Source organism: Flavobacterium sp. (assembly GCF_040402955.1).
Lineage (GTDB): Bacteria > Bacteroidota > Bacteroidia > Flavobacteriales > Flavobacteriaceae > Flavobacterium.
The window spans coordinates 1-115343 of record NZ_JBBALQ010000002.1 but is presented as its reverse complement, the minus strand read 5'-3'; the positions used below and the strand labels follow the sequence as shown (position 1 = coordinate 115343).

General features: G+C 31.7%; 107 protein-coding genes and 1 tRNA gene (1 of these 108 running past the window's edge). 40 read left to right on the top strand and 68 right to left on the bottom strand.

Annotation, left to right across the window (positions count from 1 at the left end; translation table 11 throughout):
* From ABWP78_RS01715 to mvaD, 11 genes are all read right to left on the bottom strand, one after another.
* On the bottom strand, positions 1 to 474 hold the 5' portion of the coding sequence (locus ABWP78_RS01715; protein ID WP_353168335.1) for a peroxiredoxin family protein. Its footprint begins 99 nt before the window's first position; the window shows 474 of its 573 coding nt (coding positions 1-474); the start codon lies at positions 472 to 474; its stop codon lies off the left edge, out of view.
* Between the two features lie 222 nt (positions 475 to 696).
* Positions 697 to 1092, bottom strand: a complete 396-nt coding sequence (locus tag ABWP78_RS01710; protein WP_353168332.1) for a HipA N-terminal domain-containing protein — start codon at positions 1090 to 1092, stop codon at positions 697 to 699.
* A 2-nt stretch (positions 1093 to 1094) separates the two neighbouring features.
* A complete protein-coding gene (locus ABWP78_RS01705; protein WP_353168330.1) occupies positions 1095 to 2093 on the bottom strand; it encodes a HipA domain-containing protein in 999 nt (332 codons plus the stop codon).
* A 145-nt stretch (positions 2094 to 2238) separates the two neighbouring features.
* Positions 2239 to 6063, bottom strand: a complete 3825-nt coding sequence (locus ABWP78_RS01700) for a type IIG restriction enzyme/methyltransferase (protein ID WP_353168327.1) — start codon at positions 6061 to 6063, stop codon at positions 2239 to 2241.
* A 15-nt stretch (positions 6064 to 6078) separates the two neighbouring features.
* Positions 6079 to 10605, bottom strand: coding sequence for a DNA polymerase III subunit alpha (dnaE, locus tag ABWP78_RS01695; RefSeq protein ID WP_353168324.1), 4527 nt, complete (start codon positions 10603 to 10605; stop codon positions 6079 to 6081).
* Positions 10606 to 10778: 173 nt separating this feature from the next.
* Positions 10779 to 11471, bottom strand: a complete 693-nt coding sequence (locus ABWP78_RS01690) for a DUF6252 domain-containing protein (protein WP_353168322.1) — start codon at positions 11469 to 11471, stop codon at positions 10779 to 10781.
* Between the two features lie 96 nt (positions 11472 to 11567).
* Positions 11568 to 12443 carry a pseudouridine synthase gene (locus ABWP78_RS01685; protein ID WP_353168320.1) on the bottom strand — a complete coding sequence of 292 codons (876 nt, stop codon included), beginning with the start codon at positions 12441 to 12443 and terminating at the stop codon, positions 11568 to 11570.
* 69 nt (positions 12444 to 12512) lie between these two features.
* Positions 12513 to 13433, bottom strand: coding sequence for a geranylgeranylglycerol-phosphate geranylgeranyltransferase (locus tag ABWP78_RS01680; protein ID WP_353168317.1), 921 nt, complete (start codon positions 13431 to 13433; stop codon positions 12513 to 12515).
* A gap of 81 nt (positions 13434 to 13514) precedes the next feature.
* Entirely contained in the window at positions 13515 to 14453 is a 939-nt protein-coding gene (locus ABWP78_RS01675) for a mevalonate kinase family protein (protein WP_353168315.1), read from the bottom strand.
* Positions 14454 to 14489: 36 nt separating this feature from the next.
* A complete protein-coding gene (locus ABWP78_RS01670) occupies positions 14490 to 14840 on the bottom strand; it encodes a four helix bundle protein (protein WP_353168312.1) in 351 nt (116 codons plus the stop codon).
* 9 nt (positions 14841 to 14849) lie between these two features.
* Positions 14850 to 15965 (bottom strand): diphosphomevalonate decarboxylase, encoded by a 1116-nt coding sequence (gene mvaD / locus ABWP78_RS01665; RefSeq protein ID WP_353168309.1) that lies wholly within the window; start codon positions 15963 to 15965, stop codon positions 14850 to 14852.
* A 91-nt stretch (positions 15966 to 16056) separates the two neighbouring features.
* On the opposite strand from mvaD, the gene ABWP78_RS01660 reads away from it, so the two are divergent.
* A complete protein-coding gene (locus ABWP78_RS01660) occupies positions 16057 to 16530 on the top strand; it encodes a TspO/MBR family protein (protein ID WP_353168306.1) in 474 nt (157 codons plus the stop codon).
* Here ABWP78_RS01660 and ABWP78_RS01655 read toward each other — a convergent pair.
* The 3 genes from ABWP78_RS01655 to ABWP78_RS01645 form a co-directional block, all read right to left on the bottom strand.
* Positions 16527 to 17735 carry a BaiN/RdsA family NAD(P)/FAD-dependent oxidoreductase gene (locus tag ABWP78_RS01655; protein ID WP_353168303.1) on the bottom strand — a complete coding sequence of 403 codons (1209 nt, stop codon included), beginning with the start codon at positions 17733 to 17735 and terminating at the stop codon, positions 16527 to 16529. The two genes, ABWP78_RS01660 and ABWP78_RS01655, sit on opposite strands and share 4 nt — an antisense overlap.
* A gap of 105 nt (positions 17736 to 17840) precedes the next feature.
* On the bottom strand, positions 17841 to 18296 hold the full coding sequence (locus tag ABWP78_RS01650; RefSeq protein ID WP_353168300.1) for a hypothetical protein: 456 nt from the start codon (positions 18294 to 18296) through the stop codon (positions 17841 to 17843).
* A gap of 142 nt (positions 18297 to 18438) precedes the next feature.
* The gene (locus ABWP78_RS01645) at positions 18439 to 20352 is read right to left on the bottom strand and encodes a S9 family peptidase (RefSeq protein ID WP_353168298.1); all 1914 of its coding nucleotides are present in this window, start codon (positions 20350 to 20352) and stop codon (positions 18439 to 18441) included.
* Between the two features lie 84 nt (positions 20353 to 20436).
* Between ABWP78_RS01645 and ABWP78_RS01640 the strand changes: the two genes are divergently transcribed.
* Genes ABWP78_RS01640 through ABWP78_RS01620 form a run of 5 tightly spaced genes read left to right on the top strand, consistent with a single transcriptional unit; the run spans position 20437 to position 25192 of the window.
* Positions 20437 to 21687: a dicarboxylate/amino acid:cation symporter gene (locus ABWP78_RS01640; RefSeq protein ID WP_353168295.1), complete on the top strand. Its 1251-nt coding sequence runs from the start codon at positions 20437 to 20439 to the stop codon at positions 21685 to 21687.
* 35 nt (positions 21688 to 21722) lie between these two features.
* Positions 21723 to 22490: a DedA family protein gene (locus ABWP78_RS01635; protein WP_353168292.1), complete on the top strand. Its 768-nt coding sequence runs from the start codon at positions 21723 to 21725 to the stop codon at positions 22488 to 22490.
* Positions 22491 to 22518: 28 nt separating this feature from the next.
* Positions 22519 to 23634, top strand: coding sequence for an NAD(P)/FAD-dependent oxidoreductase (locus ABWP78_RS01630; RefSeq protein ID WP_353168290.1), 1116 nt, complete (start codon positions 22519 to 22521; stop codon positions 23632 to 23634).
* A 1-nt stretch (position 23635) separates the two neighbouring features.
* On the top strand, positions 23636 to 24361 hold the full coding sequence (mtgA, locus tag ABWP78_RS01625) for a monofunctional biosynthetic peptidoglycan transglycosylase (RefSeq protein ID WP_502905437.1): 726 nt from the start codon (positions 23636 to 23638) through the stop codon (positions 24359 to 24361).
* A gap of 12 nt (positions 24362 to 24373) precedes the next feature.
* Positions 24374 to 25192 carry an SDR family NAD(P)-dependent oxidoreductase gene (locus ABWP78_RS01620; protein ID WP_353168287.1) on the top strand — a complete coding sequence of 273 codons (819 nt, stop codon included), beginning with the start codon at positions 24374 to 24376 and terminating at the stop codon, positions 25190 to 25192.
* 37 nt (positions 25193 to 25229) lie between these two features.
* On the opposite strand, the gene ABWP78_RS01615 is transcribed toward ABWP78_RS01620, so the two are convergent.
* The 5 genes from ABWP78_RS01615 to ABWP78_RS01595 all read right to left on the bottom strand — a co-directional run bounded on the left by ABWP78_RS01615 (position 25230) and on the right by ABWP78_RS01595 (position 32116).
* Positions 25230 to 27281, bottom strand: coding sequence for a prolyl oligopeptidase family serine peptidase (locus ABWP78_RS01615; protein WP_502905444.1), 2052 nt, complete (start codon positions 27279 to 27281; stop codon positions 25230 to 25232).
* A gap of 84 nt (positions 27282 to 27365) precedes the next feature.
* On the bottom strand, positions 27366 to 29576 hold the full coding sequence (locus tag ABWP78_RS01610) for a TonB-dependent receptor (protein ID WP_353168284.1): 2211 nt from the start codon (positions 29574 to 29576) through the stop codon (positions 27366 to 27368).
* Positions 29577 to 29700: 124 nt separating this feature from the next.
* Complete coding sequence (locus ABWP78_RS01605; protein ID WP_353168282.1) at positions 29701 to 30033, bottom strand: hypothetical protein; 333 nt, start codon at positions 30031 to 30033, stop codon at positions 29701 to 29703.
* Positions 30033 to 31022 carry an aspartate-semialdehyde dehydrogenase gene (locus ABWP78_RS01600; protein WP_353168280.1) on the bottom strand — a complete coding sequence of 330 codons (990 nt, stop codon included), beginning with the start codon at positions 31020 to 31022 and terminating at the stop codon, positions 30033 to 30035. The genes ABWP78_RS01605 and ABWP78_RS01600 overlap by 1 nt, the downstream gene beginning before the upstream one ends.
* A 98-nt stretch (positions 31023 to 31120) precedes the next feature.
* Complete coding sequence (locus ABWP78_RS01595) at positions 31121 to 32116, bottom strand: TlpA family protein disulfide reductase (protein WP_353168278.1); 996 nt, start codon at positions 32114 to 32116, stop codon at positions 31121 to 31123.
* A gap of 135 nt (positions 32117 to 32251) precedes the next feature.
* On the opposite strand from ABWP78_RS01595, the gene aspS reads away from it, so the two are divergent.
* The 17 genes from aspS to ABWP78_RS01510 all read left to right on the top strand — a co-directional run bounded on the left by aspS (position 32252) and on the right by ABWP78_RS01510 (position 47940).
* Complete coding sequence (gene aspS / locus ABWP78_RS01590; RefSeq protein WP_353168275.1) at positions 32252 to 34006, top strand: aspartate--tRNA ligase; 1755 nt, start codon at positions 32252 to 32254, stop codon at positions 34004 to 34006.
* Positions 34007 to 34078: 72 nt separating this feature from the next.
* Positions 34079 to 34279: a cold-shock protein gene (locus ABWP78_RS01585; protein WP_291241430.1), complete on the top strand. Its 201-nt coding sequence runs from the start codon at positions 34079 to 34081 to the stop codon at positions 34277 to 34279.
* A gap of 177 nt (positions 34280 to 34456) precedes the next feature.
* Positions 34457 to 34822: an NADH-quinone oxidoreductase subunit A gene (locus tag ABWP78_RS01580; RefSeq protein WP_353168273.1), complete on the top strand. Its 366-nt coding sequence runs from the start codon at positions 34457 to 34459 to the stop codon at positions 34820 to 34822.
* Between the two features lie 11 nt (positions 34823 to 34833).
* Positions 34834 to 35382, top strand: a complete 549-nt coding sequence (locus tag ABWP78_RS01575; RefSeq protein ID WP_353168270.1) for an NADH-quinone oxidoreductase subunit B — start codon at positions 34834 to 34836, stop codon at positions 35380 to 35382.
* 2 nt (positions 35383 to 35384) lie between these two features.
* Positions 35385 to 35912 (top strand): NADH-quinone oxidoreductase subunit C, encoded by a 528-nt coding sequence (locus tag ABWP78_RS01570; protein WP_353168268.1) that lies wholly within the window; start codon positions 35385 to 35387, stop codon positions 35910 to 35912.
* A 1-nt stretch (position 35913) separates the two neighbouring features.
* A complete protein-coding gene (gene nuoD, locus ABWP78_RS01565) occupies positions 35914 to 37152 on the top strand; it encodes an NADH dehydrogenase (quinone) subunit D (RefSeq protein WP_353168266.1) in 1239 nt (412 codons plus the stop codon).
* Between the two features lie 81 nt (positions 37153 to 37233).
* The gene (locus ABWP78_RS01560) at positions 37234 to 37764 is read left to right on the top strand and encodes an NADH-quinone oxidoreductase subunit NuoE family protein (RefSeq protein WP_353168264.1); all 531 of its coding nucleotides are present in this window, start codon (positions 37234 to 37236) and stop codon (positions 37762 to 37764) included.
* A gap of 4 nt (positions 37765 to 37768) precedes the next feature.
* Positions 37769 to 39133: an NADH-quinone oxidoreductase subunit NuoF gene (nuoF, locus tag ABWP78_RS01555; RefSeq protein WP_353168263.1), complete on the top strand. Its 1365-nt coding sequence runs from the start codon at positions 37769 to 37771 to the stop codon at positions 39131 to 39133.
* 44 nt (positions 39134 to 39177) lie between these two features.
* Positions 39178 to 40197 carry an NADH-quinone oxidoreductase subunit G gene (locus tag ABWP78_RS01550; RefSeq protein WP_353168261.1) on the top strand — a complete coding sequence of 340 codons (1020 nt, stop codon included), beginning with the start codon at positions 39178 to 39180 and terminating at the stop codon, positions 40195 to 40197.
* Positions 40197 to 41231, top strand: coding sequence for an NADH-quinone oxidoreductase subunit NuoH (gene nuoH, locus ABWP78_RS01545; RefSeq protein WP_353168259.1), 1035 nt, complete (start codon positions 40197 to 40199; stop codon positions 41229 to 41231). The genes ABWP78_RS01550 and nuoH overlap by 1 nt, the downstream gene beginning before the upstream one ends.
* Positions 41232 to 41355: 124 nt before the next feature.
* On the top strand, positions 41356 to 41871 hold the full coding sequence (locus ABWP78_RS01540; protein WP_353168257.1) for an ORF6N domain-containing protein: 516 nt from the start codon (positions 41356 to 41358) through the stop codon (positions 41869 to 41871).
* Positions 41871 to 42416, top strand: a complete 546-nt coding sequence (locus tag ABWP78_RS01535) for a NuoI/complex I 23 kDa subunit family protein (protein ID WP_353168254.1) — start codon at positions 41871 to 41873, stop codon at positions 42414 to 42416. The genes ABWP78_RS01540 and ABWP78_RS01535 overlap by 1 nt, the downstream gene beginning before the upstream one ends.
* 2 nt (positions 42417 to 42418) lie before the next feature.
* Positions 42419 to 42922 (top strand): NADH-quinone oxidoreductase subunit J family protein, encoded by a 504-nt coding sequence (locus ABWP78_RS01530; RefSeq protein ID WP_353168251.1) that lies wholly within the window; start codon positions 42419 to 42421, stop codon positions 42920 to 42922.
* Entirely contained in the window at positions 42922 to 43242 is a 321-nt protein-coding gene (nuoK, locus tag ABWP78_RS01525) for an NADH-quinone oxidoreductase subunit NuoK (RefSeq protein WP_291241457.1), read from the top strand. The genes ABWP78_RS01530 and nuoK overlap by 1 nt, the downstream gene beginning before the upstream one ends.
* Positions 43243 to 43248: 6 nt before the next feature.
* On the top strand, positions 43249 to 45129 hold the full coding sequence (nuoL, locus tag ABWP78_RS01520) for an NADH-quinone oxidoreductase subunit L (RefSeq protein ID WP_353168250.1): 1881 nt from the start codon (positions 43249 to 43251) through the stop codon (positions 45127 to 45129).
* Positions 45129 to 46559: a complex I subunit 4 family protein gene (locus ABWP78_RS01515; RefSeq protein ID WP_353168248.1), complete on the top strand. Its 1431-nt coding sequence runs from the start codon at positions 45129 to 45131 to the stop codon at positions 46557 to 46559. The genes nuoL and ABWP78_RS01515 overlap by 1 nt, the downstream gene beginning before the upstream one ends.
* 13 nt (positions 46560 to 46572) lie before the next feature.
* A complete protein-coding gene (locus tag ABWP78_RS01510; protein ID WP_353168246.1) occupies positions 46573 to 47940 on the top strand; it encodes an NADH-quinone oxidoreductase subunit N in 1368 nt (455 codons plus the stop codon).
* A gap of 37 nt (positions 47941 to 47977) precedes the next feature.
* Here ABWP78_RS01510 and ABWP78_RS01505 read toward each other — a convergent pair whose 3' ends face one another.
* From ABWP78_RS01505 to ABWP78_RS01455, 11 genes are all read right to left on the bottom strand, one after another.
* Entirely contained in the window at positions 47978 to 49129 is a 1152-nt protein-coding gene (locus ABWP78_RS01505; protein ID WP_353168244.1) for a beta-ketoacyl synthase N-terminal-like domain-containing protein, read from the bottom strand.
* Positions 49123 to 50400, bottom strand: a complete 1278-nt coding sequence (bioA, locus tag ABWP78_RS01500; protein ID WP_353168242.1) for an adenosylmethionine--8-amino-7-oxononanoate transaminase — start codon at positions 50398 to 50400, stop codon at positions 49123 to 49125. The genes ABWP78_RS01505 and bioA overlap by 7 nt, the downstream gene beginning before the upstream one ends.
* 85 nt (positions 50401 to 50485) lie before the next feature.
* Positions 50486 to 51106 carry a dethiobiotin synthase gene (bioD, locus tag ABWP78_RS01495; protein ID WP_353168240.1) on the bottom strand — a complete coding sequence of 207 codons (621 nt, stop codon included), beginning with the start codon at positions 51104 to 51106 and terminating at the stop codon, positions 50486 to 50488.
* 114 nt (positions 51107 to 51220) lie between these two features.
* Positions 51221 to 51625 (bottom strand): putative signal transducing protein, encoded by a 405-nt coding sequence (locus ABWP78_RS01490; protein WP_353168238.1) that lies wholly within the window; start codon positions 51623 to 51625, stop codon positions 51221 to 51223.
* 5 nt (positions 51626 to 51630) lie between these two features.
* Positions 51631 to 52779 (bottom strand): aminotransferase class I/II-fold pyridoxal phosphate-dependent enzyme, encoded by a 1149-nt coding sequence (locus tag ABWP78_RS01485; protein ID WP_353168236.1) that lies wholly within the window; start codon positions 52777 to 52779, stop codon positions 51631 to 51633.
* A 70-nt stretch (positions 52780 to 52849) separates the two neighbouring features.
* Positions 52850 to 53131 carry a F0F1 ATP synthase subunit delta/epsilon gene (locus tag ABWP78_RS01480; protein ID WP_291241411.1) on the bottom strand — a complete coding sequence of 94 codons (282 nt, stop codon included), beginning with the start codon at positions 53129 to 53131 and terminating at the stop codon, positions 52850 to 52852.
* Between the two features lie 73 nt (positions 53132 to 53204).
* On the bottom strand, positions 53205 to 54716 hold the full coding sequence (atpD, locus tag ABWP78_RS01475; RefSeq protein WP_353168234.1) for a F0F1 ATP synthase subunit beta: 1512 nt from the start codon (positions 54714 to 54716) through the stop codon (positions 53205 to 53207).
* A gap of 258 nt (positions 54717 to 54974) precedes the next feature.
* Positions 54975 to 58418 carry a DUF7619 domain-containing protein gene (locus ABWP78_RS01470; RefSeq protein WP_353168232.1) on the bottom strand — a complete coding sequence of 1148 codons (3444 nt, stop codon included), beginning with the start codon at positions 58416 to 58418 and terminating at the stop codon, positions 54975 to 54977.
* 310 nt (positions 58419 to 58728) lie between these two features.
* A complete protein-coding gene (glmS, locus tag ABWP78_RS01465) occupies positions 58729 to 60576 on the bottom strand; it encodes a glutamine--fructose-6-phosphate transaminase (isomerizing) (protein ID WP_353168231.1) in 1848 nt (615 codons plus the stop codon).
* 12 nt (positions 60577 to 60588) lie between these two features.
* Complete coding sequence (gene bamH / locus ABWP78_RS01460) at positions 60589 to 62394, bottom strand: BamH family beta-barrel-assembly machinery protein (RefSeq protein WP_353168229.1); 1806 nt, start codon at positions 62392 to 62394, stop codon at positions 60589 to 60591.
* A 5-nt stretch (positions 62395 to 62399) separates the two neighbouring features.
* Positions 62400 to 63206: a glycogen/starch synthase gene (locus ABWP78_RS01455; protein ID WP_353168227.1), complete on the bottom strand. Its 807-nt coding sequence runs from the start codon at positions 63204 to 63206 to the stop codon at positions 62400 to 62402.
* Positions 63207 to 63302: 96 nt separating this feature from the next.
* Between ABWP78_RS01455 and panC the strand changes: the two genes are divergently transcribed.
* The 6 genes from panC (at position 63303) to ABWP78_RS01425 (ending at position 70166) form a co-directional block, all read left to right on the top strand.
* A complete protein-coding gene (gene panC, locus ABWP78_RS01450) occupies positions 63303 to 64151 on the top strand; it encodes a pantoate--beta-alanine ligase (RefSeq protein WP_353168225.1) in 849 nt (282 codons plus the stop codon).
* A gap of 36 nt (positions 64152 to 64187) precedes the next feature.
* Positions 64188 to 64538 (top strand): aspartate 1-decarboxylase, encoded by a 351-nt coding sequence (panD, locus tag ABWP78_RS01445; protein ID WP_166075636.1) that lies wholly within the window; start codon positions 64188 to 64190, stop codon positions 64536 to 64538.
* Between the two features lie 2 nt (positions 64539 to 64540).
* Positions 64541 to 65503 (top strand): lysylphosphatidylglycerol synthase transmembrane domain-containing protein, encoded by a 963-nt coding sequence (locus tag ABWP78_RS01440; RefSeq protein ID WP_353168223.1) that lies wholly within the window; start codon positions 64541 to 64543, stop codon positions 65501 to 65503.
* 34 nt (positions 65504 to 65537) lie between these two features.
* Positions 65538 to 66752: an alpha/beta hydrolase gene (locus ABWP78_RS01435; protein WP_353168221.1), complete on the top strand. Its 1215-nt coding sequence runs from the start codon at positions 65538 to 65540 to the stop codon at positions 66750 to 66752.
* Positions 66753 to 66950: 198 nt separating this feature from the next.
* The gene (gene radA / locus ABWP78_RS01430) at positions 66951 to 68312 is read left to right on the top strand and encodes a DNA repair protein RadA (protein ID WP_353168219.1); all 1362 of its coding nucleotides are present in this window, start codon (positions 66951 to 66953) and stop codon (positions 68310 to 68312) included.
* Positions 68313 to 68342: 30 nt separating this feature from the next.
* Complete coding sequence (locus tag ABWP78_RS01425) at positions 68343 to 70166, top strand: DUF4139 domain-containing protein (protein ID WP_353168218.1); 1824 nt, start codon at positions 68343 to 68345, stop codon at positions 70164 to 70166.
* Between the two features lie 90 nt (positions 70167 to 70256).
* Here the strand turns inward: ABWP78_RS01425 and ABWP78_RS01420 are convergent, their stop codons facing one another.
* The 5 genes from ABWP78_RS01420 to ABWP78_RS01400 form a co-directional block, all read right to left on the bottom strand.
* Positions 70257 to 70946, bottom strand: a complete 690-nt coding sequence (locus ABWP78_RS01420) for a hypothetical protein (protein ID WP_353168215.1) — start codon at positions 70944 to 70946, stop codon at positions 70257 to 70259.
* A gap of 72 nt (positions 70947 to 71018) precedes the next feature.
* Positions 71019 to 72056, bottom strand: a complete 1038-nt coding sequence (locus tag ABWP78_RS01415) for an aldo/keto reductase (protein WP_353168213.1) — start codon at positions 72054 to 72056, stop codon at positions 71019 to 71021.
* A gap of 71 nt (positions 72057 to 72127) precedes the next feature.
* Positions 72128 to 72583 (bottom strand): DinB family protein, encoded by a 456-nt coding sequence (locus tag ABWP78_RS01410; RefSeq protein WP_353168211.1) that lies wholly within the window; start codon positions 72581 to 72583, stop codon positions 72128 to 72130.
* Between the two features lie 71 nt (positions 72584 to 72654).
* Positions 72655 to 73620, bottom strand: a complete 966-nt coding sequence (locus ABWP78_RS01405) for an OmpA family protein (RefSeq protein ID WP_353168209.1) — start codon at positions 73618 to 73620, stop codon at positions 72655 to 72657.
* An 84-nt stretch (positions 73621 to 73704) separates the two neighbouring features.
* Positions 73705 to 74466 carry an exodeoxyribonuclease III gene (locus ABWP78_RS01400; RefSeq protein WP_353168207.1) on the bottom strand — a complete coding sequence of 254 codons (762 nt, stop codon included), beginning with the start codon at positions 74464 to 74466 and terminating at the stop codon, positions 73705 to 73707.
* 259 nt (positions 74467 to 74725) lie between these two features.
* Here ABWP78_RS01400 and ABWP78_RS01395 point away from each other — a divergent pair, with 259 nt between their 5' ends.
* Positions 74726 to 76519, top strand: a complete 1794-nt coding sequence (locus tag ABWP78_RS01395; protein WP_353168205.1) for a GNAT family N-acyltransferase — start codon at positions 74726 to 74728, stop codon at positions 76517 to 76519.
* A gap of 26 nt (positions 76520 to 76545) precedes the next feature.
* Here the strand turns inward: ABWP78_RS01395 and ABWP78_RS01390 are convergent, their stop codons facing one another.
* The 28 genes from ABWP78_RS01390 to ABWP78_RS01255 all read right to left on the bottom strand — a co-directional run bounded on the left by ABWP78_RS01390 (position 76546) and on the right by ABWP78_RS01255 (position 104284).
* On the bottom strand, positions 76546 to 77313 hold the full coding sequence (locus ABWP78_RS01390; RefSeq protein WP_353168203.1) for a prolipoprotein diacylglyceryl transferase: 768 nt from the start codon (positions 77311 to 77313) through the stop codon (positions 76546 to 76548).
* Positions 77314 to 77351: 38 nt separating this feature from the next.
* Entirely contained in the window at positions 77352 to 77723 is a 372-nt protein-coding gene (locus tag ABWP78_RS01385; RefSeq protein WP_353168200.1) for a DUF4064 domain-containing protein, read from the bottom strand.
* 117 nt (positions 77724 to 77840) lie between these two features.
* A complete protein-coding gene (locus tag ABWP78_RS01380; protein WP_353168198.1) occupies positions 77841 to 78152 on the bottom strand; it encodes a DUF2752 domain-containing protein in 312 nt (103 codons plus the stop codon).
* Between the two features lie 124 nt (positions 78153 to 78276).
* Positions 78277 to 78663 (bottom strand): DUF4234 domain-containing protein, encoded by a 387-nt coding sequence (locus tag ABWP78_RS01375; RefSeq protein WP_353168196.1) that lies wholly within the window; start codon positions 78661 to 78663, stop codon positions 78277 to 78279.
* A 39-nt stretch (positions 78664 to 78702) separates the two neighbouring features.
* Positions 78703 to 79662 (bottom strand): 2-hydroxyacid dehydrogenase, encoded by a 960-nt coding sequence (locus ABWP78_RS01370; protein ID WP_353168194.1) that lies wholly within the window; start codon positions 79660 to 79662, stop codon positions 78703 to 78705.
* A 184-nt stretch (positions 79663 to 79846) separates the two neighbouring features.
* Positions 79847 to 80848 (bottom strand): tRNA dihydrouridine synthase DusB, encoded by a 1002-nt coding sequence (gene dusB / locus ABWP78_RS01365; protein ID WP_353168190.1) that lies wholly within the window; start codon positions 80846 to 80848, stop codon positions 79847 to 79849.
* A gap of 235 nt (positions 80849 to 81083) precedes the next feature.
* The gene (locus tag ABWP78_RS01360; RefSeq protein WP_353168189.1) at positions 81084 to 82349 is read right to left on the bottom strand and encodes a murein hydrolase activator EnvC family protein; all 1266 of its coding nucleotides are present in this window, start codon (positions 82347 to 82349) and stop codon (positions 81084 to 81086) included.
* A gap of 20 nt (positions 82350 to 82369) precedes the next feature.
* Positions 82370 to 83149, bottom strand: coding sequence for a lipoprotein insertase outer membrane protein LolB1 (lolB1, locus tag ABWP78_RS01355; RefSeq protein WP_353168187.1), 780 nt, complete (start codon positions 83147 to 83149; stop codon positions 82370 to 82372).
* A gap of 1 nt (position 83150) precedes the next feature.
* Complete coding sequence (locus ABWP78_RS01350; protein WP_353168185.1) at positions 83151 to 84464, bottom strand: tetratricopeptide repeat protein; 1314 nt, start codon at positions 84462 to 84464, stop codon at positions 83151 to 83153.
* Positions 84465 to 84495: 31 nt separating this feature from the next.
* A complete protein-coding gene (locus tag ABWP78_RS01345; RefSeq protein ID WP_353168183.1) occupies positions 84496 to 85506 on the bottom strand; it encodes a sugar phosphate nucleotidyltransferase in 1011 nt (336 codons plus the stop codon).
* Between the two features lie 102 nt (positions 85507 to 85608).
* Complete coding sequence (locus ABWP78_RS01340; protein ID WP_353168181.1) at positions 85609 to 85971, bottom strand: four helix bundle protein; 363 nt, start codon at positions 85969 to 85971, stop codon at positions 85609 to 85611.
* Between the two features lie 115 nt (positions 85972 to 86086).
* A complete protein-coding gene (dut, locus tag ABWP78_RS01335) occupies positions 86087 to 86521 on the bottom strand; it encodes a dUTP diphosphatase (protein WP_353168179.1) in 435 nt (144 codons plus the stop codon).
* Between the two features lie 83 nt (positions 86522 to 86604).
* A complete protein-coding gene (locus ABWP78_RS01330; RefSeq protein ID WP_353168176.1) occupies positions 86605 to 88077 on the bottom strand; it encodes a lipopolysaccharide biosynthesis protein in 1473 nt (490 codons plus the stop codon).
* 27 nt (positions 88078 to 88104) lie between these two features.
* The gene (locus ABWP78_RS01325; protein ID WP_353168174.1) at positions 88105 to 88548 is read right to left on the bottom strand and encodes a hypothetical protein; all 444 of its coding nucleotides are present in this window, start codon (positions 88546 to 88548) and stop codon (positions 88105 to 88107) included.
* Positions 88549 to 88550: 2 nt separating this feature from the next.
* Positions 88551 to 88976 carry a GNAT family N-acetyltransferase gene (locus ABWP78_RS01320; RefSeq protein ID WP_353168171.1) on the bottom strand — a complete coding sequence of 142 codons (426 nt, stop codon included), beginning with the start codon at positions 88974 to 88976 and terminating at the stop codon, positions 88551 to 88553.
* The gene (locus tag ABWP78_RS01315; protein ID WP_353168168.1) at positions 88976 to 91321 is read right to left on the bottom strand and encodes a S9 family peptidase; all 2346 of its coding nucleotides are present in this window, start codon (positions 91319 to 91321) and stop codon (positions 88976 to 88978) included. Before ABWP78_RS01315 ends, ABWP78_RS01320 begins: the two co-directional genes overlap by 1 nt.
* A 144-nt stretch (positions 91322 to 91465) precedes the next feature.
* Positions 91466 to 92323, bottom strand: a complete 858-nt coding sequence (gene atpG / locus ABWP78_RS01310; protein WP_353168166.1) for an ATP synthase F1 subunit gamma — start codon at positions 92321 to 92323, stop codon at positions 91466 to 91468.
* 78 nt (positions 92324 to 92401) lie between these two features.
* Positions 92402 to 93976, bottom strand: a complete 1575-nt coding sequence (atpA, locus tag ABWP78_RS01305) for a F0F1 ATP synthase subunit alpha (RefSeq protein ID WP_353168164.1) — start codon at positions 93974 to 93976, stop codon at positions 92402 to 92404.
* 25 nt (positions 93977 to 94001) lie between these two features.
* Positions 94002 to 94529, bottom strand: a complete 528-nt coding sequence (atpH, locus tag ABWP78_RS01300; RefSeq protein WP_353168162.1) for an ATP synthase F1 subunit delta — start codon at positions 94527 to 94529, stop codon at positions 94002 to 94004.
* 9 nt (positions 94530 to 94538) lie between these two features.
* On the bottom strand, positions 94539 to 95039 hold the full coding sequence (locus ABWP78_RS01295) for a F0F1 ATP synthase subunit B (RefSeq protein ID WP_353168160.1): 501 nt from the start codon (positions 95037 to 95039) through the stop codon (positions 94539 to 94541).
* A 76-nt stretch (positions 95040 to 95115) separates the two neighbouring features.
* The gene (gene atpE, locus ABWP78_RS01290; protein ID WP_353168157.1) at positions 95116 to 95313 is read right to left on the bottom strand and encodes an ATP synthase F0 subunit C; all 198 of its coding nucleotides are present in this window, start codon (positions 95311 to 95313) and stop codon (positions 95116 to 95118) included.
* 33 nt (positions 95314 to 95346) lie between these two features.
* The gene (atpB, locus tag ABWP78_RS01285; protein ID WP_353168155.1) at positions 95347 to 96510 is read right to left on the bottom strand and encodes a F0F1 ATP synthase subunit A; all 1164 of its coding nucleotides are present in this window, start codon (positions 96508 to 96510) and stop codon (positions 95347 to 95349) included.
* Positions 96511 to 96627: 117 nt separating this feature from the next.
* Positions 96628 to 97017, bottom strand: a complete 390-nt coding sequence (locus tag ABWP78_RS01280) for a hypothetical protein (RefSeq protein WP_353168153.1) — start codon at positions 97015 to 97017, stop codon at positions 96628 to 96630.
* Positions 97007 to 97231 carry an AtpZ/AtpI family protein gene (locus ABWP78_RS01275; RefSeq protein ID WP_353168152.1) on the bottom strand — a complete coding sequence of 75 codons (225 nt, stop codon included), beginning with the start codon at positions 97229 to 97231 and terminating at the stop codon, positions 97007 to 97009. Before ABWP78_RS01275 ends, ABWP78_RS01280 begins: the two co-directional genes overlap by 11 nt.
* A 24-nt stretch (positions 97232 to 97255) precedes the next feature.
* Positions 97256 to 97600, bottom strand: a complete 345-nt coding sequence (locus tag ABWP78_RS01270) for a bactofilin family protein (protein ID WP_353168149.1) — start codon at positions 97598 to 97600, stop codon at positions 97256 to 97258.
* Between the two features lie 2 nt (positions 97601 to 97602).
* Complete coding sequence (porW, locus tag ABWP78_RS01265; protein ID WP_353168146.1) at positions 97603 to 100248, bottom strand: type IX secretion system periplasmic lipoprotein PorW/SprE; 2646 nt, start codon at positions 100246 to 100248, stop codon at positions 97603 to 97605.
* A 101-nt stretch (positions 100249 to 100349) separates the two neighbouring features.
* Positions 100350 to 103703 carry a transcription-repair coupling factor gene (mfd, locus tag ABWP78_RS01260; protein WP_353168143.1) on the bottom strand — a complete coding sequence of 1118 codons (3354 nt, stop codon included), beginning with the start codon at positions 103701 to 103703 and terminating at the stop codon, positions 100350 to 100352.
* Between the two features lie 59 nt (positions 103704 to 103762).
* On the bottom strand, positions 103763 to 104284 hold the full coding sequence (locus ABWP78_RS01255; protein WP_353168140.1) for a hypothetical protein: 522 nt from the start codon (positions 104282 to 104284) through the stop codon (positions 103763 to 103765).
* 270 nt (positions 104285 to 104554) lie between these two features.
* On the opposite strand from ABWP78_RS01255, the gene ABWP78_RS01250 reads away from it, so the two are divergent.
* Positions 104555 to 105508, top strand: a complete 954-nt coding sequence (locus ABWP78_RS01250) for an NAD-dependent epimerase/dehydratase family protein (protein WP_353168138.1) — start codon at positions 104555 to 104557, stop codon at positions 105506 to 105508.
* An 83-nt stretch (positions 105509 to 105591) separates the two neighbouring features.
* Here ABWP78_RS01250 and ABWP78_RS01245 read toward each other — a convergent pair whose 3' ends face one another.
* The 3 genes from ABWP78_RS01245 to rbfA are packed head-to-tail and all read right to left on the bottom strand — an operon-like array spanning position 105592 to position 107706.
* Entirely contained in the window at positions 105592 to 106116 is a 525-nt protein-coding gene (locus ABWP78_RS01245; protein ID WP_353168135.1) for a nuclear transport factor 2 family protein, read from the bottom strand.
* A complete protein-coding gene (locus ABWP78_RS01240; protein WP_353168133.1) occupies positions 106113 to 107312 on the bottom strand; it encodes an ABC transporter permease in 1200 nt (399 codons plus the stop codon). Before ABWP78_RS01240 ends, ABWP78_RS01245 begins: the two co-directional genes overlap by 4 nt.
* Position 107313: 1 nt before the next feature.
* A complete protein-coding gene (gene rbfA, locus ABWP78_RS01235; RefSeq protein ID WP_353168130.1) occupies positions 107314 to 107706 on the bottom strand; it encodes a 30S ribosome-binding factor RbfA in 393 nt (130 codons plus the stop codon).
* Positions 107707 to 107789: 83 nt separating this feature from the next.
* Here rbfA and mce point away from each other — a divergent pair, with 83 nt between their 5' ends.
* The 3 genes from mce (at position 107790) to ABWP78_RS01220 (ending at position 109154) form a co-directional block, all read left to right on the top strand.
* Positions 107790 to 108191, top strand: coding sequence for a methylmalonyl-CoA epimerase (gene mce, locus ABWP78_RS01230; RefSeq protein ID WP_353168128.1), 402 nt, complete (start codon positions 107790 to 107792; stop codon positions 108189 to 108191).
* 94 nt (positions 108192 to 108285) lie between these two features.
* A tRNA-Ile gene (locus tag ABWP78_RS01225) sits at positions 108286 to 108359 on the top strand.
* Positions 108360 to 108593: 234 nt separating this feature from the next.
* Complete coding sequence (locus ABWP78_RS01220; RefSeq protein ID WP_353168126.1) at positions 108594 to 109154, top strand: hypothetical protein; 561 nt, start codon at positions 108594 to 108596, stop codon at positions 109152 to 109154.
* A gap of 68 nt (positions 109155 to 109222) precedes the next feature.
* Here ABWP78_RS01220 and ABWP78_RS01215 read toward each other — a convergent pair whose 3' ends face one another.
* On the bottom strand, positions 109223 to 109813 hold the full coding sequence (locus ABWP78_RS01215) for a riboflavin synthase (RefSeq protein ID WP_353168124.1): 591 nt from the start codon (positions 109811 to 109813) through the stop codon (positions 109223 to 109225).
* 46 nt (positions 109814 to 109859) lie between these two features.
* On the opposite strand from ABWP78_RS01215, the gene pdxA reads away from it, so the two are divergent.
* From pdxA to accC, 6 genes are all read left to right on the top strand, one after another.
* Positions 109860 to 110909, top strand: coding sequence for a 4-hydroxythreonine-4-phosphate dehydrogenase PdxA (gene pdxA, locus ABWP78_RS01210; protein WP_353168122.1), 1050 nt, complete (start codon positions 109860 to 109862; stop codon positions 110907 to 110909).
* A gap of 84 nt (positions 110910 to 110993) precedes the next feature.
* A complete protein-coding gene (locus ABWP78_RS01205) occupies positions 110994 to 111533 on the top strand; it encodes a YceD family protein (protein ID WP_353168120.1) in 540 nt (179 codons plus the stop codon).
* Positions 111534 to 111539: 6 nt separating this feature from the next.
* Complete coding sequence (gene rpmF / locus ABWP78_RS01200; protein ID WP_166075583.1) at positions 111540 to 111734, top strand: 50S ribosomal protein L32; 195 nt, start codon at positions 111540 to 111542, stop codon at positions 111732 to 111734.
* A 240-nt stretch (positions 111735 to 111974) separates the two neighbouring features.
* Positions 111975 to 112964 (top strand): beta-ketoacyl-ACP synthase III, encoded by a 990-nt coding sequence (locus ABWP78_RS01195; RefSeq protein WP_353168118.1) that lies wholly within the window; start codon positions 111975 to 111977, stop codon positions 112962 to 112964.
* A 32-nt stretch (positions 112965 to 112996) separates the two neighbouring features.
* Positions 112997 to 113485: an acetyl-CoA carboxylase biotin carboxyl carrier protein gene (accB, locus tag ABWP78_RS01190; RefSeq protein WP_353168116.1), complete on the top strand. Its 489-nt coding sequence runs from the start codon at positions 112997 to 112999 to the stop codon at positions 113483 to 113485.
* A gap of 100 nt (positions 113486 to 113585) precedes the next feature.
* The gene (accC, locus tag ABWP78_RS01185) at positions 113586 to 114938 is read left to right on the top strand and encodes an acetyl-CoA carboxylase biotin carboxylase subunit (RefSeq protein WP_353168113.1); all 1353 of its coding nucleotides are present in this window, start codon (positions 113586 to 113588) and stop codon (positions 114936 to 114938) included.
* Between the two features lie 19 nt (positions 114939 to 114957).
* Here accC and ABWP78_RS01180 read toward each other — a convergent pair.
* Positions 114958 to 115343, bottom strand: a 386-nt coding sequence (locus ABWP78_RS01180) for a helix-turn-helix domain-containing protein (RefSeq protein WP_353168112.1), incomplete at its 5' end; no start/stop codon positions are given.

Below are 115343 nucleotides of genomic sequence, written 5' to 3'. Positions count from 1 at the left end.
AACATAAACGGTTGGAACAGGAAGAAATCCTGGATTTTTGCCTTCAGAGTATTTTTCTAATTTTGGTTTTTCTCTTTTAAAAGCAACACCTAACGCCTGAGAAAACGCTCCGTCACTATCAGAAAACAATTGATAATTTAATTTATCTTCTGTTGTAGTTTCTTTTAAAAACTTTGGCGAATCTGGACTTATGGCTACAATTTGGTAGCCCAATTCAATAATTTGACTTTCAATTTCTTGCATATCCATTAGTTGGGCGTTGCAATACGGACACCAACCCCCTCGATAAAGTATTAAAACTGTTTTTTTATTAAATATTTCCGAAGTTGAAACCAACTGATTATCAACAGACATTATATTTTGTTTTGGAATTTTTTCTCCAATTAATAATGGCGATATTGCGTCAGAAGTTTCAGCAATTTGGGCAAAACTGACTCCTGTAATAGACAACAAAATAAATAGTATTTTTTTCATTAGTTACGTAAGTTAAAAAGCAAATTTGAGCATTATTTATTACAAAATATGTTAAGTAAACTACAAATTATGAATTTAATTTTACCAAAAAACTATTTCCATGCTAGTGCGAGCGTCCCGCTCTTACCCATAAACATAATCCTTTTGTTTTATTGTTTAAAAAAACATTTTTTAGGGTTTAGCTTGTTTTGTTTGCTCTCGTTTGTGGGGTAAGCATGTTTATTATAAAATATCAAGATAATATGGATTATTTACAGAAGTTTTACCGAATTTTTTTAACAACTCAATGAAATCAACTTTATTATTGTTTTCTGAGATAAATTCTTGAACCTTTGGTTGCTTTAAAGACGGAATACGACTTGCAAAAAAAGTCCATAATTCGTTAGATTGATATTGTTTATCTTTATTTGGAAACTCAATCAATGGACGAAAATCTTGTTGCTTTTTAAACCAATCTGAGTATTCAAAAAACCAAACTCCATTTTTGTAGGATAATTTTCCGATTTCTTGATTGTTGTATTTTAAAAAAAACACAGGATTACTCTCAACTATATTCACACTATTAATAGAGTTGTTTAAAGTTGAATTGATTAGTATTTTTTTGAAAAAATTTTTCATGTTTATTTAAGTATTTGTTCTAATAGATTAAATCTTTTTTCAAGAACTATTTGAATTAATGATTTTCTTTCATTAATAAACAGTTTATCAAATTTTGTGCCTAATAAATTGACACAATTTGATAAATTTTCCTTATTAGACCATATTGCAACATGTTCTTCATTGAGATAATTATTTGCTTTCAAGTATTTAATTAAATCAAAATGATTACACTTTGAGTTATTTGGAATACTTATTTTTGGCACTGAACTTAAAACGTATTTATCCAATTGTTTATTGTTTGGATTATTCAATTCCTGATGCAAATATACAACATTTTTATCAGATTTGTTCCAAAATAATCCACGTGCAGAATGATAAACTGGTGAGAAGTTTGGTTTATGTTTATTTTTAATATGTGAAATTACACCCCAATTGTAATAATGCCTGTCATTGTTTCCTGTAAATGCATCAAACAATAACATGTGAAAAAATGAATTCAAAATACAATCAGCATCTTGTTTGTAAATACATGTAATTGCGTTTATAACATCCAAAATATTTACATCATCTTTTAATTTTTTTTGTCTATCTAAATCATCAATCCAAGCTGTACCTTCCTCATTCATATAACTTGACAAAATATCTGCACCATGTTCTAAAATTTGCTCGTTAGTATGAAAATGTTCGCTAAGAAAACGAATATAATTTTCTGCAAATACTAATTTTGAATTAGCTATTGATATTGAAAAACATTTTCCTAAATCAGTTAATAACTGTTCGGTAATGCTTTCATTGGGATACCATTTATGACCTATTTTTGCGATGTATTTTGTCCACTTAGAAGGTTTAGCTTTTTTAACTTTACCATATTCATAAACATTAATTACATTTTTTGGCGCATCACCTCCAACAGAATCATTATTTGTGGTATAATTGTTTTTTTTGAGTACAGGAATATCTCGTGGTTGTAGTTTTAACCCGGATTGATTTACTATTTTATATTTTATAAGTTTTGCCATTTTAACTTTTCTTCCTCCATAATTAAATAACTATCAAATAAACTTTCCTTTATTTATAAGGGCTTTATGTAAATTTATTGCTTTTTTATCAAATAACCATCAAATAAGATCTTCTTATTGTTAATAACTTTTATTTCTATATCATCTAACTCTTCTTCACCACTTCAATCTCCTCTGGTGTTAACTCATACAACTGATACACCAAGTTATCTATCTCGTTTTCTAAATCACTTGTATGTGCTTTGGGGTTTTCTTTTTTGAGAGAAAGGATTTGGTCGACGAGGGTTTCTACTTCTTTTTGTTTCGTTTCAGATGGTGAAAAAATGGGCATTTTCAACAATGGCTCTTTGTCTAATTGAAAATTGTTGCCTTGCATTTTACCTTTATTTCGTAACCAAAATTCAATTAGTTTTGAATTTAATAATCCTGTTAAATATTTTTGATTTAATCTTTCAGTTTTGATTACATAAAAAGTAGCTGAAACATAACTGTCAAAATCAGTATATGAAAAAACAGGTTTTCCTGCACATTTTCTTAAAGTAATTATTTTTTCACCTTTAAAAAATCGTTCTTCTCGTGTTCTGTGCAAACCATAAGGTTTATTATCTGATGTTATTACATTTTTAAATTTATCTAAATGATTTTTTATATTTGGATAAGGTTTAATTTCACTTGGGTTTTTGAATTTTGAAGAGGTATAAATTAACCAATAATCATTTTTATTGTTAGAAAAATATCTAAAAAACTGTTCCGAAGTAAAATAAGGTTTAATAAGTTTTAACTCTTGTTCTGATAATTCTAAATTTTCTTTTTCGGTCTCACTCAATGCAAAAATTCCATCTCCAACTTTATAATCATTACCTAAAACTTCTAAGATTTTTTTATTTACAAAATCGTGATGTGGATGAATACCGTTAGCAACTTCTTTATCACTTAAAACAAAATTCCTCTTCTCAACTAATTTATTTAAAATAATGTCATTTACAGAATTAGTAAATGTTAATAATTGATTTATTGCGTTTTTTGGTACTATATTTTGTTCTAAATAAATGCAATTTTCATTTTCTGTTTTATTTAAAAGTTGTACAGCATTTTCATAAACTGGTTTGTTGGATTGTATTTTTCTATAATCAAAACTATATTTTTCAGAAATTTGTTTTTTGAAAGTCATAATCATTGTTTGAATACTTGCGGTATCAAAAACCATATAACTTCCAAAATCTATTAAACTTTCTATTTTAGATTTTGATAAAACAAAATTTCTCATTTTGCTTGCACCAGAATTTGTTGTCCAATTGTTTGGTGCAATAAAATTTAGTAATCCGTTTTCTTTTAAAAGTTTAATTCCGTCACAAGTAAACATATACCAAATATCCATTTTTCCTTGATAAACTTCATTTTCTCGTAAACCATCAAAAATATACTTTCCTTCATATTCTTTTATATACGGTGGATTACCAATCACCACATCAAACCCAATAAAATTACCTTTATCGTCTAACACTTCTGGAAATTCAAAACGCCATTCAAAGGCATTGGCATAAATGGGATTGTCTTTTAGCTGTTGTATTTCAACTTGTTTGTCATTTATAGCCGCCTCTAGTTTTTCTTTAGCTTTTAATTCTTTTTCAGTCAATTCGCTGGCAAAAACTTGGTAGGTTTGGTATTTGTCATAGAACTCGCCGTTTAGTTTTCGTAAATCGTTTTGCAACTTCGTTACACGTAAATCGGCTAGTTTGAACTCGTCTTTAAAAAGTTGCAAATTCTGTTTTAAAACGGCTTTGGCTTTTTTGTCGTTAGTTTCTTTATAAATACTAACCCATTTTTTATAATCGGTTAGTTTTTTCTGAAAACCTGTTATACGTTCAAAAACATTGTCTTTGATGGCAAATTTAGAAATCAACGAGTTGCCTGTTTTTATATTAATGTCAATATTGGGCAAAGTGTGTAATTCTGTATAATCACTTTCCTTAGTGTAATAGGCATTTTTTAATAACTCAATCCATAAACGCAATTGGCAAATCATCACTGACTTTGGGTTAATGTCCACTCCAAAAAGACAGTTTTCTATAATGATTTGTTTTTCGGTAAATAAGCAATCTTGCAACTCTTGCAACTCAGGAATAATCTTATTGTTTTGGTTTAGCGTATATTCAAATAGTTTGTCGGTTTCTTGATTTTGAATGATTAACTCGTCATTATCTAGCGTAATCGTGTATCCTAAAACACGGTTCCCGTTGGTGTACGAAAGAATTTGTAAATCGGCTTTAATGGCAATCATTTCATTGAGCGCCGAAACCAAAAAGTGTCCTGAACCTACTGCAGGATCTACTATTTTTATTTCATTTATAATACGATTGGCTTCTTGTCGCTGTGCTTTATTAGTGTAATCTATTTTGTCTTTTAGCTCATCAAAGTCTGTAATTGATTCACATTTAGGAAATTGGTTTTTAAATTTTTCCACCACGGCTTTTCGGATGGTTTCTCTACACATATACATGGTAATAAAACCTGGCGTAAAAAACGAACCGTCTTTGTAACCGTTTATTTTTTCAAATATCAAACCAAGCACTGATGCGTTTATGATTGATTTATTTTCCTCTTGAATTTTCGCATTGCTTTCGCTGGCAAAGTTGTATGCATCCAGAAATTCTAAAAGATATTTTAAACTGGTTTTAGGTTTAATAGTATCTTTTGTTCCTTTCTTTAAAACTGACTTTTTGAAAACAGGAAATTCTAATCGGTCTTTTAAATTGCTTAAAGCCAAAGCATTTTTTTCTAAATTGGTCATTTCAAACAACGAACTATTTAGATATGGAATGTCTTTGTATTTTGCTGCAATAGATGGGTTTCTGTCGGCGGTTTTTTCGGCTAACACTTCAAAAAACAATTCTTCTAATTCATCAAAATCGGTAATTTTTTCAGCTGTTAAAAAGGCATAATTTTCCTTGTCGCCACGGTGGTATTTGATTAATTGCGATTCTAATAATTTTAAAAACAAAATCCTGTTTAACCATGTGATACATAATTCTAAAGCAAGTTCATAATATTGATTTTCAGTTTCTTCATTGCTGTCATAACCAAAATATTTTTTACTTTTTAGTTTTGTTATTGTGTTTTCTATAAGCGAGCCTTCATTGCGTTCGGCTTCGTTTATTCTTCTAATGGTTTTTTTGGCAGTTTCTTTGCTTTCTTCAAGCCCAATTATATAGAGTAATTCGTTATAGAAATCGGTATTTAAGGAATTGCTGTCGTTAACAAATTTTTTGTTTAGCAAATGTTCTGGTGATAGAATTTTGTATAAATCTATTAAATCATCATCGTCATTTGGATTATCGTTGGTTATCTTATCTTTATAATCTAATAAATTAAAATAAGTGCAAGGAACTTCTTCTTTAAATTTTGCTAGATATTTAGCCGCAATTAAATCATAAAAGTGATTAGTTTTGTGACCAGAATTTTTAAAATCCAAATAGTCTTTTTTAAGTTTACTATTTCTAAAAATGTTTTTTTCAAACCAAACGCCATCAAAAATAAACCATTCGTATATATTGGTAATTACAATGTTGGTAATTTTATGATTATCATTATCAACCGTTTGACGCAGATAATACAAAACAGCTTCTTGCAATGCTTTTACATTGGCATTTTCTGCTGAAACCATATCGCGCTTTTCGGTTGGTTTTTTAAACTCTAGCAAAACGCCAACATCATCGGTAGTAGCATTTCCTAAACGAATTACTAAATCTTCTTTTTTATTAACATTTACAAGATACTTATCTTTGCAATACACGTTTTTAAACAAGTCGGCAATAACATTTTTATGATATTCTTCATCTTGTTTTTCATCAATATGATTAAATGTATTTTTTAATTCCTTTTTAAAAAGTTCAATTTGTTCGCGCGTAAGTGATTGCTTGTAATACGCTTTATTTAAACTTTTAGAAGGTTTTATTTTTAGTAGCTTCATTTTTATGTTTTGGTATTAATTCAACTTAAAATTAACTTGCATTTTCTCTAAACCTTCCAACAAATCTTTAGAAATATTAATTTTTAGTTTTCTACTTGGCATTTCTAACTTGTTTTTTATAATAGTTTCTTCAATTTCTTCCATTTGATTTTCTATTATAATTTCAGTGTTATTTTCTACCTCATCCTCTGTTTCAACAAGATTTTCATCTTGAATTTCGTCATCAATTTCGATTTCTCGCTTTACAAATCGTTTTACTTTTTCTAATTCTAACAATTCGAAAGTCACATTAAAATCTCCTTGATTAACGGAAAAAAGTTCGTTTAATTTCGAAATTAATTGTTCTTTTAACTCTTCAATTGGCAATTGAATGGTTAATTTTTTAGCAAAATTGGGTAAAACATCCTGTAAACTTTGCACCATTAAAAAGTTAATTCTTGGCTCTGATTTTTTTCCAGTTTCTTTATTCGTCCAACCTTCTTTAATAAATATTTTTATAAATACGAATTCATTTTGAGTCAAAAAAGGTCGGTATTTTAAATACTCATCGTTAAATATTCTAAATTCGAAACTTTCTTCGTAGCCTTCAATATTGAATGTTGCCCAACCTTTATTTTGTTGCGTGGTGCGATGTTGCACATTGGAAACAATTCCACCAAAAGATAGATTTTTACCTATTAATGGCTCCAAATTATGTAGTGCTTGCAACTTGGTATTGCAGAAATATTTCATTTCAAATTTATAATCGTCTAGCGGATGACCTGATATATATATTCCTACTACTTCTTTTTCGCGAGATAATTTTTCTAAGGTATTCCATTCTTCACAAGGCGGCACAATTGGTTCGGCAATTTGTACGTCAGATGCATCGCCAAATAAACTTACTTGAGAAGAATTTTCATTTTCTTGAAACTTCGCTCCAAAACGGATTGCTTTTTCCAAAAATGTACTGTTATCGCCGTCCGTATGGAAATATTGTGCACGATGTGTGTTACCAAATTCATCAAAACCACCTGCTAAGGCTAAGTTTTCGAATGCTTTTTTATTGGCTGCACGCAAATCAATTCGTTTTGCTAAATCGAAAATAGACTTAAAACGGCCTTCTTTTCGTACTTCAACTATTGTTTTTACTGCGTTTTCTCCAACACCTTTAATCGCGCCCATTCCAAAGCGAATTGCCTTATTATCGTTTACGGTAAACTTGTAAAACGATTCATTGACATCTGGACCTAAAACTTCTAAGCCCATTCGCTTGCATTCTTCCATAAAAAAGGAAACCGATTTGATATCGTTCATATTGTTTGAAAGCACAGCCGCCATATATTCTGCTGGATAATGTGCTTTTAAATAGGCAGTTTGATAAGCAATCCAAGCATAACAAGTGGAGTGCGATTTATTGAATGCATAACTCGCAAACGCTTCCCAGTCTTTCCAAATTTTCTCTAATATTTTAGCGTCGTGTCCTTTTTCTTCTGCTTGCGCGATGAATTTAGGCTTCATTTTATCCAAGACCGGCTTGTCTTTTTTACCCATTGCTTTACGAAGTACGTCGGCATCACCTTTAGTAAAACCCGCTAATGATTGAGACAAAAGCATTACTTGCTCTTGGTAAACTGTAATTCCGTAAGTTTCTGCTAAATATTCTTCACAAGCATCTAAATCATACGCAATGGGTTCTAAACCATTTTTTCTTCGAACGAAAGAAGGAATATATTCTAACGGACCTGGTCGATATAATGCATTCATTGCAATTAAATCTCCAAAAACCGTTGGTTTTAAATCTTTCAAATATTTTTGCATTCCTGGCGATTCGTATTGAAAAATACCTACCGTTTCGCCACGTTGGAATAATTCGTATGTTTTTTTATCGTCAATAGGAAATGCATCGGGATCTAAATCGATATTTCGCTTATATTTTACAAGTTTAACTGTGTCTTTTATAAGGGTTAATGTTTTTAAACCTAAGAAGTCCATTTTTAACAAACCCGCACTTTCGGCTACCGCGTTATCAAACTGGGTTACATATAAATCCGAATCTTTTGCTGTCGTTACAGGTACGAAATTGGTAATATCATCTGGTGTAATAATCACACCGCAAGCGTGAATTCCTGTATTTCGGAGCGACCCCTCTAAAATTTTTGCTTGTTGAATGGTTTCTCCAGAAAGTTCGCCTTGATTGGCAATTTCAATTAATTCTTTTACTCGCTCAAATTCATCTGAACGAACGGCTTTTTTAACCTCTTCTTCTTTTTCCGATAAAAATCGTGCTAAATTCCATTTTCCTGGCATCATTGCTGGAATTAATTTTGCAATTCTATCCGCTTCAAATAAAGGTAAATCTAAAACTCGTGCCGTATCTCGAATAGCTGATTTCGTGGCCATTTTTCCATACGTGATAATTTGCGCCACTTGATTGGAACCGTATTTTTTTATTACATAATCCATAACTTTACCTCGACCTTCGTCATCAAAATCGATGTCAATATCGGGCATCGACACACGGTCTGGATTTAAAAAACGTTCGAAAAGCAAATTGTATAATAATGGATCGATATTCGTAATCCACAAACAATAGGCGACAACTGAACCCGCTGCAGAACCACGACCCGGACCAACCGAAACATCCATTTTTCGGGCTTCGGCGATAAAATCCTGTACAATTAAAAAATAGCCCGGATAACCTGAATTACTAATTGTTAGTAGTTCAAAATCAATACGTTCTCTGATTTCATCTGTGATTTCACCATAACGTTTTTTGGCTCCTTCATAAGTTAAATGTCGTAAATAAGCATTTTCGCCTCGAACACCTTTATCTATTATGTCTTCAGGATCCTGAAATTCTTCTGGAATATCAAATTTTGGAAGTAATACATCTCGCGAAAGCGAATATATTTCAATTTTATCTACAATTTCTTGAACATTACTAATGGCTTCCGGAGTTTGCGGAAACAATTTTTTCATATCATTTGCTGACTTGAAATAATATTCTTGATTGGGTAAGCCGAAACGATAGCCACGTCCACGACCAATTGGTGTGGCTTGTTTTTCGCCCTCTTTTACACATAATAAAATATCGTGTGCGTTGGCATCTTCTTTATTGATGTAAAACGTGTTGTTTGTAGCAATTAGCTTTACATTATGTTTTTTAGAAAACTGAATTAGCGTAGTATTTACTGCTTTTTCATCCTCTTGATTGTGATTCATTAATTCGATGTACAAATCTTCGCCAAACTGTTCTTTCCACCATAACAAGGCTTCTTCAGCTTGATTTTCTCCTAGATTCAGAATTTTATTTGGCACTTCACCATATAAACTTCCTGTTAAAACAATAATGTCTTCTTTATATTGTTTGATTAGTTCTTTATCGATACGAGGCACGTAGTAAAACCCATCTGTATAGGCTTTTGATGACAGTTTTGCTAAATTATGATATCCTTTTTTATTCTTAGCTAAGAAAACAACTTGATATCCATTGTCTTTATTCGATTTGTCTTTATGATTGTTGCAAACAAAAAATTCGCAACCTACTATTGGTTTAATGATGGTTTCTGTTGGTTGTTCACCAGCTTCAACTAATTCCTTGTTTTTGGCTTCCGCCGATTTATTATGATTTAGAATTCCACTTACAAATTGAAAAGCACCCATCATATTTCCTATATCTGTAAGGGCAACTGCTGGCATTTTTTGCTTTACCGTATTTTCAATCAAATTAGGAATGGAAATGGTAGATTGTAAAACCGAAAACTGCGAATGATTGTGCAAATGTGCAAAGGCAACATCTGAAATATCTTCTAAATTTTCAGGTAAAATTTCAATATCTTTAGGAAGTTGTTGTTGTAATTTTTCTCTTAAAGTAGTTGAAGCCTTTTTTAAATTAATATGTTTTAATCCGATTGGTTTTACATCTGGATTATTAGATTTGAATGTTGCATAATATTCTTCAGAAACAGGTAATTCGTTTGAATTAAAATTTCCGCGTTTTACTAATTCTAAAAAACAACGCGTTGTGGCTTCTACATCGGCAGTGGCATTATGAGCTTCTGCAAATTTTTCGTTAAATAAATATTCGTGTAATTCTGTTAATGTGGGTAGTTTAAATTTTCCACCACGTCCGCCAGGTAATTTTAATAGTAAAGCCGTAGTTTCTGTACACGTATCTAAAATGGGCATTTTAGTTAAATCGGTAGCTATTCCAAACCGATGAAATTCGCAACCCATAATATTTACATCAAAACCTACATTTTGCCCTACAATATAGTTGGCTTGAGATAAAGCAATATTAAATTTTTCAAGGATTTCACTTAAACCAAAACCTTCTTGAGTGGCTAATTCTGTTGAAATTCCGTGAATTCTTTCTGCATCAAATGGAATGTTATATCCTTCTGGTTTCACTAAATAATCTTGATGTTCGATAAGGATTCCCATATCGTCATGTAATTGCCAAGCAATTTGCACACAACGAGGCCAATTGTTAGTGTCTGTAATTGGCGCAGACCAACTTTTAGGCAATCCTGTGGTTTCGGTATCGAAGATTAAATACATAAATTATAAATTCCAAGTTATTAAATTCCAAATCTCAAAACTATCAAACATTTTAAAAAGTGAAAGAATTCAAAAATACAATTTATCTTTTTTTGAGGCAATTTTAGTTATTAACAAAAACAAAAAACCACTCCTGAATGAAGTGGTTATTAGTTATATATGTGAAAAATATTTTATAAAATTGGCACTTTATAAAAAATTCCTTTATTAAAATTTACTACTGTTCCTTGTTCATCAACTGCATTAAATTTGAATGTTCCTGAATACAAATTGCCTTCAATTTTTTCAATTTCAACTTCTCCATTACTTTTTGAAACATTTAAAACAGTAACTTTTGCATTGCCATTACCACCATTAACAGTAATCAAATCTCCTGGTTCATATCCTACTCCTCTACTTACAATGGTAGCTCCTGTAACGGCTCCTGAACTATTGGTTTGAATTTTTAATGATAATCCGTTTCCTGAACCTCCTGTTGTAGTTACATTATTTCCGTTTAAAGCTGCATATCCTGTACCAGGAATAGTTACGCCTTGTAATTTAAAAACAGGCCCTTCAATTAATGCTGTTTCAAAGTATGATAATGATTGCTGATTGCTATACGAATACGTTGCATTTACACCTTGGTTTGTAGTTCCTAAATAATGTGTACCAACTGTATTTGGCACTGTTATAGTAACCATTTCATTATCTTTATATGCATTTATTGTTATCGTTCCGCCTGAATTTGCAGTGATTTTTGTATCCGAAGCACGCCATGCAATATTGTCTTTTTCACCTAAAAATGCTGGTAAATTAGTTTTAATATCATTTTCACAAGATGCCATTACTAAAACAAGGGCAACAATTTGAACTATTTTTTTCATTATACGTTTATTAAATAAGGAATTACAAATATATATTTTATTTTAATATTATTGATATTTGAAACAAAAAATCCGCCTTGAAAAAGACGGATTTTTTTAATTATTTTTTAAATTGACTACTTCTTGTTCGGTTAATACTCTCCAATTGCCTCTTGGTAAATTCTTTTTGGTTAATCCAGCAAATACTACTCGATCTAATTTTATTACATTATATTTTAAATGTTCAAAAATGTTTCGAACCACTTTTACATTTGATGTTTTCATTTTTACACCAATTTCACTTTTAGCTTCTCCATCAATAAATGTTACTTCTTCTACATATACTTTATGTCCTTCAATAGTAACGCCACTTTGAATTTTTTCTAAATCTTCGTATTTTAAATTCTTATCTAAAGAAACTTGATAAATTTTAGAAGAACGTTGATTTGGTGTTGTAAATTTTCTAACCATATCTGGATCATTTGTAAACAATAATAATCCTGTTGTGGTTTTATCCATTCTTCCAATAGGTTCTAATCGTACATTTGAAGGTGACTTTATTAATTGCAACACGTTGTTTGCGCCTTGGTCATTCTTCTCAGTTGAAAAATTCTTAGGTTTATTTAAAAGAATGTATTCTTTTTTCTCAGGTGTAATGTTCACGCCGTCAAAATTCACCACATCGGTTAATTTTACTTTGTGTCCCATTTCTGTAATCACTTCACCGTTTACTTTTACGTTTCCGCTTTGGATATAAATGTCGGCATCTCTACGACTACAAACTCCTGAATTTGCTACATATTTATTTAATCTGATTTCGTCTTTATCAGATTTAATTTTAACCACTTGTTGTTTTGGCTTGTCTGTTCTATTGAACTTTGGAGCAGGTTTGTTTTCTGAAGAAAAAGATTTTCCTGATTCGTTTTTCTTAAAATCTGGTTTTTTACTTTCCGAAACTTTACCGCTTCTTTTGGCTCCTGACGATTTTCTCATGCTTTTATTTTTTGCAAAGATAGTCATTTTAAGTGAGAAGTAAGAAATTGGCAGTACGAAGCCGATACACTATCTAATTAATAATAATTTTTGACCGTTTTCTATAACATCCGGTTTAATTAGAACGATACAAATTACACCTGCTAAAAGAATTATCTTTAGTAAAAAATGAAGTTTAATATAATCTACTTTTCCTTCCGACTTCCATAATTTCATAACAAAAATTAGTAGTAAAATATAACTTGAATAAAAATAAATGTCCATATAGCCTACATCAAACACATTAATAAGAAAATATACCGGAACGATTGTACACAATAGCAATAATGAAATAATTTTTTTAGCAAAATTTTCCCCAAAATTGACGGGTATGGTTTGATAATTATTCGATAAATCGCCTTCAATGTTTTCCAAATCTTTAATCATTTCACGAATCAATATGATTAGAAATAAAAATGTGGCGTGCGCAAAAATTACTTGATAAAAGTTTTTGAAATACAATAAAATTCCGAAAAAGGGCAAAACAGCTAATAAAGAAGCTGAAATATTACCAATGAAAAGCATTTTTTTTAGCTTATGCGAATACAACCAAATAATAAAAATATAAACAGAATAAAACAAAGCCGCTCGCCAAGAAACCATAAAACCAAATACAGCCGAAAAGAAATTTAAAGTGAAATAAACTTGAAGTTGGGTTTTCTGACTTACTAATCTGTCTAAATACGATTTTTTAGGACGATTGATAATGTCTTTTTTGGCATCGTAAAAATTATTTATAATGTATCCCGAAGCAATGGCAAAAGTAGACGCCATTACTAAAAGGAATAATCTCCAATCTAAAATAATATCTAAGGCCCGTGTTTCTGGCGCCAAAATGTAAATAGCGGTTAAATATTGTGCTAACGCTACAACAAAAACGTTGTACCCTCGAACTACAGAGAAGAAACTGAAAATTTTGGTAAATACTATTTTAGAGTTGCGACTTAGCATTTTTCTTTAGTTTAAAGTTTCAAGTTTCAAGTTAAAGTAATGCAATCAAAAAACGTTAAACCTGAAACTTTAAACAAAATTTTAAAATTGATAAACCATTTCTAATTTATAATCTTTTAAAGACTTTTTAGCTTTTTCGAAATCTTGTGTGAAGCCTAAAATATAGCCACCGCCACCAGAACCACACAATTTTAAATAGTACTCGTTGGTTTCAATTCCGTTTTGCCAAATTTGATGAAATTGCTCCGGAATCATAGGTTTGAAATTACTTAAAACTACTTTAGATAATTCTTTAGTGTTTTTAAATAACGCTTTCATATCGCCTTGTAAAAAGTTTTCCACACAAGAATCAGTATATTTAATAAACTGTGATTTTAACATTTTTCTAAAACCTTGGTCTTTTAAATTTTCCATAAAAATATTTACCATTGGAGCGGTTTCTCCAACAATTCCAGAATCTAATAAGAAAACAGCGCCTTTTCCTGTAGCTGATTGACTTGGAATTCCAGCAGCTTCAATATTATCTTTTGAATTGATAAGAATTGGTAAACTTAAGTAACTATTCAATGGATCTAAACCAGAACTTTTTCCGTGGAAAAAGGATTCCATATTAGAAAAAATTGATTTTAATTGCAATAATTTTTCTCTAGTTAGATTTTCTAAAACGGTAATTTTATTCGCAGCGTATTTATCGTAAATAGCCGCTACTAATGCGCCGCTACTTCCTACTCCGTACCCTTGTGGGATACTTGAATCAAAATACATTCCGTGGTTAACGTCGTTTTGTAATAACTCAATATTAAACGTTACTAAATCTGGTTGTTCCGTTTGCAATTGCTTTAAATAAGCAACGAATTTCACTAAACTTTGATTTGATTTTTTGGCTTCATCTGTCGGATTTTTATCTGACTTCAATGCACCATTATAAAAATTATATGGTATAGAAAGTCCTTTGGAATCTTCTATAATTCCATATTCTCCGAAAAGTAATATTTTTGAGTAAAAAAGTGGTCCTTTCATAATTTTAATTGACAATTAATAATTAACAATTGATAACTATTGTTTCTTTGAAGTATTAATTATACTTATAAGTAATTTTAATAATTCAATATTTTTAATTTTTAAATTCTGAAACAACTCATCACTTAAGTAATTTGTTTCATAAAGCAAATCTAACCAATATTCTGTTTCATTTGCTTCTTTTAATGAAATTGAAAGTTTATTTATAAAATCTGCTTTACTTTGTGCGTGTTCTGCTTCCCGAATATTAGCGCCAATTGATGTTCCTGATTTTAATAATTGCCTTGACAACACAAACTCTTTTTTATCTGCAAGATTTTTGTAAAGATACACAATTTCCTTTGCAAATTCGAAAGATTTTTCTTTTATGACATTTCGCTTTTCCATTATCAATTGTTAATTATTAACTATCAATTGACTTCCATTTCCAATTTCATCACAAATATACTGACCATTTTGACAATAGCCAACTAATTCGTGCTGAATAAATTGGAATACTTTTTCTTTAACATTCTCAGGATACAAAACGTGCACATTGGCTCCTGCATCTAAGGTAAAACAAACCGGAGTTTGTGTATCGCTTCTGAACTTCCAAATGGCATTAATAATTTCTAATGTATTGGGTTTCATTAATATAAAATAGGGCATAGAAGTCATCATCATAGCATGTAAAGTCAACGCTTCACTTTCTACCAAACTCATAAATTCCGTTACGTTTCCTGTTTCTAATAACGTAACAATTTTTGCAATATTATGATGTGCTTGTTCGAAACGTTGTTCAGCAAATGGATGGTTATGCATTAAATTATGTCCAACTGTACTTGAAACTTGCTTTTCGCCTTTATCTACTAACAAAATTGTATCCTGAAAATTATGAAAATTCAGATGAATATTTTCAAATGCAACTCCAAATAAGTCGGAGCTATTTTTTATGGTTTCATTTTTTCCCCACGCAATAACGTTTCCAATTATACTTCTGCAAGCACTCCCTGAACCTAATCGTGCTAAAAAAGATGCTTTTGCATAAAAATAATCTTCGGAAATTTCAGGTTTTAACGCCTTTTCTAAACTCATAATATTCATAGCAAGTGCTGCCATTCCTGAGGCAGAAGACGCTATTCCTGAACTATGCGGAAAAGTGTTTTGGGTGTCAATTGTAAAATAATATTCTTTTAAATACGGGCAATATTTATAAATTCTTTCGAAAAACTTTTGAATTTTAGGTTTAAAATCTTCTTTCGGTTTTCCTTCAAATAACAAATCGAATGAAAAATCAGGCTGTACTGAGCTTGTCGAAGTATCTTTTTCAACTTTAGAAGAAATCGCAACTGATGTAATGGTTTTACAATTTTTCAACGTAAAACTAATAGACGGATTGGCTGGAATTTGATCACCGTTTTCTTTTTTTCCCCAATATTTCACCAAAGCAATATTACTTGGCGCACTCCAAGAAAAATAAGCCGCATCTATTGAACTATAATTTGAAATAATGAAGTCTAAATCAGAATACATAAAAAATATTTTTTACAAAGATAGAAAAGGAAGTTAAAACTTGGCGGTTAGATATCAGAAGTTTTGAATATCTTTGAATAAAATTATCAAAATGAAAAAGTATTTAAGAATATCGTATTGCATAATTATTTGTTTGACCGTTGGTTTTTTCTCAGGAAAAATTACACAATCGTCTATAAACACTTGGTATCCTACTCTTATAAAACCTGTATTTAATCCACCAAATTGGATTTTTGCACCTGTTTGGACGTTACTTTACATTTTTATGGGGATTGCAGCAGGATTAATTTGGAATGAAATTGAAAACAAACCAAAAGAAGTTAAAATAGCGTTACAATATTTTATTTTTCAATTGGGATTAAATGCGTTATGGTCTTATTTATTTTTTAGCTTACACAACCTATTACTAGCTTCGATTGAAATTATTTTATTGCTATTGGTTATGTTAGAATGTTATAAATTATTTAAGCCGATAAACGCAACTGCGGCAAAATTATTCATTCCTTATATTGCTTGGGTTTCTTTTGCAACATTATTGACTTTTAGTATATTTTACTTGAATTAAATATTCTCGGCAACTATATAGCCGCTTGTCCAAGCATTTTGAAAATTGAAGCCACCAGTTATGGCATCAATATTTACCACTTCACCAGCGAAAAAGACTTTTGGTAAAATTTTACTTTGCATCGTTTTAAAATTAATTTCTTTTAAATCGATGCCTCCAGCGGTTACAAATTCTTCTTTAAATGCGCTTTTACCATTTACCTGAAATTCAGCCTGCGTTAACTGATTGGCTAAACTATTTATTTGCTTATTGGTTACCTCAGCCCATTTATAATCTAAAGCAATATCTGAAGCAGTTACGATATTTTCCCATAATCGTTTTGGAAAATCAAACGGACAAAATTTGCCAATTAGTTTTTTATTATTTTCTTCTTTAATTTCTTTTAATTGTTCGATGGCTTCATCAAAAGATACCTCATCTAGCCAATTTACAAGCAAGGCAAAACAATATTTTTTATCAAACAATTCTCGAGCGCCCCAGGCGGAAAGCCTTAAAATTCCGGGTCCTGAAAGTCCCCAATGTGTAATTAATAAAGGTCCTGATGACGCTAATTTAGAATTTTTTATTTTGATACTGGCTTGCGCCGAAAGTCCCATTAAATCTTTTATTCTTTTATCGGTAATGTTAAATGTAAATAAGGAAGGAACGGGTTCAACAATTTGATGCCCCATTTGATGCATCATTTCCCAAATTTTAGGATTGCTTCCTGTTGCGACTACAATTTTGTCTGCAACAAAAACATCGTGTTGGGTTTCCATTTTCCATTGTTCTTCCTTATTGAAATATAAAGATTGCACACTTTGTGAGGTAAATACTTTGATACCCAATTTCTTTACGTCTTTTTCGAAACAGTCAATTATCGTTTGAGAATCATCCGTAATTGGGAACATTCTTCCGTCTTCTTCAATTTTTAATTCGATGCCTCTTTTTTCGAACCAATCAATTGTATCGCCAGAACAAAATTGCGAAAAAGGACCTTTTAATTCTCTTTCACCACGCGGATAAAATTTGACTAAATCGTTCGGTACAAAACACGCGTGTGTGACATTACAACGCCCACCACCAGAAATTTTAACCTTAGTTAGGCATTCTTTTCCTCTTTCGAGAATGGCCACACTAAGTTGCGGATGTTTTTCTGCAATATTTATCGCTGCAAAGAAACCGGCTGCGCCACCGCCTATAATTATGATGTTGAATTGTTGCATTTGAAGTTATCTTTATTTTCCTATTAAAGGTAAGAATAGTTATTTGTTTATTTTTGTTATGTAAAGACCTGACAGGTTTCAAAAACCTGTCAGGTCTGAAATTATTTATTTAAAAACAATTTTATATTTCCACGTTTCACTTCTTCTTTTATTTGAATTGATGGCATATATTAATAATGGAATTGACGGTGGCAAAACCACTACAGAAATAATAACTCCAATTCCTGTTGGAAGTGCAATAATCCCTATGGCAAATAAATTACTTCCGACATACATTGAAACAGACCTTGAAATAATTCCGACAGTTGACCTTTTCTTAATAAAGGAAACAGAATCTAAATGTATTACACTATTTTCAATTTGAATATGAAGTGAATCAACGAATTTAATTTTACCAACGAATCTTTTTCTGTTTTTCGTTTTTACAACTACTCTTTTGTCTTCTTTAATTTTTAAAGTTCGACCCGTTTGATTTTTAATCAATTCTAAATATTTATCCTGAGCATTTAACTTTAGAGTAAATACTACAAATAAAAAGCAAAATAATAATAATTTTTTCATCCTAAATTAATTAAATTAAACATTTTCAAATTAACAAATCTGATTGTTTTTTCAATAAGACCTGACAGGTTTCAAAAACCTGTTAGGTCTGAAATTAATTTTTGTAATTGACTAATTGACACATTTCCTAATTGGCATATTATTACAGCGTCTCTTTCAACCATTTAAAAAATTCACCTTGCCAAACTAAAGCATTTTGAGGTTGTAACACCCAATGGTTTTCATCTGGAAATAGTAAAAATTTACTTTTTATTCCTTTTAATTGAGCCGCTTGAAAAGCTTCTTGTCCTTGTCCTATTGGCACACGGTAATCTTTTCCGCCTTGAATAATTAAAATCGGGGTATTCCAGTTGTTTACCAATTTAATTGGATTGAATTCGTTATATGTTTTCTGTGCGATTTTATTGTCTTTTTCCCAATATGCGCCACCAGAATCCCAATTCGTAAAGAAAACTTCTTCTGTAGTTCCGTACATACTTTCTGTATTGAAAATGCCGCAATGCGAAATAAAAGTTTTAAATCTGTTTTTATGAATTCCAGCTAATTGAAATACCGAATAACCGCCATAACTCGCACCAACAGCACCAATTCTGGTTTTATCTACATACGATTCTTTTGAAATATCGTCAATGGCTGATAAATAATCGTCCATTACTTGTCCGCCCCAATCTCCAGAAATTTGTTCGTTCCATTCTACACCGTGACCTGGCATACCTCTTCTGTTTGGCGCTACAACAATATATCCTTGTGAGGCCATAAGTTGAAAATTCCATCGGAAAGAATAATATTGCGTTAAGGCACTTTGAGGTCCTCCTTGACAATATAAAAGAGTTGGGTATTTTTTTGTTTTATCGAAATTTGGTGGTAAAATTGCCCAAACCAACATTTTTTTGCCATCCGTTGTGGTTACCCAACGTTTTTCGGAAGTACATTCTGATATTTTCGAATAGGCTTCATCATTTACGTGCGTAATTTGTTTCCAAGATTTCTTTTTTAAATCGTACGAAAACACTTCTGTAGCCCTATTATGAGTGGTTTTTGTTACTAAAAGGGAAGTTCCAGTAAAACCTACAATTCCGTTTACATCAAAATCGCCATCGGTAAGTTGTATAACTTCAGGAAACATTTTCGTTAACCCAACATGATTTACTTCAAAAAGCTGTTTTGTTCCAAGCACTGGCGCAATAAAATAGACTTTATTTCCTTCTTTTGCCCATACAAAGCTCTCAACAGTTCCGTTCCAATTGGCAGTTAAGTTTACATCGAAACCTTGGACTCTTACGATAATATCGTTTTTATCTGCTTCAAAACCGTCGCGTTTCATTTGCAACCAACTCAATTCACCTCGAGGTGAAAAGGTTGGATATGTATCGTAACCTAAATTTTTCTCTGTAAGATTTTTTGTTGTTTTTGTCGCTACATCGTACTCATATAAATCGGTATTTGTGCTTGTTGCGTAGGCTGTTCCGGCTTTTTTCTTGCACACATAAATAATTTTGCTTCCATCTGGTGACCAAACATAATCTTCATCACCACCAAATGGTTTTTGAGGCGCGTTATAAGGTTCATTTGGCATAATATCAATTGGTGGTAAAACTTTTTCCGTTTCTGAACCAATCGTACCAACAAACAAATGATTGTGCGTGCCATCATTCCAAGTATCCCAATGACGATAATCTAAACCTTCATATACTTGAGCGGATGTTTTTGCTAAACTTGGATATAAGTCGGAACCTAATATTTTTTCAACTTTTACTTGTTGCACACTTATATATTCTTGTCCGTTTGGCGAAATACTTTTATCTGCTACTAAGCCATCTATTTTATCTAAAACTACCGTATTTCCTCCTCCAACAGGAACAGAATAATATTTAGAAACTATTTTATTTTCTTGAATATTTGGCGTGCCTACTTTGTATATTAGCGACTTTCCATCTTTAGAAATCCCTATTGGTGTCACTCTACCTAATTGCCATAACTTTTCTGGCGTCATCATTTGTTGCGCATTTGAACTCATACTTAGTACACTGAAAATGAGAAAAATATATTTTTTCATACTGTTAAAATTTAAAATGAGGTTAAAAGTAGCACTTTTTTGAAAAAATATAACTATTTTCACGGTCTAAAATAAAAATGAAAAATGAAAAACAATAAACTCTTTATATTAATTATCATTTCGCTTATTATTGGAGTTGGTTTAGGTGGAATTGTGCATTATCAGTTTCCTGAAGCCATTGACACCTTCTCAAAAAATATAAAATTACTTGGAACGATTTTCATACGATTGGTTCAAATGATAATTGCACCTTTAGTTTTTTCTACTTTAGTGGTTGGAATTGCCAAAATGGGCGACATGAAAATGGTAGGACGCGTGGGTGGAAAAGCCATGGCTTGGTTTATTTCTGCTTCCTTAATTTCCTTGTTGTTAGGAATGGTTTTAGTGAATTTTTTCGAACCTGGAAAAGGAACCACAATTAAATTAGATGACGCTTCAAGTGCTTCTGAATTGTTAGAAAACTCAAAAGGTTTTTCATTAGAAGAATTTGTAAAACATGTTATTCCAAAAAGTTTATTTGAAGCTTTAGCTACTAATGAAATCTTACAAATAGTAATTTTTTCTATCTTATTTGGTGTGGCTTTAGCGGCATTTAGTAAGAAAGAAGCCAAACCCATTCTTAAATTATTAGATTCGGTTTCACATGTCATCTTAAAAATGGTTACTTTTATTATGTGGACGGCACCATTAGGGGTTTTAGGTGCTGTAGCAAGCGCTATAGCAAAACACGGCTTTGAAGTATTTACGCTTTACGCCAAATATTTAGGTGCGTTTTTAGTGGGAATACTATTACTTTGGTTAATCCTTTTGACTGTTGGTTATATCATCTTAGGAAAACGTTTGTTTGTATTGTTACAACGTATTAAAAGTCCTTTATTAATTGCCTTTTCTACTACAAGTTCTGAAGCTGTTTTTCCTAAAATGGTTGAAGAATTAGAACGTTTTGGGTGCCAACCAAAAATTGTGTCTTTCACATTGCCGCTGGGTTATTCTTTTAACCTTGACGGAAGTATGATGTACATGACGTTTGCCAGTATTTTTATTGCGCAAGTATACGGTATAGAAATGAGTTTACCCGAACAACTTACCATGCTTTTAGTGTTGATGTTAACAAGTAAAGGAGTTGCCGGTGTGCCAAGAGCCTCGTTAATTGTCGTAGTAGCCACTTGTGCTATGTTTGGCATTCCACCAGAAGGAATTGCTTTAATTTTGCCAATTGACCATTTTTGTGATATGGCCAGAAGTATGACGAACGTTTTAGGAAACGCGCTTTCAACAGCTGCAATTGACAAATGGGAATCTAAACACGAAACCTCACAAGAAATCGAGAGTTAATATTAATTCTTGCCAAAAAAATAAAATTGAAACCCATGAAAATCATCATAGACCTACTTGAAAAATTAAAATTAAACGTAGTATTACAAGCCCAAGAAATTGATAAAGAATTTACATGGACCCAACTATTTAATCCCGAATTTTACATAAACCTTGAATTAGGTGGTGTTCCTATCGGAATTTATATGGTTTTGTTTATTGTATTTGCTGAAACCGGTTTGTTTATAGGCTTTTTTCTTCCGGGTGATAGTTTATTATTTTTATCTGGAATTTATTGTGAAGCATTGGCGCAACCTTTAACTTTTTTACCTCAAGGCTATTCGCCTGTTTTTGTGATTGCCACATTAATTGCCCTTTCAGGGATAATTGGTAATATTTTCGGCTATTGGTTTGGTTCGGTGTACGGGAAAAACTTATATCAAAAAGAAGATGGTTTTTTCTTTAAGAAAAAGTATTTGTACCACTCTGAAAGCTTCTTTCAAAAGCATGGCGGAATTGCAATTGTTTTTGCACGTTTTTTACCCATTGTAAGAACTTTTGTACCTATTATTGCTGGAATTGTACACATGAAAAAAAGTAAATTCATGTTATATAATATTTTAAGTTCTATTTTATGGTCGTTTATTTTGGTGTATGCAGGACATTATTTATACGGCTTATTTTTAGAAAAATTTGATATTGATTTAAAACACCATATCGAAAAAATCATACTAATTTTAGTGGCTGTAACTACATTCCCTTTAGTAATGAAAGCAATTAAAGCGAGAAAATTAGGGAATGCAGATGGTTCTGGTGATGCGTAAATTAAGCTAATTTTATAGAAATTATAATATGCAACTAAGCTATTGGGAATTAAAAAATTGGTTCTCCAACGTGGATTTCACCATAGTAGGTAGCGGAATTGTAGGGTTACATACCGCTATTCGTTTAAGAGAACGGTTTCCAAAAGCCAAAATTATACTATTAGAAAAAGGCGTTTTGCCTCAAGGCGCCAGTACTAAAAACGCTGGTTTTGCTTGTTTTGGAAGCGTTTCCGAAATTATTGACGATTTAAAAACACATACAGAAGAAGAAGAAGTTATCCAACTAATTCAAAAAAGATATTCCGGTTTGCAACTTCTTCGTGAAAATTTAGGTGATGCTGTCATTGATTATCAACCTTTAGGCGGTTACGAATTGTTTCTAAAAGAAGACGAAGCGTTTTATAATGATTGTGTCTCCAAAATTCCTTTTATAAACGAGATTGTTCGTCCATTATTCAAATCAGATGTGTATACCAAAGTGAGCAATACTTTTCAGTTTAAAAACACATTTGAGCATTTGATTTTTAACTCTTTTGAAGGTCAAATTGACACCGGAAATATGATGCAAGCTCTATTAAAAAAAGCAGCATTACACGATATTTTAATTCTAAACAATCAAACTGTTTCTCAATATCAGGAATTGAATGATGAAATTGAAGTCGTAACAAATGAAGTCAGTTTTAAAACCAAAAAACTAATTTTTACTACAAATGGTTTTGCTTCCGAATTAACTAAAAATCAAGTAAAACCTGCAAGAGCGCAAGTTTTAATTACAAAACCAATTGCTAATTTAGACATCAAGGGTACTTTTCATTTAGATAAGGGGTATTCGTATTTTAGAAATATCAATAACCGAATTCTGTTGGGTGGCGGAAGAAACTTAGATTTTGAAGGAGAAACTACTACTTCATTGGAAACCAGTGAAAAAATTCAAAATCACTTGGAAGATTTGTTAAAAAATGTAATTTTGCGTGATACCCCTTTCGAAATTGAACATCGATGGAGTGGCATTATGGGAATAGGAAATTCGAAAAAACCAATAGTTCAACAAGTAAGTAATCACGTATATTGCGGCGTTAGAATGGGCGGAATGGGCGTAGCTATAGGAAGTTTAATTGGAAAAGAAGTAGCAGATTTAGTATAAAATGGCAGCAATAAAAGCAACAATAAAACCAAAAAGCACTGGAAAAAAAGGATTTTTCAGTCATATAATGCGTTTCTTTTGGAAACTAATTATATGGTTCAATATCGTTAGTTTGTTTTTTGTAATGCTTTATAAATTTGTGCCTGTGCCCTACACACCACTTATGGTAATCAGATATTTTGAAAATAAATCTGCAGGAAAAAATATTGAAACCAAGCACCATTGGGTACCGTTAGAAGACATTTCTAAAAATCTACAAAAAGCGGTTGTTGCCAGTGAAGACGGTAGGTTTTTTGAACATTATGGATTGGATTTTTCTGCAATGCAAAAAGCGGCTGTAGGGAATTTTAAAGGTAAAAAATTAAAAGGCGGAAGCACAATTACGCAACAAACCGCAAAAAATGTATTTCTTTGGCAAGGAAGAAGTTATTTTCGAAAAGCATTAGAAGCCTATTATACTGTATTAATTGAATTAATTTGGGGCAAAGAACGCATACTTGAAGTGTACCTAAATAGTATTGAAATGGGCGACGGCATTTATGGCGCAGACGCCGCAACGCAACATTGGTATAAAAAAGACTGTAAAAGCTTAACCCGAATGCAAGCCGCAGGAATTGCTGCAATATTACCAAATCCGAGAAGATTTAAACCTAATGGTTCTGCATATATTAGCAGAAAACAAAGCAGAATAGCACGCTATATTTTAATGACAAAATTAAAATATTAACAAGATATTAAAATGAAAACTGTATTAATAACTGGTGCTGGTGGAGGAATTGGCAAACAAACTTCATTATATTTTGCTAAAAACAACTGGACGGTTATTGCTACGTTACTACATCTATCTGAAGGGGAAGATTTTAAAGATTTTCCTTCGATTTTTTGTTACGAAATGGTTGTTACTTCTTCGGAAAGCATTGCATCGGCTACTAAAATTATTTTGGAAAACCATCCAAAAATAGATACCGTAATTAATAATGCAGGAATGGGCTACAGAAGTTTTGTAGAACTTTCTGAAGACACCAAAATTGATACGATTGTAAATGTAAATTGGCTTGGTGTTGTAAAAGTGTGCCGGGCTTTTATACCATCGTTTAGACAACAAAAATTTGGACAATTTATAAATATTACTTCTGTTGCGGGCTTAGTAAATTTGCCCCTTGGGAATTTTTATCATTCGACCAAACAAGCAGTAGAAAGTTTCTCAGAATGTATGGCTTATGAATTGGTAGATTTTAATATTAGTGTAGCTACAGTTCAATTTGGTAATGCACCAACTTCATTTCAAAAAAATGTAACCAAATGTGCGCCAACAGAAATTTTTTCTTACAATAAATTAATGGATAAAATTTCGAAATTGCTTTTGGATAAATCAGGCAAAAACGAAGAGTTACCGCAACAAATTGTTGAAAAATTATTTAAAATTGCCGAAAAACCAAATAAAAACTTCAGAAGATATACAATAGGTTTTGATGCGAATATAATGCGGATTTTAAGACGTGTATTGGGTTACAAAATATTTAACTATATCATTAGAAAGTTCACTTTGAATAAATAAAAAAGCCCTTCAGGAAGTTTTAAAGGGCTTTTTCTATTTATATTTTTTTGATTCCCATATTATATAAAGTAAATACTTGCATATCTACATTTTCTTGAATGGTTGCTGCTACTGATTTTCCAGCGCCATGCCCTGCGTTTACTTCTATTCTAATTAAAACCGGATTGTCTCCAGATTGTTTCGCTTGTAACTCGGCTGCAAACTTGAAACTATGCGCTGGCACTACACGGTCGTCATGATCGCCAGTAGTAACTAAAGTAGCAGGATATTTTGTTCCCGCTTTTACATTATGTACAGGCGAATACCCTTTAATGTATTCAAACATTTCGGCACTTTTATCAGCTGTTCCATAGTCGTAAGCCCAACCAGCACCAGCGGTAAATGTATGGTAACGTAACATGTCTAAAACACCTACTGCAGGTAATGCAACTTTAATTAAATCAGGACGTTGCGTCATTACAGCACCCACTAATAATCCACCATTAGAACCGCCTTTTATGGCTAAATAATCAGATGAAGTATAGTTTTCTTTAATTAAATAATCGGCTGCAGCTATGAAATCATCAAATACGTTTTGTTTTTTAAATTGGGTTCCAGCATCATGCCATTCTTTTCCATATTCGCCACCTCCGCGTAAATTCGCTACAGCGTAAATGCCTCCATTTTCTAACCAAACCGCATTTGAAATACTAAAAGCAGGAGTTAAACTTATATTAAATCCACCGTAACCATATAAAATGGTTGGGTTTTTTCCGTTTAACGAAGTTCCTTTTTTATAAGTAATAATCATCGGAACTTTTGTACCATCTTTAGAAGTGTAAAACACTTGTTTCGATTCGTAATTTGATGAATTGAAATCGACTTTAGGTTGTTGATATATTTCAGATTTTCCTGTTTTTGGATCAAATGTATAAATGGTATTTGGCGTTACATAATTCGTAAATGAAAAATATAATGTAGTTTCTTTTTCTTTTCCGCCAAACCCTCCAGCCGTTCCAACACCTGGTAATTCAATATCTCTAACTAATTTTCCGTTATAATCATATTGTTTGATGAAGGAAACAGCGTCTTTCATATAACTTGCAAAAATATGACCACTTCCCGTGTTAGGCGACAGTACATTTTTGGTTTCTGCGATGCAATCTTTCCAATTTTCATTAGCAGGATTTGCTAAATCAAAAGTCACCACGCGTTTGTTTGGCGCTTTATAATTGGTTACCAAATAAATTTTCGATCCTTTGTTGTCTAAAACATCATTGTCGTTTTCGTAATTATCAATCAATGTTACGATTTTACTATTTGGATTTGATAAATCTAAATAATACAATTCGTTTCCTGAAGTTGAATTTGCAGCGGTAATGAATAAATAGTTTTCATCTTCCGAAACGCCACCGCCAACATACCTTCTTTTAACATCGCCACCAAAAATTAATTTGTCTGTTTTTTGCGAAGTGTTTAATTTGTGATAATTCAATTTGTGTTGGTCGGTTTTTGCCGATAATTCACTTCCTACAGGTTTGTCGTAACTTGAATAGTAAAAGCCTTCGTTTTTGTACCAAGACACACCACTAAACTTTACATCCACAATCGTGTCGCCTATAATTTTCTTAGTTTTAGCTTCCATTACAATAACTTTACGCCAATCACTTCCCCCTTCAGAGATAGAATAAGCTACTAAACTTCCGTTTTTACTAAAATCAATTCCGCCTAAAGAAGTGGTCCCGTCTTTAGAAAAAGTATTAGGGTCCAAAAAGAGTTCTTCTTTTCCATTTTTATCTTTTCGATACAACACCGATTGATTTTGAAGCCCATTATTTTTATAATAATAGGTATACTCACCTTCTTTAAATGGCGCCGAAATTTTTTCATAATTCCATAATTGTTCCATTCTCGTTTTAAGCTGATTTCGGTATGGAATTTGCGCTAAGTAGTCATAAGTTACTACATTTTGAGCTTTTACCCAAGCTTCCGTTTCTGCACTTCGGTCATCTTCTAACCAACGATAAGGGTCGTTACTGTTTTTACCAAAATAGGTATCAACGTGGCCGATTTTTTTCGTTTCTGGATAGGTAATTTTATTTTGAGCCATACTACCGAATGAGAAAATTAAAGTTGTAAAAATAAATATTGCTTTCATATTTTTATTTTTTATTAAGTTACAAATATATGATTTCTACAAATTAAAAATTACACCTAAAACTATATTTCTTCCCATGTTATAAATCCCATCCGATTTTAAGCGAGATAAATGGGCTACATATTGTTTATTTAATAAATTGGTAGCTGTTAGGAACAAATTAAATGTTGATTTTTTCAACTGAATATCAATTCCAAATCCTGTTGAAAGTAAAAGATAATCGTTTGTTTTGGTTTCAAAATTTCCAATTCTATTTTGATTAAACGTATAATTTGCTTGAAAGAAAACAAAACTATTTTTAATGTTTTTTGAAACATCAAAATTCGCTCTAAAATTATTTTTCCATTGATTGGCTGGTAATAATGGTAAATTAGAATTAGTGTTTAATTGTCCAATAACCATTTCGTAGCTACTTGTCATGTGTAACCAGTCGATTTCGTGTAAATGCAAGTGAATTCCTGTTTCTCCACCATATAAAACAGCATCATTTTGTAAATAATCATACACGAAATTATCATCAATCATTGTTCCATTAGGTGCTATAAAAATATAATTGTTGATATGATTATAAAATCCGTTCGCAAAAAAATCAAAATGTTCAGCATTATAATCAACATTCAAATCAATTTGGAAATTTTGCTCGTTTTTTAAATTTGAATTACCAATTTCGTATCGATTACTTCCTTCGTGTACGCCATTAGAAGATAATTCAGATAAATTTGGCGCTCTAAAACCCGAGGCAAAATTGATTCTTGACGTAATTTTATACGTAACATCCGTTTTTAATCCTAAAGACGCATTGATGCTTTTGAAGTTTTTATCTAATTTTTGAAAAGCACCTTCCGCCCCAATTTCTCCAAATTGTTCAATATTTACTTTTCTGAAATCATATCGAACACCAAATTGCAACAGATTTTTTTGAAATGCGTATTGCGAGGTTCCAAAGAAACCAATATCTGCAATTTTTGCATTTGGAATCAATCGTTCTTCTCCGAAATTTCTGTTTTCTTGATTCATTCCTTGAAATCCAACAATAGTTATTAGGCTTCCAAAATCAGGTAAATAGTACTTTACATTATAATTAAAAGTTTTCAATTTCATATAAAGCGCCGTTAAGTTTTCACTTTCCAATTCTTTTCTGTCATTAAACACGTAACCAGCCGTTGCTTCTAATTTTGAATTTTTAAAAAATAATTTCTGGTTAAAACTTAATAAATGATTTTCGATTTTCTGACTTGGAAATAAGGGCGTTCTAAATTTTCGATTTTCTAAGTTTTCTTCGGGTAAACCCAAATTCAAATCGTTATAATTATATCTTAAATCGGCTACATAACGAGAGGTTACATAGGATGTTCCTAGTTTAAAATCTTTTTCAATGAAACGCGTATTCACAACTGATTCACCATTTGGAAGTTTGTAATCGGCGTGTGAAGTATAATTATTTTGAACTAAAAACTTAAATTTATCAACAGAATTTTTAAAGGTAACCGAACTATTTACACCTTGAGTATTACTATTTACAACTTGATTTACTGAAAATTCAGTTTTATTTGTAGCAGCATATTTTTCTGGATTAAAATACAAAACACCACCCATAGCATCCGAACCATATAATAAAGAAGCGGGTCCTTTTATAATTTCTACACTTTCTTGTCCGTTTGCATTTAAACCTAAATCGTGTTCTTCTCCAAATTGTTGGTTTTCTAATCGGATACCTTGTACGTATGTCAAAACTCGGTTTCCGCTTAACCCTCGAATAACAGGTTTGCCTATTGAAATTCCAGTTGAAACAACATTTACTCCCGGGTTTGTAGCCAATGCGTCCGATAAATTTATGGCACCCATATTTTGTATTTGTTTTAAATTAATATGGTCAATTTTTACCACATTTTCGTTTTGTGTGGTATTAAAAACAGAAGAAATTAAAATTTCATCGATATGATGAGCTTCTTTTTCTAAGACAATATCTAATTTTATTTGGTCTTGATTTCCAATACTAATTTGTTGCGATTTGATTTCGAATTTCGCTTTTTTGAAAATCAAAGTCAGTTTTCCAATGGGTAAATTCGTGATTTGAAATTCTCCTTTTTCATTGGATTTCGATTGAATAACGCCATCTAAAATTGAAATTTCAACATTAGAAATAGGTTCGTTATTTTGGTTTTTTATTGTTCCTGAAATAACATTTTGAGCAAAGCCCAAAGAGGTAAAGCCCATCAATATGATGAGAAAAATATATATTTTCATTTGTGTACGTTTAAATTTTATTGATTTAAATTGCAATATTTTTTGCCACAGATTAAAAGATTAAAACGATTTTAAATCTGTAATAATCAATGAAATCAGTGGCTTAAATTTACTTTAATAAAACTTAAACTACAGGTGGACCTCGATAAGAAAAATATAAAAATTCATTTTCTTTTACGAAGGATTCGTAAACAGAAGAATAATGAAAGGTAGGATTAGAATTTATAAAATCAAAAGTAAAAACAGCTTCCGATAAAAAGGCTGCAAATTCAAAATTACAAACCGGACAATCGTTATGATTATCAGCTGATAAATGCGTTTTAGAAGTGTTTTCTTGAATAACCTCATTGTGAAAATGATGGGCTACATCTGTAAAAATATGTAACGACTGATAGCATATGGCGAAAAGTAGTGCCAATGCCATCAGTACGTTAAATTTTACATATTTTTTTTGCATTATACCAATTTATTCGCCACTAAATATTCGGCAATTTGTACGGTATTTGTTGCGGCACCTTTGCGTAAATTATCAGCAACAATCCACATATTCAATGTGTTTGGTTGGCTTTCATCTCTACGAATGCGTCCTACAAAAACATCATCTTTACCTTCTGCGTAAAACGGCATTGGATACGTAAATGTATCTAAATTATCTTGAACTGTAATTCCTGGTGTATTGTGTAAAAGGGTACGAACTTCATTTACATCAAAATCTGAATAAAATTCTACGTTAACCGCTTCACTATGTCCGCCAACTACTGGAATTCTTACCGCAGTAGCCGTAACGCCAATGGTTTTATCATTTAAGATTTTTTGGGTTTCACGAACCAATTTCATTTCTTCTTTCGTGTAATCGTTTTCTTCAAACACATCACATTGTGGAATGGCATTTCTATGAATTTGGTATTTATAAGCCATTTCGCCTTTAATACCAGCATATTCGTTTTCTAATTGTTGTACGCCTTTGACTCCTGTACCAGTAATAGATTGGTAGGTAGAAACGATAATACGTTTAATTTTATATTTTTTATGTAAAGGCGCTAAAGCCATTACTAATTGTATCGTAGAACAATTTGCGTTTGGAATAATCTTGTCATCAGCAGTTAAAATATCGGCATTGATTTCTGGAACGACTAATTTCTTAGTTTCATCCATTCTCCAAGCTGAAGAATTATCAATAACTGTTGTACCTGCAGCAGCAAATTTTGGCGCCCAAGCTAAAGAAGTTTCTCCACCAGCAGAAAACAAAGCAATATCAGCTTTCATATCTACTGCAGTTTGTAAACCCACAACTTTATATGTTTTCCCGTTAAATTCGATTTCTTTACCTACAGATTTTTCTGAGGCAACAAGAATTAATTCCGTTACCGGAAAATTTCTTTCTTTTAATATCTGAAGCATTACTTCTCCCACCATTCCAGTGGCTCCAACAACGGCTACTTTCATTTGTTTGTTTGTTTAAAATACAAAATTAAAAAATAAACACATAGAAACATAGATTTTCACTTTTTTAGAAAAACCTATGTAACTATGTGTTTAGAAAATTATTTTACTAACGAATCTAATAACGTTACTAATTCAGGTGACGAAGGTCTTGGTGCATCTGCGTTTACAATTTTTCCTTCTGGGCTAATTAAAATGAATCTTGGAATGCCATTGATTTTATAGCCTTGTACAAAATCTGATTTCCAATCTTTATCTGCTAATAATTGAATACCTCCTAAGTTTTTTTCGGTAACAAACTTGCTCCATTTGTCGTGATTTTTTTGCTCGTCTATTGAAATACTTACAAATTCGATATTTTTACCGTGATAAGCCGTTTCTGTTTTTTGTAAAAAAGGAATTTCTTGACGACAAGGACCACACCAAGTTGCCCATACATCTACATAAACAAATTTCCCTTTTAAATCTTCTAAAGACTTAACACCACCTTTGTGATTTTCATATTTAAAAGTTGGAGAAGGCGTTCCGTTTAATTTTTTTAATTCAAAACCTGCCGAAAGATAATCAATCATACCTTTCATACCTTTTTCAACATCTCCTTTATATTTAGCTACAAAACCAGCGTCTAAATCTTTAGGTAATGCTGCAAAAATCGTCTCTTTATATTTAGCTACTTCAGAAGTTAAAATTTCTAAATTTTCCGCTTTCATCATTGGTTCAAAAGCAGTTTGATCTGCTTGTTTTAGCATTTCAGCAGCTAAAAACGTGTTTTCTTTTGCTCCTTTTCCTTTGAAAGAAATGGTGTTATCAAAATCTTTATAATCCAAATTTACTTGTAAATCTGAAGTATTGGTCAAATATATATCTGCATATTGTTCGTCAACTTCAAGTTTAAACATCCCATCTGTTACTTTGAAAGTTGCATTAAAATGGCCTTTTTTATCTGCCACAATCATTTGGCTGAAACCTCTTGATTTTACATAAATGGTATCTGCTGGTTTATTTGCAATTTTAGCTGAAAATTTAACTTGAGCACTGGCTGTTAAAGAAAAAACACCTGCTACAACGCCTAATAAAAATGTTTTGTGGTTTGTCATTTTGAAAAATTTAATTTATAAAGTGTAAATATAACAGAATTAAAAAAATAAAATACAAAAAAATTGTTAAGATTATTAATTGTTAAACTAAAATAAAATTTAAAATTATTATACTTTTGCAAAAAACAAATAACAATGTATAGAAGTCATAATTGTGGAGAACTTAACGCTACACATATTAATCAGGAAATTACTTTAGCGGGATGGGTTCAAAAAACACGTGATAAAGGATTTATGATTTGGATTGATTTGCGTGACCGATATGGAATTACGCAATTAATTTTAGATGAAACCAGAACGGATAAAGTCATTTTTGAAGCTGCAAAATCTTTAGGTCGTGAATTTGTGGTTCAGGTAAAAGGAACTGTAATTGAAAGAGAATCTAAAAATAAAAATATTCCAACGGGTGATATTGAAATTTTAGTTTCTGAAATGACTATCTTGAATGAATCGTTAACTCCACCATTTACAATTGAAGATGAAACGGACGGTGGTGAAGATATCCGAATGAAATACCGTTATTTAGATATTCGTAGAAATCCTGTAAAAAACAGCTTATTATTCCGTCATAAAGTGGCGCAAGAAGTAAGAAATTATTTATCAAACGAAGGCTTTTGCGAAGTTGAAACGCCCTATTTAATAAAATCTACTCCAGAAGGTGCTCGTGATTTCGTAGTGCCAAGTAGAATGAATGAAGGACAATTTTACGCACTTCCACAATCGCCACAAACCTTCAAGCAATTGTTGATGGTGGGCGGAATGGATAAGTATTTTCAAATTGTGAAATGTTTCCGTGATGAAGATTTACGTGCAGATAGACAACCAGAATTTACACAAATTGACTGTGAAATGGCCTTCGTTGAACAAGAAGATATTTTAAATCAATTTGAAGGATTAACCCGTCATTTACTTAAAGAAGTAAAAGGCGTTGAAATAGATAAATTCCCTCGTATCACATACGAGTATGCAATGAAAACGTATGGAAATGACAAACCAGACATTCGTTTTGGAATGGAATTTGGCGAGTTAAACGAAGTAACCAAACATAAAGATTTTCCTGTATTTAATGCCGCTGAATTTGTAGTTGGTATCGCAGTTCCAGGTTGTGCAATATATACCAGAAAAGAAATCGACGCGTTAATTGATTGGGTAAAACGTCCACAAATTGGCGCAACCGGAATGATTTATTGTAAATATGAATTAGACGGAAGTTTAAAATCATCTGTGGACAAGTTTTTTGACCAAGAAGATCTAAAAAAATGGGCAGACATTACGGGAGCAAAACCTGGAGATATGATTTTTGTTTTATGTGGAAATACCGATAAAACAAGAACCCAACTTTCTGCTTTACGTATGGAATTAGCGACTCGTTTAGGTTTAAGAAATCCAGATGAATTTGCACCACTTTGGGTATTAGATTTCCCATTATTAGAATGGGATGAAGAATCGGAAAGATACCATGCGATGCACCATCCATTTACTTCTCCAAAACCAGAAGATATGCATTTAATAACAACCGAGCCAGGTAAAATTAGAGCCAATGCCTATGATATGGTTTTAAACGGAAACGAAATTGGCGGAGGCTCTATTCGTATACACGATAGAAGTTTACAAGAAAGAATGTTTGAATTATTAGGATTTACTAAAGAAGAAGCAGAAAATCAATTTGGATTTCTAATGAACGCCTTTCAATTTGGTGCGCCTCCACACGGAGGTTTGGCCTTTGGATTAGACAGATTAGTAGCTATACTGGGAGGTCAAGAGACTATTAGAGATTTTATTGCCTTTCCAAAAAATAATTCTGGAAGAGATGTAATGATTGACGCACCTTCTATAATCGACGAAAAACAATTAGATGAATTACATATAAAAATAAAAATTTTAAAATAAAAACACAATTTTCTTGCTTGTGTTAAAATAATTTATATATTTGCTCATTATTAATAATTAAATACGCATATAATGCAAACAGGAACAGTAAAATTCTTCAATGAAACTAAAGGTTTTGGTTTTATCACTAACGAAGATACAGGTAAGGACATTTTTGTTCACGCTACAGGTATCAATGTTGAAAACTTAAACGAGGGAGACCGAGTTAGTTATGAAGAAGAAGAAGGAAGAAAAGGAATTGTAGCAACTAAAGTTGTAATATTAAACGATTAATTTATTACCGTCTAAAAACGCTCCCGATAACGGAGCGTTTTTTTTGTGTCTTGTTTTTAATTTAGAATGATTATAAATACATTCTTTTTACTAAAATCACCATTCTTAATGTAGTTTAAATTTTGATAATACCGCAATACAAATTAATTTTGTGGCTATTTTCAAAACAACATCAAAATGCAAAATTCTCAAATCGATTTTATACCTATTTTAATGCAAGTACTTCTTGCTGTTGGGTTTGTTGCTTTAACAATTTTTGGCTCAAGTTTATTAGGTCCTAAAAGATCATCTACCAACAAAGATAAGAGTTTCGAATGCGGAATTGAATCGGTTGGAAACGCACGTATTCCTTTTTCTGTAAAATATTTTTTAGTAGCTATTTTATTCGTTCTTTTTGATATCGAAGTTATTTTTATGTATCCTTGGGCAGTAAATTTTAAAGAAATGGGTGTAGAAGGACTTATAAAAATGAGCATTTTTATGATATTATTACTAATCGGATTCTTCTATGTAATCAAGAAGAAAGCATTAGTTTGGGAATAACAATATAAAGTATGGATAAGAATAAAGTAAATATGGTTGATGCTCCTGAAGGACATACAGGTGAAGGATTCTTCGCTACGAAACTAGACCAAGTTGTTGGTTTGGCTCGTGCCAATTCATTATGGCCATTACCATTTGCTACTTCTTGTTGTGGTATCGAATTTATGGCAACAATGGCATCGCATTATGATTTGGCTCGTTTTGGATCCGAACGTGTGAGTTTTTCTCCTCGTCAGGCAGATATGCTTCTTGTAATGGGAACCATTTCAAAAAAAATGGCTCCGATTTTACGTCAAGTTTACGAACAAATGTCTGAGCCTCGATGGGTAATTGCTGTTGGAGCTTGTGCTTCATCAGGTGGTATTTTTGATACGTATTCTGTACTACAAGGTATTGATAAAGTTATCCCTGTAGACGTTTATGTACCAGGTTGCCCACCTCGCCCAGAACAAATAGTAGACGGAGTAATGCAACTACAAGAATTAGTAAAAAGTGAATCTCAAAGAAGAAGACATTCTGCAGAATATAAAGAATTGTTAGCTTCCTATAACATAGAATAATAATGGCTTTAGAATCGGTAGATATACAAAGTAAACTTCAAGAAACTTTTGGAGACAACGTTAAGTATTTTAGAACAGAATACGATATGTTTGTTTTAGAAGCTGATGTAAATGTTGTACATAACGTAATAAAATTTTTAAAAGAAGAACCTAGTTTAAACTTTAGTTTCTTAACTGATTTATGCGGAGTTCATTATCCAGATAGCGATACAAACGAGCAATTTTGCGTGGTATATCATTTACATAATTGGTACGAAAACAGAAGAATACGAGTAAAAACATTTTTAAACGGAACCACTCCTGAAGTAAAATCAATAGTTTCTTTATTTAATTGTGCCAATTGGATGGAGCGTGAAACATTTGATTTCTATGGAATTATTTTCAAAGGACATCCAAATTTAGTTCGTATTTTAAATATGGACGAAATGACTTCTTTTCCAATGAGAAAAGAATTTCCTATGGAAGATTCAGGAAGAACAGACAAAGACGACCGTTTCTTTGGAAGAACCATTAATAATTCAACAATTTAAGATGGGAACAGTAGCATTACCAGTTGATCACAGATATTATAAATACATTGAGGAGCGTCATAACGAAGACGGAAGCGAATTAGCTATCTTAAACTTAGGACCTACGCACCCTGCCACTCACGGAATTTTTCAGAACATCTTATTAATGGATGGTGAACGAATTTTAGACGCCGAACCAACAATAGGATATATTCATAGAGCATTTGAAAAAATTGCAGAAAATCGTCCATTTTATCAAATTACACCGCTTACAGATCGAATGAATTATTGTTCATCGCCAATTAACAATATGGCTTGGTGGTTGACTTTAGAAAAATTATTAGATATCGAAGTTCCAAAACGTGCACAATATTTACGTGTTATAGTAATGGAATTGGCTCGTATAACAGACCACTTAATTTGTAATTCTATTTTAGGAGTGGATACTGGTGCATATACAGGTTTCTTATACGTATTTCAATTCAGAGAAAAAGTTTATGAAATTTACGAAGAAATTTGTGGCGCACGTTTAACCACAAATATGGGAAGAATTGGTGGTTTTGAAAGAGACTGGTCGCCAAAAGCATTTGAATTATTAGATACATTCTTAAAAGATTTCCCAGTAGCTTGGAAAGAATTTGAAGATTTATTTACAAGAAATAGAATTTTTATTGACCGAACAGTTAATGTAGGAGCAATAACTCCAGAAATGGCAATGGATTACGGATTTACAGGTCCGAATTTAAGAGCCGCTGGTGTAGATTACGATGTTCGTGTTGCACAACCGTATTCTTCTTATGAAGATTTTGAATTTAATATTCCTGTTGGAAAATCAGGTGACACGTACGATAGATTCTGTGTAAGAAACGCCGAAGTTTGGGAAAGTTTAAGCATTATTCGTCAAGCATTAGATAAAATGCCAGAAGGAAATGTATTCCACGCTGATGTTCCAGATTATTACCTTCCTCCAAAGGATGATGTATACCATAATATGGAAGCCTTAATTTATCACTTTAAAATTGTAATGGGAGAAATTCCTGTCCCAGTAGCCGAAGTTTACCAACCAGTTGAAGCCGGTAATGGTGAATTAGGTTTTTATTTAATTACAGACGGAAGTAGAACACCTTATAGATTACATTTCAGAAGACCAAGTTTTATATATTATCAAGCTTACCCTGAAATGATTAAAGGAGCCATGTTGTCAGATGCTATTGTAATCTTATCAAGTTTAAATGTAATTGCTGGCGAATTAGACGCTTAATAAAATTATAAATGATGAATTTTAAATTATAAATTAGTACAAACATTTAAAATTTCTAATTCAAAATTTAAAATAAAAAAAATGGAAATATCAAATATCAAACAAGAGATACACATAACTGAAGCGTTAATGACACGTATTAACGAACTAATCAGTCATTATCCTGCAGATAAAAAGAAATCGGCATTACTACCTGTTTTACATGAAGTACAAGATGCTCATGACAATTGGTTGAGTGTAGAACTGCAACAAAAAGTAGCTGAAATTTTGGAAATTCTTCCAATTGAAGTGTATGAAGTAGTAACTTTCTATACGATGTTTAATACAAAACCGATAGCTAAATATATGTTCGAATTTTGTAGAACATCATGTTGTGTTACACGTGGCGTAGAAGATTTAATGGATTACGCTTGTTCAAAATTGGGCGTAAAAGAAGGAGAAATTACTTCAGACGGATTGTTTCAAGTAGTTGGTGTAGAATGTTTAGGCGCTTGTGGATATGCTCCAATGTTGCAATTAGGCGATTTTTATCACGAAAAATTATCAAAGGAATCCTTCGATACTTTAATTGAAGATTGCAAAGCAGAAAAAATAACTTTACACGATAAATAATATCATGGGAAGAAAAATATTATTAGACAAAATAAATATTCCAGGAATTAAAACCTATGAGGTGTACCGTGAAAATGGCGGTTATAAATCAGTGGAAAAAGCATTAACCATGCAACCAGATGATATTACTGAAGAAGTAAAAGCTTCAGGACTTCGTGGTCGTGGTGGTGCCGGTTTTCCTATGGGAATGAAATGGAGTTTTATCGATAAGAAATCAGGAAAACCACGTCATTTAGTTTGCAATGCTGACGAATCTGAACCAGGTACTTTTAAAGACCGTTTCTTAATGGAATATATTCCTCACCTTTTAATTGAAGGCATGATTACTTCAAGTTTCGCACTTGGCGCAAATCTTTCTTACATATATATTAGAGGAGAATATATGTGGGTGTACAAAATTTTAGAAAAAGCCATCAAAGAAGCTTATGCAGCAGGTTGGTTGGGAAAAAATATTAAAGGTTCTGGTTTCGATTTAGATTTATACGTGCATGTTGGTGCTGGAGCATATATCTGTGGAGAAGAAACTGCTTTAATAGAATCTTTAGAAGGTAAAAGAGGAAATCCTCGTATCAAACCACCGTTTCCTGCGATCTCAGGATTATGGGCGAACCCAACTGTAGTAAATAATGTAGAATCTATTGCAGCTGTGCCTTGGATAGTAATGAATGGTGGAGCCGAATATGCGAAAATTGGTTTGGAACGTTCCACAGGTACTAAATTAATTTCTGCTTCTGGACATATTAAAAATCCAGGTGTGTACGAAATTGAAATGGGTATTACAGTTGAAGAATTTATGAATTCAGACGAATACTGTGGCGGTATGATTGATGATAGACCTTTAAAGGCTCTAGTCCCTGGAGGATCTTCTGTTCCGATTTTACCCGCACATTTAATATACAAAACTGCAGCCGGAACAGACCGATTAATGACCTACGAATCCTTATCAGATGGAGGTTTCGCATCTGGTTCGATGTTAGGTTCTGGAGGTTTTATTGTTTATAATGATACGACTTGTATCGTAAGAAATACTTGGAATTTTTCAAGATTTTATCATCACGAATCTTGCGGACAATGTACACCTTGCCGAGAAGGAACAGGTTGGTTAGAGAAAATATTATGGAGAATTGAAAATGGTCAAGGTCGTGAAGAAGACATCGACTTACTATGGAACATTCAATCAAAAATTGAAGGAAACACCATTTGCCCATTAGGCGATGCGGCTTCTTGGCCAGTAGCAGCAGCTATTCGTCATTTCAGAGAAGAATTTGAATATCACGTAAGATTCCCAGAAAAAATTAAAGATAGAAACCATTTTGTAGCAGAACCTTTTTCGAAAGTACAACACTTAGTAAGCAAACAAACTGTTTAATAAAAACTCAAAAATGATTCTATTAAGAATCAAACAATTATAACATGAAAGTAACCATAGACGGACAAAGCGTTGAAGTAGAACCAGGAACAACCATCCTGCAAGCTGCGCGTATGATTGGAGGCGATTTAGTACCACCAGCCATGTGTTATTATTCTAAATTAAAAGGAAGCGGTGGAAAATGTCGTTGCTGTTTAGTCGAAGTAGCAAAAGGTAGCGAAGCCGATCCAAGACCAATGCCAAAATTAATGGCATCTTGTGTAACAGGATGTATGGATGGTATGGAAGTGAATAGTAAAAATTCAGATAGAGTAACAGAAGCTAGAAAATCTGTAACCGAGTTTTTATTAATCAACCACCCTTTGGATTGTCCTGTTTGTGACCAAGCTGGAGAATGTGAATTACAAAATTTAAGTTTCGAACACGGAAAATCAGAAACACGTTTCATAGAAGAAAAAAGAACTTTTGAACCAGAAAATATTGGTGACAAAATTCAATTACATATGAACCGTTGTATTTTATGTCAACGTTGCACCACTTTAGCTGACCAATTAACGGATAATAGAGTTCATGGTGTATTAAACCGTGGAGACCACGCGCAAATTTCAACTTGTGTTTCTGCTGCGATTGATAATGAATTTTCTGGCAACATGATTGATGTTTGTCCTGTTGGCGCTTTAACAGACAAAACCTTCCGTTTCAAAAGTAGAGTTTGGTTTAACAAGCCTTTCAATGCACACAGAGAATGTACTACTTGTTGCGGAAAAACTACAGTTTGGATGTTTGGAAACGAAATTCAAAGAGTAACTGGGAGAAAAGACCAATATGGTGAAGTAGAAGAATTTATATGTAATACCTGTCGTTTCGATAAAAAAGAAGTGTCAGACTGGACCATTGAAGGGCCAAAACAATTCAATAAAGATTCTGTGATTAACCAAAATAATTATATTCGTCCGTTAGAAAAAGTAATTATTGAAACTGAAGATTTTATTTTAAAAGGTAGAAAACAAGATCAAGTAAGAATCAGTATGTCAGGTGTTCCATTAAAAAATACTCAAAAATAATGGATAGTGCATTTATCATAGAAAAAAGCATTGTAATTGTTGTCGTTTTTGCATTAACCATGTTTATGGCGATGTACTCAACTTGGGCAGAACGTAAAGTTGCCGCATTTTTACAAGACCGTGTGGGTCCAAACCGTGCAGGATGGGGTGGACTTTTACAACCACTTGCCGATGGCGCTAAATTATTTACAAAAGAAGAATTTTTCCCAAACACACCAAATAGATTTTTATTTATTTTAGGACCTGCAATCGCCATGAGTACAGCGTTAATTACTAGTGCTGTAATTCCTTGGGGTGATAAAATTCATGTTTTCGGAAGAGATGTTTTACTTCAAGCTACAGATATTGATGTGTCCATATTATATGTTTTTGGCGTACTATCAATTGGTGTTTACGGAATTATGATTGGCGCTTGGGCATCCAACAACAAATATTCTTTAATGTCTGCGGTTCGTGCTTCTTCACAGATGATTTCTTATGAAGTGGCGATGGGATTGGCCATGATATCCATTTTAATGATGTCTGGATCTTTATCTTTAAAAGACATCACAATAATGCAAGCCAATGACGGATGGAATATTTTCTATCAACCATTAGCATTTTTGATTTTCTTAATCTGTTCGTTTGCAGAAACCAACAGGACACCTTTCGATTTAGCAGAATGTGAATCGGAATTAATTGGTGGGTATCACACCGAATATTCTTCCATGAAAATGGGATTCTATTTATTTGCTGAATATGCCAATATGTTTATTTCATCAACTATTTTAGCTGTGGTGTTTTTAGGAGGTTACCACTTTCCAGGAATGGGTTGGGTAAATGAAAATTGGGGCATAAATATTGGTGCGTTACTAGGATTTATAACCTTATTCGCAAAAATATGTTTCTTCATCTTTTTCTACATGTGGGTAAGATGGACGATTCCACGTTTCCGATACGATCAACTGATGCATTTAGGTTGGAAAATATTAATACCATTAGCGGTAATCAATATTATTATTACAGGAATTGTAATGGTATTATTTGGAAACTAAAATATAATAAATAATTAGGTAACGCAAAATGCGATACCTTTTAAAAAACTTGAAAAGCTAATTTAGCACTTCAAGTAAAAGCATAAAAATACAAGCCAAAATAAATAATAAACGCCAAAAAAGTATGGAAAATACAATTATTCCGAATGAAGTAATTTCTGATAAGATTTATTTTATTAGAAATCAAAAAGTAATGTTAGATAAAGATTTAGCAGAACTTTATTCAATCGAAAATAAACAATTAAAAAGACAGGTTAAAAGAAATATTGAAAGATTTCCTGCTGACTTTATGTTTGAATTAAACAAAAGGGAAGTTGAAATCTTGAGGAGCCAATTTGGCACCTCAAGTTGGGGAGGAAATAGATACACGCCTTTAGCTTTTACAGAACAAGGCGTTGCAATGTTGTCAAGTGTTTTAAATAGTGCTACTGCAATAAAAATAAATATTCAAATCATTAGAGTGTTTACAAAAATTAGAGAAGTAGTTACAGACACTATAAACTTGAAACTTGAAATTGAAGAAATAAGAAAAAAATTAAACAATCACGATAAAAACATTGAATTAGTCTTCAATTATTTAGACGAATTAATGGAAAAACAAGAAAATACAGAACCAAGAAAAAAAATAGGTTATAAATAATGTCAGTACAACAAATATCATTATCAGGAAGAAAAATGGAAGTTTCCAATAAGGAAATGACATTCTTAGAACGTATTTACGTTTGGACGATTCTGAAAGGTTTATGGACCACTCTTAAACATTTGTTTAGAAGAAAAGTGACCATAAAATATCCAGAAGAAGTGCGCGAAATGAGTCCAATTGCTCGTTTGCAACATATGCTAATGCGCGACGACCAAGGCAGAGAAAGATGTACCGCTTGCGGATTATGTGCTTTATCTTGTCCTGCAGAAGCCATTACGATGAAAGCTGCAGAAAGAAAAGCAGATGAAAAGCATTTGTATAGAGAAGAAAAATATGCCGAAATTTATGAAATAAATATGTTGCGTTGTATTTTCTGTGGTTTATGTGAAGAAGCGTGTCCTAAAGAAGCCATTTACTTAACAACTTCTAAAAAAATTGTGAAATCGGGTTACGAAAGAGAAGATTTTATCTACGGAAAAGACAAACTAGTGATGCCTTTAGATATGGCAATTAAAAACACGCAAACTAATACCGTAAATTAATTATGATAGAAATTGTTTTTTATATATTATCAGCCGTAACATTAGGAACTGCCTTTTTAACTGTATTCAGCAAAAATGCAATTCATAGTGCTATTTATTTAGTAATATGTTTTTTCTCATTAGCAGGACATTACTTACTATTTAATGCGCAATTTTTGGCTATCGTACATATTATAGTGTATGCAGGAGCTATTATGGTATTATTGTTATTTACCTTAATGCTTATGAATTTAGACAAAGAAGACGAAACATCTAAACCACTTTATGCAAAACTTGCAGCCGTTTTTTCAGCTGGAATTTTAGGATTGGTTTTAATTGCAGCGCTTCGTAAAGCACAACCAGAAAATATAGAATATGTAAATTCTGGTGTAGATTATCAATCTATTAAAGTTTTAGGTAATGTATTGTTAAACGAATACCAAGTTCCTTTCGAATTTGCTTCTGTTTTACTTTTAGTATCTATGATTGGTGCCGTATTAATTTCTAAAAAAGAAGAAAAAATTTAATTATGAACATATTAGAACACGTTGGTATTGGAAACTACATTACACTTTCAGCATTGCTGTTTTGTATTGGTGCGTTTGGACTTCTATACAGAAGAAATGCCATAATCATGTTTATGTCAATTGAAATTATGTTAAATGCTGTCAACTTACTTTTGGTTGCGTTTTCTTCGTATCATGAAGATCCATCAGGGCAAGTATTTGTATTTTTCACTATGGCAGTCGCTGCAGCTGAAGTAGCTGTTGGATTGGCTATTCTTGTTTCGGTATTTAGAAATATTGGAAATATTGACATCGATAATTTAAAAAATCTAAAAGGATAATTCTAAATGAATACTACAATATTACTCTTATTATTTGCACCGTTAGTTGGTTTTTTAATCAACACATTCTTCGGTAAATCATTAGGAAAAACAATTTCTGGTGTACTAGGAACAACAGCAATTGTTGTGTCTTTTTTATGTACGATTTCATTATTTTCTCAAATTAATACCGATGGAAAAGCAATAACTTTTCATTTGGCAGATTGGTTTTCAATTGGAAACATTAAAATAAATTTTTCTTTCTTACTAGATCAATTGTCTGTTTTATGGTTGTTGTTTGTAACAGGAATTGGTGCTTTGATTCATCTGTACTCTATTAGTTATATGCACGAAGATGAAAATATGCATAAATTTTTCTCCTATTTAAATTTATTCGTATTCTTTATGATTGCTTTAGTAGCAGGAAGTAACTTACTAATTATGTTCATAGGTTGGGAAGGCGTAGGTTTATGTTCGTACTTACTAATCGGATTTTGGTATAAAAACCAAGATTATAATGATGCTGCGAAAAAAGCATTCATTATGAACCGTATTGGAGATTTAGGTTTCTTAATTGGAATTTTCATCTTAGGTTTCCATTTTCAAACTTTAGAATTTTTAGAAATAAAAGCCTTATTAGGAAAAGATTTAATCACTCCTAGCCTTGTATCAATCGCAGCTTTATGTTTATTCATTGGAGCTTGTGGTAAATCAGCACAATTACCTTTAGCGACTTGGTTACCAGACGCAATGGCTGGACCAACACCTGTTTCTGCATTAATTCACGCAGCAACCATGGTAACAGCAGGTATTTTTATGATTACTAGAATGAATTTCTTATTCGATTTAACACCAGAAATTCAAAACGTAATTGCAATTGTTGGAGCTATTACAGCTATTGTAGCAGCATCAATTGGATTAGTTCAAAACGATATTAAAAAAGTATTAGCTTATTCTACCGTTTCGCAATTAGGTTTAATGTTTTTAGCATTAGGTTTAGGCGCTTATGAAGTTGCAGTTTTTCACGTAATAACACACGCTTTCTTTAAAGCATGTTTGTTCTTGGGTTCAGGTTCTGTAATTCATGCTTTACATGGAGATCAAGATATGAGAAATATGGGTGGTTTACGAAAAGTGATGCCTATTACTTTTTGGACAATGATGATTTCTACATTAGCGATTTCAGGTATTTTTCCTTTCTCTGGTTTCTGGTCTAAAGATGAAATTTTAATGACGGCTTTTCATAGTAATATCCCTTTATGGGTTGTTGGTTCGATTGCTTCTATTATGACTGCTTTTTATATGTTCCGATTGATGTATTTAACTTTCTTCAACGACTTTAGAGGAACAGAAGAACAAAAACATCATTTACACGAAAGTCCCGCATTAATTACTATTCCATTAGTGATTTTAGCAACTTTAGCAGCTATTGGTGGAGCAATTAGCTTACCAGGAAACAGTTGGTTAAATCATTATTTAGCACCTTTATTCAAAAAACATGAAGCGCATCATTTAGATGGTCAAGCTTATATGTTAATGGCTATTGCAACTGTTGGTGCTTTAGTCGGAATTGGTATTGCTTATTCTAAATATCTTAAGAAAAAAGAAATTCCAGTAGCTGATTCAGAAGTTCAAGGGTTACACAAAGTTTTGTCTAATAAATATTATTTAGATGAAATTTATATGGCAACAATTGTGAAACCAATCTATATGATTTCCAATTTTGCTAAAAAATATGTGGAGAAATTTATTTCACAAGCAGTTATTGGTTTAGGTGGTGCTACTTATGCATTATCTATTAAAGGGAAGAAAATTCAAAATGGTAATATTGGCGTGTATTTGTTTGCATTCATATTCGGAATGGTTGGGTTTTTAGTTTATGTATTTATAATTCGAGATGTAAAATAATGGATAGTAGTATCGTTTTAATTGTATTATTAGTTGGCGCAATTGTCACCTATTTATCAGGAAACAAGTTCGCGCCTAAAATAGCTTTAGTATCAAGTATTGCTGCTTTCGGAGTGACACTATTAAGTTTAAATGCTTATCAAGCAGGTGAAAATTTAGATGTAAATGTACCTTGGATTACTCAACTAAACATAAACTTCGCCTTACACGTTGATGGTTTATCTTTAGTTATGTTATTGTTAACCACTGGATTATTACCCTTAATTATCTTATCTGGATTCATCACAAAATTTGAAAATTCAAGATCTATTTATGCTTTAATGCTATTTATGGGTTTTGCTATGGCAGGAACATTTTTAGCATCAGATGGAATTTTATATTACATCTTTTGGGAAATTGCATTAATTCCTATTTATTTCATTGCCTTAACTTGGGGTAATGGAGATTTGGAAGAACGTAAAAAAGCCATTTTAAAATTCTTTATTTATACGTTTGCAGGATCCTTATTTATGCTTTTAGCATTTATTTATTTATACACAAAAGGTGGTAGTTTTGATATCAATAAATTATATGCGTTGCAATTAACAACTGCAGAAAAAACATATATTTTCGTTGCTTTCTTTTTAGCATATGCTATTAAAATTCCATTGATTCCTTTCCATACTTGGCAAGCCAACACGTATAGCAAAGCGCCTGCTGTTGGTACGATGTTATTGTCTGGAATTATGTTGAAAATGGGATTATACAGTGTGCTAAGATGGCAATTGCCATTAACAGATGAAGTAGCAAAAGCACACATTCCATATATTGTTGCATTATCAATTGCCGGAATTATTTATGGTGCGATTGTAACATTAAAACAAAAAGACATTAAGAAATTTTTAGCCTATTCGTCTTTATCACACGTTGGTTTAATTGCTGCTGGTTTATATTCTTTAACTTTTGAAGGATTTCAAGGTGCAGTTTTACAAATGCTTTCACACGGAATTGTAATTGTTGGATTATTTTATGTAGTAGAATTAATTTACAGCAGATACAATACATACGAAATTAAAGAAATGGGCGGAATCAGAATTCAAGACACCTATTTTGCATCATTATTTATGATTATAATGTTAGCCTCTGTTGCGTTACCAACTACTTTTAATTTTATTGGAGAATTTAATTTACTTTACAGTTTATTTAAAGTAAACATTTGGTACGCTGTAGTTGCAGGTACAACAATTATTTTAGGCGCATTTTATATGTTACGAATGTTTCAAAAAGTAATGCTTGGATCAGAAACAAAATCATTTAAAAAAATAACGAAACAAGAAAGCATTGTATTAGTAATTATAGTAGGTTTAACAATTTTCTTCGGATTATTTCCACAACCAATAATCGATCTAATTACACCAAGTTTACAATCAATTTTAACTCAAATTAAATAATAATCATCATAAAATGACTACATTAATTGCTATAATAGGAATCGGAATATTTTGTTTATTAGCAGAAATAATGAATCTAAAAAAGATTATTATTCCTGTGTCAATAATCGCCTTAATGGGATTATTTGGTGTAAACTTAATTGAAGAATTACCTGAAATTTCAGGTTACGAATCTATGATAATTTCAGATAAATTTGCAAAAGCATTTTCAAGTTTATTTATATTATTAACGGCTTTGCTAATTTTAATGAGTGCGCCGAGCTACAAAAACAGTTCAAAATTATCAGATTTTATTTCGATAAAAATATTTATGCTTTCTGGAGCAGTGGCAATGGTAAGTTTCAGTAATTTAGCTATGTTTTTCTTAGGAATTGAAGTATTATCTATTGGATTATATGTATTAGCAGGAAGTGATAGATTAAACATAAAAAGTAATGAAGCCGGTATGAAATACTTTTTAATGGGTTCTTTTGCTTCAGGTATTTTATTATTTGGAATTACGATGTTATACGGTGCAACAGGTACTTTTGATATCGGAACGTTGTACGAAGCATCAATTTCTGCAAGTACTGAATTTTGGTTTTACATCGGGGTGATTTTAATTACAATTGGAATGCTATTTAAAGTAGCCGCTACACCAATGCATTTCTGGGCTCCAGATGTTTATGAAGGCGCTCCAACTCAAGTAACGGCAATAATGAGTACGTTAGCTAAAGTTGCAGCTATGGCTTCATTCTTTAAGTTAATTACGATATTAAACAGCCAAATGCTTTACAGTTATACACAAGTGATAGTTGTGGTTGTAATTGCAACTATGTTATTTGGTAACGTAATGGCTTTACGTCAGAAAAAAATAAAAAGAGTTATTGCCTATTCAGGTATTTCACATACTGGATTTATGCTTTTAACTTTATTAAACATAAATGCCGCAGAAAACAATTTATTATTTTACGCCACATCGTATGCAATAGCAGGATTAGCCGCATTTTCAGTAATTTTATTTGTAACTAAAAATGAAGATAATGATTTCATAGACAACTTTAATGGCTTAGGTAAAAAACATCCGTTGATGGCTTTTATTATGACCATCGCTTTATTGTCAATGGCTGGAATTCCAATTTTAGCAGGGTTTTTTGCTAAGTTTTTCTTACTAAATCAAATAATCTCAAGTGGCTTTATTGGATTGGCAATTGTTGCTATAATTAATTCGATGATAGCGGTATATTATTATTTTAAAGTAGTAATTGCTATGTATACTAAAGAACCTACATATGGTAAAGAATACGCCAATCATTCAGAATATTATATAGTTGGAATAGTAGCTACAGTATTATTAATTCTGATAGGAATTTTCCCAGATTCGATACTGAATTTAATATAAGATATAAGAGAGTCCAAATTTACATTTGGACTTTTTTTTACAACTCAATTAAAACAGAAACAGCATTTCCGCCAAATCCAACGGCATTTACCAATACTCTATTTAATTTCTTAGTCGTGTTTTGATTTTTATAAAATGGCGTTTCAATGAAATGTTGATTTTGAAGCATTAATATAGCCAATTCTATACTCAATAAGCCTGACGAAGCAAACGTATGCCCTACTTTCCATTTATTTGAAGTTAATAACGGTAATTTGTTGCCAAACACTTTTTTTATGGCTTCAAATTCCGTTTTATCACCCTGAATAGTTCCTGGTGCGTGCATTACGATTGCATCAATATCATTAACAGTATAGCTTCCAATAGCCATTTTCATCGATTTCTGAAAACATTCCGCCTCAGTTGAAATAGATGTACTACTTGATAAAATTTCTGTAGCAAAGCCAATTCCTGTGATTTTGGCAATTGCTTTTTCTGAAGAAAGTGATAACGATAAACAAGCTGCCGCCTCACCCAAAACCATTGTATTAGATGTTTTTTCAAAATCCAAACATCTATTGGCTAAAGCATTATCTTCATTAGAATACACTTTTAAGGCCGTCATTTGACTTAACGTAAATGGTGTTAAAGGTGCTTCACTTGCTCCCACTAAAAACTGATTACACATTCCTGATTGCAACCAAGCAATTCCGTTTAACAAAGCGTGTAAACCTGTGGAACAAGTAATAGAATGAGATATTTCCGGGCCATTAGTTTGTAAATCGTGCGACACCCAACTCGAAATATTTCCTAAAGTTGTAGCTGGAGAAGTAAACGTAGAAACCGATCCTTCATTAATAAAATCAGTATGGTACTTTTCAAATAAAGTAGTGGCACCACGAGAAGAACCAAAATTAATTCCAATATTTTTATTCGAAAAATTACTGTTTGCAAAACATTTTCTGGCAACCAAAATCGCCATTATTACCGATTTATCTAAATGTTTGTATTTCGAATCTGAATTTATAATAGTATTTAAAAAAATAATTTCTTTATCTGAAAATTTAGAAACCCAATATTCTTTTTTATTGGCTGTCAACTTTTGAAACAACGAATTTTTATGCAAATAATTATCCCAAATTTCGGCAGAAGTAGTTCCTAAAGCAGATACTGAAGCAATTGAATTAATAAAAACAGGTTGTTTTAACATGGAATCTCGTTTAAAGCTTGTTCGATAGTGGTATAAATTTGTTGCAAACTTTCTTCTGAAATAATATAAGATGGTAAAATATAAATCACATTGCCAACTGGTCGTAAAATAATACCTTTCTCAATAAAATAATTATAAAATTGATTGCGCAAATTACTGTAATAGTCTTGTTTTTCAGAAACCTGAATTTCTAAAGCAAAAATAACTCCTAAAACACGAGTTGATTTAACTTTAGTATGTTTAGAAATATGTTTTTCAAACTCAAGATGCGAAGCGTTAATCCTATTAATATTATTAGCCGTTTCTGGTTTTTCTAATAAAGAAATGCTCGCTAATGCTGCAGCACAACCTGTTGGATTTGCAGTAAAAGTATGTCCGTGAAAAAAGGCATGATTGACATTATCGCTCACAAAACCATTAAAAATGTCTTGTGTAAAAGTGGTAATCGCCATTGGAATTGTGCCTCCCGTAAGTGCTTTACTCAAACACATCATATCGGGTTGGTTTTTCAAATAATCACAAGCAAACAGTTTTCCTGTTTTTCCAAAACCTGTCATCACTTCATCTGCAATGGCGAAAACATCATTATTCTTACAAATTGAAAGCAACTTGTCTAATTCAGCAGCTTCGTACATTACCATTCCAGCAGCACCTAAAACCAAAGGTTCGAAAATAAAAGCGGCGACTTCATTTTCAGAAATTGCCTTTTCTAATGCTAATTTTGAAATTTCTTCATTGCCTTTTGTAGGAACTGGAATTCGAACTACATTAATTAATGCCTCTTGAAACGCTTCTGTAAACAAGCCAATACCACTTACTGCCATAGCTCCAAAAGTATCACCGTGAAAAGCATCTTCAAAAGCAATGATTGTATTTTTTTTAATTCCTTTATTATAATGATATTGAAAAGACGCTTTTATAGCGACTTCCACAGCCGTAGAACCGTTATCAGAATAAAAGAACTTCCTTTGATTAGAAGGTATAATCTCAACTAATTTTTCGGCTAATTCTACCACAACATTATGAGTAAAACCACCAAACAAAACGTGTTCTAAAGTCGTGAGTTGTTTGTAAATGGCATCTGCAATAAACGTATTGCTATGCCCGAAGGGATTCACCCACCAAGAAGCAATAGCATCGATATATTGCTTACCGTTTTCATCCCATAAAAATTCGTCTTTCCCTTTTACTATGGCAGGAAAATGCGAATTTATTTTATGTTGTGTATACGGATGCCAGTTATATAAACTATCTTTTTCTGAAAGCGTCATTGTTTTAGAGGAAATAGAAAATAGAGAATATAAAATCTCATAAATTCTAAAATTATAGTGCAAAGATAAAGGCTATTTCTATAATCTATTCTATTTTTTGAAGATTTTCTCGAAACAAATCTGCGTAATATTTAATTACATTTTGGTCAAAATAGGGTTCGTTATCAATTCTTCCAATCATAGGAACTTTTGTTTTTTCTAAAATGATGCTTTCTGTAGCTTTATTTTCATCGCCAGAAAAAATAATTCCAGCAACATTTAACTTTCTTGATTTCAAAATTTCAATTGTCATTAAAGTATGATTGATACTTCCCAAATAATGACGAGAAACTACAATCACTTTATAATCTGGCTGAATGAGGTCAATAACACATTCTGTACTATTTAAAGGCACTAAAATTCCACCGGCACCTTCCACAACTAAATGATTTTTCGTTTCTGGCTCCTTAATTTTATTTAAATCTATAACAACTCCATCTATCTCAGCAGCATAATGTGGACTAGACGGAGTTTGCAAGGCGTAAGCATTTTTATGAAAAGTTGTAGTTGTATTCGATACATATTTTTCCACTTTATTTGTGTCAGAATTATCTAAATCGCCCGCTTGTATGGGTTTCCAATAATCTGCTTCTAAGGCTTCTACAATAATTGATGAGGCGATTGTTTTGCCTACATCTGTACCAATTCCTGTGATAAATAGTTTCATATTTTTGAGTTGTTTCGCAGAGATTCACAAAGTGTTCGCAGAGCTGCACAAAAATACAAATAAAACTTTGTGAAACTCTGTGTTATTTTGAGAATCTCTGTTGAATTTTTTTATTTAAAATTCAAAGTTACAGCTTTCGCACTTATATTTTTGTTTCGAAAATAATGGCATTGATAACGTAAGTAAACCATAAATGAAAGCAAAAAAAGATTTAAAATCTTTAATAGTGGTTGTCATATTCATTTTTTGAGAACCACAATTTGGGCAAGATAATAATTCCCCTTTATCGTCAAGAGAATACTCTGGAATAGCATCTAAAATATGCCTTGCTTTTAGTACGTCTTCTGAATATACAAATATTTTAACACCGCCAAGAGCATTGCTTAATATTGGATCTGTATTAATTGTATTTTCGTTTTGCAAAAACACTTCAATTCCTTCGGATTCTAATTTTCCTTTGAACAAATACGCTTCAGAGGAATATTGATAATTAGCAATTTCAATTAATGATTGTCTCATATTTATTATAGAATTAATGCGCTTAATTCGTCTAACACGTTTTTCATTTCTATCTCCGTAGTATACGAATGCAAGCAAAATCGAAGTCTTTCTTGACCTTCTGGAACGGTTGGCGACAAAATCGCTTTTACTTCAAAGCCTTTTTCTTGTAATTGAGCTGCGATATTTTTTACTTTATCATTTCCAGGAAGTATAGCTGAATGAATGGCTGATTTACTATAAACAAACAAGGGTTTTATTCCTAAAAGTTGCTTTTGCTGATTGAAAAAAGTAATATTTTCTTTTAATTTTTGAAGTTCATTCGACTGAAGCAAATTTTGATACGAAATTAAAATTGTGGCTACAGAATGAGGAGAAAGTCCAGTTGTATATATAAAACTTCTGGCAAAATTGACTAAATATTCAATTAAATCAGCATTTCCTAAAATAGCCGCACCGTGACAACCCAAACCTTTTCCAAACGTCATAATTCTGGCAAATACTTTATTTTGAAGTTGTTGCGATTGTATTACGCCTTCGCCTTTTTCTCCAAATACACCCAAAGCGTGCGCTTCATCAACCACTAAAAGTACCTTAAATTTTTCTGAAAGTTGTACTAACGTTTCTATATTTGGCGTATCACCATCCATAGAAAAAACAGATTCTGTAACGATGTAAATAGTATGAAGTTCGGAATTTGAAGTTTGTATTTTAGAAATTTTTGCTTCTAAATCTTCGTAATTATTATGTTGAAATTTGTATGATTTGGCGTGACTCATTTGAATGCCATCACGAATGGAAGCGTGACATAACTCGTCATATAAAATAACATCATTTCTTTGCGGCACAGCGCTAAAAAAACCAACATTAGCATCGTAACCCGAATTAAAAATTAAAGCCGCTTCAGATTGATGAAAAGCCGCAATATATTTTTCAGTAATGTCATACAAATTATGATTTCCTGAAATTAATCGGGAACCTGTTGCACCGTTAATTTTTATATTATTCTCAACTAAATATTGATGAGTGGTATCAAATATTTCTTCGTTTTTAGCGAAACCTAAATAGTCGTTGGATGAAAAATCGATTCCATTTGAAGCAATAGGCAAATTGCGCAAAGCATTTGCTTCTTTTCGAAAGTGTAATTTTTCCTGAAGTACAATTGGAATTTTCATATATGTAAAAATAAAAAAAATCCCGATAAGAAAACACTTATCGGGATTGTTATTTTAATAAATAACTGATTTAGTCTGCTAAAACAATTACTTTATTGTTATTCATTTCAATAGTACCAGATTGAATGGCTAACCAATACGTTTGCTCATTTACTTTTGTAAATTTTGCTTCGTTGTTTTTATCAATATTAAAACTTGCTGCACTGATTTTTACATTTCCTTTTTGTAAAATGGAAACTACAGCCGCGTGATTATTCAACATTTGAAATTCGCCATTAATTCCTGGAACAGAAACGGAGGTTACTTCTCCTGAAAATAAAGTGGCTTCTGGTGATACTATTTCTAAAATCATACTTTTATAATTGATAATTAATAATTGACAATGGATAATTAATTGTCAACTATAATTGATAATTGTCTATTTATTATGCTTCTGCTAACAATTTTTCTCCAGCTTCGATAGCTTCTTGGATACTTCCTTTAAGGTTAAATGCTGATTCTGGAATACGGTCTAATTCACCATCCATAATCATATTAAATCCTCTGATTGTATCTTTAATATCTACTAAAACACCTGGAATCCCTGTAAACTGTTCTGCTACGTGGAAAGGTTGAGATAAGAAACGTTGTACTTTACGAGCACGAGATACGACTAATTTATCTTCTTCAGATAATTCTTCCATACCTAAAATCGCAATAATATCTTGTAATTGTTTGTAACGTTGTAAAATTTCTTTTACTCTTTGTGCACAATCATAGTGCTCATCACCTAAAACTTCTGGAGATAAAATACGAGAAGTAGAATCTAATGGATCTACCGCTGGATAAATACCTAACTCAGCAATTTTACGAGACAATACTGTTGTAGCATCTAAGTGAGCAAATGTTGTTGCTGGCGCCGGATCCGTTAAATCATCCGCAGGAACGTAAACCGCCTGTACCGATGTAATAGATCCTGTTTTTGTTGACGTAATACGCTCTTGCATAACTCCCATCTCTGTTGCCAAAGTGGGTTGGTAACCTACTGCAGAAGGCATACGTCCTAAAAGTGCAGATACTTCAGAACCCGCTTGAGTAAAACGGAAAATGTTATCTACGAAGAAAAGCACGTCTTTTCCTTGTCCTGTTCCAGCACCATCACGGAAATATTCCGCAATAGATAAACCTGATAAAGCTACACGAGCACGAGCACCAGGTGGCTCATTCATTTGTCCGAAAACGAAAGTAGCTTTAGACTCTCTCATTCCTGGCATATCTACTTTAGATAAATCCCATCCTCCATTTTCCATAGAGTGCATAAATTCATCACCATATTTTATAATTCCTGACTCTAACATCTCACGAAGTAAGTCATTCCCTTCACGTGTTCTTTCTCCTACTCCTGCGAATACTGAAAGTCCACCGTGACCTTTTGCAATATTGTTGATCAACTCTTGAATCAATACTGTTTTACCTACTCCAGCACCACCAAACAATCCAATTTTTCCTCCTTTTGCATAAGGCTCAATCAAGTCGATTACTTTAATACCTGTAAATAAAACTTCAGAAGAAGTAGCTAAATCTTCAAATCTTGGTGCAGCACGGTGGATAGACATTCCGTTATCTCCGTCTTTAGGCAAATCTCCTAAACCATCAATAGCATCACCAATAACGTTGAATAAACGACCATAAACATCTGGTCCAATTGGCATTTTGATTGGATTTCCTGTTCCAACCACTTCAGTACCTCTTGATAAACCATCAGAGGAGTCCATTGAAATAGTACGTACCGTATTTTCTCCAATATGAGATTGTACTTCTAAAACCAATTTAGTACCGTCTTTTTTAGTAATTTCTAACGAATCATAAATTTTTGGAAGTTCTCCGTTAGTAGTGTCAAACACTACATCTACAACTGGTCCAATAATTTGTGCAACTTTTCCTGTAACTTTAGACATTGCTTATGTATTTATTTAATAGCTATTTATTATTGAAAAAAACATACTTTTTTCAGTGTGCAAAGATAGTTTTTTTAGATTCAATTATGCAATATATTTTTTGACTTTTTTTAATAAAAAAGCGAAATAGTAATTATTTCGCTTTTTTGTGTTATCCATATTTTGATTTTATATTTTCAATCAAGACTTTAATTGAAATTGATTCTGGTCAAAATAAATTTTAAAAAACCCGATTCGTTTTTTGAATCGGGTTTGAAATTAATTAATTACTAATTTTTTAATTTGTTTTATAAAGCTATCGGAGGTAATTTCAACCAAATAAAGCCCTTTCGATAAATCACTAGTATTTATTTGAACTTCTTTTGAATTTATTTCATTTACTTCTTTAACTTTTTTTCCTAAAATATCATAAATTACAATTGATTTAATACTTTCAGAATTGTTTTGTAAATAAACTTGAACAAAATTTGAAGCAGGATTTGGAACCAATAAGAAATTACTTGTTTCAAATGCTAAATTCCCTAAAAGTGAAACAAACTGAGTATTAAACGTATTGGTAACGATAGCAGGATTTGTATCAAAATAAATATTTGCAGTGTTTGGCACTATATCTCCAATAGCAAAACCTGGTTTTAGTTTTATTTTAAAGAAAACATAACCTTTACTCAATTCCATATTTGAAAGCGCTGGAGGTAAATTAATGAAATCAAACTTCCAAATGATTTGGTTGTTAATTCTTTCCATTACGTAACCATGACTTGCGCTAATCATTTGTATGCTAGTTTCATCTAATTTTGAATCTAATAAATCTTCAATTTTTACACTTATAGCATTTGCAGTTCCTTCATTTTGGAAACGAATGGTGTAGTACAGGTAATCACTAGCAGCGAATTGATTAAATTGAATTTCTTTTCCATGCGATTCCATTTTATCATTTGGATCATAAGAAGCAACAACAATTTGAGAATTTGAAAAAGAATTATTAGCTAAATTAATATCTCCAGAAGGAGCAGAAACTGTAGCGTTATTTGCCAAGATATTATTTATATTCACAATAGGTATTGCTGGAACACTCATAGTAACATTTATAGAACGAGTTTCATATGGCGTTAAATTTGCAAAATCATAAGTAAATCCTGTTGGGTTACTAACAATTCCAGGTTGTGATACAGAAGTTATTGCAACATTAGCGTCTTTAGTAAATGAAACTTGTCCACTTGTTGTTACTACACCTAAATTTCTATAAATAATTTTATTGGTGTAATTAAACCCAGGTCTTGGTGGAGAAACTGAAACAATTGAAACAGCCACGTCATTATAACCAGACACAAGAGTTATTGGAAAATATAAGGTCTGTGTTCCACTTCCTAAAGCAATGCTCACATCATTATAATTTGTTGTACCAGAAGAATAATAAGGTGCATATTCTGAGTTTAATGAATAACTAAAATCATAAGTATTAATTGGATTTGAATAGTAAACTGTATACGTTCCAAAAGGAGAAGAGACGTTACTTATTGGTCCTGCATTATTTTGTTGAGACACGAATGAACCATAAGTAAAATTAACTTCACCACTATCTTTAATTCCATTATTATTTACATCAACATATGCAATAAGATTTATTTTGTCTGAACATTCAGGCGGACCAGTTGTAAAACTTCCTGCTTTAATAAATACAGCAGAATCAAAAGCAGCATCATTTCTATCAGCCACAACTAATTTAATATGGTAAGGATGATTAGGGATAATAGCAGATGAAGCGGTCATTTCAGCAGTTTGTCCATTAAAATTTGTTGCTGAAGCATAATTAGTAGCGCCAGAAAAATAAGTATCAAAAAAGTCAGGATTTACGGAAGTACAACTATTGTTATATTGCGTATCTCTTATAGTAACTACTGAAATTGGTGCTGTTGTTCCAGGTACAACCGCTAAATTTGTGGTAACACCTGACACTAGATCAGTTAGTAAAAAAGCAAAGGCATCTGCATAAGCACATTGATAAGTACCATATTCATCAGAAGCAAATAAGAAATTGAAACTCATAAACTCATTCAAACTTGTAAAATCAAATTCAAGTTTTGTTGCATTTTTTGAATTCATAGCTATTCCTGTCGCTGTTAAAATTATATTTTCAAGCTGTGAATCACCTGTCCAAGTAGTTATACCATCATTTAAAATGGAAGTATTTGGTCCAGGTGCATTATTTACATTACCAGTAGAAAGGACAATTCCAGATGATAACGGGAAAGTTGGGTTGGTGTTTGTAAAATATCCAATACCATTTGTTGAACCAAAATTCGTACCTGTACTAGAAGTTACATTTGAAATAGTAATACAAGGATTATTTACTAAAACATTCGTTACTAATTGCTGGTTTGTATACGTTGTTGTATTAGTAACTAATGGGGGTAAAGATACATAGGGAGTAAAAGCATAACCTGTTGTCCAGCTACTTTTAGCACTAACACCGCAAATTCTTCTTATATAAAATTTATAAGCAATTCCTGTTGTTAAACCTGATGCGGTATATGTGTTTTGATTTACTAGTATTCCTACAGATGTACTTGTTGGTGCTGCTTCATTAGCCAATAAAACAAGTGCTTCCCATTGGGTTGCTGAACCAACAGCCCATGTTAGTGTTGCACTAGTTGGGCTTATGCCATTTGTGGAAATTGAAGTTGGAACTGAACATGTAGATGTTGTAAAAATTGAGTATAAAGTCCAATTACTAGAACTTGTAGCTGAGCAAATTGTTCTTACGAACGCTTTATAAGATGTTCCAGATATTAACCCTGAAGCTATATAGGAATTTGTATTTGTCAAAACACCTGTTGAAGTTGCTGTTGGCGCAGTCATAGATGATGGTTGAACAATTACTTCCCATTGAGTTGCTGCGTTATTTGCAGTCCAAGACACTTCTACACTTGTTAGACTAGTACTATTTATGGTAACTAGAGTTGGAACTGAACATGTGGGTGTGGTAAAAATTGAGGATGAAGTCCAATTAGTAGAACCTGTAGCTGAACAAATTGTTCTTACATATGCTTTATAGGATGTTGCAGGTAATAATCCTGAAGATGTGAAAGGATTTGTAGTTGTAAAAACACCTGTCGAAGTTGAAGTTGGCGAAGCCATAGATGATGGTTGAACAATTACTTCCCATTGAGTTGCAGAACTATTTGCAGTCCATGCTAATGTAACTGTATTTGAAGTTACTGTAGATGTAATTATCGATGTTGGCGGTAAACAAGTCGTTACAGGACCACAAGCTACATTAGCAATCCAACCTGGTAGATTATAAGTGCTATCGCTTCTAAATCTGAAAGTTAATGAACCATCAGAACTTGAAGAAGTTATGTATCCAGGACTATTAGTTCCCCAGAAAGCACCTGGTAAGCCGCCAGGAATATTTCCTGCTGGATTTGCACTTGAAATTTGTGGGGCATTGATAGAGTTTCCATTATAAATATAAAGCCCATCGTAATTGGCTTCTGTTTCGAAAGAAGTAAAACTTACTGTAACTAAATCTCCTGGATTATTTGGATAAATGGTTACTGTATAATCACTATTATCTGCATAATTTGTAGTTGCACCTTCAGGATCAGTAAACGTTCCTCCACAAACTGGTGATGTTTGTGCAAAAGTTAAAAGTGTTCCGAAAAGTAATGCAAATAAACTTAAATGTAATTTTTTTTTCATGATTGGTTGATTTATAGTTTTCAAATATAGATTGATTTTTAATGACTTACAAACAAAAAACAAGTTTTTTATTACAAAACAATCTCAACATCAAGGAAATAGTGATTATTTTAATTGAATGTTAGTAGAATTTTATTCTTATATTTTGAAATTAAAATTTCAAGAAATTATATTAAATAAAATAATAAAACTATTTAATCATTTTGGAACTTTATCTTAAAAATTATTATCGAAAGGCTAGCTAAATATAGTCTCTAATTTTGATTTTTTTCAATAAAAAAGCGAAATAGAGATTATTTCGCTTTTTTATTTATTCTACTGTAACTGATTTTGCTAAATTTCTTGGCTGATCTACGTTACAACCTCTTAATACTGCAATGTGATAAGATAGCAATTGCAAAGGTATTGTAGTTAATAATGGCGTTAATGCTTCCGAAGTTTCTGGAATTTCAATTACGTGATCTGCTAAAGCTTTTACTTGCGTGTCGCCTTTGGTTACAACAGCAATGATTTTTCCGCTTCTTGATTTTATTTCTTGGATATTACTAACTACTTTGTCGTAATGCCCTTTATTTGGAGCAATTACTATAACTGGCATTTGTTCGTCAATTAAAGCGATTGGTCCGTGTTTCATTTCTGCAGCCGGATACCCTTCAGCGTGAATGTAAGATATTTCTTTTAATTTTAAAGCACCTTCTAAAGCTACAGGAAAGTTAAACCCTCTTCCTAAATATAAAGCGTTTGGTACATCTTTATAAATTTTAGCAATTTCAAAAGCCACATCATTTGTTTGCAATGCTTCTTTTACTTTTTCAGGAATCATTTCTAATTCTAACAAATAACGTTGATAATCTGTTTGATTCGTAGTCCCTTTTGCTTTAGCTAAACGCAATGCTATAAGAGTAAGAATGGTAATTTGTGTTGTAAACGCTTTTGTAGAAGCCACTCCAATCTCTGGCCCAGCGTGTGTATAAGCACCTGCATGAGTTTCTCTAGAAATAGAAGAACCTACAACGTTACAAACTCCAAAAACAAAGGCGCCGTTTTCTTTGGCTAATTTTATAGCCGCTAGGGTATCAGCCGTTTCTCCTGATTGAGAGATAGCAATTACCACATCGTCTTTATTTATTATAGGATTTCTGTATCTAAATTCTGATGCATATTCTACCTCAACAGGTATTCTTGCAAATTCTTCAATAATATATTCGGCCACTAAACCTGCATGCCATGATGTGCCACATGCAATAATTAAAATACGTTTGGCATTGGTAAATTTTTCTAAATTATCTTCTACTCCAGACATTTGAATGATGCCTTTATTGGCCAACAATCTTCCTCTGTAAGTATCTTTAATTACGCTTGGTTGCTCATAAATTTCTTTTAACATGAAATGTTCGTAGCCCCCTTTTTCAATTTGTTCTAAATTCATTTGCAATTCTTGAACGTAAGGATCTACTAAAGAATCATCTTTAATTTTACGAACTTTCATGGATTTATTCAACCGGATAATAGCCATTTCTTCATCTTCTAAATAAATAGCATTAGAAGTAAATTCAATAAAGGGAGAAGCGTCTGAGGCAACAAAATATTCATCTTCACCAATACCAATTGCTAATGGAGAACCCAAACGCGCACAAACTAATTCGTCTGGTTTGTTTACATCAAACACCACAATTGCATAAGCACCAACAACTTGATTTAAGGCAACTTGAACTGCTTTTCCTAATTTTAAATTATCTGTTTTCTGAACGTCTTCAATTAAATTAATCAGAACTTCCGTATCCGTATCGGAATGAAAAACATAGCCTCTTTTAATTAATTCTTTTTTTAGTGGTTCGTAATTTTCAATAATTCCGTTATGCACAATGGCTAACTTCCCAGAATTTGAAAAATGCGGATGCGAATTTACATCATTTGGTACTCCATGAGTTGCCCAACGTGTATGTCCAAAACCAATATATCCGTCAGTAGTTATTTCTTTCGCAACTTTTTCTTCTAAATCGGAAACTTTCCCTTTAGTTTTGCAAAGTTTTAAATTTTTTCCGTCATATAAAACTAAACCAGCACTATCGTAACCACGATATTCTAATCTTTTTAATCCTTTAATAATTATTGGATATGCTTCTCTATGACCAATATAACCTACGATTCCACACATATATATAAGGGTTTAATTTGGTTTTGTATAATGTATAACTAATTTTAATTTTTTAGATGCGTCTGCGGCACCAGGATTTGTACCATGAAGTACCACACCTTGTTGCTCCATAATTGAGGCTACAGGAAAATATTCGATATCATCGGTAGACACAGTTGGTGTATTGTTCACATCAAAAGGTGATTTAAAATAATAACTATTACTGTAATTAATATTTTCTGTAACAGTAAGACCTAATCTTACATTTTTTCTCAAATCGGCATTCGTGCTATTAATTACGTTATCAATGTGTTCCGTAATTCTGATTTTATATTTAATTCCTTTTTTGTTTGAAGTATCGTCACGTTCAATAATTCCACCAAAAATTAATTTGTTATATTTTGTATTTGAATTTGTTGTAGCATCAAAAGTATAATCTATTAAAGGTCTTTGGTTGGTAGCATCAAATAAATATAATCTTTCCGCTTCTAACTGATTGGCGCCTGCCATTTCGGTTTTATCAATGTAAAACTCTAAATATGCTTCGTTAATTAACCAGCCATTCAATCGTAATTGATCCAATTCATCGGAAATACCATTAGATCCTGAAATCAATTGCCCATTTAACGGTTTTAAAACATCTGTAGATCCAAAAATATCCATATAAACAACTGAACCTTTTCCTCCTTTTAGATACAATTTAGAATCGGAACCAAATGTTGGGTTGGTAGCGGAGGCGTTTAATCCTGAATTATAAGCACCTGAATAAGAATAATCTTGTAATGAAACTGAATTTGAGCCAGAACCTGCACCAAAATTTAATACCAAAGTTTTAGATGTAGCAGCGGTTCCTGCAACAGCACCATCATTTATAGAGCTATAATTTACATTTAATTTAGCATTTGAAAAATTAAGCATAGCCATAGCACCTTCTTCGCCTGGAAGTTGCTCCATTTTAAAATATAATCCTTTAAAATATTGTTTAAATTCGTTGTTGTTAATTAGGTTTGCACTTCCAGCTTCTAATATTCTTTTCTTAAAAAAAGCTTTATTTAAAGTTAAATATATACCCGGTGCTAAACGTTCCTTAACTACTCGTAATGACACATCATTTTGATTGGCTAACACTACATCATTTGCATCAATATATTCCAAAACACCTGTTGTGGTATTGAATTTTGTTTTATAAACTATAATTTCTGCTTTGTTAAAAAAGAACTGGTCATTTTCTGTGGTACTTGGACTATCATTTAAACGTGTTCCGTTTTGTACAGGATTTCCACTGCCGTCATTTCCTATTTTTTGATTCTCAAAATTAATTAGAGCTCCATTTGCAGAGCCGTCAGAAAAATAGCGTTGAGCTGATTGAGAATTATCTAATGGGTTAAATGAATTTAGATAATAACCGTTTTCATAAACGCTTAATTTCATTTTGCTTTCTTTGTTTGTTCCATAAACAGATTGCAAAGCATATACTTTTGAACCATCTGAATTAGTACTTTCTACGTTACTAAAATAAGGCACATACAAAGTTACATTTTCTACTTGAACACTGGTTCCGAATGTAGGTTGTTGAATTGCCAATGACACTTGTGAAACAAAATTTGCTTTAGTAACGCCAAAATATGGATTATTATAAATACCTAAAGGATTAACAGGCAAGTTATTGGTTTGCACTTCCTCTGTTTTTACAGAGTAGGCCTTCAATTGCGCTTCATGAGAACTGAAATCAAAATGTTCATCACCTACTAAATCGGATCCAATCGTATTAAAATCTTGGTCACAAGAAATAAATACCATTGCAAAAACTAAAAATAAAACGGTTATGTGCTTTTTCATTGTAATTATTGTAATTTATTTTTTAAAAAATCTAAATATGTTTCTTTAAACAATTCTTTCGGGGTGAAAGGTAAAAAAGGTTTTTTTGAAGTTTCTATATATTTTGTTAAATCTGCCGACAAGTTTTCTGAAGCAATAATTAGTGCGTCTGAATGATCAATTGTTGCCATCATTAAATTAGTAAAACCAGGCTCTTTGTATTTAGAGATAGCTTCTTGTGGTAAATTATCGTAGGCTAATTTTGTAATCAATTCCGCATCAAGCATTCCCTCAAAATCTGTAGCGTAAATAGATGTAATAATTTTTGTGTCTCCAAAAATACCCTCGTCTTTATAATAATGTTTTAAATATACAGGCAACAAAGAAGCCATCCAACCGTGAACATGAATAATATCAGGAACCCAATTTAATTTTTTTACTGTTTCTACTACTCCTTTTGCAAAGAAAATAGCTCTTTCGTCATTATCTGGATACAACACACCTTCTTCGTCAGAAAAAGTAGCTTTTCTTTTAAAATATTCGTCGTTATCAATAAAATAAACTTGAATTCTTTCTTTTGGTATTGATGCAACTTTAATAATTAAAGGCATATCCATATCATTCACTACCAAATTCATCCCAGAAAGACGAATTACCTCATGTAATTGATGTCTGCGTTCATTAATATTCCCGTATCTTGGCATAAAAATTCTTATCTGCCCTCCTACTTCATTTATCATTTTCGGCAACTCATAAGAATGTAGTGATACTTCGTTTTCTGCTAAATAAGGCACTACTTCAGATGATACATATAATATCCTCTTGTCATTCATATAATAAATGTTATGTTTTTGTTTAATATGCAAAATTATAAAAATTTATGGACTTAACTACTAAAATAGTAAGTTTGCACTTTATAATATTATAATATGCCTGTTTTTCAAACACAAAATGCGCTTCAAATTGAATTAAAAAAAGGACAAAATCAATCAAAAAAAATTGGTTTTGTACCTACAATGGGCGCTTTACACAAAGGACATCTTTCATTATTAGAAGAATCAGTATCTGAAAATGAAATTACCGTTTTGAGCATTTTTGTAAATCCAACGCAGTTTAATAATGCTGATGATTTAAAAAAATATCCAAGAACGTTAGAAAAAGATGTAGAACTTGTTAAAAAATTAAACAAAAACATACTTATTTACGCCCCAAGTGTTTCAGATATTTATGAAGGCAATACCATTTCTGCTTCTTTTGATTACGACGGATTAGAACATCAAATGGAAGGCAAACATCGACCGGGGCATTTTGATGGAGTGGGAACAATTGTTAAAAAATTATTTGAAATTGTGAACCCAACACATGCCTATTTTGGCGAAAAAGATTTTCAGCAATTGCAAATTGTAAGAAAATTGGTTACAAAATACAAAATTCCAGTCAATGTAATTCCTTGTGAAATTCACAGAGAATCTAGTGGTTTAGCCATGAGCAGCCGTAATGAACGCCTTTCTGAAAATGCCCGAAATGAATCGAAATTAATTCACCAAATTCTTTTGGAAGCCAAAGATAAATTTATGCTAAAGTCAGCTCAAGAAGTTACTCGTTTTGTGGTGCAAGAATTTAAAAAACACAAAAATTTTACTTTAGAATATTTTGAAATTGCCGATGAAGAAACACTTTTAACGTGTAAAAGAAAAACAAAAAGTAAAAATTACAGAGGGTTTATTGCTGTTTTTATTGAAAATATTCGATTAATTGATAATATTTCGTTAAAATAAATTATAAAATTTACTTGAATTAATTAACTTTGCCGCATGCAAATACAAGTAGTAAAATCTAAGATACACAGAGTTTCTGTTACTGGAGCCGATTTAAATTATATTGGAAGTATTACAATTGACGAAGCTTTACTAGAAGCGGCCAATATTGTTGAGGGTGAAAAAGTGGCAATTGTGAATGTAAATAATGGAGAACGATTGGAAACTTATGCTATTAAAGGGCCAAGAAATACAGGCGAAATTACTTTAAATGGACCTGCGGCACGAAAAGTACATCGTGGTGATATTATTATTATTATTGCGTATGGAATAATTGACTTTGAAGAAGCAAAAACCTTCAAACCTTGCCTTGTTTTTCCTAATGAAAAAGATAATTCTTTAACCTAGTTTTGAAAGCAAAAATAAAAAAAATAATTGGTATACTTTTGCCTCTGTGTATTGGTTTTGGCATCATGTATTACCAATTCAATACCATGTCGCAAGACCAAATAGAAAAAACTAAAGTAACGTTTTTAAAAGCGGATTATTTTTATATTTTTTTATCTTTAGTAATTTCTGTGATAAGTTGTTGGTCAAGGTCGTACAGATGGAAATTTGCCCTAAATCATCTTGGATATACCACAAAATTTAGAAATGATTTTTTTACCGTTTGCGTGTCCTATTTAGTCAATCTTACAATTCCTAGAAGTGGAGAAATTACACGAGCTGTTGTTTTAAAAAAATACGAAGATGTGCCGTTTGACAAAGGATTTGGAACTATAGTAGCTGAAAGAGTTGTAGATTCATTGATTTTCTTATTGTTCCTTTGTGTAGGATTTGTGTTGCAATTTGATAAAATATATCAATTTTTATTAGATAATAATTTTAATTTTAATAAAATAATTTTTATTGCAATAACAGGACTTGTGCTTTTTATTGTAAGTATTTTAATTTGGAAATTTTCTAAATTGAATTTTATTTTAAAGCTTAAAAATAAATTATCTGGATTGACAGAAGGCATTTTAAGTATTTATAAAATGAAAAAGAAATGGGCGTACATTTTCCATTCCTTTTTAATTTGGTTTTCATACTTAGCCATGTTTTATGTTACTATATTTGCATTACCAGAAACCGAAAATATTAGTTTTGATATTGTAATTATGGGCTTTATTTTTGGAACTTTCGCCGTTGGATTTTCTCCTGGTGGTTTAGGTGCCTTCCCTTATGCAATAGCTTCAATATTTCTTTTATACGGAATTCCTACAGAGATAGGAACTGCATTTGGCTATTTGGTTTGGACATCTCAAACGCTTTTAACTATTGTATTGGGTTTGATATCTTATATATTATTACCTGTTTTAAATAAAAAATAAGTAGTATATTGCTACATTATTAAACCAATTACAAATGAAAATCAAATGTACCCTGCTATTTTTAATGGTTTCTATTTCCTTGTTTTCACAAAAAGTGGAAGAGAAAATACAATCTAAAAAACTTAACGAAGAACGAAATTTTTCTGTTATTCTACCAGCTTCATACGAAAACAGTCCCGAGAAAAAATATCCCATTTTAGTTTTATTAGATGGTGAATATTTAGCCGATCCGTTTTCAGGAATTTTAAAATATGGGAACTATTGGGACGATTTGCCTGAAATAATTATTGTTGCGATAAATCAAAAATATGGCGAAACTCGTTTTAACGATAGCAATTATGGTGAAGATGGCTTACCCGCAAAATCAGGTGCTAAGTTTTTTGAATTTATAGGATTTGAATTATTGCCATACATGCAACAAAAATACCGAACACTTCCATTTAGGATGATAGCAGGACATGATACAACTGCAGGATTTTTAAATTTTTATTTATTTAAAGACGACCCAATTTTTAATGCTTACATTTCTATTTCACCAGAAATGGCTCCAGAAATGGAAGTTCGTGTTGCAGAAAGATTGTCTAAAATACAAAAACCGGTGTTTTATTATCATGCCACATCAAAAGCAGATTTAGATGAAATTCAAGAAAACACAAAAAAACTAGATGATGTTGCAAAAGAAATTAAAAATACGAATCTAAACTACCGATATGATGTTTTTCAAAACACCTCGCATTATTCATTAGTTGCCGAAGCTATTCCAAGTGCATTTTACTTTATTTTCAATGGTTATCAACCTATTTCAAAATTAGAATTTAACGAAAAAATATTGAAATTAGAAAGTGGCTATGCTCAATATTTAATTGATAAATATGATAATATTGAGAAAAAAATTGGGTTAAAAGTTCAACCTCGATATTCAGATTTTAAAGCCATTGAAGCTGCAATACTTAAAAACAAAGCGTATTCAGATTTTGAAATTTTAGGTGCGTATGCCGATAAACAATTTCCAAAAACCATGTTAGGAACATATCACAGAGGGTTGTATTTTGAAAAAATTGGGGATTACAAAAGAGCCGCTAAAGAATATCAAAATGCTTATGCCAAATCAGAAATTGGTGACCTAACTAAAAATTATATCTTAGATCGTGCAGAAGCCTTAAAATCTAAAAAAGAAGAACCAAAACAAGAAATTGAAGAATCTGCGCCAGTGGAAACACCTACTGAAGCTCCAAAAAAAGACGAATAATTTCGAAAAAAAAACTACTATGGATTTGAAGTCCATAAGTTTGGTTGTCAGACTAAAAGTCTGCACAGCTTTATAGTTTTTTTGACACAAATTAGCACGAATTAATTTGTGAAATTCGTGTCATAATTTTTAGAATATGCAAGGGAAATTCCCTGAAGTGAATAGTTTTAACTATTTTTGAAACCAATAAAAACACAAATGGCTAAATTAAAAACTTCCTTCTTTTGCCAAAGTTGCGGCACCAACTATGCTAAATGGCTTGGACAATGCACGTCTTGCAAGCAATGGAACACGATTGTAGAAGAAATTATTCAGAAAGAAGAAAAACAAGCCTGGCGAAGCACGACTTCTGAATCAAAAAAAGTAGCGAAACCTTTAAAAATTAACGAAATTTCCACCTCGGAAGAAGTACGAATGAATACCACTGATGGCGAATTAAACCGCGTTTTAGGTGGCGGATTGGTGCCAGGTTCTCTTACCCTACTGGGCGGCGAACCAGGAATTGGAAAAAGCACACTTTTACTTCAAATTTCATTAAAATTACCTTATAAAACACTTTATGTTTCGGGAGAAGAAAGTCAGAAACAAATAAAAATGCGTGCTGAAAGAATTACTGGTCAAACGGATAATTGTTTTATTTTAACCGAAACCAAAACACAAAATATATTTCGACAAATAGAAGAAATTGAGCCTCAAGTTGTAATTATCGATTCTATTCAAACCTTACATACCGAATATATTGAATCTTCTGCAGGAAGCATTTCACAGATTAGAGAATGTACTGCAGAACTAATAAAATTTGCTAAAGAAACCAACGTTCCTGTCATTTTAATTGGCCACATTACCAAAGACGGCACCATTGCAGGGCCGAAAATTTTAGAACACATGGTAGATACTGTTTTACAATTTGAAGGCGATCGAAATCATGTATACAGAATTCTACGAGCTTTGAAAAATCGTTTTGGTTCAACTGCCGAATTGGGCATATACGAAATGTTAGGAAACGGCTTACGCGAAGTTAGTAATCCATCGGAAATATTAATTTCTAATAAAGATAATTATCTATCTGGCACAGCAATTGCAACTACAATAGAAGGAATGCGCCCGTTAATGATAGAAATTCAAGCCTTAGTTTCCACAGCAGTTTATGGTACTCCTCAACGTAGCACAACCGGTTATAACCTGAAAAGATTAAATATGATTTTAGCTGTTTTAGAAAAACGAGCAGGATTCCGTTTGGGAGCTAAAGACGTGTTTTTGAACATTACAGGTGGTATCAATGTGGACGATCCGGCAATTGATTTGGCTGTAGTTGCGGCAATATTATCTTCTAATGAAGACATTACGATTGATAAAGATTTTTGTTTTGCTGGTGAAGTAGGTTTAACAGGCGAAATTCGTCCCGTAAATAAAGTAGAACAACGCATACAAGAAGCTGAAAAATTAGGTTTTTCGACCATTTTCGTATCCAAACACAATAAAATTAATCCAAAAGATTTTAAAATTGATGTGCGATTGGTTAGTAAAATTGAAGATTTGGTGGAACAATTGTTCGGATAAAACAAACCCTCATTCTTAAACTTAAAATATATGAAAAAAAGTATCTTAACTATTTGCTTATTGGTCTCTGCAATTGCATTCGCACAAAAACCAATTTTTACTTCTGCTAAAACAAAAGCGGCTACTGTTTATTTTTCTGGCGCTGAAATAACACAGAGTACTTCGGTAAATTTACCTGTAGGAACAAGTGAAATCGTTATAAAAAATGTAGCGGATTATTTAAATGAAAACACCGTACAAATTGCTGCACCTAAAAGCGTAACCGTTTTATCTGTTCAATTTTCAGATAATTATGTTTCTGAATACGAACTTGATGAAAGTAATCCGGCTATTAAAAGAGTTCGAGATAGTATAACCTTTGTTCAAAAAGAACTTAAAAAAATACAAATCGATAAAAATTCGCACCAACAGACCATCGAAATGTTAGATAAAAACAAAGAAATTCGTGGTGCAAATTCTGGTTTAAATGTAGCAGAATTAATGAAACTTGTTGAATATTACAAAACAAAAAGAATTGAATTGGACAATGCTGTTCTGTTGCTTGCAGAAAAAGAAACAAAATGGAACAAAAGACTTGACGAATTAAACAATAAACTGGAAATTAATACCCAAAATGAAGAAAAAATATCTGAAGGGAAACTAATTTTACAAGTAATGAATGAAGTAGCTGGAAATGTAAATTTAGACATTTCTTATATTACCAATTCGGCTTCTTGGCAACCATTTTACGATTTACGAGCAGAAAATATAACTGCTTCAATTGAGCTTGCATACAAAGCAAAAGTAAGTCAAAACACGGGCATTGACTGGAAAAAAGTAAAACTTATCCTTTCAAGTGGCAATCCAAATCAAAATAACGTAGCGCCTTTATTACAAGCTTGGTTTTTAAGTTATGGGAAAGATAAAGAATTTGAAAACAGACCCAATGCATCTGTTATAGCGTCTTTGCAAGGAACGGCCCCAGGTTTATCAATTATATCATCAAGCGGAACTCCGGGTTCGGCAAAATTTGATGGATATATCAGAGGTGCTTCCTCAATTAATGGAGATACAGACCCTTTAATCATAATTAATGGCATTCCTTCAACTAATGAAGAATTTAGAAACCTTAACCAAAATAATATAAAAAGTGTTAATGTTTTAAAAGATGCTGCTGGCACTAATGTTTACGGAAATCGCGGTAAAAACGGAGTTGTTTTGATAACAACAAAAAATATGAATGATTATACCACAATTGAAGAACAAGAATTAAATGTCTCTTTCGATATTGATATCCCGTATGATATATTATCTAATGGAAAAGCACATAGCGTATCCTTGAAAGATATTAAAATTCCAGCAACTTATAAGTATTATGCGGCACCAAAAGTAGAAAAAGAAGCCTTTTTATTGGCTGAATTAAATGATTATGCAAAATATAATTTATTACCTGGTGAGGCAAATATTGTTTTCGAAGGGATGTATGTTGGAAAAACGACGATAAATCCGAACCAAACGCAAGATACTTTAAATTTAAGTTTGGGTAGAGATAAAAAAATCTCGATTAAACGTGAAAGAATAACAGACAAATCGGGAACTAAATTTTTATCTTCATATAAAGAGCAAACCTTTACTTATGATATTACGGTTAGAAACAACAAAAAAGAAGAAATTAATATGTTGTTAAAAGACCAATATCCATTAAGTACAGATAAAGAAATAACTGTTGAACTTTTAGATAAAGATGGAGCAAAAGTAAATGAAGAAACAGGTGTTTTGAGTTGGGAAATTAAATTGAGACCAAATGAAACAAAAAAATATAGAATCAGTTACAAAGTGAAATATCCAAAAGATAAAGTGATTGGGAACTTGTAAATGACTAAATCCTATATAGTTTTAAAAAAAATGAGAGTTTACATAACTCTCATTTTTTTTATTCATACATTTTATTACCGATTTAAACTTCTATTTTAAAGTATTTAAATAATTTACCAAAAGCAGTAATTCTTTCTCATCATTAAGAGAAATTTTGTTTGATTTTAAAAAAGCCGATATTTCCTTCTCATAATTAGGAAATAATCCCAAGAGATCTTTGTTTTTTTTCGGCATTTCAACTATAGATTTATCTGATAATCCAATAAAGTATAATTTTTCACCCTTTTTAAAATGAGAAGGTATCGGTTCTGAATAAGCATTTGATGCATCAGCATACGGAACATAAACAATTACTTCTTTTGTATAAAAATTTATATTTTTATTAGAGGTTTCCATTCCCAAAAAACCTTTTTTAGATACGTTTTCAGAATTATAATTTAAGTAGCTATAAACTTTGTTAATAGTAGGTATTTTTATTACAGCATAATCTTGAGGAACTAAAGCGTATACTTTATCATTCTTTTTAAATTCTAATTCATCTAAAACTACATTGTATCTAACCGGAAGAATGGTTGCAACCGTGTCTGTAAGACGAATCTGACCATCATAAAAGTTTTCATCAGCATAAGCCGATCCACTTACTTCTTTAATTTTTATGGTTGACTTTACTTCTCTTGTTAAATCCCAAGATGCAAATTGACTGGTTTCTCGGCCAACAGATTGAACTTGAGAGTAACCTGAAAATGAAATTGACAGAATAAACAATAATATAGGCTTCATAGTTTTTATTTTAAGATTAAGAGGGAGTAAAAATAGTGTTTTTATTTGAAATTTAAAATAAGAATAAAAAAATTAAGGCGCTGGGTTTGGAATTAATTCATGAATTTTATTGATTTCGTCAAAAACAGCATCGGTTAATAGTACCTCAAACGCATTGATATTTTCTTCAAGTTGGTCAATTGTGGTAGCGCCAATTATGGTTGAAGTCACAAATTCTTGATGGTTGACAAAGGCAATTGCCATTTCAGTTATGGTTAAGCCCAAACTATGTGCTAAATCTTGGTATAATTTTGTAGCTTTAAAACAATTTCCGTTTGAATAACGTACAAAATTTGGAAATAATTTCATTCGAGAATTTTCTGGAATTCCATTTAAATATTTACCAGATAAAAATCCAAAACCTAATGGTGAATAAGCTAATAAACCAACATTTTCCCGCATTCCAATTTCAGACAAACCCACTTCATATAAACGATTTAACAAAGAAAATGGATTTTGAATGGTGGCAATTCTAGGTAAATTATGTTTTTCACTTTCCATTAAAAACTTCATCACACCCCACGGGTTTTCATTTGAAATACCAATATGTTTTATTTTTCCTTCTTTAATTAAACCATCAAAAACAGTTAAAACTTCAAAAATATTTTCTTGCCAATGGGTATCTAATTTTTCTACCCCTCTTTTTTGAAACATATTCATTACTCGCTCCGGCCAATGCGTTTGATATAAATCGATGTAATCCGTTTGTAAATTTTTTAAACTTAATTCTACCGCTTCGGTAAGGCTTTTTTTAGAGAAATCCAATGGTTTACGAATGTAATCCATACCTCTATTTGGTCCTGCAATTTTAGTGGCTATCACTAAATCATCTCTTTTATGTTTGTTTTTAGCAAACCAAGTTCCAATAAAACGTTCTGTACTTCCAAAAATATGTTCGTTGCCGCCAATAGGATACATTTCGGCTGTATCGATAAAATTAATACCACGTTCTGTAGCGTAATCTAATTGAAAATGGGATTCCGCTTCGGTATTTTGATTTCCGAATGTCATTGTTCCTAAACAAGCTTTGCTGACTTTTAAATTGGTATTTGGTAGCGTAGTGAATTTCATTATAAAAATGTATTGAATGACGAAGTTACAAAGTTTAAAAAAGAGAAGAGCATAAGTGATATAGATTTTATTTATTTCAAGATATCCTCTATAATTTTTAAATGATGTTTGGTGTGAATCGTTAAAAATTTTTTGGTTTGTTTTACATTTAAATCCTTAAAAAAAGGATGATTAAAAAACTGATTTTCAGAAAAAGAATCCAGTTTTAAAACATTATTTCTGGCCGCTTCTAGTTTTGCGAGTAGTTCCTCTTGAGTAGCAACCTGATTTGGAATTACCACTTTTGGCGCTTGTGCTTTACCTCTTGGAATTTTACCTGTTGTAAAAACCATAAATTTAGGAAAGGTCCATTTGGGTTTAAATTTAGATGGCTCTGAAATTTCTATATGACCAATAATGCCATTTATAACCAACAAACAATGGTCTATTTGCCAGCCAATAGTACTATTTGAAACCTTCATATTTGTTTTTTCAAAATTAGAAATATGATTTTCTAATTGCTGAAGTAATGGAAGAAATGAGTTCATATTTTATGAAATAAGAAAGTTGCCTAAAAAAATAATTTCCTCTTAGGCAACTTTAATTATTAAATTGAATCTTACAATTCGTTTAACAACTTAGACAATTCGTCTAATTTTGGTGTTAAAATAAATTCGATTCTACGGTTTTTTGCTTTTCCTTCTGCCGTTTCATTTGAGAATAAAGGTGCGAATTCTCCACGACCAGCTGCTGTTAAATTTTCTTTTTTAACTTTGGCATTAGCCGATAAAATGGTTACAATTGCTGTTGCACGTTTGGTAGATAAATCCCAGTTATTTTCTACACCACCACCTATAGAACCAACGATTTTATCATTATCTGTATGTCCTTCAATAAGTACCGAAATATCAGTATTATCACCTAACACTTTTCCTACTAAATCAACCGCTTTTTTACCTTCTGTTCCAACAGTCCAACTTCCTGATTCGAAAAGTAATTTGTTTTCCATAGAAACATACACTTTTCCATCTCTTTCAGTAACGGTTAAACCTTTTCCTTCAAACGCTTTAAGGGATTTAGATAAGGTTTCTTTCAGTTTTTTCATAGCCGCTTCTTTGTCGGCCATAATTTTTTCTAATTCTGCTAAACGCGTAGATGATTTTAATAAATCGGCTTTCAATTTATTTAATTTATCTTGTTCAGCACCCATTGCTTTTTGTTTGGCTTCTAATTCGGCTAACAATTCACGATTTTTTTTGATATTCGCATCTAATGCTTCATTGCTATCTTTTTCTAATGCATCGTAAGACGATTTTAAATTGTCTAAACTTTTCTTAGTAGCGGCGTAATCAGCAGCTAATTTATCGCGTTCCGCCTTTAATTTTTCTGCTTCCGATTTATATTTGTTTAAATCGGTTTGCAAAGTAGAATTATTGGTTTTTAATCCTTCATTTTCATCTGCTAACGCGTTGCGTTCTTTTTTTAAATCCGCAAACTTGTTTTCTAAATCTTGATAGATTTTTTTGGAAACACAAGATGTACTCAAACTTAATATTGCAAGTCCTAATGTGATTTTTCTTATCATCTTTTTATATATATTTGATTCTGTTCGAATCGGTTATTATTATTTACTTTAGACGTTTCTTTTTCTAATTTGGTTGTATATTATCTAACCTATTTCTACCAAAACAGGACAATGATCTGAATGTTTGGCTTCTGGTAAAATTAAGGCTCTTTTTATTTTTTCTTTTAAAGGTTCGGATGCTAAACAATAATCAATTCGCCAACCTTTGTTGTTATTTCTTGCATTTGCTCTATAACTCCACCAGCTATAATTATGCGGTTCTTTATTTAGATGACGAAATGTATCAATCATTCCTGTCTTCATAAAACCATCTAACCAAGCGCGTTCTTCTGGTAAAAAACCAGATGTTTTTTCGTTTCCTTTTGGATTATGAATATCTATAGCTTCGTGACAAATATTATAATCACCACAAACTACTAAATGCGGAATTTCTTGTCGCAAGTTTACGATATAATCCTGAATATCGTCCATGTATTGAAACTTATATCCAAGTCTGTCATTATTGGTTCCAGAAGGCAAATACATACTCATAACTGAAAAATTTTCAAAATCTACACGGACATTTCTTCCTTCAAAATCCATACTTTCAAGACCTGTTCCAAATACGATATTTTTAGGTTCGGTTTTACATAAAATGGCAACACCACTATATCCTTTTTTTTGTGCTGAAAAATAATATTGATACGGATAACCCGCAGCCGTTATTTCATCTGTGGGAATTTGATCCTCAGTAGCTTTGATTTCTTGTAAACAAATTACATCTGGGTTAGCGCTTTTTAGCCATTCAATAAACCCTTTGGCTATGGCTGCTCTAATTCCGTTTACATTGTAAGAGATAATCTTCATTAACTAATTTAAGTATTAAAACCTTAAGAAATTTTTATTTCCAAACCTACTTTTGCACATTTTTATGATATACGAACGTAGTTAAAAAACTAATTATCAAAAATAGAAAAAGTTTTCAATAAAATGTAGGATTAAATGAGGAATTTGTAAAAAATTTATCAAAAAATGCCAATTAATAAATTGTTGGCAATTGTTTAAACAAGATATAAAGAAATTAAATAGAATTGCTATCTTTGTTATTCGCTCTAAACAAAAATAAATGGGATTAGTTACTGCAAAAGAAGTAGCCAAAGCAATAAAGACGGACAAATATGGTTTTATAGGAACTTTTTCTGGGTGGTTGCTCATGAAAGTTCTCAAAATTTCTACACTTAATAAAATTTATAATAGAAATAAACATTTAAGCGATTTAGAGTTTTTAAATGCTATTTTAGATGAGTTTCAAATTAAATTTGAAATTCCTGAGGAAGATTTAAAACGTTTACCAAAAGAGGGCGCTTACATTACCATATCTAATCATCCCTTAGGTGGAATTGATGGTATTTTATTACTGAAATTAATGCTTGAACGCGAACCTAATTTCAAAATAATTGCCAATTTTTTATTGCATAGAATTGAACCGATGAAACCTTATATTATGCCGGTAAATCCGTTTGAAAATCATAAAGATGCGAAATCTAGTGTAATTGGAATAAAAGAAACGTTACGTCATTTAAGCGATGGAAAACCTTTAGGGATTTTTCCTGCAGGAGAAGTTTCTACCTATAAAGATGGAAAATTAATTGTAGATAAACCTTGGGAAGAAGGTGCCTTAAAAATTATTAAAAAAGCAAAAGTACCAGTTGTTCCTATTTATTTTCATGCTCAAAACAGCAAACTATTTTATCGACTATCTAAGTTAAACGATACGTTACGTACGGCAAAATTACCAAGCGAATTATTAACCCAAAAACATCGCATAATAAAAGTTAGAATTGGAAAACCAATTTCGGTTAATGAATTGAATGAATATGAAAGTATTCCAGAATTAGGAAAGTTTTTAAGAAAGAAAACGTACATGCTTTCTAATTCTTTTGAGGAGGAAAACTTTAAGTTGACGTTTCCAAAATTCACCAGTCCTAAAGCAGCAAAACAAATTGTAAAACCTGCCAATCACGAACAAATTATTGAAGAAATTAATTTCTTAAAAGAAGGCGATTATCAATTATTACAAAGTAAAAACTATAAAGTATTTTTAGTAACCGCCGAAAAAATTCCAAATATTTTACACGAAATCGGTAGGTTACGAGAAATTACTTTTAGAGAAGTAGGTGAAGGCACAAATGAGGCAATTGATTTAGATAAATACGACCAATACTATCACCATATGTTTTTATGGGATGATGAAGCTCAAATGATTGCTGGAGCTTATAGAATGGGGTTTGGCTCGAAAATATTTCCTGAATATGGTTTAGAAGGTTTTTATTTAAACGAACTTTTTAAATTTGAACCCGAATTGAATGATATGATGAGTCAATCAATTGAAATGGGAAGGGCTTTTATTATTTCGCAATACCAACAAAAACCAATGCCTTTGTTTTTACTTTGGAAAGGAATTGTACATACCACTTTGCATTATCCTGAACATAAATTTTTAATTGGGGGTGTGAGTATTAGTAATCAGTTTTCTGAGTTTTCAAAATCGTTAATGATTGAATTTATGAAATCCAATTATTACGATCCATACGTGGCGCAATATATTAAACCCAAAAAAGAGTTTAAGGTTAAATTAAAAGACGCAGATAAAGATTTCGTTTTTAATGAAACTGAAGCCGACTTAAATAAATTTGATAAAATTATCGACGAAATTGAACCAGGATCATTACGATTGCCTGTTTTAATTAAAAAATATATCAAACAAAATGCTAAAGTTGTAGCGTTTAACGTAGACCCAATGTTTAATAACGCCATCGACGGGTTGATGTATATTAAAATTTCAGATATTCCAGAAAGCACGGTTAAGCCTGTAATGGAAGAATTTCAAGCGGAATTAGAAAGAAAACATAAAGGCTAATTAAAAATTATTAATTAGCCGTTAGTTTAGTTTGAATGTCTCTGTTTATGGTAAGATTTTTTCATAAAAAAAATTATTCCTAAAAAAAATACTACAAATATTGAAATTATTTGAGATGGTGTAAATACATTTTGATTTAAAACAGAACCCCTATTGTCTGCTCTAATAAACTCCAGCGTAAATCTAAAAATTGAATATGTTAGAATATAAATATAAAATTGATTTTTAATTTTATATTTCAAAAAAAACAAAAATAAGCATAAAACAAAAGCGCATTCGTATAATTGAGTTGGATGTACATTAACAAGTCTTTGAAAATGGTTAAAAGGTAAACTATCAATAGGAAAAGTTACACCCAAAATTGAATTAGTTGGATTCCCAAAACAACATCCTGCCATAAAACAACCAAGTCTTCCAAAAAAATGAGAGATACAAAATGGCAATGTCATAAAATCGAGAGTAGATAAAATCGGAAATTTAAAACTTTTAAGACAAAATACTAAAACAATTAATCCACTGATTAGACCACCTAAAAATGTGAGTCCGATTTTGTTTAAATTATCAAATGTCAATTCAATGTTTTGAGAATAAGCATCAAAGATAAATGCGCCCATAAAACCCAAAAAAATTGAAATAATTAAACTTAAATGAATTTTATGTTTTTGTGCTTCACCCATTGCTTTAAATGGAATTTGATATTGAAGAAAAAGCATAGCTATAGCAATTCCAATTCCTACAAACAGATTATAAGATGGAATAAAATTATTGTATCCTATTTCTAAATATCTAAGCATTAAAAAAAGGTGGGGTTAAACCCCACCAATTAAAATTATTAAGCTTGATTTTTTTGTGTCAATGAAATAACTCCACCTATTAAAAATAAAATGCAAACTATAAAAGAAAGTAAATTAAAAGTAACTAAAGTTACACCAGATAATAGACCTGCAATAATCATCATTACCCCCCACTTTTTTGAATCTTTCTTGTATAGGAAAGCACTAACAAGACCAAGTATAGCTGCTATTAAACCTATCCATAAAAACGCACTTCCTGAATTATCTGTAGATTGTTTTGTAGCTCCATCTGCAAGTGTTGAAAGTCCTGCAGCACATGCTCCAGAACAAATTGCAGCAGGAAGACCTAAAATACCGCCAATAATACCCAATATCATTGGTGCGTTTGAAATTTGTTTTTCGTTACTCATATAAATGAATTTAATTAGTTAATTATTAAAATATTATGAAAATAAAAACAATATTCTTGAGTTTTTGCAACATTTTTTTGAAATTTGTTAAATATTTTTATGAAGAATTAAAAAAAACTATTTCCAAATAGACTGCTTTAATATTGCTTCTAAATTATTATCTTTGATGTAAAAAAACAATCTAATTAAGTGGTAGATTCCTAATAATGTTCCTACAAAGTAAGCTAGCTTAATGCTGTAAAATAATTTATCAAAAAATGGTTTTTTATAAATTAATTCTGCAATAAGTTTAAACAAAACCAAGAGACAAAAAAATACAAAAAGTGGTCCAAATAGATGATGAAATAAACTTCTATAAATATCACCTTCATAGAAATATACAATAGATTTTGTAATTCCACATCCTGGACAAGGAAAACCGGTTAACATTTTAAACGGACAAAGAGATTGTTCGTTATCTAAATCCCCAGAATTATTTTGTTGAATAAAAAAAGGAACAATTAGTGTAACTAATACACCAATTATCCCTAATATTCTATTTTTTATAAACGGCTTAATTGTATAATTTATTTATATCACCTTGAATAATCATGGCAGAAACCATTGGAAAGAAAAAACCCAATACTAACAAAAGTGCTGACTCGTCTTTTTGTGGTTGCCCCGTTAACTCATATATTTTTGGCAATGCTTCTTTTCCAGCAATCCAATAGTAATATAAATTAATAGGCAAACAACATCCAGCTAAAATAGCTACTGGAGAAGAAATTACTTCTTTCCCTGATACTGCATTCATAACTTCAGCAGCTTTAATATTCCAATATATTAAATATAATCCGCAAGTTAAAATTCCGAAAATTAATACCATTATTGGATCTACTTTAAATACTGGGATATTTGGCTTAGAGTTATTCCACTCCTCTTGTTTTGTAACTTCATTCATAGTTTTATAGTTTTAGTTTTTGATTAGATGCCTATTTTTTTATTTTGTTACATATACTCTTAAAATTTTATCTACAATAACTTGAGCAAGTTTTTCTTTACTTTCAAATGTCCATCCAGCAATATGTGGTGTTAAAATTACATTTTTGGCTTGTAATAAATAATCAAACGCTTCAGGTTTTTTACCTTCAAATAAGGTTTCAAAAGATAGTTTTTCGTATTCTAAAACGTCTAAGCCCGCGCCTAAAATTTTACCGGATTGTAAGGCGGTTACTAAATCGGTAGTTACTACACTTTTCCCTCTTGCGGTATTTAGTAGCCAAAACGGCTTTGCAAATTGATTGATAAACGTAATATTTACCATTTTATCCGTTTCTGGTGTCCACGGAATGTGTAAACTTAACACATCTACTTTTTGTTGAATTTCTTGCAAGTCAACTTGTTTGGCATTTTCATCTCCTTTATTTGGTAAAATGTCGTAACACAAAACCTCTACATCAAAACCTCGCAATTTTTTTGCAAAAGATTTTCCCATATTTCCATATCCAATAATACCGATTGTTTTGCCGTCTAATTCCGTTCCGCGATTACTTTCTCGGTTCCATTGTCCGGATTTCACTTCTTTATCGGCAGTATTTAATTTATTAAATAGCGACAAAAGCATCCCTAAAGAATGTTCGCCAACAGCAGTAGCATTTCCTTCAGGAGCGGCAATTAGTTTAATGTTTTTACTTTCGGCATACTCACAATCGATACTTTCTAAGCCAGCGCCCACACGCGCTATGAATTGTAAGTTTTTTGCTTTATCAATAAAGGGTTTATCAATTTTAAATCGGCTTCTAATCACTATTCCGTGATAGTTTTCTATTTTACTTTCTACTGCTTCTTTGGTGGAAGTATAATCTGCTTCATTCTGAAAACCTGCCTTTTCTAATTGCTCCCAAAGCAACGGATGATTGGTGTCAAGATGAAGAATTTTAATCGTAGAAATAGTTTGCATAAGTTCTATTTTGAAAACGGAAAGTTAGATTATTTCGTAGAGATTCGCAATTTTTTCAAAAAGAATCACAAAACTCGAACACAGATTATCGCAGATTTCACAAATTAATAGAATGTAAAATTTGCGTGAGATCCTTTCAGGATGACAAACTAAGCGTGGTAAAAATAATTAGAAAATTGACTTACTAACCAGTTAACACATTATCGTAATTTGCATACACTTCTTTTATTTGATTGAAAATATCAAATAATTCGTTGTGTCCGTCGGTGGTAACTAATCGCTGTTTGTATGGTTTGAAATCTTGAATGCCTTTGAAATAATTGGTATAATGACGACGCATTTCTACAATTCCAACACGTTCGCCTTTCCATTCCATAGACCAAATTAAGTGGTTTTGAGCGGCTTCTACTCTGTCTGCAACAGTTGGTGGGGCTAATTTTTCACCTGTTTTGAAAAAGTGTTTGATTTCGTTAAAAATCCAAGGGTAACCTATTGCAGCACGACCGATCATCATACCATCTAAACCGAATTTATTTTTATATTCTAAGGCTTTTTCTGGAGAATCGATATCACCATTTCCGAAGATTGGCATAGAAATTCTAGGATTATTTTTGATACGTTCAATATGCGTCCAATCGGAATGCCCTTTATACATTTGGGCACGTGTTCTGGCGTGTACAGTTAAAGCTTGTACACCAATATCTTGTAAACGTTCAGCGACTTCATCAATATTGATTGAACTTTCGTCCCAACCCAAACGGGTTTTTACAGTCACCGGTAAACTAGTTCCTTTAATAACTGCTTTGGTTAAGCGCACCATTAAATCGATGTCTTTTAAAACTCCAGCGCCAGCGCCTTTACAAACTACTTTTTTTACGGGACAACCAAAATTAATATCTACTAAATCAGGTTGAACGGTGTCTACAATTTTAGCAGATAGTTCCATAGCTTCTTCATCACCACCAAAAATTTGAATACCAACTGGACGTTCGTAATCGAAAATATCTAATTTCATTTTGCTTTTCATGGCATCACGAATTAAACCTTCTGATGATATAAATTCAGAATACATCAAATCGGCTCCGTGCATTTTACACAAACGGCGAAATGGCGGATCACTCACATCTTCCATTGGAGCAAGAAGTAAGGGATAATCGGGCAAAATGATGTTTCCTATTTTTGGCATGGTGTAATTTTGTGCAAAGATAAGTAAAGTTTATGAATTTGATGGGTACACAGATTTTAGGGATTGAACGGACTTTCGCTGTGTTATATTTTGAAAACAATTGTTGTGTTTTAGCCCCGATAGGAGCGGCATCTTTTTCTTTTGTTGCCTTCGAGTTCCTCAGGCAACAAAAGAAAAAATATAGCGGATAGCGGGACCGAAAGTCTTCTGAAAATTGGGGTTTTGCTCCTAAAAATTATTTAGGTTTTAACCAACTTTTTGGATTTAGAACCGTTGTGTTTTGATTGATAACAAATTTTAACACCGAATTTCCTTTGGCATTTGTTTTTATTTTTCCGAGCGTTTGTTTTGCCGTAACTTTATTACCCACAGAAACCGAAACGCTACTTAAATTACTATATGCGGTAAAGAAATCTCCGTGACGCACCAATACGGTATAGGTATTTGTAGTTTGAGATACTTGCACACCTGATACTTCACCAGCAAAAACGGCACGTGCTGAAGAACCGGAATCCGTAGTGATGTCGATTCCGCTATTATGAATGACAATATTGCTATAATCTGGATGTGGCTGATCTCCGTATCCAGTGGAAATAAATCCTTTTTCTGCAGGCCAAGGCAATTGCCCTTTGTTGGCTTTAAAACTATCTGAAGATAATTTTCCTTCAGGTGTTAATTCAATTTTTGTAGAAGAAACCGGTGCTATTTTCACAGGCACAGTATTTCCTGAAGCAGTTGCTGCCGCTTTTTTCTTAGCGGCATTTTTTTTGTTTTCAGCTGCAATCGCATCGTTAATCATTTTTTTGATTTTTTTATCGATGGATTTTCTTTCTTTATCCATTTTAGCAATATCTGCAGCAATTTTTTTCTTGTCTTTTTGTATAAGTTTTGCCGTTGCTACTATTTCTTGTTTTAATTTTTCGTGTTCGGCTTTGATTTTTGTTTTTTCAACAATAACTACTTCTTTTTCTTTTTTGTTGGTTTGCAGTTCGCCAACAGCAGTTCCTAATCTTGCTTGTTTTACTTTTATTTCTTCGGCTTGACGTTTTCTATACCCTGCATATTGTTTCATATATTGCACACGTTTGTAAGCTTGCAAAAAACTCGTAGAAGACAATACAAACATAAATCGGCTTTGTTCAGAACGACTTTTGTATGATTTTACAATCATTTTCGCATAATCTTCCTTCATTATTTTTAAATCTTTATTTAACTTATTAATTTCTAATTGCGTTAAATAAATATTGTCGTCTAAAATTCGTGCTTGTTTGGCGATTGTAGAAATAATTTTTTCGGAAATTTTAATTTGGGCATCTTGTCCCGCAATTTCTTTCAAAACGGATTTTTCTTTTTTCTTTTCATTCTGAAGTTTGGTTTTTGCTTCAGACAATTCTTTTTGTAATTGTTCTTTTCTTTGTTCTAATTTTTCTTTCTCATCAATTTGTGCTATTGCTGAAAAGGAAAAAAAGAGTACGAATAGGGATAAAAGAAATTTGTTCATTCTTGATATTTTTTACAAAATTAATCTATTTTTATTTGAGAATAACCATCTGGGATAGAATATGGATACGATAATGATTCATTAAACGTAATTTTTTTATATTCTACATTAATTTTAACTTGATTTTGTTGGTTGGCAAGTATAGAAACGCCAGTTGGCATAAATATATTGTCTTGATTTGTAAAAGATGGATAGTTCACTAAAACGTTTCTGTTTTTTGAAATTTGGTTGATAAATTGTTCTTTTAACAAATAATTTCCTGTTTCAAAACGAAATAACTTTTCAATATCAGCTTGTTTTTTTGATTTTAATTGTACTAGATTAGTTGCAATTTCTGCAATGAAAACGTCTTTGGTTAAATCATCAATAGGACGTCCTAACAACAAATTTTGCACTTTTTGAAAATCTAAATCGGTACCTAATATTTTAGCTAAAATAGAATAGTCACCATCAAAAAAAGTTCCGTTTGTTTTTTCATAATAACTTACTCTTGTTGGCGTTATAAGTGCTTTTGCCATTGGAATACCGAAAAATTTTAGATTGATCCAAATGATTTCATCTTTTTTAATTCTGATATCGGCACCTATGGAAATGGATTGTTTTTGGTCTTCATAATCTGCAGAAGAACGAATAGAAACCGTTTGAAAATTCAACGTATTTTGATAATGCTTTTCAATAATTGCTTTCGCTTTATTATCAACCACAGTTTGTTTAGAAACGGTTTGTTCTACGACTGTTTTTTTCGTTTTGCACGAAGCTAAAACGACTACTAAAATTAGGAATGTGAAAATTTTTTTCATATTATTTATTAGAAATTGCATCTAATTTTTTTTGATAGGTTTGTTTCATTTTTAAATCCGATAATGCGTCGGCGCAAATTATAAATTGCTTGCAAAATCCGGCTTCTAAAATTGGATCATCAATAACATAATCAATTCCCATTTCTAAAAAATCTTTTGCTTTTTTAAAATTTTTCAAGTTGTTATTTCCTTTTGCGGCGTAATAATACAAATTGGCTTTGGTTGGAAATAAATCGATGTATTCCTCTGATTTTTTTGCCATTTTTTCAAATTGCTTATTGAAATCATAAATATTCAAAAGTAAATCAATTGCTTCAATGTCGTTTGAATTGGATTTTTCGATGTACTTCTGTGCCAATTCGAAATTATTCTTATTATAGAAGAATTTTCCTAATTCTTTATTAACATCCATACCCACATTATTGTCGAAATATGAAATGCTATTGTCAATTTCTACAAGTAATTGCGGATTTTTAATGGCAAATATTAAGTACTCGTTTAAAACGCGTTGCTTAATTTTAAAATCAATTTTACTGCTTTTTATAACTCTTTTGTAAGAATCTGTAGCTTTTGAAATGTCATTCGCTTGAATGTGAAATTTAACCAAACTAACGTGTGCTAAATCAGAATTTGGCAACTCTTTTTCTAACATCAAAGCCGTTTCAAATGCTTTGTCTTCTTGATTGTTTACAGAATACGCATAAATTAAATCGATATAATTTTGTTCTGCTTTAGGGTTGCTTTTTATGGCTTCAACTAAATCGTTACTATTTGGTTTGTTCCCTTTTTGCATACTTTGAATTTGCATTTGATACGATTCCATAGCTTTGGTCAATGTTCCTTTGCTTTCAATATCATTAATTACAATTTTGGCTTTATCAAATTGCTGGGTATTCATATATAACGACACTAAATCTTCTTTCATATTTGCATCGAAAGTGACTAATTTTTCAACTATAACAATTGCTTTTTCATACGCTTTGGTTTGATAATGTACATCATACAAACCATTCAAATACCAAAGTTGTTTGGGCTCTAAATCGACTGCTTTTTGAAACGCATTTTCTGCTTCTACATACTTTTTTTGCGCTAAATAATTTACGCCTAACTGGTAATGTATTTCTGGGTTTGCAGGTTCTTTTAGCAAACATTTTTGTAAGGCTATAATAGCTTTGTCGTAATTTTCTATAGCTTTTTCTTTTAAAGCATCAAAAAAATTAGTTTCAAATTCATTTTCCGCAGTCTCTACTTCTTCTGGATTTATCTGTCCAAAAGAAATTTGAAAAAGGAAAAGAAATGCTATTATTTTATACATATTTTGTTGTTAAATAAAAGTATTACAAAAATTATTCCATTGTTGAATAGTCACCTAAACTTACGCTTGTAAACTCGCCATTATAATTTACGTGATTTCCAATCATCGCATTATCTAATTTTGCATTTTTAATATGTGAATGCGTTTGAATTAAACTATTTTGAATCTTACTATTTTGAATATGTGACCCTTTTCCGATAGAAACATTTGGTCCAATTATAGAATCAATAATTTGAACTCCTTCGCCAATAAAACAAGGTGGAATGATTTGTGAATTATCTAAACGCACATCTTTAGCTACTAAATCTTCGCCGTCTTGATGTAAAAATCCTAACATTCTGTTGTTGGTGTCCACGGTAACATCTTTATTTCCGCAATCCATCCATTCATCAACTTTGCCAGGTACGAATTTCATACCTTTTGCCATCATTTGTTTGATACCATCATTAATTTGGTATTCGCCACCGTGAATAATGTTGTTATCTAAAACCGCTTGTAATTCGTTTTTAAGAACTGCTATATCTTTAAAATAATAAATTCCGATAACGGCTAAATCAGATACAAATTCTTTAGGTTTTTCTACTAACTCAATAATTTCATTGGCTTCATTTAAGTTAATTACACCAAATGCTTCTGGTTGATCGACTTGTTTTACCCAAATTAAGCTATCGGCAGTTGCATCCAATTCAAAATCGGCACGAATTAACGTATCTGCATAAGCTATAACTGCTGGTCCGGATAAAGAATCCTTCGCACACATAATAGCGTGACCCGTTCCTAACGCTTCATTTTGGAAATAAATGGTTCCTTTTGCTCCAATTTTTGTAGCAATCGCCAATAAATCTTTTTCTACTGTTGCACCGAAACTTTCGTGAATGATAAACGCTACTTCATCAATTGGTTGATTAATTACTTTAGCAATATCTTCCACCAAACGGTGTACAATTGGTTTTCCAGCAATTGGAATTAATGGTTTAGGAATGGTTAATGTGTGTGGGCGAAGACGTGAACCACGACCAGCCATTGGTACTATTATTTTCATATTAATTTTTTTAAAACTTCAAAATTCGTTATTCAAGATTGAATATTCAACATTTTTAAACATAGAATATTCAACTTGGAATTTTGAATATTGAATTAATTGTTACTTGTTTTTATTTCTTGATGTTTCAATACTTTTCACAAAAATTGATATTAATTCATCGCTTTCTTTAATTGCAGAAGTTATTTCAATTTCTTGTCCCATAAACAAATTTGCTCTACATATTATCTTTAAATTAGATTGGGTTTCTCTTAGTTCTTTCAAAACAACCGACATTTTATGAATAAAATCATTTCTTGATTCTGCGCTTTGTGCTTCACTATAGTTCAAAGATGGAGCTGTTCCTGATCTAACAATTTGACCTGACAAATGATTACCAGCTTTTGATGTTTTTACATTATCTGTAATGTTAATGATTTGAACTGCAAAATCAATTAGTCTCTCGTGTAAATCAAATTTTTTCATGGCTTATATAATTATTTCTGTTACTATTTACTTTTTCAAAATTCGTTAATCAAAATTGAATATTCAACATTTTTTAACTTGGAATATTCAACTTGGAATTTTGAATGTTGAAGTTTTACTTCACACCCGTACTCCCAAATCCACCTTCTCCGCGAGACGTTTCGGTTAATTCTATTGTTTCTTGCCATTCGGCGCGTTCGTGTTTGGCGATGATTAGTTGTGCGATGCGTTCTCCGTTTTCAATAACGAAATCTTCATTGGATAAATTGACTAAAATCACACCAATTTCGCCACGATAATCCGCATCTACTGTTCCTGGTGAATTTAAAACAGTAATGCCTTTTTTAAAAGCCAAACCACTTCTTGGTCGCACTTGCGCTTCATAACCAATTGGTAATTCTATAAAAAGACCTGTTTTAACCAAGATTCTTTCTAAAGGTTGTAAGATTATTGATTCGGTTAAATTCGCACGTAAATCCATTCCAGCTGAAGCATTCGTTTCGTAGTTAGGTAATGGATGTTGCGATTTATTTATAATTTTTATTTGCATTGTTTTGTTTTTTTACCGCGAAATCGTAAAGATTTTTCGCAAAGTTCGCAAGGTTTTATTTATTTTAAGACTGTAAAGTCTGTTTATTTTCGTTTTATTAATTTTAAAATTACTTCTTTTTCATTTTTATAAATATAATAACTAAAGCCAATGATTGCAAGTATTCCAAAAACAAACGTTTCTCTTAATTCTTTAACGTAAAATGAAATACAAGCCAAAGTAATAGAAGCAAAAAGATACGTTAAAATCTTTTTCATTTCGAAAGGAATTGGATATTTCTCTTTTCCTAAATAATACGAAATCACCATCATACTTCCGTAAGCACAAATAGTTGCAATCGCTGAACCCAAATAACTCAGGTTGAATTTTACTATTAAAATATAATTCATACTTAAAGTAATAATTGCACCAATTGCGGAAATATAAGCACCTATTATTGTTTTATCAATTAATTTATACCAAACAGATAAACTCGTATAGATCCCTAAAAAGAAATTCGCGATTATGATTAAAGGTACTATTGACATGGCTTCCCAATATTCTGGTTGTCTTACTAAAAAGAATTTTACAACATCAGCAAAAACGACCACAACTAATAAAATTAAAGAGCCTAAAATCACAAAATATTTAGTAATTGTGGCATAGGTTTGTGGCGCATTCTCATTTCCAGCTTGACTGAAGAAAAACGGTTCGATACCCAATGTATAAGCGGTACGAAACAGAACCATAAACAAGCCGATTTTATAACACGCAGAATACGCACCAACTGCTGCCTTTGCAGTTGCTGGATCTAACCATTCTGATAATAAAATTTTATCTAAATGTTCATTGATTCCAAAAGCCAAACCTGCAAATAATATTGGCCAACCATAATGAAGCATTTTTTTCCATAGTTCATTATTAAAAAACCAGTTAGGCTGAAAATAATGCGGCATAAATAACACAAAAGTGAATAAACTCGCCATTAAATTTGACAAGAAAACATACCCAATTTGATAGTCTTCCACATAAAAAGAACTCCAAAAACCTTGCGGATTGGCTTGTGCTAATTTGGGTAATATTGCCAATAAAAATACGTTTAATAACAAATAAATAAGCACATTAGAAATTTTTAGCACAGAGTATCTAATGGGCCTTTGCTCAGCACGAAGCTTAGAAAACGGAATAATTACAAGCGCATCGAAAGCTAAAATCCAAATGGCATAGTTTACGTATTCTTTATCTATATTTAATAAGCCTGCCAGTGTTTTTTGAAATAAAAGTGCTACTGATAAAAATAAAATGGTGGTCCAAAAAACAGAAACCGTAGCGGTACTAATTACTTCTTTTTTGTTTTCTTCTTTATGGTAAAACCTGAAAAAAGCCGTTTCCATTCCGTAAGACAATATCACATTGAAAAATATCATATACGCTAAAAGTATAGTAATTTCTCCATAGGCTACTTTCGGCATTAAATCCGTGTGTAATCCTACCAATAAAAAACTCATTACACGAGGCAATACGGTTGCAATACCGTAAATAAGGGTTTGTTTAAGAAGTATTCTGTTTGAACTCAATTTATTTTATTTAAAGAACAAAAATAGTTAATTATTATTTGGTTTAACTGATGGATACATTAACATAGGTAATTCTTTTATGTCATCTATAATAACTGTAACTTCCTTACCGTTTATATTGAAAAAAATCTTTGCTTGATTGGTTTTTAAATTGGTTATAATTGTTTCAGTAGGAACCGTTTCTGATTCGTTATCAAAGGTTTTTATTGACGATTGATAAGATAATTCGTTCAATTTTATAATATTTCCATCTCTATTTTGAAATTGAATTTTTATTAATTGCGTATCTTCAGGTATACTTTTAAGTAAATTTATATTTAAAATTGTGCCGCCACCAGCACCTTTTACGCCACCAACCCAATTTTGATACGTAATTTTTTCAAAATAGTGTTTGGTTTCTTGATGCGCTTTATTAGAAGAACAAGAAACTAAATTCAAAAACGTAATTGCGAATAGTCCAATTATTTTCATTTTTATTGATTTAATATTTTAACAAAATGAAACCCTTTTGGCTGAAATCCGTGATTGATATAAAATTTTCCAGCGGTAAAATTGGTAGTAAACGCATCTAAAACAATCTGATTTGCACCTACTTTTTCAGCTATTTTATGGACTTCTTCAATTAAAATGTCACCTATTTTTTGACCTCTAAAATCTTCATCTACTACAAAACTATCAATTTCAATGTATTTTCCTGACCATAATTTTGTTCCAATCCAAACACCGGTTAACGCTATTGTTTTATTGTTTTTTGTAACAATAACTTGTTGGTAGTTGGCTTTAAGCATTTCATCTAAAAGCGTACCATATTTTTCAACGGTAAAATCAGGATATAATTGTTTTACGATATCCAAATGGGCTAACATTTCGGCTTTTTTACTTAAAATACGAATTTCCATTACTTTTTATCTACTAAGTTTTCATTAAATAAGTCCAAAATTCTTCGATATTCATCTACCCAAGAATAGGTTTTCTGAAATCCGTGCGCTTCTACTGGAAAAACGGCTAAATCCCAATCTTTTTTGCCAAGTTCAATAAAACGTTGCGTCATTCTAACAATATCTTGAAATTGTACGTTGTCATCTACCATTCCATGAAGCATTAACAACTTGTCTTGTAAATTATCCGCAAAATAAATTGGCGAACTTTTTTTGAACGCTTCTGGATCCGTTTCAGGAAAATTTAAAATATTAGCTGTGTATCCTTGATTATAATGTGCCCAATCTGTAACCGAACGTAATGCTGCGCCAGCTTTAAATTCGCCAGGTTTTGTTAATAAACCCATTAGCGTTATAAATCCACCATAAGAACCTCCGTAGATTCCAACTTTATTAGCATCAATGCCTAATTTTTCTACTAAATATTTTTTTCCATCTAATTGATCCGACAAATCTAAACCACCCATATGACGGTAAATTCCAGTTCTGAAATCGCGTCCGTAACCATCACTTGCACGATAATCTATATCTAAAACGGTGTAGCCTAAATCAGATAAAAGATTATGAAACATATATTCTCTGTGATAGGTGCTCCAATACTTATGCGCATTTTGTAAATATCCTGCCCCGTGAACAAATATAACAGCCGCTTTATTTTTGTTTTCTACTTTTGGATTATAAACTCTGGCGAAAACATCCGTTCCATCAGTTGCTTTAAAAGAAATAACTTCCGGCTTTTTCCAATTATATTTTTTGAAAGCATCCGAAGTTGAAAATGTAATTTGTTTTAATATTGGATTGGATTTGTTCTCCGCAAGATATATTTCCCAGGGTTTGTTGCTAAATGAATATCGTATTGCCAATTGAGTTTCATCCGGTGATAATTCCACTTCATAAGCGCCATCACCAATAAGAATAGGTGTTTTTTTACCAGACGAAATATCTAACTTATAGAAAGAACGATTTCCTGGATGCGTTTCAGTGCTTGTAATATAAAAGGAATTAGACAATTTTGATAAAACTACATCGCGAACTTCCCATTTACCTTGTGTAAGTTGTATTTTCTTTTTTGTTTCCAAATTGTACGTATACAAATGAGAAAAACCTGTTGCTTCAGATTGAAAATAAATGGTTTTGTTGTCGGCTAAAAACCCTAACGTTCCGTTGCTAAAATTATAGCCTGGAATTCCAGGTCCGCCAATCCAAGCTTCATCATGTTGGTACTCTATTTCCGAAATGGTTGCCGTTTCTAAATTTAATTGAAGAATCCAACGGTCTTTATTATCTATACTTCTGGCTTCAAAAACAGCTAAGTTTCCCAATGCATTGTATATTGGCGCTTGCATCGTTATTGCTTTTTCAACTGGTTCTAAATTTTTTAAATTATTGTATTCTTGATAATATTTTGGAAAGGTTTTTATCCCTGTTAAATTTGAAAAAGAAATTGGCATCAAGGTATCTTTCTCTATATGATACACATACATTTTATGTTTGCTATTGTTATTTATAGACACTTTTTCACGTGCCGTTTTGCTTTTTGTATACCCATCAGAAGTTATAAAATTTTCAACTTTTGTGTCTTTTGTAGTTGGATATTCCGAAATAGTATAGGTAACGAATTTTCCACTTGGATTGATTTTAATTGACTCTAAAGCGTTCGCACCATAAAAAATTTCGGAAGGAAACTTTAGTTTTTTCTCTTCAGATTGGGATTTAATCCATTCCGATTTGGCTTTTTCCTCGTTTACAAATTGAAACAATTCCTTTTGTTGTAAGTTTAGAAAATTATCTTTGTTGGAATCGGAAGAATCTGTCCCAGATTTAAAATTTGTAAGTTGCAGTAATTGAAAATTCTTTACATTTAATTGATACAGATTTTTATTTTGTTGAAAATAAATTACATCAGGTGTACTACTTCTTTGTACAGCATTGATATTTGAAGTTGTTTGATAAATTATCTTGTTTTCTTTCGTTTTTTTATGATATGAAAATAGTGTTCCTTGATTTGCGTAATATACAACCTCAAATTTTTCTTGCACTTGATATTTAATATTCGAAAAATTAAAGGCTTCTTTTGGTACTAATTTTGGTTGAGAAAAACCTTTTTGCCAGTAATAGGTTTTATCACCGATTTCATTGTTTGGATTCCATTCAAAATAAATAGTTTTCCCATCTGCAGACCAACGTTGATTTGAAGGTTGATGACCAATAAATTCGTTCCCTTTCATAATTTCTTCTAATTGAAGATTTTGTGAAATTACAAGAGAACTTAATAGTAAAAGTAACGCTGTAAAAATGTTTTTCATATCAAATCGGTTTATACAAATATATAATTTTTTCACTACGGATTAAACTGATTAAAAGGATTTTATATTTTATTTAGCAATTCTGCAAATAAAAAAAGCCCCAATAAATTGGGACTTTAAGAAGTTATAAAACAGTAAATAAAATTAATTATTTAATGCTTCTGCACCACCAACAATTTCTAAGATTTCTCCTGTAATTGCAGCCTGACGTGCTTTGTTATATGTTAATTTCAATTGATTTCTTAAATCAGTTGCATTATCTGTTGCTTTGTGCATTGCCGTCATACGTGCGCCGTGCTCTGCAGCGAATGAATCTCTAACCGCTTTGTACAATTGTGTTTTTAACGATTTTGGTATTAATTCTAATACAATTTCTTCTTTTGATGGCTCAAAAATATAGTCAGATGAAATAGCAGCAGCACCTTTAATTGGTGCTAATGGCAAAAATTGTTCGTTTACAACATATTGAGTAGCTGCATTTACAAACTGATTGTACACTAATTCAATTTTATCATATTCACCATCTAAAAACAAATGCGTTAATGATTGTGCGATTTCTGCAGTATTATCAAAAGTTAAATCATCAAAAAGATCACTTCTGTTAGCTACAACATAATTTGATTTATGTAAGCCATCATTAGCTTTTTTTCCAATAGCAAAAACACCAACATTATCGTGTCCGTATGTATCAGATAAAATTCTAACTTGCTTAATGACATTATTGTTAAGTGCACCACACAAACCTCTGTTAGAAGTAATAGCTACAACTAATACCTTTTTAACTTCTCTTTGAGTCGTATAATTAGCCGCAACATCACCTTCTAAAGAAGCACTTAAACTTTGAATTAACTCGGTTAATTTTTGAGAATAAGGTCGCATTGCTGTAATAGCATCTTGTGCTTTTTTTAATTTAGCAGCCGAAACCATTTTCATAGCAGAAGTGATTTGCATCGTTGACGATACAGATACAATTCTATTACGTATTTCTTTTAAGTTTGCCATTTTATTAATGTGTCAATTTGACAATTATCAATGTGCCAATTAATTGAATAATGGGCACATTGGCTAATTGAAAATTAATTAGTATTTTGCAGAAATTTCTTTTGCAGCAGCTTCTAATACATTTGTGATGTTATCATCAAATTTACCAGCTTTTAATGCATCTAAAACGTCTTTGTGTTTTAAAGTTAGGAATTGAATATAATCTTTTTCAAATTCTTTTACTTTATTTACAGGAACATTTCTTAATAAGTTTTTTGTTCCAGCATAAATAATTGCTACTTGGTTTTCAACAGCAAACGGACTATTTAAACCTTGTTTTAAGATTTCTACGTTACGTTTACCTTTTTCAATTACATTTAAAGTAACTGCGTCTAAGTCAGATCCAAATTTCGCGAAAGCTTCTAATTCACGGAATTGTGCTTGGTCTAATTTTAAAGTTCCAGCTACTTTTTTCATTGATTTAATTTGTGCATTACCTCCAACACGAGATACGGAAATACCTACGTTAATTGCAGGACGAACCCCAGAGTTGAATAAATCTCCATCTAAGAAAATTTGTCCATCCGTAATCGAAATTACATTTGTTGGGATATATGCAGAAACGTCACCCGCTTGTGTTTCAATAATTGGTAACGCTGTTAATGAACCACCACCTTTTACAATTCCTTTTAAAGAATCTGGTAAATCATTCATGTTTTTAGCAATTTCGTCATCGTTAATTACTTTACATGCTCTTTCTAATAAACGAGAGTGTAAGTAGAAAACGTCTCCTGGATACGCTTCACGTCCTGGAGGTCTTCTTAATAATAAAGATACTTCACGGTAAGCAACGGCTTGCTTAGATAAATCATCATAGATAATTAAAGCAGGACGGCCTGAATCACGGAAGTACTCACCAATTGCAGCACCTGCCATAGGAGCATATACTTGCATTGGCGCTGGGTCAGAAGCATTTGCAGCAACAATAACTGTATAAGCCATTGCGCCTTTTTCTTCTAATGTTTTTGCGATTGATGCAACAGTAGACGCTTTTTGTCCGATTGCAACATATATACAGAATACTGGTTGACCAGCATCGTAAAATTCTTTTTGATTTAAAATGGTATCTAAACAAACTGAAGATTTACCAGTTTGACGGTCACCAATAACTAATTCACGTTGTCCACGTCCAACAGGAATCATAGCATCGATAGCTTTGATACCAGTTTGTAATGGTTCAGTTACCGGTTGACGGAAAATAACTCCAGGTGCTTTACGCTCTAAAGGCATTTCGTATAATTCGCCACCTATTGGTCCTTTACCATCAATTGGGTTTCCTAATGTATCCACCACACGGCCAACCATTTGTTCACCAACTTTTAAAGACGCAATTCTGTTAGTTCTTTTTACGTTAGAACCTTCTTTAATTCCAGTTGATGGTCCTAATAAAACCACACCAACATTGTCTTCTTCTAAGTTCAATACGATAGCTTCTAATCCGTTGTCGAATTGTACTAACTCACCGTACTGCGCATTTGATAAACCATATACACGAGCAATACCATCACCAACTTGTAGTACAGTACCTACTTCTTCTAACGTAGCGCCAGATTGAAAATCTGATAATTGTTTCTTTAATATTGCTGAAATTTCAGCTGGTTTTATTTCTGCCATTTTATATGTATTTAATGGTATTTATTTAATATGTAAATTCTCTTTTTAACTGTTGTAATTTGTTTGCCACAGATGCGTTGTATTGTTTATCTCCAATTCTTAACACAAAACCTCCAATAATTGAAGGATCTACTACGTTGGTAATAGAAATCGTGTTTGATGAAAATTCTTTCAACTTATTTTTAACTAATACTTCTAAATCAGCAGTTAACGGAACAGCTGTAGTAACAACTGCTTGTTCAATACCACTTGCAATATCAAATAATGTATTGAATTGTGAAGTAATTGCAGACAAAATTTCAAATCTTTTATTTGCTACTAACAATTGAAACAAACCTTTGGTTTCTGCTTGTAAAGATGGAAATATTTCAGTTAATGCATTCATTTTTACCGTACCATTAACTATAGGATTTGATAAAAATTCACTTAACTCTCCGTTTTCTTTAATTGCAGCGCCAATAGTTTTCATATCGTTATTTACAGCTGAAGCGTTATTGCTTTCTGTAGCGATATCTATAATTGCTTTTGCGTATCTAATCGCAGCTCTTGACATAACTTTGGATTAGTTTAATTTAACATCAGCTAACATTTTCTCAACCAATTTAGTTTGAGAGTCTTTGTTAGATAATTCTTCTTTTAATAATTTTTCAGCGATTTCTAAAGACAATGAGGACACTTGATTTTTGATTTCAGCAACTGCATTATTTTTTTCGCTTTCGATTGTAGCTTTCGCTTGTTCAATCATTTTTGCGCCTTGAGATTGTGCTTCAGATTTTGCATCAGCAATCATTTTTTCTTTGATAGCTGTAGCTTCTTTAATCATAACATCTCTTTCAGCTCGGGCTTGATCTAATAATTTTTGATTATCTGATTTTAAAGCCATCATTTCTTTTTTTGCATTTTCAGCAGATAATAAAGCATCTTTAATACCTTCTTCACGTTCGTTTACTGCATCTAAAATAGGCTTCCATGCAAACTTTTTAAGTAAAAGGATTAATCCAATGAATAAAACCGTTTGCAAAATAAATAAACCAAATGAAAATTGACCGAATAATTCTTCCATTATATATAGTATTTAATTTTAATTTTCAATGTAAACAATTGTTGTAACCAACCGTTACAACAATTGTTAGCTTTAATTATTTTACTGCGAATAACGCCGCAAAACCAATTCCTTCAATTAATGCTGCTGCAATAAGCATAGCGGTTTGAATTTTTCCAGTCGCTTCTGGTTGACGAGCAATAGCATCCATTGCTGAACCACCAATTCTACCGATACCTATACCAGCACCAATAACTACTAATCCAGCTCCTACAAGGTTAAGAGTTCCTTCCATAATGTATATATATTTAATTAAACATTCAATTTATTAATGAGCTTCATCGTGATGATGCTCTTCTTTTGCGGCTCCAAAATATAGTGCCGTTAGCATAGTAAAAATATAAGCTTGTAATAAAGCTACTAAAACTTCTAATATTGATAATACGAAAGCTAATACAAATGATAATGGACTTCCGATTGGACTACTAAAAGTATACATTAACGCAATGATACTCATTAATACCACGTGTCCTGCCAACATATTTGCATATAAACGAATCATTAATGAAAATGGCTTAATGATTGTCCCTAAAAACTCGATTGGTGCTAAAATAATTTTCATTAGAACGGGCACTCCTGGCATCCAGAAAATGTGACCCCAATAATTACCATTAGCAGTAAACGTTGTAATGAAATAAGTAATTATTGCTAATGAGGCAGTAATTGCGATATTTCCGGTAACGTTAATTCCAAGCGGGGTTAAACCAAACATATTTAAAAACCAGATAAAAAAGAAAATAGTCAATAAATGACTCATGTATTTTTTATAATGCTTTTCTCCAATATTAGGAATTGCTATTTCATCTCTGATGTAAATAACTAAAGGCTCGAAAAATCTTCCAACACCAGTGGCAATTCCGCCATTTTTACTGTACGATTTTCCGAGGTTTCTAAAAACCATAAACATCAATAAAGCAACAATTAAAATCATTACAATACTTTTTGTGACAGAAAAATCGATAGGTTTTGTATTTATAGTGTGGTGTTTTTCGTCAACATTGAAAGTTCCATTTGCATCCGTATTGTAAATCATCCCATCGTGGTGATTTATTTTAAAATATTTACCATTTGATTCTGCAACGGCTTCACCATGGTGAAATTGTGATGACATAAAAAAATGCAATCCGTCTTCCCATAAAAGTACTGGTAAAGGAAAACCAATGTGTGATTCATGACCTGTTGCTTTTCCATAAGAAAACAAATGAAAATCATGAGAATCTAGTAAGTGATGTTGAATGAATTCTGCTCTTTCTTCTTGCGCTTGGGTTTCTTCCGAAACAATTTCTTTAGTTGCAACTTCCCTATGATTTACAACTTCTGTATGTGCCGATTTTGCAACATTAGTTGTAACTGCATTAGCAAAAGAAACTACTGGAAAAACCGCAAAAATTGTGGCTATAAATAAGTGAATTGTTATTCTTGAAATCAACATAAAATATATATTCTGATAAATAGTGTACTAAAAATTTTTGCAAAGGTATATTTTTTTCTTTAAATTACAATACTAGAAAATTACTTTTTTCACCAAACTATTCGAAATTAAATTGGTTTATTGTTTTTTATTCAAAATACCTATTGTTATAATCGTTTCAATTACTAAAAAACCCATAAAAACAATTAGACAATTTGTTTTTTCAATTTGATTATTTGGTATGTTTAAAATGGGTTTGATTATGAAATAAATTGTACCCGTTTTCACAAAAGTGGCTATCATAAAAACCATCCCCGTATTGTCAAAGCTTTTTTCAGACACTTTTTTTACAAGGAATAATATTAAATTCAAAAACACAAAAAACAGTAAAAATAAATGGAAAATTGGGAAATGAAATTTTTCTTCTGCTTGCTTCAAACCAGGCAATAAAAAAACCAAGCGATTGATAGCATATAACGAAAAAGAAAAAAAGAAAATTCGTGTAAAAAACAAGAGGTTATTTTTCATTTTTATTCAGTTGATTGACTTGACGAATTACATTATACATGGCTAAAAAAACTCCTACAATTGTAAAAATTTTTACATAATTTTCTGATTGGTATTTTTCATCTAAATATTGACCTAAATAAGCAAACAAAAAAATAACTATTCCCATTTGTGCGGGAATACTTATTAATTGAAGCCATTTATTTAAGGGTTTTAACTTGTTATTTTGTGTCATTTTTGGTTGAATTTTATAAAAAAATTACTTAGATGTCATCTCGCAACTAGCTTCAAAAATTGCGCCTGGTTCTATGGCTAATTTTCCCACGGTTACTTCTCCAGAAATTTTGGCTGATTTTTTAATTCCTAGCAATTCTTCCACTACTAACTTACCGTTGAATTTGCCTTCGATATCAATGTTTTTACAAGTAATATTGCCTTGCACTTTACTTTTCGGTCCTAAAACAATTTTTCCTTTGCAAGTAATATCGCCAATTAATTCGCCGTCCAAGCGTAAATCGGCAGTACAAATTATATTCCCAGTAATAGAAGTTTGTTCTACAATTCGATTTGTTTTTCCTAATAAATCGTAGTCTGATTTTGGCATACTTATTTGATTTTAGCTAAATATTCTTCTACGTTTTTCTTTACTTGAACCACTTTGTAATCTTCATTTGAGATGATAAATGGCGTGTCTTTAATTTTATAATCTTTGTGCTCTTTAAGATAATTAGCCACCGATTCCGCAGTTGCTTTATTTATTATGCCATGTAAAACAATCATATTTTTGTCTAGATTGTAAATATCGTTTGACACTTTTACTTTGCTGTCTCCGGATTCTTTAGCATATTTATTTAATTTTTCAATTAAATTTTTATGTAAAGTCTCGTTAGGATAATTGGTGATAAAAACTAAATTAAATGTTTTAGGTGTAGCGCCAAATTTTAATGATTCAAGAGCCAGAATATCTGAATTCAGCATTGACTCTATTTTCTTAGTTTCAGCGGCTTTTGGGTAATTATTTACAATATTTTGCAACGCCTCTTTATAAGCCGAAAGCCCGAATAATCTTGCCGTAATTTTTGCTTTCAAAACATCGAATTTAGCGTTTAATTCGTCACCATCGTATTTTTTTAGCAACGCATCAATTTCTAAATTGGCTTCTCTGAATAATCCTTTTTCTACTTTCGTATACAACATATTAAATTCGGAATCCGCTGTAATGTCGGCATTTATTGCAGTGTTATTAAAAGCTGAAGCATATCTGCTTTCTGGATATTCTGATACTATTTTTTGTTTATAAACCAGTGCTTTTTCATTTTTATCAGCACTATATAATTGGTATAAATTATAATACGTAGGTAAAATCAATTTACTTTCTGGTTCATTTACCAAAATAGCTTCAAAAGAAGTTATGGCTAACTTATTTTCTTTAAGTTTTTCTTTAAAAATAGAACCCAATTGAAAACGTGCGTAATTTGCTTCAATATTTAAACTTTCAAGTGCTTTGGCGTCTTTTGGAAGTTGATCAATATAAAAAGAGGTTTTATATTTTGGTTCAAGACCAGCTTCGTCGGTTTTATCTAATGTTTCTTCTTCTGTTTCCTCATCAGATGCATTATCTGTTTGGTTTTGATTTGAAACTGCTATCGTTTTCCAATTGTCGCCATATTTAATATCGCCCCATTTTTTCTTGAAATTAATTTTACCTTGTGCAACCGTTACAGCATTATAAAAATAAAAATTGCTTTGCATACCCGATGAACTTACAGGTTGGTTTGTTAGAGATTGTTCTAAAACGGGATTTTTAGCCATCGAAATTCCGCCGGCTGAATTTTTATCCTTTGGGTTTAGGTTATCACTAAAATTGTCTCCAGAAAACATATCCGCTTTTTGATTTTGTTTGAATAGTGCTACAATATCTGCTGCTTTTTTGGCGGCAATAGAATCTGATATTTTTAATTTTTCAATATGTTTTTGATAAAATTTAATTTTTTCAGAAGAGGATATTTTTGATACTCTAATAATACTATCTGAATAACTAATAATGTATTGATATTTTACAACATCTGTTATTGTTTCTAATTTCTTTTTTGTTGGTTTAAATTCTTTATTTTTTTCTGTTAAATGAACCAAAGTAGAATCTAAATATTTTTTTACGAAATGAAAATTTTGTTTTCTGTAATATATTTCCGAGATATTTCTATAATTTAAAGAAGCTAAATATTTATCCGACAAACTATTTTTTATAGATTTATTATAGTTTAAAATGGCCAATTTGTCTTTCCCTTTTTTATCATAAAAAACGGCTCTTTGATGATGTATTACATCTCTAAAATTTTTATTTTCGATATTCTCAAGTAATTTGTCAAGATTTTTATGAAAAGCTACCGTGTCGCCTTTTGCGAAATCAAACTGATTTGCTTGTTTTAAATGCGAATAAATTGTGTAACTACGTGGCGATTTACGTTTCATATCAATTACTTCTTGAAACGCCACATAAGCACTATCTGAATATTGCATTTTTTCATATAATTGTCCTAAAATAAATGTATATCGCGCTTTTTCTTCTTTTAATTTGGTTTCTTTTTTGGATATTTTTACCGATACTAATGCACTATCTAAAACATTTTTTTTAATATACGCTTGGGTTAAAACGGAATGAATATCGGCCAAATCCTGACCTGTAACTTTTTGTCCTTTTAGCGTTCTATTTAGGTTTTTTATGGCTAATTGTTCGTTTTCCAACTTTAAATTGACTTTTTCGCGCCACACTTGTGCTTGGTACACATTATTACTTGTTGGATACTTATATAAAATATAATTAAAGGCTTCCATAGCAGGCAAATAGCGGTTTTCGTAATACCTAGATTTACCCAACATCAAGTACGATTCGTCAATTTGATTGTTTTTTTCGTATCCACCAATATTCATTGAATGAATTTGAATGGCTTTAGTAGCCTTAGTTTCGGCACGTTCAAAATTTGCATTTTTGGTTACTGCCTCTTCTTTTTGTTCTGTAGGCATTATTTGCATACGTTCTAACGGAAGTAAGTCCCAAAAATCATCAGAATATGTTGCTTTTACATCTGTAATTCCTTTTTGCATTGCCAGATCACCATTGTACAAAACATTATATTTTGTATTTGTGGAATGCCACTTTCTGTTTATATAATTGTCTTTTTTGGTAGAACAAGCCAAAAGAATGGCAATGCTACCAAATGTAAGTAAATATTTTAATTGTATCTTTTTCAATGTATTGTGATTTTTATAAATAACTTTAATTTTGGTTATTTAGTATGCAAACGTGTAAAAATAAGTTTTTTTTTTGAAAGTTAAACATTACTTTTTTAAGATTATATCATTTCAATTAATTCTAAAGCTTTATGAATGCTTTTTACGTTTTCAAAAGTGATTAAAAGTCGTAATCCGTTTTTGGTTTCTTTTTCTTTTACTTTACATAAATTTCCGTTTTGTTGAGCAAATTTCATCACATTCATAAAACGATTACTTTGGTAAAAATTAGATTGCTGATCGCCAATAAAATATCCAACCATTTTATTTTGTTTCAAAATTAAACGTTCTAATCCAATTTGTTTGGCTTTCCATTTGATTCGAACGCTATTTAATAAAGAAACCGCTTCTTTAGGCAAAGCACCAAATCGGTCTATTAAACGTTTTTCGTACGCTTCTAATTCTGCAATATTTTTCACAGAACCTAATTCATTATACAAACTCAATCGCTCCGAAATATTATTGATGTATTCGTCTGGAAACAGCAATTCAAAATCAGTATCAATTTGAAATTCTTTTACAAATTCTTTGGTTTCAATATCGTTTTCTTCTTCGTATAAATTGGCAAATTCATTTTCTTTTAGCTCGTCAATGGCTTCATTCATAATTTTTTGATACGTATCAAAACCAATTTCATTAATAAAACCACTTTGTTCGCCACCTAACAAATCGCCGGCACCACGAATTTCTAAATCTTTCATCGCAATATTAAAACCGCTACCTAATTCTGAAAACTGAACTAAAGCATTAATTCGTTTTCTGGCATCATCCGTCATAACAGATTCGGGTGGTGTAATAAAATAACAAAATGCTTTTTTATTGCTACGCCCTACTCTGCCTCGCATTTGATGCAAATCTGAAAGCCCAAAATTATTGGCATTATTAATAAAAATCGTGTTTGCGTTTGGTACGTCTAAACCACTTTCAATAATAGTTGTAGCCACTAAAACATCAAATTCACCTTCTATAAAGGCAAGCATTAATTCTTCCAGTTTTTTCCCATCCAGTTGACCGTGTCCGATTCCTACTTTTGCATTGGGAACCAATCGCTGAATCATTCCAGCAACTTCCTTAATGTTTTCGATACGATTATTGATGAAAAATACTTGTCCACCACGTTCAATTTCATAAGAAATAGCATCACGAATGGTTTCTTCATTAAAACGAATTACATTCGTTTCAATTGGATATCGATTTGGCGGCGGTGTAGTAATTACTGATAAATCGCGAGCAGCCATTAATGAAAATTGTAGCGTTCTTGGTATGGGTGTGGCCGTTAAAGTAAGGGTATCAATATTCGCGGCAATGGTTTTTAATTTATCTTTTACATTGACACCAAATTTTTGTTCTTCATCTACAATAAGTAAGCCTAAATCGCGGAATTTTACATTTTTATTTACCAATTGATGCGTTCCAATTACAATATCTATTTTTCCTTCTTCCAAACCTTTTAACGTTTCCGCTTTTTGCTTGGCAGTTCTAAATCGGTTCAAATAGCTAACGGATACAGGCATATCTTTTAATCTATCTGTAAATGTTCGGTAATGTTGATACGCCAAAATAGTTGTTGGAACCAAAATAGCGACTTGTTTTCCGTTATCTACAGCTTTAAATGCCGCACGAATAGCGACTTCTGTTTTTCCAAAGCCCACATCACCACAAACCAATCTATCCATTGGACGATCGTTTTCCATGTCCATTTTTACATCGTGTGTGGCAGTAATTTGGTCGGGCGTATCTTCATAAATAAAAGAACTTTCTAATTCTTTTTGCATATATGAGTCGGGTCCGAAAGCATATCCTTTATCCAAACGACGTTTGGCATACAACTGAATTAAATTAAACGCAATGTGTTTAACTCGTGCTTTTGTTTTTTGTTTTAATGCTTTCCAAACGCCACTTCCTAATTTATATATTTTTGGTGCTGCACCCTCTTTTCCTGAATATTTTGAAATTTTATGAAGCGAATGAATACTTACGTACACAATATCATTATCGGCATACACTAATTTAATAGCTTCTTGAGTTTTACCTTCTACTTCAATTTTTTGTAAGCCTCCAAATTTTCCAATTCCGTGATCGATATGGGTTACATAATCGCCAATGGATAAAGCTGTTAGCTCTTTTAAAGTTACCGTTTGTTTTTTAGACGCATTGTTTTTGATGGAGAATTTATGATACCTTTCAAAAATTTGATGGTCGGTGTAACAAGCAATTTGCAACTCCGAATCGATAAAGCCAGAAAATAACGGAAAAACAATGTTTTCATATTTATCTTTCACATCAATAGCCGCATCTTCATCAATATCTTTAAAAATTTCTTTGAATCTTTTGGCTTGATTTTCATTCGATGAAAATAAATAATTTTTAATTCCGTTATGGAAATTATCGTTTAAATTATTCATCAACAAATCGAATTGTTTATTAAATGATGGCTGCGGTTGCGTATAAAATTCGACTGTTTTTTCAGATTTAAAAACTGGGTTTTTATCTAATTCGATTATCGAAAAATCTAAGGCCCGTTTTAAAAATGTTTCCTGATTTACAAATAATTCTTCCGGTTTGGCGTGATGAATCGTTAGTGTTAGTTTCGAATAGGCTTCTTTTGCTTTTTCGAATAATCGGTCTAATTTCCCACCTAATAAATCGGTATTTTGAAGGACAATAACGGTTTTTTCTGAAATATAATCTAAGAAATTTTCACGATTTTCTTGTAATATTTTATTTTCAACATTGGGAATAATAGCAATTTTAGTAACTTTTTCTTTTGACAATTGCGTTTCAATGTCAAAGGTTCGAATGCTGTCAATTTCGTCACCAAAAAACTCGATTCGGTACGGCACATCATTAGAAAAAGAAAACACATCTATAATTCCACCTCGAACAGAAAATTCACCAGGTTCCGAAACAAAATCGACACGTTTAAAATGATATTCAAAAAGTGTTTCGTTAATAAAATCAATAGATAATTTATCGTTAACACTCAGTTTTAAGGTGTTTTTATCTAATTCTTTTCGCATTACTACTTTTTCAAAAATGGCATCTGTATACGAAACAATAATGGCAGGTTTTTTTCGAGAATTAATTCTGTTTAATACCTCAGCACGTAATAAAACGTTCGCGTTATCAGTTTCTTCAATTTGGTAAGGACGTCGATAAGAACCAGGATAAAACAACACGTCTTGGTTGTTAATTAACGCTTCTAAATCATTCAAATAATACGCCGCTTCTTCCTTATCATTAAACAATAATAAAAAAGGAAGTTCCGATTTTTTAAACAACGCATCAATCACAAATGAAAGCGAAGAACCTACCAAACCGGTAGCGTTTATTTTTTTTCTGGACGCAAAAAATTCAGCAATTTGTCCGATTTTTGGATGTTGCTGATATTTTTGAATGATTGCTGATTTACTCAATTTATAATATATTTTTATAAAAAATAGTATTCCTTTGACTCTTTACCTTAAACCTAAAATTACTTCTTTTTTGAAATTTCTTTTTGTTCTAAATCGTCAAAATTTATTGCTTTTGCATTTCGGGTAGTATCGCTAATACTTATGATTTTTGGCTCGCCAATTTCAGTTGGGATTCGGTTTTTAATAACAATTTCTTCGCACTGCATATAAAAAGCATTCAATTCTTTATTAATGGCTGCAATTAAATTTTGCACTTTTTCGTGTGGCACAACATCTAAAGAAAAATAAGTATCAAGAGCTAATATTTTAGTTTGTAACGCTACAATTCTGCTTCGCACTTGAGGGATATTAAAACTTAGAGGAACATTTTCATGTAAAGTTGAAGATTTAGCAACTAAATTTAAAACCTTTTGCTTAAAAGCACTAATAGATGATTTTGGTTTTTGTTGAAGTTCTTCTTCAAAATTTTTCCAATCTTGCCATTGATTTAAAACGCCTCGTACTTCTGTGCTGGTTATAGGAATATTCAACTGCCAAGCTTTATTAATTTGTTCAAAAGATTCTCGATTTTTTTTCTCCATTTTTTCGACAAGTAGTACTTGCTCGTCATTTTGTTTACAAGAAAAAAACAAAAGACTGCTAAAAACGGATACTATAAGAAGTTTTAAAAAATTCATTTTTTACAATTATGAGTCGCAAATTTACAAATGTTTATACGATTTTTTTTAAAATTACGTGAAATAAATAATTAATAATCTGAATAGGTGGTTTTTACGAAATTCGAAAAAAACTGACAAAATAACGGGTTATTATTGCCAATATTTTATATTTGTAAGACAAAACTACTAACTATGCAAACCAAAATATTAATCATTGGCGCTTGTGGTCAAATAGGCACCGAACTTACTTCTAAATTACGTGCTACTTATGGTGTAGAAAACGTAATTGCTTCCGATATTAGAAAATTAGAAAATGACGTAGTAAATAACGGAATTTTTGAAGTTATAAATGCCTTAGATTACAATCAGATTGAACAATTAATTGAAAAATACCACATTACTGATGTGTATTTAATGGCTGCCTTATTATCTGCAACTGCCGAAAAAAATCCCGCTTTTGCTTGGGATTTGAATATGAATTCGTTGTTTCACGTTTTAAATTTAGCCAAAGCAGGAAAAATAAAAAAAATATTTTGGCCGTCAAGTATTGCCGTTTTCGGACCTACAACTCCAAGAGAAAACACGCCACAATATACCATTATGGAGCCTAGTACCGTATATGGAATTTCAAAACAAACAGGCGAACGCTGGGCAGAATATTATCATAAACAATATGGTGTGGATATTCGAAGCATTCGTTATCCTGGACTAATTAGCTGGAGTACGGAAGCCGGTGGCGGAACTACAGATTACGCTGTGGATATTTATCACAAAGCGATTTCGGATGGAAAATTTACGAGTTTTTTATCTGAAAATTCTGCTTTACCGATGATGTATATGGACGATGCGATAAAAGCGACAATTAGCATTATGCAAGCCGATGCAGAAGATATTAAAATTCGTTCTTCGTACAATTTATCTGGAATGAGTTTTACTCCGAAAGAATTGGCAGCAGAAATCACAAAACATTATCCAGATTTTACTATTGCATATGAGCCCGATTTCCGTCAGAAAATTGCTGATAGTTGGCCAGCAAGTATTGATGATAGTGCAGCAAGAAAAGATTGGGGTTGGAAAAACGATTTTAACATAGAAAATATGACCGTTGATATGTTTAAGAATTTGAAAGTAACCATTTACAAATAGAACACTTTTTTTGTCAATCTGAACTTGTTTCAGATTCTAAAAAAATTAAGTAGAATCTGAAACGAGTTCAGATTGACAAGTCATTATTTAGTTTGGTTTTTTAGTTTTTCAATTTCCTTGTCTTCAATAAGCGATTTTATTTTTACGACTTCATCTGTATGGTCATTTGGAATAGTCATTGATAACACGTACTGTTTGATTTTCCAATTTCCTTTTTCATCCAAAAATAAAACACCACTTCCACGACAAATTTTCATTTGAGTGTTTAGCAATTCATCAAACCAAGCTGTTTTTTTATCCGAAGAAAAATAAATATTTCGTTCTAAAGCAGAAAAATTCCAAGCTTTGCCTTTATCGAAAAAGGGTTTGGCGAATTTTATAAATGCTGATTTGTTCCAATTCTCAGTTGCGTCTGTTCCTATAAAAATCGCATCATCAGTCATCGCATTAAAATAGTTGTTGAAATTAGCTTCAGCTGCTGCTTGGTGCCAAGAATTTAACATAAAATCAATTTCAAACCTTGATAATTTTAAATCTTCTTGTGCGGCTTGTTTCGATTTACATCCGATTAAAACCAATCCGATTATAACCACTATAATTTTTCTCATTCTAATAATTTTTTGGTGACGGTACTACTGGCAATTTTTGAAGCAATAAACCCTAAAACTGTAATGGTAACTAATACAAGTATAACATTTTTTATTTCGAAAAGTACAGGATATGCTAACGTTGAATTTATCATAATTAATTCAAATTGTTGTTGAATTAAGATGACAACTATACCTAAAATCAATCCAATAATTCCTCCGAAAATAGAAATGATATTTCCTTGAAACAAGAAAATGTTTTTTAAGTATTTAATTTCTGTACCTAAATTATATAAGGTTTTTAAATTGTTTTTCTTTTCGATAATCATCATAATAATCGCACCAATTAAATTGAATAACGCAATGATAATTACTAAAGTAAAAATTAAATACACCACGATGTTTTCGGTATTAAGCATTTTATACAACGCGTCATTCAATTGGGCTCTGTTTTTTATTTTTACTTGATTTGGAAATATTTTATTAATGGTTTCTATTGCATCTGATTCCGTTACATTTGGTGCAAGTTTAAAATCGATATACGTCAGTTGATTGGGTTTGTAATTCAGTAAGGCTTGCGATAATTCAATGGTAGAGTACACATATTTTTCATCAACATCTTCGCTAACTTGAAATATCCCAGAAGTAAGTAAAGGCGATTTATTAAACGTTTCCTCAGGGTTTTCAATTAATCCCGAACCTGGTTTTGGAATGTATACTTCTAAAACATTATTAAAATCGAAAAGTCCTAAAGCTAATTTTCTGGAAATACCAGAACCTACCACTACCTGATTGGTATTGGATTCCAACCAATCTCCCGCATATAAAAACGTATTTAGTTTGTTTACCTTACAAAAATTGGCGTCTACACCTTTTAAATAAGCTACGTGTTCTTTATTTTTATAATAAAACAAGGCGCGTTCTTCTACAATTTTAGTGTATTTAGTAAATTCTTTTGAAGACTGTAACTGAGATTCTTGTTTTTCAGAAATGAAGAAAGATTTGCCCGCAAGCGTTTCAATACGTAAATCGGGATCTGTGGCATTGGAAAAACTTAAACTGAAATCGCGCAACCCGCTAAAAACAGATAGCACTACAAAAAGTGCCATTGCGCCAACAATAATTCCAAAAGAAGCAATAAACGTAATTACATTTATGGCGGTAGTTTTAGATAAACTAAAGGTGTATCTTTTGGCTATGTAGAACGGAAAATTCAAATTATGATCTTTTTCTTTTTTCTAGTAAATCTGGGTTTTCAATTGGGTTTTCTTTTCTTGAAAGTGCATTGTCAATTTTTTCAATATAGTCCAAACTATCATCAATAAAGAAAATTAAATTCGGCACACGTCTTAATTGCAATTTTACACGTTGCGATAAATCGTGTTTAATTAAAGGCGCGTTACTTTTTATAGCAGCCAATAATTCTGGACCTTTTTCGGAAGGGAAAACGCTTAAATACACCTTTGCGATAGATAAATCTGAAGTAACATTTACCTTTGAAACAGAAATTATTAAATTAGAAATTGAATTTTTTCTAATCTCACCTTGTAAAATATCTACTAAATCAGTTTGCAATAATGCCCCGATTTTTTTTTGTCTATTTGTTTCCATGGGGCAAAAATACAATTTTTACATACAAAATAAGCAGAAATACGTTTATGAATGTTTATTTTTGCATATTAATTCCTGAAAAAATGAGAAAAATAGAACATATTGGCATAGCGGTTCTTGATTTAGAAAATTCAAATGAATTGTTTTCAAAACTTTTCGGACAAGCCGCCTACAAAACAGAAGAAGTAGTAAGCGAAGGTGTAAAAACCTCATTTTTTATGTGCGGTCCTAATAAAATTGAATTGTTAGAAGCCACAAATGAAGACAGCCCTATTGCTAAATTTTTAGAGAAAAAAGGCGAAGGCATTCATCATATTGCTTTTGATGTAGAAGATATTTATGCAGAAATAGAACGACTAAAGTTGGAAGGTTTTACCGTTTTAAATGAAACACCAAAAAAAGGAGCTGATAATAAATTAGTGGCTTTTTTGCATCCGAAAACCACAAACGGCGTGTTAATTGAACTTTGTCAAGAAATAAAATAGATTAATTTCAAGAACATTACCCAACATTTTAGAATCGATTAAAAAAAGATTTGCTTGCAAATAAAAATAGTAGTAATATTGCACCTCCAACAGCGGTCCTATAGCTCAGTTGGTTAGAGCACCTGACTCATAATCAGGTGGTCCCTGGTTCGAGCCCAGGTGGGACCACAAAATAATAAAGCCTTCACAGTAATGTGGAGGCTTTTTTTATTCATTTTCATAACTACTTTCCTTCATTTTTTATATCACTAGTATTTAAAATTTTGTGATATTTCATTTTAAATCATTCATTTCCAATGTTAAGTTTTCGCCAAAACTAAAAACTTAACATTGGATATTTAATATTTAATTTACCTTTGCATAACATTTACTTAACATTGGAACAACAAACAATAAATAAAAATGGAAGAAAAAAAACAAATTGAGGAAACAAGTCAAGCAGAAAAAGCAGTAACTAGTAGTGTGACGCCACCAAAAACAGCTACTCCAGTTAGAAGAACAGCTACAAGAAAACCGGTTGTAAAAAAAGAAGTTGTAACAAAACCTGATATAACAACTAGAACTGCAAGAGTGAGAAAACCAATTGAAGTGAAACCAGTTGAAAAAATTATTGCTCCTACAGAAAGTAAAACAGTAGTAATTGCAGAGAAAAGTGCTAGTGGTATTGTAGTGGAAATTACTCCTGCAAATCATGAAACAAAAAAATTAGAAAAAAATAACATTAAAAAACTTAAAAAGATGAGTAAAAAAATCACAGAAAAAGAAAAGAAAGAAAAAGCAAAGCAAAAAGAAAAACAAGCGGTAGCTAAAGCAAAACAGAAAGAAAAAGAAAAGAAAGCGAAGAAAAAGAAAAAAGAAAAAGCGAAGAAAGAAAAAGCTAAAATGAAATTAAAAGCGAAAGCGGCTAAGAAAAAAGCTACGGCTAAAAAGAAAAAATCAAAAGCAAAATCGAAGAAAAAATAGGTAAAAGTTTGCCCCTAACCAAAAAAATCGGAACAATTGTTCCGATTTTTTTTTATTATTATAATTAACTAATTTCTCAGTTCATACATCCTAGCAATATACTTTCCTACCACATCAAATTCCAAATTTACTTTTGTGCCAATTTCAAAAGTATGGAAAACAGTATGTTCATATGTATATGGAATAATAGCCACGCTGAAACTGTTTTTAGCTGAATTTACAACTGTTAAACTCGTTCCATTGACTGTTATTGAGCCTTTTTCGATAGTAATATTGTTTAAAGCCGTGTCGTATTCAAATGTAAACTCCCAACTACCACTTTTTTCTTGAATACTTGTACAAACTGCGGTTTGGTCTACGTGGCCTTGTACGATATGTCCGTCCAATCTATCGCCTAATTTCATGGCTCTTTCAATATTTACTTTGTCCCCAATTTGCCATTCCCCTAAAGTAGTTTTATCAATCGTTTCTTGAATGGCTGTAACTACGTGTTTGTTGTCAAAAATTTCAACAACGGTTAAACAAACACCATTATGTGCCACACTTTGGTCAATTTTTAACTCATTTGTAATATTTGTTTGAATTGTTAAGTGTACATTTCCCTGATCTTTTTTGATATCTGAAATTATTCCGATAGATTCTATGATTCCTGTAAACATATGACAGTTTATTTTTATAAATTTGCATCAAAATTAAGAAATAAAAATGGTAAAACATTCGGAAAATATAATTGTTGGTGTTTCTATTGGAGACATGAACGGAATTGGACCAGAAGTAGTGTTAAAAACATTCGAAGACACACGAATGTTAGACATCTGCACACCTGTTATTTTTGCTAATGCTAAAATTGTTTCGTTTTTAAAAAGAGCTTACAATTTAACCGCATTTATACAAGGAATTGACCATCTAGATCAAATTGTTTTAGGAAAAATAAATGTTTTAAATGTTTGGCGTGAAGGGGCTAATTTAGAAAACGGCAAATTGGATGAAGAAATTGGTAAATACGCCATAAAATCTTTTCAAGCGGCAACTGCTGCTTTAAAAAACAACCAAATTGATGTTTTAGTCACGGCACCTATAAATAAATACAACATTCAAGCAGATGATTATAGATTTGCAGGACATACCGATTATCTAAACGAACAATTAGAAGGGGAAGCCTTAATGTTTATGGTTCATGAGGACATAAAAGTAGGATTAATTACCGACCATATTCCCATTGCGGAATTGTCAAAACATATCAATTCAAAATTAATTGAGAAAAAAATTAACACCATACATCAAAGTTTAATTGCTGATTTTAAAATAAACAAACCTAAAATTGCGGTGTTAGGACTAAATCCTCATAGCGGTGACAATGGTGTAATTGGCAAAGAAGATGATGAGATTGTGAAACCAAGTTTAGAGAAAATTTTTAAAAGTGGTATTCAAGTTTTTGGACCGTTTTCAGCAGATAGTTTTTTTGGTTCCAATCAATATAAAAATTATGATGCGGTAGTTGCGATGTATCACGACCAAGGATTAATTCCTTTCAAAACCCTTTCTTTTGGTGAAGGTGTGAATTTTACTGCGGGTTTAAACAAAGTAAGAACTTCGCCAGATCACGGAACAGGATTTGATATTGCAGGAAAAAATATAGCCAACGAAAGCTCTTTTAGAGAAGCCGTTTACAGCGCTATAGACATATATAAAAATAGAATGGAATATGTTGAATTAACCAACAACCCTTTAAAAAAAGGAACAAGTAAAGTTTAATTTAAAAAAAAGCAAAGAAAATTATTGTAATTCCAATATTTTTGTATCTTTGCACACCCTTATAAAAAGGGAAAAACTGATGTTATGGATATATTAAAAGAATTTTTAATCCCATTTTCAGGATTAAAACTGGGTAAACACCAGTTTGAATTTCAAGTAAACAATACGTTCTTTACTCATTTTGGCTATGACGAATTTAACGATTCCAACATCAAAATGAATGTAGTATTAGAGAAAAAAAGCAACATGCTTGAGCTTAATTTTTCGCACAAAGGAATTATAAATGTTCCTTGTGATTTAACAAACGAAGATTTTGATTTACCTATTAAAGGAAAAATGAAACTTATAGTTAGATTTGGTGATGAATTTAATGACGACAATGATGAATTTATCATTTTGCCTCATGATGAATTTCAAGTAAACGTGGCGCAATATTGTTATGAAATGATGGTTTTATCAGTTCCAACAAAAAGAATACACACCGGAATAAAAGATGGGACATTACAATCAGAAGCATTACAAAATTTAGAAAAATTTTCTCCAAAAGAAACAAAAGCACAAGAGATTAAAGAAATAGACCCAAGATGGGAAGGTTTAAAAAAACTATTAACGGATAAAAAATAGAATAAAATGGCACATCCTAAACGTAGACAGTCATCGACTAGAAGAGACAAAAGAAGAACACACTACAAAGCATCTGCACAACAAATTGCAACTTGCGTAGTAACTGGTGAAGCTCACTTATACCACAGAGCATACTGGCATGAAGGTAAAATGTATTATAGAGGTCAAGTTGTTATTGACAAGACTGAAGCAATGTTATAATTCCATTAAAATTATTGAGAAACTCTCACTTGCGTGAGGGTTTTTTTATTTTACTGAAAATTATCTAATCGTATTTTTAGAAAATTCCGAAATAATTCGTAATTTTCGCCTCTTTATGCACACAAAGTTGCAAAGAAAATTATTTATTTATGAAATCGCTATAAACATTGCGTGCTTCGAAAGAAAATCACAAAAAAATAGCGATACATATGTTACCAAAAAAAATAACATTAAAAACATATGAATAAAATTACTGCCGCAATTACTGCAATTGGCTCGTATGTACCAGAATATGTATTATCAAATCAGGTTCTAGAAACTTTGGTTGATACCAATGATGAATGGATTACATCAAGAACCGGAATAAAAGAGAGAAGGCTTTTAAAATTAGATGGCGAAGGAACCTCTTACCTTGCTATTAAAGCTGCTCAAAACCTCTTAGAAAAAGCAAAATTAGACCCAAAAGAAATTGACTTGGTTATCATGGCAACTACCACACCCGATTTGCCTGTAGCGGCAACTGGAGTATATGTAGCCTCACAAATTGGAGCCACAAATGCATTTGCATACGACTTGCAAGCCGCTTGTTCAAGTTTTCTTTTTGGTATGTCAACTGCTTCAGCCTACATTCAATCTGGAAAATATAAAAAAGTGTTACTTATAGGTGCCGATAAAATGTCGTCCATAATTGATTACACCGACCGTGCTACTTGCATTATTTTTGGTGATGGCGCCGGTGCTGCCTTGTTTGAACCTAATTATGAAGGATTAGGAGTGCAAGACGAAATTTTAAAATCGGACGGAATTGGAAGAGAGTTTCTGAAAATTGATGCCGGTGGTTCTATTTTACCTCCATCTGAAGAAACCATTAAAAACAAACAACATTTTGTATTTCAAGATGGAAAAACCGTATTCAAACACGCTGTTTCAGGAATGGCAGATGTAAGTGAAAAAATCATGCAACGCAATAACTTATCGCACGATGATGTGAATTGGTTAATTGCACATCAAGCAAATAAAAGAATTATTGACGCCACTGCCAGCAGAATGAACGTGGATGAATCTAAAGTTTTAGTCAATATTCACCGATATGGAAATACTACTTCTGCTACATTGCCTTTGGTTTTAGCAGATTTTGAAGATAAATTTAAAAAAGGAGATAATTTAATTTTTGCCGCATTTGGAGGTGGATTCACATGGGGATCTATCTATTTAAAATGGGCGTATTAAGAATAACAAACTATAACTAAAACAACTTAATTATGGATTTAAAAGAAATTCAAAACCTAATCAAATTTGTATCTAATTCTGGAGTAGCAGAAGTAAAATTAGAAACGGGCGATGTGAAAATTACAATTAGAACTACATTAGAAGGTAATTCTCATGATATCACTTATGTGCAACAAGCACCCGCACAACAAGCTATACACCAAGCTGCTCCGGTAGCTCCTGCTGCAATTGCTCCTGCTGCTGTAGCACCAGTAGCAACTGCTGTGGAAGATAATTCTAAATACATTACTATTAAGTCACCAATGATTGGTACGTTATACAGAAAACCTTCTCCAGACAAACCAATGTTTGTTGAAGTGGGAAGTACTATTAGCAAAGGTGATGTGGTATGTGTAGTTGAAGCCATGAAATTATTCAACGAAATTGAATCTGAAATTTCAGGTAAAATTGTAAAAATATTAGTTGACGATTCTTCACCAGTTGAATTTGACCAACCTTTATTTTTAGTTGATCCATCATAGTTATTTTAAATTCCAATATTTTAAATTCCAAATTCCAAAAAAAGTTTATTTTTAGGTATTGGAATTTGGAATTTGTTTGTTGAATTTTTAAAAAAAAGATATGTTTAAAAAAATATTAATTGCCAATAGAGGTGAAATTGCTCTACGCGTTATTCGTACTTGTAGAGAAATGGGAATTAAAACAGTTGCTGTTTATTCTACCGCTGATGCCGAAAGTTTACATGTTAAATTTGCTGACGAAGCCGTTTGCATAGGACCGCCGCCAAGTAATTTATCTTACTTGAAAATGTCTAATATTATCGCTGCAGCTGAAATTACTAATGCTGATGCCATTCATCCGGGTTATGGTTTCCTTTCTGAAAATGCAAAATTTTCGAAAATTTGCCAAGAACACAATATCAAATTTATTGGTGCTTCGCCTGAAATGATTGACAGAATGGGCGATAAAGCTTCTGCTAAATCAACAATGATTGAAGCTGGCGTGCCTTGTGTACCCGGTTCAGTTGGTATTTTAGAATCTTACGAACAAGCTGAAAAATTAGCTGGTGAATTTGGCTACCCAGTCATGCTAAAAGCAACTGCTGGTGGTGGTGGAAAAGGAATGCGTGCCGTATGGAAACAAGAAGATTTATTAAAAGCTTGGGAAGGTGCAAGACAAGAATCTGCCGCAGCTTTTGGAAATGATGGCATGTATCTAGAAAAATTAATTGAAGAACCAAGACATATTGAAATTCAGGTTGTTGGTGACTCATACGGTAAAGCGTGTCACTTATCTGAAAGAGATTGTTCAGTTCAACGTCGTCATCAAAAATTAACGGAAGAAACTCCTTCTCCATTTATGACAGATGAATTACGTGAAGCTATGGGAACTGCAGCTGTAAAAGCAGCAGAATATATAAAATACGAAGGTGCTGGAACAGTAGAATTCTTAGTGGACAAACATAGAAATTTCTACTTTATGGAAATGAATACCCGTATTCAAGTAGAACACCCAATTACAGAACAAGTTGTAGATTACGATTTAATCAGAGAACAAATTATGGTAGCTGCCGGAATTCCAATTTCTGGTAAAAACTATTTTCCACAATTACACGCTATCGAATGTAGAATTAACGCAGAAGATCCGTATAACGACTTCCGCCCTTCTCCAGGGAAAATTACAGTATTACATTCGCCAGGCGGACACGGTGTTCGTTTAGACACACATGTTTACGCAGGTTATACGATTCCACCAAATTATGATTCGATGATTGCAAAGTTAATTACAACAGCGCAAACCAGACAAGAAGCCATAAACAAAATGAAACGTGCTTTAGACGAATTTCATATTGAAGGCATAAAAACCACCATTCCATTCCACAGACAATTAATGGATCATCCAGATTATGTTTCTGGAAATTACACCACAGCCTTTATGGACTCTTGGGTAATGGATGCTAAAAAAGAAGAATAAAAAATAGGCTAGTCATTGACTAGCCTATTTTTTTTAAGTCTTTTATTATTTCATCTTTTTCTTTTAAGCGAATTTCGTATTGCTCAATCAGTTTTTCAGATAAATTATTTATAGTTCCTAAATTTTGAGATACTGCAATACCACCTAATTGATTCGTATTACTTTGAAAACACTCACTTGGTAATAACTCTAAAAAGTTTTTATCTAAAACCTTTGCTATTTTATCAAGCATTAAAATGTCGGGGGAACTTTTATCTGTTTCATACCTTCTATAAGTAGGCTCTGAAACACCTGTTTTTTCCGCCATCGTTAAAGTAGTAAATCCCTTTTCTACTCTAATTCCTTTTAATTTATTACCAATTAACATAAAACATAAGATTTTGAGTAAAAATAGAATAAATTTTA

What these genes read in the sequence shown, in the direction of transcription:
- ABWP78_RS01710 (WP_353168332.1), bottom strand. Translation starts at nt 1,092, where the DNA reads ATGAAAAATTTTTTCAAAAAAATACTAATCAATTCAACTTTAAACAAC.
- ABWP78_RS01705 (WP_353168330.1), bottom strand. Translation starts at nt 2,093, where the DNA reads ATGGCAAAACTTATAAAATATAAAATAGTAAATCAATCCGGGTTAAAA.
- ABWP78_RS01700 (WP_353168327.1), bottom strand. Translation starts at nt 6,063, where the DNA reads ATGAAGCTACTAAAAATAAAACCTTCTAAAAGTTTAAATAAAGCGTAT.
- dnaE (WP_353168324.1), bottom strand. Translation starts at nt 10,605, where the DNA reads ATGTATTTAATCTTCGATACCGAAACCACAGGATTGCCTAAAAGTTGG.
- ABWP78_RS01690 (WP_353168322.1), bottom strand. Translation starts at nt 11,471, where the DNA reads ATGAAAAAAATAGTTCAAATTGTTGCCCTTGTTTTAGTAATGGCATCT.
- ABWP78_RS01685 (WP_353168320.1), bottom strand. Translation starts at nt 12,443, where the DNA reads ATGAGAAAATCGTCAGGAGCCAAAAGAAGCGGTAAAGTTTCGGAAAGT.
- ABWP78_RS01680 (WP_353168317.1), bottom strand. Translation starts at nt 13,433, where the DNA reads ATGCTAAGTCGCAACTCTAAAATAGTATTTACCAAAATTTTCAGTTTC.
- ABWP78_RS01675 (WP_353168315.1), bottom strand. Translation starts at nt 14,453, where the DNA reads ATGAAAGGACCACTTTTTTACTCAAAAATATTACTTTTCGGAGAATAT.
- ABWP78_RS01670 (WP_353168312.1), bottom strand. Translation starts at nt 14,840, where the DNA reads ATGGAAAAGCGAAATGTCATAAAAGAAAAATCTTTCGAATTTGCAAAG.
- mvaD (WP_353168309.1), bottom strand. Translation starts at nt 15,965, where the DNA reads ATGTATTCTGATTTAGACTTCATTATTTCAAATTATAGTTCAATAGAT.
- ABWP78_RS01660 (WP_353168306.1), top strand. Translation starts at nt 16,057, where the DNA reads ATGAAAAAGTATTTAAGAATATCGTATTGCATAATTATTTGTTTGACC.
- ABWP78_RS01655 (WP_353168303.1), bottom strand. Translation starts at nt 17,735, where the DNA reads ATGCAACAATTCAACATCATAATTATAGGCGGTGGCGCAGCCGGTTTC.
- ABWP78_RS01650 (WP_353168300.1), bottom strand. Translation starts at nt 18,296, where the DNA reads ATGAAAAAATTATTATTATTTTGCTTTTTATTTGTAGTATTTACTCTA.
- ABWP78_RS01645 (WP_353168298.1), bottom strand. Translation starts at nt 20,352, where the DNA reads ATGAAAAAATATATTTTTCTCATTTTCAGTGTACTAAGTATGAGTTCA.
- ABWP78_RS01640 (WP_353168295.1), top strand. Translation starts at nt 20,437, where the DNA reads ATGAAAAACAATAAACTCTTTATATTAATTATCATTTCGCTTATTATT.
- ABWP78_RS01635 (WP_353168292.1), top strand. Translation starts at nt 21,723, where the DNA reads ATGAAAATCATCATAGACCTACTTGAAAAATTAAAATTAAACGTAGTA.
- ABWP78_RS01630 (WP_353168290.1), top strand. Translation starts at nt 22,519, where the DNA reads ATGCAACTAAGCTATTGGGAATTAAAAAATTGGTTCTCCAACGTGGAT.
- mtgA (WP_502905437.1), top strand. Translation starts at nt 23,636, where the DNA reads ATGGCAGCAATAAAAGCAACAATAAAACCAAAAAGCACTGGAAAAAAA.
- ABWP78_RS01620 (WP_353168287.1), top strand. Translation starts at nt 24,374, where the DNA reads ATGAAAACTGTATTAATAACTGGTGCTGGTGGAGGAATTGGCAAACAA.
- ABWP78_RS01615 (WP_502905444.1), bottom strand. Translation starts at nt 27,281, where the DNA reads ATGGCTCAAAATAAAATTACCTATCCAGAAACGAAAAAAATCGGCCAC.
- ABWP78_RS01610 (WP_353168284.1), bottom strand. Translation starts at nt 29,576, where the DNA reads ATGAAAATATATATTTTTCTCATCATATTGATGGGCTTTACCTCTTTG.
- ABWP78_RS01605 (WP_353168282.1), bottom strand. Translation starts at nt 30,033, where the DNA reads ATGCAAAAAAAATATGTAAAATTTAACGTACTGATGGCATTGGCACTA.
- ABWP78_RS01600 (WP_353168280.1), bottom strand. Translation starts at nt 31,022, where the DNA reads ATGAAAGTAGCCGTTGTTGGAGCCACTGGAATGGTGGGAGAAGTAATG.
- ABWP78_RS01595 (WP_353168278.1), bottom strand. Translation starts at nt 32,116, where the DNA reads ATGACAAACCACAAAACATTTTTATTAGGCGTTGTAGCAGGTGTTTTT.
- aspS (WP_353168275.1), top strand. Translation starts at nt 32,252, where the DNA reads ATGTATAGAAGTCATAATTGTGGAGAACTTAACGCTACACATATTAAT.
- ABWP78_RS01585 (WP_291241430.1), top strand. Translation starts at nt 34,079, where the DNA reads ATGCAAACAGGAACAGTAAAATTCTTCAATGAAACTAAAGGTTTTGGT.
- ABWP78_RS01580 (WP_353168273.1), top strand. Translation starts at nt 34,457, where the DNA reads ATGCAAAATTCTCAAATCGATTTTATACCTATTTTAATGCAAGTACTT.
- ABWP78_RS01575 (WP_353168270.1), top strand. Translation starts at nt 34,834, where the DNA reads ATGGATAAGAATAAAGTAAATATGGTTGATGCTCCTGAAGGACATACA.
- ABWP78_RS01570 (WP_353168268.1), top strand. Translation starts at nt 35,385, where the DNA reads ATGGCTTTAGAATCGGTAGATATACAAAGTAAACTTCAAGAAACTTTT.
- nuoD (WP_353168266.1), top strand. Translation starts at nt 35,914, where the DNA reads ATGGGAACAGTAGCATTACCAGTTGATCACAGATATTATAAATACATT.
- ABWP78_RS01560 (WP_353168264.1), top strand. Translation starts at nt 37,234, where the DNA reads ATGGAAATATCAAATATCAAACAAGAGATACACATAACTGAAGCGTTA.
- nuoF (WP_353168263.1), top strand. Translation starts at nt 37,769, where the DNA reads ATGGGAAGAAAAATATTATTAGACAAAATAAATATTCCAGGAATTAAA.
- ABWP78_RS01550 (WP_353168261.1), top strand. Translation starts at nt 39,178, where the DNA reads ATGAAAGTAACCATAGACGGACAAAGCGTTGAAGTAGAACCAGGAACA.
- nuoH (WP_353168259.1), top strand. Translation starts at nt 40,197, where the DNA reads ATGGATAGTGCATTTATCATAGAAAAAAGCATTGTAATTGTTGTCGTT.
- ABWP78_RS01540 (WP_353168257.1), top strand. Translation starts at nt 41,356, where the DNA reads ATGGAAAATACAATTATTCCGAATGAAGTAATTTCTGATAAGATTTAT.
- ABWP78_RS01535 (WP_353168254.1), top strand. Translation starts at nt 41,871, where the DNA reads ATGTCAGTACAACAAATATCATTATCAGGAAGAAAAATGGAAGTTTCC.
- ABWP78_RS01530 (WP_353168251.1), top strand. Translation starts at nt 42,419, where the DNA reads ATGATAGAAATTGTTTTTTATATATTATCAGCCGTAACATTAGGAACT.
- nuoL (WP_353168250.1), top strand. Translation starts at nt 43,249, where the DNA reads ATGAATACTACAATATTACTCTTATTATTTGCACCGTTAGTTGGTTTT.
- ABWP78_RS01515 (WP_353168248.1), top strand. Translation starts at nt 45,129, where the DNA reads ATGGATAGTAGTATCGTTTTAATTGTATTATTAGTTGGCGCAATTGTC.
- ABWP78_RS01510 (WP_353168246.1), top strand. Translation starts at nt 46,573, where the DNA reads ATGACTACATTAATTGCTATAATAGGAATCGGAATATTTTGTTTATTA.
- ABWP78_RS01505 (WP_353168244.1), bottom strand. Translation starts at nt 49,129, where the DNA reads ATGTTAAAACAACCTGTTTTTATTAATTCAATTGCTTCAGTATCTGCT.
- bioA (WP_353168242.1), bottom strand. Translation starts at nt 50,400, where the DNA reads ATGACGCTTTCAGAAAAAGATAGTTTATATAACTGGCATCCGTATACA.
- bioD (WP_353168240.1), bottom strand. Translation starts at nt 51,106, where the DNA reads ATGAAACTATTTATCACAGGAATTGGTACAGATGTAGGCAAAACAATC.
- ABWP78_RS01490 (WP_353168238.1), bottom strand. Translation starts at nt 51,625, where the DNA reads ATGAGACAATCATTAATTGAAATTGCTAATTATCAATATTCCTCTGAA.
- ABWP78_RS01485 (WP_353168236.1), bottom strand. Translation starts at nt 52,779, where the DNA reads ATGAAAATTCCAATTGTACTTCAGGAAAAATTACACTTTCGAAAAGAA.
- ABWP78_RS01480 (WP_291241411.1), bottom strand. Translation starts at nt 53,131, where the DNA reads ATGATTTTAGAAATAGTATCACCAGAAGCCACTTTATTTTCAGGAGAA.
- atpD (WP_353168234.1), bottom strand. Translation starts at nt 54,716, where the DNA reads ATGTCTAAAGTTACAGGAAAAGTTGCACAAATTATTGGACCAGTTGTA.
- ABWP78_RS01470 (WP_353168232.1), bottom strand. Translation starts at nt 58,418, where the DNA reads ATGAAAAAAAAATTACATTTAAGTTTATTTGCATTACTTTTCGGAACA.
- glmS (WP_353168231.1), bottom strand. Translation starts at nt 60,576, where the DNA reads ATGTGTGGAATCGTAGGTTATATTGGTCATAGAGAAGCATATCCAATA.
- bamH (WP_353168229.1), bottom strand. Translation starts at nt 62,394, where the DNA reads ATGAAAAAGCACATAACCGTTTTATTTTTAGTTTTTGCAATGGTATTT.
- ABWP78_RS01455 (WP_353168227.1), bottom strand. Translation starts at nt 63,206, where the DNA reads ATGAATGACAAGAGGATATTATATGTATCATCTGAAGTAGTGCCTTAT.
- panC (WP_353168225.1), top strand. Translation starts at nt 63,303, where the DNA reads ATGCCTGTTTTTCAAACACAAAATGCGCTTCAAATTGAATTAAAAAAA.
- panD (WP_166075636.1), top strand. Translation starts at nt 64,188, where the DNA reads ATGCAAATACAAGTAGTAAAATCTAAGATACACAGAGTTTCTGTTACT.
- ABWP78_RS01435 (WP_353168221.1), top strand. Translation starts at nt 65,538, where the DNA reads ATGAAAATCAAATGTACCCTGCTATTTTTAATGGTTTCTATTTCCTTG.
- radA (WP_353168219.1), top strand. Translation starts at nt 66,951, where the DNA reads ATGGCTAAATTAAAAACTTCCTTCTTTTGCCAAAGTTGCGGCACCAAC.
- ABWP78_RS01425 (WP_353168218.1), top strand. Translation starts at nt 68,343, where the DNA reads ATGAAAAAAAGTATCTTAACTATTTGCTTATTGGTCTCTGCAATTGCA.
- ABWP78_RS01420 (WP_353168215.1), bottom strand. Translation starts at nt 70,946, where the DNA reads ATGAAGCCTATATTATTGTTTATTCTGTCAATTTCATTTTCAGGTTAC.
- ABWP78_RS01415 (WP_353168213.1), bottom strand. Translation starts at nt 72,056, where the DNA reads ATGAAATTCACTACGCTACCAAATACCAATTTAAAAGTCAGCAAAGCT.
- ABWP78_RS01410 (WP_353168211.1), bottom strand. Translation starts at nt 72,583, where the DNA reads ATGAACTCATTTCTTCCATTACTTCAGCAATTAGAAAATCATATTTCT.
- ABWP78_RS01405 (WP_353168209.1), bottom strand. Translation starts at nt 73,620, where the DNA reads ATGATAAGAAAAATCACATTAGGACTTGCAATATTAAGTTTGAGTACA.
- ABWP78_RS01400 (WP_353168207.1), bottom strand. Translation starts at nt 74,466, where the DNA reads ATGAAGATTATCTCTTACAATGTAAACGGAATTAGAGCAGCCATAGCC.
- ABWP78_RS01395 (WP_353168205.1), top strand. Translation starts at nt 74,726, where the DNA reads ATGGGATTAGTTACTGCAAAAGAAGTAGCCAAAGCAATAAAGACGGAC.
- ABWP78_RS01390 (WP_353168203.1), bottom strand. Translation starts at nt 77,313, where the DNA reads ATGCTTAGATATTTAGAAATAGGATACAATAATTTTATTCCATCTTAT.
- ABWP78_RS01385 (WP_353168200.1), bottom strand. Translation starts at nt 77,723, where the DNA reads ATGAGTAACGAAAAACAAATTTCAAACGCACCAATGATATTGGGTATT.
- ABWP78_RS01380 (WP_353168198.1), bottom strand. Translation starts at nt 78,152, where the DNA reads ATGTTAACCGGTTTTCCTTGTCCAGGATGTGGAATTACAAAATCTATT.
- ABWP78_RS01375 (WP_353168196.1), bottom strand. Translation starts at nt 78,663, where the DNA reads ATGAATGAAGTTACAAAACAAGAGGAGTGGAATAACTCTAAGCCAAAT.
- ABWP78_RS01370 (WP_353168194.1), bottom strand. Translation starts at nt 79,662, where the DNA reads ATGCAAACTATTTCTACGATTAAAATTCTTCATCTTGACACCAATCAT.
- dusB (WP_353168190.1), bottom strand. Translation starts at nt 80,848, where the DNA reads ATGCCAAAAATAGGAAACATCATTTTGCCCGATTATCCCTTACTTCTT.
- ABWP78_RS01360 (WP_353168189.1), bottom strand. Translation starts at nt 82,349, where the DNA reads ATGAACAAATTTCTTTTATCCCTATTCGTACTCTTTTTTTCCTTTTCA.
- lolB1 (WP_353168187.1), bottom strand. Translation starts at nt 83,149, where the DNA reads ATGAAAAAAATTTTCACATTCCTAATTTTAGTAGTCGTTTTAGCTTCG.
- ABWP78_RS01350 (WP_353168185.1), bottom strand. Translation starts at nt 84,464, where the DNA reads ATGTATAAAATAATAGCATTTCTTTTCCTTTTTCAAATTTCTTTTGGA.
- ABWP78_RS01345 (WP_353168183.1), bottom strand. Translation starts at nt 85,506, where the DNA reads ATGAAAATAATAGTACCAATGGCTGGTCGTGGTTCACGTCTTCGCCCA.
- ABWP78_RS01340 (WP_353168181.1), bottom strand. Translation starts at nt 85,971, where the DNA reads ATGAAAAAATTTGATTTACACGAGAGACTAATTGATTTTGCAGTTCAA.
- dut (WP_353168179.1), bottom strand. Translation starts at nt 86,521, where the DNA reads ATGCAAATAAAAATTATAAATAAATCGCAACATCCATTACCTAACTAC.
- ABWP78_RS01325 (WP_353168174.1), bottom strand. Translation starts at nt 88,548, where the DNA reads ATGAAAATAATTGGACTATTCGCAATTACGTTTTTGAATTTAGTTTCT.
- ABWP78_RS01320 (WP_353168171.1), bottom strand. Translation starts at nt 88,976, where the DNA reads ATGGAAATTCGTATTTTAAGTAAAAAAGCCGAAATGTTAGCCCATTTG.
- ABWP78_RS01315 (WP_353168168.1), bottom strand. Translation starts at nt 91,321, where the DNA reads ATGAAAAACATTTTTACAGCGTTACTTTTACTATTAAGTTCTCTTGTA.
- atpG (WP_353168166.1), bottom strand. Translation starts at nt 92,323, where the DNA reads ATGGCAAACTTAAAAGAAATACGTAATAGAATTGTATCTGTATCGTCA.
- atpA (WP_353168164.1), bottom strand. Translation starts at nt 93,976, where the DNA reads ATGGCAGAAATAAAACCAGCTGAAATTTCAGCAATATTAAAGAAACAA.
- atpH (WP_353168162.1), bottom strand. Translation starts at nt 94,529, where the DNA reads ATGTCAAGAGCTGCGATTAGATACGCAAAAGCAATTATAGATATCGCT.
- ABWP78_RS01295 (WP_353168160.1), bottom strand. Translation starts at nt 95,039, where the DNA reads ATGGAAGAATTATTCGGTCAATTTTCATTTGGTTTATTTATTTTGCAA.
- atpE (WP_353168157.1), bottom strand. Translation starts at nt 95,313, where the DNA reads ATGGAAGGAACTCTTAACCTTGTAGGAGCTGGATTAGTAGTTATTGGT.
- atpB (WP_353168155.1), bottom strand. Translation starts at nt 96,510, where the DNA reads ATGTTGATTTCAAGAATAACAATTCACTTATTTATAGCCACAATTTTT.
- ABWP78_RS01280 (WP_353168153.1), bottom strand. Translation starts at nt 97,017, where the DNA reads ATGAAAAATAACCTCTTGTTTTTTACACGAATTTTCTTTTTTTCTTTT.
- ABWP78_RS01275 (WP_353168152.1), bottom strand. Translation starts at nt 97,231, where the DNA reads ATGACACAAAATAACAAGTTAAAACCCTTAAATAAATGGCTTCAATTA.
- ABWP78_RS01270 (WP_353168149.1), bottom strand. Translation starts at nt 97,600, where the DNA reads ATGCCAAAATCAGACTACGATTTATTAGGAAAAACAAATCGAATTGTA.
- ABWP78_RS01255 (WP_353168140.1), bottom strand. Translation starts at nt 104,284, where the DNA reads ATGGAGAAAAAAAATCGAGAATCTTTTGAACAAATTAATAAAGCTTGG.
- ABWP78_RS01250 (WP_353168138.1), top strand. Translation starts at nt 104,555, where the DNA reads ATGCAAACCAAAATATTAATCATTGGCGCTTGTGGTCAAATAGGCACC.
- ABWP78_RS01245 (WP_353168135.1), bottom strand. Translation starts at nt 106,116, where the DNA reads ATGAGAAAAATTATAGTGGTTATAATCGGATTGGTTTTAATCGGATGT.
- rbfA (WP_353168130.1), bottom strand. Translation starts at nt 107,706, where the DNA reads ATGGAAACAAATAGACAAAAAAAAATCGGGGCATTATTGCAAACTGAT.
- mce (WP_353168128.1), top strand. Translation starts at nt 107,790, where the DNA reads ATGAGAAAAATAGAACATATTGGCATAGCGGTTCTTGATTTAGAAAAT.
- ABWP78_RS01220 (WP_353168126.1), top strand. Translation starts at nt 108,594, where the DNA reads ATGGAAGAAAAAAAACAAATTGAGGAAACAAGTCAAGCAGAAAAAGCA.
- ABWP78_RS01215 (WP_353168124.1), bottom strand. Translation starts at nt 109,813, where the DNA reads ATGTTTACAGGAATCATAGAATCTATCGGAATAATTTCAGATATCAAA.
- pdxA (WP_353168122.1), top strand. Translation starts at nt 109,860, where the DNA reads ATGGTAAAACATTCGGAAAATATAATTGTTGGTGTTTCTATTGGAGAC.
- ABWP78_RS01205 (WP_353168120.1), top strand. Translation starts at nt 110,994, where the DNA reads ATGGATATATTAAAAGAATTTTTAATCCCATTTTCAGGATTAAAACTG.
- rpmF (WP_166075583.1), top strand. Translation starts at nt 111,540, where the DNA reads ATGGCACATCCTAAACGTAGACAGTCATCGACTAGAAGAGACAAAAGA.
- ABWP78_RS01195 (WP_353168118.1), top strand. Translation starts at nt 111,975, where the DNA reads ATGAATAAAATTACTGCCGCAATTACTGCAATTGGCTCGTATGTACCA.
- accB (WP_353168116.1), top strand. Translation starts at nt 112,997, where the DNA reads ATGGATTTAAAAGAAATTCAAAACCTAATCAAATTTGTATCTAATTCT.
- accC (WP_353168113.1), top strand. Translation starts at nt 113,586, where the DNA reads ATGTTTAAAAAAATATTAATTGCCAATAGAGGTGAAATTGCTCTACGC.